Origin of the sequence: Neisseria sp. HMSC078C12 (assembly GCF_001838065.1) — a bacterium.
Lineage (GTDB): Bacteria > Pseudomonadota > Gammaproteobacteria > Burkholderiales > Neisseriaceae > Neisseria.
The window spans coordinates 112966-228308 of record NZ_KV835599.1 but is presented as its reverse complement, the minus strand read 5'-3'; the positions used below and the strand labels follow the sequence as shown (position 1 = coordinate 228308).

General features: G+C 49.5%; 113 protein-coding genes, 3 tRNA genes and 1 pseudogene (1 of these 117 running past the window's edge). 74 read left to right on the top strand and 43 right to left on the bottom strand.

Features of this window, described 5'->3' with window-relative positions:
* Positions 1–994, bottom strand: the 5' portion of a protein-coding gene (locus HMPREF2596_RS04615; protein WP_070849924.1) for an NAD-dependent succinate-semialdehyde dehydrogenase. Its footprint begins 443 nt before the window's first position; 994 of the gene's 1437 nt are visible here — the first part of the coding sequence; its start codon is at positions 992–994; its stop codon lies off the left edge, out of view.
* Positions 995–1323: 329 nt separating this feature from the next.
* Between HMPREF2596_RS04615 and dnaG the strand changes: the two genes are divergently transcribed.
* Positions 1324–3096 carry a DNA primase gene (gene dnaG, locus HMPREF2596_RS04610; protein WP_070849922.1) on the top strand — a complete coding sequence of 591 codons (1773 nt, stop codon included), beginning with the start codon at positions 1324–1326 and terminating at the stop codon, positions 3094–3096.
* A gap of 194 nt (positions 3097–3290) precedes the next feature.
* Positions 3291–5243, top strand: coding sequence for an RNA polymerase sigma factor RpoD (rpoD, locus tag HMPREF2596_RS04605; protein WP_070849920.1), 1953 nt, complete (start codon positions 3291–3293; stop codon positions 5241–5243).
* Positions 5244–5360: 117 nt separating this feature from the next.
* Here the strand turns inward: rpoD and HMPREF2596_RS04600 are convergent, their stop codons facing one another.
* Positions 5361–6713: a polynucleotide adenylyltransferase PcnB gene (locus tag HMPREF2596_RS04600; RefSeq protein WP_070849919.1), complete on the bottom strand. Its 1353-nt coding sequence runs from the start codon at positions 6711–6713 to the stop codon at positions 5361–5363.
* A 216-nt stretch (positions 6714–6929) separates the two neighbouring features.
* Here HMPREF2596_RS04600 and HMPREF2596_RS04595 point away from each other — a divergent pair, with 216 nt between their 5' ends.
* The 5 genes from HMPREF2596_RS04595 (at position 6930) to HMPREF2596_RS04575 (ending at position 9555) form a co-directional block, all read left to right on the top strand.
* Positions 6930–7115, top strand: a complete 186-nt coding sequence (locus tag HMPREF2596_RS04595; RefSeq protein ID WP_003746542.1) for a DUF3460 family protein — start codon at positions 6930–6932, stop codon at positions 7113–7115.
* A gap of 11 nt (positions 7116–7126) precedes the next feature.
* On the top strand, positions 7127–7795 hold the full coding sequence (locus tag HMPREF2596_RS04590; RefSeq protein ID WP_070849917.1) for a class I SAM-dependent methyltransferase: 669 nt from the start codon (positions 7127–7129) through the stop codon (positions 7793–7795).
* A 14-nt stretch (positions 7796–7809) separates the two neighbouring features.
* Positions 7810–8565 carry a tetratricopeptide repeat protein gene (locus tag HMPREF2596_RS04585; RefSeq protein WP_003746539.1) on the top strand — a complete coding sequence of 252 codons (756 nt, stop codon included), beginning with the start codon at positions 7810–7812 and terminating at the stop codon, positions 8563–8565.
* Positions 8566–8645: 80 nt separating this feature from the next.
* Positions 8646–9131, top strand: coding sequence for a 5-(carboxyamino)imidazole ribonucleotide mutase (purE, locus tag HMPREF2596_RS04580; RefSeq protein ID WP_070849916.1), 486 nt, complete (start codon positions 8646–8648; stop codon positions 9129–9131).
* 91 nt (positions 9132–9222) lie between these two features.
* Positions 9223–9555 carry a hypothetical protein gene (locus HMPREF2596_RS04575; protein ID WP_070849914.1) on the top strand — a complete coding sequence of 111 codons (333 nt, stop codon included), beginning with the start codon at positions 9223–9225 and terminating at the stop codon, positions 9553–9555.
* 82 nt (positions 9556–9637) lie between these two features.
* On the opposite strand, the gene HMPREF2596_RS04570 is transcribed toward HMPREF2596_RS04575, so the two are convergent.
* Entirely contained in the window at positions 9638–11431 is a 1794-nt protein-coding gene (locus HMPREF2596_RS04570) for a 2-isopropylmalate synthase (RefSeq protein WP_070849913.1), read from the bottom strand.
* A 226-nt stretch (positions 11432–11657) separates the two neighbouring features.
* Here HMPREF2596_RS04570 and HMPREF2596_RS04565 point away from each other — a divergent pair, with 226 nt between their 5' ends.
* Positions 11658–12773, top strand: coding sequence for a methyltransferase (locus HMPREF2596_RS04565; RefSeq protein ID WP_070849911.1), 1116 nt, complete (start codon positions 11658–11660; stop codon positions 12771–12773).
* Between the two features lie 121 nt (positions 12774–12894).
* Here the strand turns inward: HMPREF2596_RS04565 and bfr (HMPREF2596_RS04560) are convergent, their stop codons facing one another.
* Both bfr (HMPREF2596_RS04560) and bfr (HMPREF2596_RS04555) read right to left on the bottom strand, forming a co-directional pair.
* Positions 12895–13368: a bacterioferritin gene (bfr, locus tag HMPREF2596_RS04560; RefSeq protein ID WP_070849909.1), complete on the bottom strand. Its 474-nt coding sequence runs from the start codon at positions 13366–13368 to the stop codon at positions 12895–12897.
* Positions 13369–13397: 29 nt separating this feature from the next.
* On the bottom strand, positions 13398–13862 hold the full coding sequence (bfr, locus tag HMPREF2596_RS04555; RefSeq protein ID WP_049349527.1) for a bacterioferritin: 465 nt from the start codon (positions 13860–13862) through the stop codon (positions 13398–13400).
* Positions 13863–14281: 419 nt separating this feature from the next.
* Between bfr (HMPREF2596_RS04555) and typA the strand changes: the two genes are divergently transcribed.
* Complete coding sequence (gene typA, locus HMPREF2596_RS04550; RefSeq protein ID WP_070849907.1) at positions 14282–16093, top strand: translational GTPase TypA; 1812 nt, start codon at positions 14282–14284, stop codon at positions 16091–16093.
* Positions 16094–16194: 101 nt separating this feature from the next.
* On the opposite strand, the gene HMPREF2596_RS04545 is transcribed toward typA, so the two are convergent.
* Entirely contained in the window at positions 16195–17151 is a 957-nt protein-coding gene (locus tag HMPREF2596_RS04545; RefSeq protein WP_070849905.1) for a cupin domain-containing protein, read from the bottom strand.
* A 130-nt stretch (positions 17152–17281) separates the two neighbouring features.
* On the opposite strand from HMPREF2596_RS04545, the gene HMPREF2596_RS04540 reads away from it, so the two are divergent.
* Positions 17282–17617 carry a carboxymuconolactone decarboxylase family protein gene (locus HMPREF2596_RS04540; protein WP_036491029.1) on the top strand — a complete coding sequence of 112 codons (336 nt, stop codon included), beginning with the start codon at positions 17282–17284 and terminating at the stop codon, positions 17615–17617.
* A 112-nt stretch (positions 17618–17729) separates the two neighbouring features.
* Positions 17730–18098 (top strand): rhodanese-like domain-containing protein, encoded by a 369-nt coding sequence (locus HMPREF2596_RS04535; RefSeq protein WP_070849904.1) that lies wholly within the window; start codon positions 17730–17732, stop codon positions 18096–18098.
* Positions 18099–18153: 55 nt separating this feature from the next.
* Here HMPREF2596_RS04535 and HMPREF2596_RS04530 read toward each other — a convergent pair whose 3' ends face one another.
* A complete protein-coding gene (locus HMPREF2596_RS04530; RefSeq protein WP_004520298.1) occupies positions 18154–18492 on the bottom strand; it encodes a cupin domain-containing protein in 339 nt (112 codons plus the stop codon).
* A gap of 98 nt (positions 18493–18590) precedes the next feature.
* Between HMPREF2596_RS04530 and surE the strand changes: the two genes are divergently transcribed.
* The 6 genes from surE (at position 18591) to htpX (ending at position 24597) form a co-directional block, all read left to right on the top strand.
* Positions 18591–19346: a 5'/3'-nucleotidase SurE gene (surE, locus tag HMPREF2596_RS04525; protein WP_070849903.1), complete on the top strand. Its 756-nt coding sequence runs from the start codon at positions 18591–18593 to the stop codon at positions 19344–19346.
* A 93-nt stretch (positions 19347–19439) separates the two neighbouring features.
* The gene (locus HMPREF2596_RS04520) at positions 19440–20351 is read left to right on the top strand and encodes a peptidoglycan DD-metalloendopeptidase family protein (protein ID WP_049343617.1); all 912 of its coding nucleotides are present in this window, start codon (positions 19440–19442) and stop codon (positions 20349–20351) included.
* Between the two features lie 78 nt (positions 20352–20429).
* Complete coding sequence (locus HMPREF2596_RS04515; RefSeq protein WP_070849901.1) at positions 20430–21953, top strand: phospholipase D family protein; 1524 nt, start codon at positions 20430–20432, stop codon at positions 21951–21953.
* Between the two features lie 43 nt (positions 21954–21996).
* The gene (locus tag HMPREF2596_RS04510; protein WP_070850025.1) at positions 21997–22530 is read left to right on the top strand and encodes a C40 family peptidase; all 534 of its coding nucleotides are present in this window, start codon (positions 21997–21999) and stop codon (positions 22528–22530) included.
* A 129-nt stretch (positions 22531–22659) separates the two neighbouring features.
* Positions 22660–23568 carry an oxygen-dependent coproporphyrinogen oxidase gene (gene hemF / locus HMPREF2596_RS04505; protein WP_070849899.1) on the top strand — a complete coding sequence of 303 codons (909 nt, stop codon included), beginning with the start codon at positions 22660–22662 and terminating at the stop codon, positions 23566–23568.
* Between the two features lie 189 nt (positions 23569–23757).
* Positions 23758–24597 (top strand): protease HtpX, encoded by an 840-nt coding sequence (gene htpX / locus HMPREF2596_RS04500; protein WP_070849897.1) that lies wholly within the window; start codon positions 23758–23760, stop codon positions 24595–24597.
* 48 nt (positions 24598–24645) lie between these two features.
* Here htpX and hpnC read toward each other — a convergent pair whose 3' ends face one another.
* The 3 genes from hpnC to miaA are packed head-to-tail and all read right to left on the bottom strand — an operon-like array spanning position 24646 to position 27182.
* A complete protein-coding gene (hpnC, locus tag HMPREF2596_RS04495; RefSeq protein ID WP_070849896.1) occupies positions 24646–25461 on the bottom strand; it encodes a squalene synthase HpnC in 816 nt (271 codons plus the stop codon).
* 53 nt (positions 25462–25514) lie between these two features.
* A complete protein-coding gene (gene tadA, locus HMPREF2596_RS04490) occupies positions 25515–26237 on the bottom strand; it encodes a tRNA adenosine(34) deaminase TadA (protein WP_070849894.1) in 723 nt (240 codons plus the stop codon).
* A 3-nt stretch (positions 26238–26240) separates the two neighbouring features.
* Positions 26241–27182, bottom strand: a complete 942-nt coding sequence (gene miaA, locus HMPREF2596_RS04485; protein WP_070849892.1) for a tRNA (adenosine(37)-N6)-dimethylallyltransferase MiaA — start codon at positions 27180–27182, stop codon at positions 26241–26243.
* Positions 27183–27399: 217 nt separating this feature from the next.
* Between miaA and bioB the strand changes: the two genes are divergently transcribed.
* Entirely contained in the window at positions 27400–28452 is a 1053-nt protein-coding gene (gene bioB, locus HMPREF2596_RS04480) for a biotin synthase BioB (protein ID WP_070849890.1), read from the top strand.
* Positions 28453–28501: 49 nt separating this feature from the next.
* Here the strand turns inward: bioB and HMPREF2596_RS04475 are convergent, their stop codons facing one another.
* From HMPREF2596_RS04475 to HMPREF2596_RS04460, 4 genes are all read right to left on the bottom strand, one after another.
* Positions 28502–29509, bottom strand: a complete 1008-nt coding sequence (locus HMPREF2596_RS04475) for an adenosine deaminase (protein WP_070849888.1) — start codon at positions 29507–29509, stop codon at positions 28502–28504.
* Positions 29510–29586: 77 nt separating this feature from the next.
* Complete coding sequence (locus tag HMPREF2596_RS04470; RefSeq protein ID WP_049322251.1) at positions 29587–30366, bottom strand: ferredoxin--NADP reductase; 780 nt, start codon at positions 30364–30366, stop codon at positions 29587–29589.
* 98 nt (positions 30367–30464) lie between these two features.
* Positions 30465–30908, bottom strand: coding sequence for an META domain-containing protein (locus HMPREF2596_RS04465; protein ID WP_070849886.1), 444 nt, complete (start codon positions 30906–30908; stop codon positions 30465–30467).
* Between the two features lie 69 nt (positions 30909–30977).
* Positions 30978–32135 carry a trans-sulfuration enzyme family protein gene (locus HMPREF2596_RS04460; protein WP_070849884.1) on the bottom strand — a complete coding sequence of 386 codons (1158 nt, stop codon included), beginning with the start codon at positions 32133–32135 and terminating at the stop codon, positions 30978–30980.
* Positions 32136–32313: 178 nt separating this feature from the next.
* On the opposite strand from HMPREF2596_RS04460, the gene folE2 reads away from it, so the two are divergent.
* Complete coding sequence (gene folE2, locus HMPREF2596_RS04455) at positions 32314–33087, top strand: GTP cyclohydrolase FolE2 (protein ID WP_003685690.1); 774 nt, start codon at positions 32314–32316, stop codon at positions 33085–33087.
* Positions 33088–33304: 217 nt separating this feature from the next.
* Positions 33305–35110, top strand: coding sequence for a protein-disulfide reductase DsbD (dsbD, locus tag HMPREF2596_RS04450; RefSeq protein ID WP_070849882.1), 1806 nt, complete (start codon positions 33305–33307; stop codon positions 35108–35110).
* Positions 35111–35171: 61 nt separating this feature from the next.
* On the opposite strand, the gene HMPREF2596_RS04445 is transcribed toward dsbD, so the two are convergent.
* Entirely contained in the window at positions 35172–36344 is a 1173-nt protein-coding gene (locus HMPREF2596_RS04445) for an alpha-hydroxy acid oxidase (RefSeq protein ID WP_049349620.1), read from the bottom strand.
* A 360-nt stretch (positions 36345–36704) separates the two neighbouring features.
* Between HMPREF2596_RS04445 and iscR the strand changes: the two genes are divergently transcribed.
* From iscR to iscA, 7 genes are all read left to right on the top strand, one after another.
* Positions 36705–37151, top strand: coding sequence for a Fe-S cluster assembly transcriptional regulator IscR (gene iscR / locus HMPREF2596_RS04440; protein WP_003746476.1), 447 nt, complete (start codon positions 36705–36707; stop codon positions 37149–37151).
* A 51-nt stretch (positions 37152–37202) separates the two neighbouring features.
* Positions 37203–38417 carry an IscS subfamily cysteine desulfurase gene (locus HMPREF2596_RS04435; protein ID WP_070849880.1) on the top strand — a complete coding sequence of 405 codons (1215 nt, stop codon included), beginning with the start codon at positions 37203–37205 and terminating at the stop codon, positions 38415–38417.
* A 75-nt stretch (positions 38418–38492) separates the two neighbouring features.
* Positions 38493–39101 carry a hypothetical protein gene (locus HMPREF2596_RS04430; protein ID WP_070849879.1) on the top strand — a complete coding sequence of 203 codons (609 nt, stop codon included), beginning with the start codon at positions 38493–38495 and terminating at the stop codon, positions 39099–39101.
* A 113-nt stretch (positions 39102–39214) separates the two neighbouring features.
* A complete protein-coding gene (locus HMPREF2596_RS11580) occupies positions 39215–39343 on the top strand; it encodes a hypothetical protein (protein WP_276308303.1) in 129 nt (42 codons plus the stop codon).
* A 66-nt stretch (positions 39344–39409) separates the two neighbouring features.
* Positions 39410–39796: a Fe-S cluster assembly scaffold IscU gene (iscU, locus tag HMPREF2596_RS04425; protein ID WP_003674559.1), complete on the top strand. Its 387-nt coding sequence runs from the start codon at positions 39410–39412 to the stop codon at positions 39794–39796.
* A gap of 274 nt (positions 39797–40070) precedes the next feature.
* Positions 40071–40316, top strand: a complete 246-nt coding sequence (locus tag HMPREF2596_RS04420; RefSeq protein ID WP_070849877.1) for a recombinase RecA — start codon at positions 40071–40073, stop codon at positions 40314–40316.
* Positions 40317–40382: 66 nt separating this feature from the next.
* Complete coding sequence (iscA, locus tag HMPREF2596_RS04415) at positions 40383–40703, top strand: iron-sulfur cluster assembly protein IscA (RefSeq protein WP_003680782.1); 321 nt, start codon at positions 40383–40385, stop codon at positions 40701–40703.
* Here the strand turns inward: iscA and HMPREF2596_RS10970 are convergent.
* The gene (locus tag HMPREF2596_RS10970) at positions 40663–40884 is read right to left on the bottom strand and encodes an alternative ribosome-rescue factor A (RefSeq protein WP_083324985.1); all 222 of its coding nucleotides are present in this window, start codon (positions 40882–40884) and stop codon (positions 40663–40665) included. The two genes, iscA and HMPREF2596_RS10970, sit on opposite strands and share 41 nt — an antisense overlap.
* Positions 40885–40966: 82 nt before the next feature.
* On the opposite strand from HMPREF2596_RS10970, the gene hscB reads away from it, so the two are divergent.
* The gene (gene hscB, locus HMPREF2596_RS04410) at positions 40967–41467 is read left to right on the top strand and encodes a Fe-S protein assembly co-chaperone HscB (protein ID WP_070849875.1); all 501 of its coding nucleotides are present in this window, start codon (positions 40967–40969) and stop codon (positions 41465–41467) included.
* Between the two features lie 152 nt (positions 41468–41619).
* Here the strand turns inward: hscB and HMPREF2596_RS04405 are convergent, their stop codons facing one another.
* The 8 genes from HMPREF2596_RS04405 to HMPREF2596_RS04370 form a co-directional block, all read right to left on the bottom strand.
* Complete coding sequence (locus HMPREF2596_RS04405; protein ID WP_049349632.1) at positions 41620–42192, bottom strand: 50S ribosomal protein L25/general stress protein Ctc; 573 nt, start codon at positions 42190–42192, stop codon at positions 41620–41622.
* 65 nt (positions 42193–42257) lie between these two features.
* Positions 42258–43241, bottom strand: a complete 984-nt coding sequence (locus tag HMPREF2596_RS04400; protein WP_114139659.1) for a ribose-phosphate pyrophosphokinase — start codon at positions 43239–43241, stop codon at positions 42258–42260.
* A gap of 175 nt (positions 43242–43416) precedes the next feature.
* A tRNA-Gln gene (locus tag HMPREF2596_RS04395) sits at positions 43417–43492 on the bottom strand.
* A gap of 11 nt (positions 43493–43503) precedes the next feature.
* Positions 43504–43579 (bottom strand) — tRNA-Gln (locus tag HMPREF2596_RS04390).
* A 10-nt stretch (positions 43580–43589) separates the two neighbouring features.
* A tRNA-Gln gene (locus tag HMPREF2596_RS04385) sits at positions 43590–43665 on the bottom strand.
* A gap of 5 nt (positions 43666–43670) precedes the next feature.
* Positions 43671–44519, bottom strand: a complete 849-nt coding sequence (ispE, locus tag HMPREF2596_RS04380; RefSeq protein ID WP_070850023.1) for a 4-(cytidine 5'-diphospho)-2-C-methyl-D-erythritol kinase — start codon at positions 44517–44519, stop codon at positions 43671–43673.
* 8 nt (positions 44520–44527) lie between these two features.
* Entirely contained in the window at positions 44528–45112 is a 585-nt protein-coding gene (gene lolB / locus HMPREF2596_RS04375; protein ID WP_070849871.1) for a lipoprotein insertase outer membrane protein LolB, read from the bottom strand.
* 56 nt (positions 45113–45168) lie between these two features.
* Positions 45169–47031 carry a tetratricopeptide repeat protein gene (locus HMPREF2596_RS04370; protein WP_070849869.1) on the bottom strand — a complete coding sequence of 621 codons (1863 nt, stop codon included), beginning with the start codon at positions 47029–47031 and terminating at the stop codon, positions 45169–45171.
* Positions 47032–47206: 175 nt separating this feature from the next.
* Between HMPREF2596_RS04370 and HMPREF2596_RS04365 the strand changes: the two genes are divergently transcribed.
* The gene (locus HMPREF2596_RS04365) at positions 47207–47812 is read left to right on the top strand and encodes a CoA pyrophosphatase (protein WP_070849867.1); all 606 of its coding nucleotides are present in this window, start codon (positions 47207–47209) and stop codon (positions 47810–47812) included.
* A 52-nt stretch (positions 47813–47864) separates the two neighbouring features.
* Here HMPREF2596_RS04365 and cysG read toward each other — a convergent pair whose 3' ends face one another.
* Positions 47865–49262, bottom strand: coding sequence for a siroheme synthase CysG (cysG, locus tag HMPREF2596_RS04360; RefSeq protein ID WP_070849865.1), 1398 nt, complete (start codon positions 49260–49262; stop codon positions 47865–47867).
* A 319-nt stretch (positions 49263–49581) separates the two neighbouring features.
* Here cysG and HMPREF2596_RS04355 point away from each other — a divergent pair, with 319 nt between their 5' ends.
* From HMPREF2596_RS04355 to recA, 3 genes are all read left to right on the top strand, one after another.
* The gene (locus tag HMPREF2596_RS04355; protein WP_070849862.1) at positions 49582–52146 is read left to right on the top strand and encodes a glycoside hydrolase family 66 protein; all 2565 of its coding nucleotides are present in this window, start codon (positions 49582–49584) and stop codon (positions 52144–52146) included.
* A gap of 138 nt (positions 52147–52284) precedes the next feature.
* Complete coding sequence (gene aroA / locus HMPREF2596_RS04350) at positions 52285–53577, top strand: 3-phosphoshikimate 1-carboxyvinyltransferase (RefSeq protein WP_070849860.1); 1293 nt, start codon at positions 52285–52287, stop codon at positions 53575–53577.
* A gap of 147 nt (positions 53578–53724) precedes the next feature.
* Entirely contained in the window at positions 53725–54771 is a 1047-nt protein-coding gene (gene recA, locus HMPREF2596_RS04345; RefSeq protein WP_003680794.1) for a recombinase RecA, read from the top strand.
* Between the two features lie 94 nt (positions 54772–54865).
* Here recA and fghA read toward each other — a convergent pair whose 3' ends face one another.
* Entirely contained in the window at positions 54866–55714 is an 849-nt protein-coding gene (gene fghA, locus HMPREF2596_RS04340) for an S-formylglutathione hydrolase (protein ID WP_070849858.1), read from the bottom strand.
* Positions 55715–56210: 496 nt separating this feature from the next.
* Here fghA and HMPREF2596_RS04335 point away from each other — a divergent pair, with 496 nt between their 5' ends.
* The gene (locus HMPREF2596_RS04335; RefSeq protein WP_070850021.1) at positions 56211–57923 is read left to right on the top strand and encodes a proline--tRNA ligase; all 1713 of its coding nucleotides are present in this window, start codon (positions 56211–56213) and stop codon (positions 57921–57923) included.
* 65 nt (positions 57924–57988) lie between these two features.
* Here the strand turns inward: HMPREF2596_RS04335 and pflA are convergent, their stop codons facing one another.
* The 5 genes from pflA to HMPREF2596_RS04310 all read right to left on the bottom strand — a co-directional run bounded on the left by pflA (position 57989) and on the right by HMPREF2596_RS04310 (position 65146).
* Positions 57989–58795 (bottom strand): pyruvate formate lyase 1-activating protein, encoded by an 807-nt coding sequence (pflA, locus tag HMPREF2596_RS04330; protein WP_070850020.1) that lies wholly within the window; start codon positions 58793–58795, stop codon positions 57989–57991.
* Between the two features lie 139 nt (positions 58796–58934).
* Positions 58935–61220, bottom strand: coding sequence for a formate C-acetyltransferase (gene pflB, locus HMPREF2596_RS04325; RefSeq protein ID WP_049348204.1), 2286 nt, complete (start codon positions 61218–61220; stop codon positions 58935–58937).
* Between the two features lie 302 nt (positions 61221–61522).
* Positions 61523–62821, bottom strand: coding sequence for an adenylosuccinate synthase (locus HMPREF2596_RS04320; protein ID WP_070849856.1), 1299 nt, complete (start codon positions 62819–62821; stop codon positions 61523–61525).
* A 43-nt stretch (positions 62822–62864) separates the two neighbouring features.
* Entirely contained in the window at positions 62865–64022 is a 1158-nt protein-coding gene (locus HMPREF2596_RS04315) for an ATP phosphoribosyltransferase regulatory subunit (RefSeq protein ID WP_070849855.1), read from the bottom strand.
* A 320-nt stretch (positions 64023–64342) separates the two neighbouring features.
* A complete protein-coding gene (locus HMPREF2596_RS04310) occupies positions 64343–65146 on the bottom strand; it encodes an outer membrane protein assembly factor BamD (RefSeq protein ID WP_004519923.1) in 804 nt (267 codons plus the stop codon).
* Between HMPREF2596_RS04310 and rluD the strand changes: the two genes are divergently transcribed.
* The 6 genes from rluD to HMPREF2596_RS04280 all read left to right on the top strand — a co-directional run bounded on the left by rluD (position 65145) and on the right by HMPREF2596_RS04280 (position 69904).
* Positions 65145–66269, top strand: a complete 1125-nt coding sequence (rluD, locus tag HMPREF2596_RS04305) for a 23S rRNA pseudouridine(1911/1915/1917) synthase RluD (protein ID WP_070849853.1) — start codon at positions 65145–65147, stop codon at positions 66267–66269. The two genes, HMPREF2596_RS04310 and rluD, sit on opposite strands and share 2 nt — an antisense overlap.
* Before the next feature lie 80 nt (positions 66270–66349).
* Positions 66350–67120, top strand: a complete 771-nt coding sequence (gene pgeF / locus HMPREF2596_RS04300) for a peptidoglycan editing factor PgeF (protein ID WP_070849851.1) — start codon at positions 66350–66352, stop codon at positions 67118–67120.
* Between the two features lie 120 nt (positions 67121–67240).
* Positions 67241–67720, top strand: a complete 480-nt coding sequence (lptE, locus tag HMPREF2596_RS04295) for an LPS-assembly lipoprotein LptE (protein ID WP_070849849.1) — start codon at positions 67241–67243, stop codon at positions 67718–67720.
* The gene (gene holA, locus HMPREF2596_RS04290; RefSeq protein ID WP_070849847.1) at positions 67720–68721 is read left to right on the top strand and encodes a DNA polymerase III subunit delta; all 1002 of its coding nucleotides are present in this window, start codon (positions 67720–67722) and stop codon (positions 68719–68721) included. Before lptE ends, holA begins: the two co-directional genes overlap by 1 nt.
* Positions 68722–68868: 147 nt before the next feature.
* The gene (locus tag HMPREF2596_RS04285) at positions 68869–69288 is read left to right on the top strand and encodes a hypothetical protein (RefSeq protein WP_070849845.1); all 420 of its coding nucleotides are present in this window, start codon (positions 68869–68871) and stop codon (positions 69286–69288) included.
* 91 nt (positions 69289–69379) lie between these two features.
* Positions 69380–69904: an RDD family protein gene (locus tag HMPREF2596_RS04280; protein ID WP_070849843.1), complete on the top strand. Its 525-nt coding sequence runs from the start codon at positions 69380–69382 to the stop codon at positions 69902–69904.
* A 94-nt stretch (positions 69905–69998) separates the two neighbouring features.
* Here the strand turns inward: HMPREF2596_RS04280 and HMPREF2596_RS04275 are convergent, their stop codons facing one another.
* The 3 genes from HMPREF2596_RS04275 to HMPREF2596_RS04265 all read right to left on the bottom strand — a co-directional run bounded on the left by HMPREF2596_RS04275 (position 69999) and on the right by HMPREF2596_RS04265 (position 72510).
* A complete protein-coding gene (locus HMPREF2596_RS04275; protein ID WP_070849841.1) occupies positions 69999–71234 on the bottom strand; it encodes a beta-ketoacyl-ACP synthase in 1236 nt (411 codons plus the stop codon).
* Entirely contained in the window at positions 71228–71956 is a 729-nt protein-coding gene (gene fabG, locus HMPREF2596_RS04270; RefSeq protein WP_070849839.1) for a 3-oxoacyl-ACP reductase FabG, read from the bottom strand. Before fabG ends, HMPREF2596_RS04275 begins: the two co-directional genes overlap by 7 nt.
* Positions 71957–72021: 65 nt before the next feature.
* Entirely contained in the window at positions 72022–72510 is a 489-nt protein-coding gene (locus HMPREF2596_RS04265; RefSeq protein WP_049359743.1) for a hotdog family protein, read from the bottom strand.
* 110 nt (positions 72511–72620) lie between these two features.
* Between HMPREF2596_RS04265 and HMPREF2596_RS04260 the strand changes: the two genes are divergently transcribed.
* The 8 genes from HMPREF2596_RS04260 to HMPREF2596_RS04225 all read left to right on the top strand — a co-directional run bounded on the left by HMPREF2596_RS04260 (position 72621) and on the right by HMPREF2596_RS04225 (position 78934).
* Positions 72621–73382, top strand: coding sequence for a beta-ketoacyl synthase chain length factor (locus HMPREF2596_RS04260; protein ID WP_049332540.1), 762 nt, complete (start codon positions 72621–72623; stop codon positions 73380–73382).
* Positions 73379–74137, top strand: coding sequence for a lysophospholipid acyltransferase family protein (locus tag HMPREF2596_RS04255; RefSeq protein ID WP_070849838.1), 759 nt, complete (start codon positions 73379–73381; stop codon positions 74135–74137). The genes HMPREF2596_RS04260 and HMPREF2596_RS04255 overlap by 4 nt, the downstream gene beginning before the upstream one ends.
* On the top strand, positions 74134–74394 hold the full coding sequence (locus HMPREF2596_RS04250; protein WP_003680822.1) for a phosphopantetheine-binding protein: 261 nt from the start codon (positions 74134–74136) through the stop codon (positions 74392–74394). The genes HMPREF2596_RS04255 and HMPREF2596_RS04250 overlap by 4 nt, the downstream gene beginning before the upstream one ends.
* A 12-nt stretch (positions 74395–74406) precedes the next feature.
* On the top strand, positions 74407–74655 hold the full coding sequence (locus tag HMPREF2596_RS04245; RefSeq protein ID WP_003680823.1) for an acyl carrier protein: 249 nt from the start codon (positions 74407–74409) through the stop codon (positions 74653–74655).
* Between the two features lie 72 nt (positions 74656–74727).
* The gene (locus tag HMPREF2596_RS04240; RefSeq protein ID WP_070849836.1) at positions 74728–75267 is read left to right on the top strand and encodes a COG4648 family protein; all 540 of its coding nucleotides are present in this window, start codon (positions 74728–74730) and stop codon (positions 75265–75267) included.
* Positions 75268–75306: 39 nt separating this feature from the next.
* Positions 75307–75651 carry a hypothetical protein gene (locus tag HMPREF2596_RS11575; protein ID WP_283140402.1) on the top strand — a complete coding sequence of 115 codons (345 nt, stop codon included), beginning with the start codon at positions 75307–75309 and terminating at the stop codon, positions 75649–75651.
* 454 nt (positions 75652–76105) lie between these two features.
* A complete protein-coding gene (locus tag HMPREF2596_RS04230) occupies positions 76106–77809 on the top strand; it encodes an ApeI family dehydratase (protein ID WP_070849835.1) in 1704 nt (567 codons plus the stop codon).
* A gap of 36 nt (positions 77810–77845) precedes the next feature.
* On the top strand, positions 77846–78934 hold the full coding sequence (locus tag HMPREF2596_RS04225) for a FlxJ family methyltransferase (RefSeq protein WP_070849834.1): 1089 nt from the start codon (positions 77846–77848) through the stop codon (positions 78932–78934).
* 91 nt (positions 78935–79025) lie between these two features.
* Here HMPREF2596_RS04225 and HMPREF2596_RS04220 read toward each other — a convergent pair whose 3' ends face one another.
* Positions 79026–79682 (bottom strand): cytochrome b/b6 domain-containing protein, encoded by a 657-nt coding sequence (locus tag HMPREF2596_RS04220; protein ID WP_070849832.1) that lies wholly within the window; start codon positions 79680–79682, stop codon positions 79026–79028.
* 53 nt (positions 79683–79735) lie between these two features.
* Here HMPREF2596_RS04220 and HMPREF2596_RS04215 point away from each other — a divergent pair, with 53 nt between their 5' ends.
* Complete coding sequence (locus tag HMPREF2596_RS04215) at positions 79736–80617, top strand: NAD(P)H-hydrate dehydratase (RefSeq protein ID WP_070849830.1); 882 nt, start codon at positions 79736–79738, stop codon at positions 80615–80617.
* Between the two features lie 150 nt (positions 80618–80767).
* Complete coding sequence (locus tag HMPREF2596_RS04210) at positions 80768–81715, top strand: bile acid:sodium symporter family protein (protein WP_070849828.1); 948 nt, start codon at positions 80768–80770, stop codon at positions 81713–81715.
* Positions 81716–81812: 97 nt separating this feature from the next.
* Here the strand turns inward: HMPREF2596_RS04210 and HMPREF2596_RS04205 are convergent, their stop codons facing one another.
* Positions 81813–82376 carry a YceI family protein gene (locus HMPREF2596_RS04205; protein WP_070585678.1) on the bottom strand — a complete coding sequence of 188 codons (564 nt, stop codon included), beginning with the start codon at positions 82374–82376 and terminating at the stop codon, positions 81813–81815.
* Between the two features lie 278 nt (positions 82377–82654).
* Here HMPREF2596_RS04205 and ilvD point away from each other — a divergent pair, with 278 nt between their 5' ends.
* The 7 genes from ilvD (at position 82655) to ubiE (ending at position 87969) form a co-directional block, all read left to right on the top strand.
* Entirely contained in the window at positions 82655–84514 is a 1860-nt protein-coding gene (gene ilvD, locus HMPREF2596_RS04200) for a dihydroxy-acid dehydratase (RefSeq protein WP_070615262.1), read from the top strand.
* A gap of 69 nt (positions 84515–84583) precedes the next feature.
* A complete protein-coding gene (locus HMPREF2596_RS11570; protein ID WP_256388404.1) occupies positions 84584–84715 on the top strand; it encodes a hypothetical protein in 132 nt (43 codons plus the stop codon).
* A 68-nt stretch (positions 84716–84783) separates the two neighbouring features.
* Positions 84784–86073 (top strand): CAP domain-containing protein, encoded by a 1290-nt coding sequence (locus HMPREF2596_RS04195; RefSeq protein ID WP_070849826.1) that lies wholly within the window; start codon positions 84784–84786, stop codon positions 86071–86073.
* 76 nt (positions 86074–86149) lie between these two features.
* The gene (locus HMPREF2596_RS04190; protein ID WP_003679719.1) at positions 86150–86383 is read left to right on the top strand and encodes a hypothetical protein; all 234 of its coding nucleotides are present in this window, start codon (positions 86150–86152) and stop codon (positions 86381–86383) included.
* 1 nt (position 86384) lies between these two features.
* Positions 86385–86816, top strand: coding sequence for a gamma-butyrobetaine hydroxylase family protein (locus HMPREF2596_RS04185; protein ID WP_003746392.1), 432 nt, complete (start codon positions 86385–86387; stop codon positions 86814–86816).
* Positions 86795–87202, top strand: coding sequence for an MBL fold metallo-hydrolase (locus HMPREF2596_RS04180; RefSeq protein ID WP_283140401.1), 408 nt, complete (start codon positions 86795–86797; stop codon positions 87200–87202). The genes HMPREF2596_RS04185 and HMPREF2596_RS04180 overlap by 22 nt, the downstream gene beginning before the upstream one ends.
* Before the next feature lie 29 nt (positions 87203–87231).
* Positions 87232–87969, top strand: coding sequence for a bifunctional demethylmenaquinone methyltransferase/2-methoxy-6-polyprenyl-1,4-benzoquinol methylase UbiE (gene ubiE, locus HMPREF2596_RS04175; RefSeq protein WP_003746386.1), 738 nt, complete (start codon positions 87232–87234; stop codon positions 87967–87969).
* 166 nt (positions 87970–88135) lie between these two features.
* Here ubiE and HMPREF2596_RS04170 read toward each other — a convergent pair whose 3' ends face one another.
* Positions 88136–89266 (bottom strand): polyamine ABC transporter substrate-binding protein, encoded by a 1131-nt coding sequence (locus tag HMPREF2596_RS04170; RefSeq protein ID WP_070849824.1) that lies wholly within the window; start codon positions 89264–89266, stop codon positions 88136–88138.
* Between the two features lie 251 nt (positions 89267–89517).
* Between HMPREF2596_RS04170 and alaS the strand changes: the two genes are divergently transcribed.
* The 3 genes from alaS to HMPREF2596_RS04155 all read left to right on the top strand — a co-directional run bounded on the left by alaS (position 89518) and on the right by HMPREF2596_RS04155 (position 93805).
* Positions 89518–92472, top strand: coding sequence for an alanine--tRNA ligase (gene alaS / locus HMPREF2596_RS04165; RefSeq protein WP_070849822.1), 2955 nt, complete (start codon positions 89518–89520; stop codon positions 92470–92472).
* A 163-nt stretch (positions 92473–92635) separates the two neighbouring features.
* Positions 92636–92899 (top strand): hypothetical protein, encoded by a 264-nt coding sequence (locus HMPREF2596_RS04160; RefSeq protein ID WP_049351259.1) that lies wholly within the window; start codon positions 92636–92638, stop codon positions 92897–92899.
* A complete protein-coding gene (locus tag HMPREF2596_RS04155) occupies positions 92900–93805 on the top strand; it encodes a TIR domain-containing protein (protein WP_070849820.1) in 906 nt (301 codons plus the stop codon).
* Between the two features lie 397 nt (positions 93806–94202).
* On the opposite strand, the gene HMPREF2596_RS04150 is transcribed toward HMPREF2596_RS04155, so the two are convergent.
* The 3 genes from HMPREF2596_RS04150 to HMPREF2596_RS04140 all read right to left on the bottom strand — a co-directional run bounded on the left by HMPREF2596_RS04150 (position 94203) and on the right by HMPREF2596_RS04140 (position 98228).
* Positions 94203–95060, bottom strand: a complete 858-nt coding sequence (locus HMPREF2596_RS04150; protein ID WP_070849819.1) for a CAF17-like 4Fe-4S cluster assembly/insertion protein YgfZ — start codon at positions 95058–95060, stop codon at positions 94203–94205.
* Between the two features lie 122 nt (positions 95061–95182).
* The gene (locus tag HMPREF2596_RS04145) at positions 95183–95746 is read right to left on the bottom strand and encodes a peptidylprolyl isomerase (RefSeq protein ID WP_004519955.1); all 564 of its coding nucleotides are present in this window, start codon (positions 95744–95746) and stop codon (positions 95183–95185) included.
* Between the two features lie 199 nt (positions 95747–95945).
* A complete protein-coding gene (locus HMPREF2596_RS04140) occupies positions 95946–98228 on the bottom strand; it encodes a TonB-dependent receptor (protein WP_070849817.1) in 2283 nt (760 codons plus the stop codon).
* A gap of 232 nt (positions 98229–98460) precedes the next feature.
* On the opposite strand from HMPREF2596_RS04140, the gene HMPREF2596_RS04135 reads away from it, so the two are divergent.
* From HMPREF2596_RS04135 to HMPREF2596_RS04085, 11 genes are all read left to right on the top strand, one after another.
* Positions 98461–100227: an ABC transporter ATP-binding protein/permease gene (locus tag HMPREF2596_RS04135; RefSeq protein WP_070849815.1), complete on the top strand. Its 1767-nt coding sequence runs from the start codon at positions 98461–98463 to the stop codon at positions 100225–100227.
* Positions 100228–100373: 146 nt separating this feature from the next.
* Positions 100374–101099 (top strand): glycosyltransferase family 2 protein, encoded by a 726-nt coding sequence (locus tag HMPREF2596_RS04130; protein WP_070849814.1) that lies wholly within the window; start codon positions 100374–100376, stop codon positions 101097–101099.
* 4 nt (positions 101100–101103) lie between these two features.
* Complete coding sequence (locus HMPREF2596_RS04125; protein ID WP_070849811.1) at positions 101104–102033, top strand: LpxL/LpxP family acyltransferase; 930 nt, start codon at positions 101104–101106, stop codon at positions 102031–102033.
* A gap of 26 nt (positions 102034–102059) precedes the next feature.
* Positions 102060–102497: an acyl-CoA thioesterase gene (locus HMPREF2596_RS04120; protein WP_004519960.1), complete on the top strand. Its 438-nt coding sequence runs from the start codon at positions 102060–102062 to the stop codon at positions 102495–102497.
* A 102-nt stretch (positions 102498–102599) separates the two neighbouring features.
* Positions 102600–103979 carry an MATE family efflux transporter gene (locus tag HMPREF2596_RS04115; protein ID WP_070849806.1) on the top strand — a complete coding sequence of 460 codons (1380 nt, stop codon included), beginning with the start codon at positions 102600–102602 and terminating at the stop codon, positions 103977–103979.
* Positions 103980–104049: 70 nt separating this feature from the next.
* Positions 104050–105090, top strand: a complete 1041-nt coding sequence (gene murB / locus HMPREF2596_RS04110; RefSeq protein ID WP_070849804.1) for a UDP-N-acetylmuramate dehydrogenase — start codon at positions 104050–104052, stop codon at positions 105088–105090.
* 18 nt (positions 105091–105108) lie between these two features.
* Entirely contained in the window at positions 105109–105750 is a 642-nt protein-coding gene (locus HMPREF2596_RS04105) for a TetR/AcrR family transcriptional regulator (protein WP_036491149.1), read from the top strand.
* Between the two features lie 89 nt (positions 105751–105839).
* Complete coding sequence (locus tag HMPREF2596_RS04100; protein WP_070849802.1) at positions 105840–106613, top strand: Rossmann-fold NAD(P)-binding domain-containing protein; 774 nt, start codon at positions 105840–105842, stop codon at positions 106611–106613.
* A gap of 50 nt (positions 106614–106663) precedes the next feature.
* Positions 106664–107236, top strand: a complete 573-nt coding sequence (locus tag HMPREF2596_RS04095) for a ubiquinone biosynthesis accessory factor UbiJ (RefSeq protein WP_070849801.1) — start codon at positions 106664–106666, stop codon at positions 107234–107236.
* Between the two features lie 26 nt (positions 107237–107262).
* Positions 107263–108153 carry an NAD(+) kinase gene (locus HMPREF2596_RS04090; protein WP_039863638.1) on the top strand — a complete coding sequence of 297 codons (891 nt, stop codon included), beginning with the start codon at positions 107263–107265 and terminating at the stop codon, positions 108151–108153.
* Positions 108154–108179: 26 nt separating this feature from the next.
* Positions 108180–108485: a hypothetical protein gene (locus tag HMPREF2596_RS04085; protein WP_003746349.1), complete on the top strand. Its 306-nt coding sequence runs from the start codon at positions 108180–108182 to the stop codon at positions 108483–108485.
* Between the two features lie 80 nt (positions 108486–108565).
* On the opposite strand, the gene HMPREF2596_RS04080 is transcribed toward HMPREF2596_RS04085, so the two are convergent.
* The 3 genes from HMPREF2596_RS04080 to HMPREF2596_RS04070 all read right to left on the bottom strand — a co-directional run bounded on the left by HMPREF2596_RS04080 (position 108566) and on the right by HMPREF2596_RS04070 (position 112212).
* The gene (locus HMPREF2596_RS04080; protein ID WP_070849800.1) at positions 108566–109078 is read right to left on the bottom strand and encodes a DUF4189 domain-containing protein; all 513 of its coding nucleotides are present in this window, start codon (positions 109076–109078) and stop codon (positions 108566–108568) included.
* A gap of 416 nt (positions 109079–109494) precedes the next feature.
* Positions 109495–110805: a polyamine export protein PaeA gene (locus HMPREF2596_RS04075; RefSeq protein WP_070849798.1), complete on the bottom strand. Its 1311-nt coding sequence runs from the start codon at positions 110803–110805 to the stop codon at positions 109495–109497.
* Positions 110806–110904: 99 nt separating this feature from the next.
* The gene (locus HMPREF2596_RS04070; RefSeq protein WP_070849796.1) at positions 110905–112212 is read right to left on the bottom strand and encodes a replication-associated recombination protein A; all 1308 of its coding nucleotides are present in this window, start codon (positions 112210–112212) and stop codon (positions 110905–110907) included.
* A gap of 151 nt (positions 112213–112363) precedes the next feature.
* Between HMPREF2596_RS04070 and HMPREF2596_RS04065 the strand changes: the two genes are divergently transcribed.
* The 4 genes and pseudogenes from HMPREF2596_RS04065 to HMPREF2596_RS11210 form a co-directional block, all read left to right on the top strand.
* Positions 112364–112738 (top strand): hypothetical protein, encoded by a 375-nt coding sequence (locus tag HMPREF2596_RS04065; RefSeq protein WP_003746335.1) that lies wholly within the window; start codon positions 112364–112366, stop codon positions 112736–112738.
* 86 nt (positions 112739–112824) lie between these two features.
* Complete coding sequence (thrC, locus tag HMPREF2596_RS04060; protein ID WP_070849794.1) at positions 112825–114234, top strand: threonine synthase; 1410 nt, start codon at positions 112825–112827, stop codon at positions 114232–114234.
* A 46-nt stretch (positions 114235–114280) separates the two neighbouring features.
* Positions 114281–115075, top strand: coding sequence for a BUD32 family EKC/KEOPS complex subunit (locus HMPREF2596_RS04055; protein WP_114139655.1), 795 nt, complete (start codon positions 114281–114283; stop codon positions 115073–115075).
* A 188-nt stretch (positions 115076–115263) separates the two neighbouring features.
* Positions 115264–115343, top strand: a pseudogene (locus tag HMPREF2596_RS11210) (ferredoxin--NADP reductase); the annotation flags it as partial.

The following is a 115343-nucleotide window of genomic DNA, read 5'->3' as shown; positions in this document are numbered from 1 at the left end:
CCACTGCTTTTTCCTCAATCAGCGGCCCTTGGTTGACGCCCTCATCCAAGCCGTTGCCCAATTTGAGCGCGGCCACTTTTCCACTTAATTTGCGGCAAAATTCGTCGTAAATGCCGGATTGAGCGTAAACGCGGTTGGTGCAGACGCAGGTCTGACCGCTGTTGCGGAACTTGCTGGCGAGCGCACCTTCGACGGCTTTGTCCAAATCGGCATCGTCAAACACGATAAACGGCGCGTTGCCGCCCAGCTCCAAACTGAGTTTTTTAATGTCCGCCGCGCTGTCGGCAAAAATTTTCGCGCCGACTTCGGTCGAACCGGTGAAGCTGATTTTGCGCACGGTCGGGTTCGTGGCAAATTCATGGCTGATTTCCGAAGCGCGGCCGCTGACAACAGGTAGCAAATCCTGCGGCACGCCCGCTTCGTAAGCCAATAGCGCCAGCGCATACGCGCTCAGGGGCGTGAGCGATGCAGGTTTGACGATCATCGCGCAGCCAACCGCCAAAGCAGGCGCAGCCTTACGCGCAATCATCGCAGACGGGAAGTTCCACGGCGTAATCGCAGCGGTAACGCCGACAGGCTGTTTCAACACGACCAGTTTTTGCGACGCCTTCACACTCGTCAGCACATCGCCGTCAATCCGCCGCGCCTCTTCCGCAAACCAGCGCACAAACGAAGCCGCATAATCAATCTCGCCGCGCGCCTCGGTCAGGCTTTTACCCTGCTCCATCGTCATGATGCGCGCCAGTTCTTCTTTGTTTTCTTTAATCAGAAAATACCAGCGCCACAACACATCGGCGCGCTCCAACGCAGTTTTTGCCGCCCACAATTTTTGTTCCGCCTCCGCCTTTTGAATCAAAAGCTTCAGGCCGTCTGAATCAGTCTTACGGACAAACGCCAAAGCCTCACCTGTTGCAGGATTATCAACTTTAATAGCATTTGGAATCGGAAAAAAGGAAATATCGGGATGGTTGAGCAAGCGGGCAAAATTTTTCATGAGAAACTAGCTTTCTAAAATCTGGAATATGTGTTCATTATCATATTCATGCCATGAAAGCGCAACTGAATCGCAAAATAAGACAACAGTAAAGGCCGTCTGAATATCTTACAGACGGCCTTTGCTTTAGCGACATCATATCCATCTTAATTACGAATGAAATACGATGATTAATACTCTACCTCAAAAGGATAGGACACATGTATGACAACAATTTGCTATAATACAAAACTCATTTCAACCCTCATTCGAAATTCCATTTTCAGACGGCCTTTGTCTGTTTATAAGGCCGTCTGAAATGTTTTCCGTCCATCCTCTTCTGCCGAACTATGATTCCATCTGATTTCATTGACGAGCTTTTGTCCAAAGTCGATATTGTCGATATTATTGACGAGCAGGTTCCGCTGAAGAAAGGCGGGGCGAACTATATGGCTTGTTGTCCATTCCACAAGGAAAAGACGCCGTCGTTTTCAGTCAGCCCGACCAAGCAGTTTTACCATTGTTTCAGTTGCGGGGCGCATGGTTCGGCGATTGGTTTTGTGATGGAACATCAGGGGCTGTCGTTTCCGGAGGCGGTGCAGTTTTTGGCTGATCGCGTCGGTATGACGGTGCCTAAAGTACGCGGGCAGGAAGACAATCCCGAAATCCGTGCCGAACGTAAGAAAAAACAGCAGACTTTGGAAGAAACGACGGCGGCGGCAGCGGATTTTTACGCGCAACAGTTGAAATTCAATCCGGCAGCGAAGGCTTATTTAGACAAACGCGGCTTGAGTGCGGAAGTCATCGCGCATTATGGTCTGGGCTATGCGCCCGACAGTTGGCAGCCTTTGGCACAAGTATTTCAGCCCTATCCGAATACTGCGTTGGTGGATACGGGCATGGTCATTGATAATGAAGGCAAACATTACGACCGCTTTCGCCATCGGGTTATGTTTCCTATCCGTAATCCGCGTGGGCAGGTCATCGGCTTTGGAGGTCGCGTATTGGACGACTCCAAACCCAAATACCTCAACTCGCCCGACACTCCTTTGTTCGACAAAGGAAAAAATCTTTACGGGCTATATGAAGGGCGTGCTGCCGTAAAAGAGGCCGGACGGATTTTGGTGGTCGAAGGCTACATGGACGTGGTCGCATTGGCGCAGTTCGGCGTCGGCTACGGCGTAGCGGCTTTGGGTACGGCAACCACAGCGGAACATGTCAAAATCCTGATGCGTCAGGCAGACAGTATTTATTTTTGTTTTGACGGCGACGGCGCGGGACGTAAAGCGGCCTGGCGCGCGCTGGAAAATGCGTTGCCGCAATTAAAAGACGATAAATCGCTGCATTTTCTCTTCCTGCCCGAAGAACACGACCCCGACAGCTACATCCGCACCTACGGTAAGACGCAATTTGAAGATGCTTTGTTAAACCAAAGCAAGCCCCTATCCGAATATTTTTGGGAACATCTTTCAGACGGCCTCAACCTCAATACACAAGAAGGCAAAGCAGAATTGGTCAAAACCAGTTCTCCGCTTTTAGCGCAAATTACCGCGCCGGCATTGGGCTATCTCCTGAAACAAAAACTCAGCGAGTTGGTGGGCATTGATCCTGACAACCTCGCCCAGTTACTCGGACAAGAAGCGCCCAAGCGGTACGTCAAACAAAAAAGTTACAAACTGCCGCCCATTTCTGTCAAGCAGCCAACCATGCTGACGCTGGTGCAAAGACAAATACGCAGCCTCTTGATAAATCCGGCTTGGGCTTCATATATAGACCTGCCCGATTATCTGGCGTTAAGCGGTGACTTTGCCTGCCTTGCCAATCTGGCCGAAACCATCAAGAATCACGCCACGATTCCGGCAACGGCACAAGTGCTTGAATATATGCGCGGTTCGCCTTATGAGGAAACCGTCAATCAAATCTTTTTATCGACCCTTCACTCTGAAGAAATGGAAGGGGATGACGAAGAAGATTGCGAAAGTTTCCAAATCGGCATGAAAAAGTTGTTAAATGAATTAAAATACAGTCAAATCGAAACTTTAAAGCAAAAAAGTATTCAAACTGGTTTGACCGAAAATGAAAAAAGACTATTGCTGTCGCTTTTGACGGCAAAGCAAAACTAACCCCTCAGGCCGTCTGAACAATCTAAACACACGCTGCGAAGCATGACACGCAGAACACTCCATCCGTAATATTTTCAGACGGCCTCAGAGTATTAAAGTGAAATCTGATTTCACAACAAAAAGCTCTGCTCCGCCTTCAGGTACGGCCACATCACCGTAAACCGTCGGCATCCTATCAACCTAGAGAGCAATCCATGTCTAAAAACCAAAACTACGAAGAATACCAAGACCAAGATGACAACCGTCCCTTGAGTATCGAAGAGCAGCGCGCCCGTCTGCGTCAACTCATTATTATGGGTAAAGAACGCGGCTACATCACTTATTCCGAAATTAACGACGCGCTGCCCGACGATATGTCCGACGCCGAGCAAATCGACAACATCGTCAGCATGATTTCCGGCTTGGGTATCCAGGTAACCGAACAGGCTCCCGATGCTGAAGACATCCTCTTGAGCGACAATGCCGCCGCCCTGACCGACGACGATGCCGTTGAAGAAGCCGAAGCGGCACTTTCCAGCGCAGATTCCGAATTCGGCCGTACAACCGACCCTGTGCGCATGTATATGCGTGAAATGGGCCAAGTCGATTTGTTGACACGCGAAGACGAAATCATCATTGCCAAAAAAATCGAAAATGCACTGAAAAACATGGTGCAGGCCATTTCCGCCTGCCCGGGTTCGATTGCCGAGATTTTGGCTTTGATCGAACAAGTCCGCAACGACGAAATTCGTGTGGATGAAGTGGTTGAAGCCATCATCGACCCTAATGAAGTTTTGTTAAACGAATTGGGTCTGGGTCATTTGGAAAATGCCAAACCTGACGATGAAGAAGGCGAAACCGACAGCGAAGTCGAAGAGGACGACGAAGATGACGAAGATGACTCCGGCAGTGATTCCGAAGCCATGTCCGCCGCCCATTTGGCCGAACTGAAACAAAAAGTGTTGGAACATTTCGCCTTTATCGAGAGCGAATACGGCAAAATGATCAAGCAGCTGGAAAAACACGGTAGCCAACATGCCAACTACCTGAAACACCGCGATGCCATTGCCAACAAACTGCTGGAAGTCCGTTTTGCCACACGCCAAATCGAAAATTTGAGCAGCAACCTGCGCAGTCGCGTTGAAAATATCCGCAAACTCGAACGCGAAATCCGCGATATCTGCATCGACCGCGTACGTATGGAACGCGACTACTTCATCGAAAACTTCCTGCCTGCCATTACCGATTTGGAATGGGTTGAAAAAGAAGTAGCCAAAGGCCGAGTATGGGCCAATGCTTTAGATCGTTTCCGCCACGCCATCCTCGAAAAACAAGCCGAGTTGGCCAATATGGAAAGCGAAACCCGCATTTCCATCGAAGAGTTGAAAGAAATCAACAAAAACATGGTGTTGAGCGAAAAAGAAACCTCAGCCGCCAAACAGGAAATGATTCAGGCCAACTTGCGTTTGGTTATTTCCATTGCCAAAAAATACACCAACCGCGGCTTGCAGTTCCTTGATTTGATTCAAGAAGGCAATATCGGCTTGATGAAAGCGGTGGACAAATTCGAATACCGTCGCGGCTATAAGTTCTCGACTTACGCCACATGGTGGATCCGTCAAGCGATTACCCGTTCCATCGCCGACCAAGCGCGTACCATCCGCATTCCGGTTCACATGATTGAAACCATCAACAAAATGAACCGTATCTCGCGCCAATACCTGCAAGAAACCGGTGAAGAACCTGATTCCGCCAAACTGGCCGAGTTGATGGAAATGCCGGAGGACAAAATCCGCAAAATCATGAAAATCGCCAAAGAGCCAATTTCCATGGAAACACCGATTGGCGACGACGACGATTCGCACTTGGGCGACTTCATCGAGGATGCCAACAACGTTGCGCCGGCAGAAGCTGCGATGTACACCAGCCTGCACGAAGTAACCAAAGAAATCCTCGAAAGCCTGACCCCGCGCGAAGCCAAAGTGTTGCGTATGCGTTTCGGTATCGATATGAATACCGACCACACGCTCGAAGAAGTCGGCAAACAATTTGACGTAACCCGCGAACGTATCCGTCAAATCGAGGCTAAAGCCCTGCGTAAGCTGCGCCATCCTACCCGCAGCGACCGCCTCCGCAGCTTCCTCGACAGCGAAGAAAACAAATCATAAAAGCAAACCGCAGGTTGAAAGACCTGCGGTTTTTATTGGAATGTAAAAAGACCGTCTGAAAGCCAAATCTCAAAAGATTTAATCGTTTCAGACGGCCTTACATTTATTTTAAAAAATTTATTCGGCCTCAGTAGTTTTCTTTTTCGGACGGCGGCGGCGACGTTTGGGCTTGCCATCAGTTGAGCCACTTTGTTTCTGACGTTTGTGATCATTGGCCGTAGTCATTTGCTGACGGGTTTCCTCATCGGCATGTTGGAAAGTCGTCCACCAAGAAGCCATCTCTTTATCAACCTCGCCAACTTCACTACGCAAAATCAGGAAATCATAAGCAGCACGGAAACGGGCTTGCGCCAACAGACGATACGGGCGCGCGCCGCGCATATTGTCGAATTGTGGCTGAAATTGCCAGATTTCACGCATGGTTGCAGAGAATCTTTGCGGTACGCCCCAACCTTTCTCCACCGTATCGCGCATGGTGTTCATCGCATCCATCAACGCAGGGACAGGTTTTTGACCATGGCTTTGATTGCGTTGCCACATAGCGTTTAGTGTCGGCCATAATACCGCCGCCAATACAAAACCGACAGAAACGGACTTATCCGCACGAAGACGCTCATCAGTATTTTTCAAAGCCAACATAATCATACGTTTGTCGGCTGCTTCGGCAGTTTTCAAGGCATCTAAAAGCGGATGAATGCCTTCAGGAATACCCAACTCGTTCAACCGTTTCAAACAGGCACGGGAATGGCCGGAAAACAGGATTTTCATAATTTCGTCAAAAAGACGGGCCACCGGCTCATTTTTCAGACGGCCTGCGTATTCGGCAATCGGCAAAGCCGTTTGCTCTTCCACTTCAAAGCCCAACTTGCCCGACAAACGGACGGCGCGAAGAATACGGACGGGATCTTCCTGATAGCGTTCGGCAGGATTACCTATCATCACCAATTTCTTATCGGCAACATCAGCCACGCCTTGATGGAAATCCCAAATTTCCTCTTTAATCGGGTCGTAATACAGCGCATTGCAAGTAAAGTCGCGGCGCATGGCATCTTCTTCAATGCTGCCGTAAGTATTGTCCTTCATAATGCGGCCTTGCGCATTCTGCTGAACCTTATCGCCCCCCCGGAACGTCGTCACTTCGATGGTTTCGGGGCCAATCATCACATGAACGATTTGAAAGCGGCGGCCGATAATGCGGCTGCGGCGGAATATTTTACGGATTTGCTCCGGTGTGGCATCGGTTGCAATATCAAAATCTTTGGGTTCAACCCCGAGCAACAAATCCCGAACGGCTCCCCCTACAACATAAGCCTGAAAACCGGCTTCATGCAGGCGTTTGGCAATTTTCTCAGCGGCAAAGCTCAACATATCCGCATGGATACCGTGTTGCTCAAGTGGGATAATTTCCTTTTCGGGCAACGACTTGACGTGTTTTTTAGGCAACACTTTATGCAGCCATTTTTTTAACATAAGCAGCTCTTTTCACAATAAAAAAGGCCGTCTGAAACTTGTCCGGCTTAAGCCTTTGCACAATATCCTGCCGTAGAAAGAACAAAACATTGAGCAAAGGCTTCAGACGGCCTAAAAAAGACGTGCCATTATACCTTATGGAAGTTCGATTAATTAGCGTATTGACAAAAAATATCGGCTATAATGACGGTCTGACAACGATTCAGGCAAAACATCATGTACCACTACAAATCCGAAGCTACCCAATTCCTCGACAAACTCATGGCCGACCATCCCGAATTAGAAGCGCAACGCCTCGAAAACCGCCATTTACTGTGGGATGTAACCCTTAATCCGGCCGAACAGGCTGAATTTGAAGCGGCCAAAGTCAACAAAAAACCTTACACCTACTATCAAGACTAACTCGTATCGGTATGACGACCAACACCCACAATACCGATCCGGCGTTACAGCAGTACCTCAACAGTATCGGTCAGCACGAACATCCCGTTTTGACCGCATTGCGTGAGCGTACCCAATCACATCGTCTGGGAAAGATGGCCATCGCCCAAGAGCAGGCAGCCATGTTGGTGTGGTTGGCCAAGTTATTGAATGCTAAAAAATATTTGGAAGTTGGTGTCTTTACCGGTTACAGCAGCACCGCCATGGCACTCGCCCTCCCCGAAGACGGGAAAATCACGGCTTGCGACATCAATGTAACCTTTACCGATATTGCCCGCGAAACATGGCAGGCAGCAGGCGTAGCGCATAAAATCTCGCTTCATCTGCAGCCGGCTTTGCTGACTTTGGACGATTTGATTGCGCAAGGCGAATCGGAAAGCTATGACTTGGCGCTTATCGATGCCGACAAACCGCCTACGCCGAAATATTTTGAACGCTGTTTACAACTGGTACGGAGTGGCGGCGTGATTGCCATCGACAATATCTTGTTGGGTGGGCGCGTCATGAATGAAGCTGCCGAAAACGATCCGCCCAGCTTGGATATCCTGCGCCATTTCAACCAAAACCTGCCGCACGATACACGCATTATTCCCATTACCCTGCCTATCGGCGACGGTTTGACACTGCTGCTAAAAAAATAAAACGACACAATCTGATGAAAACATTATCACGTTCCCTGTTTCTTTTACCGCTTACTCTATTGGCCGCATCATGCGCCGTTTCCCATCCCCATCAACCTGCCGACAATGCCAACTTTGTCCTGCCGGATATTCCGCGCGAGCCTTTGCCTGAAAAAAATATTCCTTATCCGCGCTTGGACGAACAAACCCAGATTGACCACTTGGGCATACAAATCGCCCGACTGGAACGCACCGTTGAAGAATTAAATCAACGCCTGCACACATTGGAACAACAGCGAACCATCAAACGTCCAACCCCTTTGGCTCCCAAACCCAAAGCCCAGCGTTTGGACGACCGCAAGCTGAAAATGAACTATTTGGCCAATGGCGGCGGCGTGCCGTCTGAAACAGACTCAGCCGCACAAAATGAATTGCGCCTTTATAACCAAGCGCAAAAATACTATCAGCGCAACAACTTCTCCGCCGCAGTAGCCATTTTGAAAGAAGCCGACGGCGGCAACGGCAGCGAAATTGCCCGCCGCAATATGTATCTACTTCTGCAAAGCCAACAGCGTCTGGGCAACTGCGAATCCGTTATCGAAATCGGCAACCGCTATGCGAATCGATTCCGCAACAGCCCGCAAGCCCCTGACGCCATGTACAGCATCGGCCAGTGCCAATACAAACTGCAACAAAAAGACATTGCCCGCAGCACATGGCGCAAACTGATGCAAAGCTTCCCCAACAGCGAAGCGGCAAAACGCGCTGCAATCAGCCTAAAACAAAGATAAACGTTCAGACGGCCTTGTCATCCCCAAGGCCGTCTGAATATTTTTTTACCCTTAATCCATTCAAACAAAAGGAACTCTTCATGATCCAAGTCGGCATTATTATGGGCAGCAACAGCGATTGGCCGGTGATGCAGCAGGCAGCACAATTTCTCAAAGAATTCGGCGTTGAATACGAAGCGCGTGTCGTCTCGGCACACCGTACGCCTGATTTGATGTTTGAATACGCCGAAACCGCACGCGCACGCGGCATCAAAGCCATTATTGCCGGTGCAGGCGGCGCAGCGCACCTGCCGGGCATGGTCGCAGCTAAAACCACCGTCCCCGTCTTAGGCGTTCCCGTTCCCAGCAAATATCTGCGCGGCGAAGACTCCCTGCTTTCGATTGTACAAATGCCCAAAGGTATTCCTGTTGCCACATTTGCCATTGGCGAAGCAGGCGCGGCCAATGCAGCGCTGTTTGCCATTTCACTTTTGGCCAACGAAAATCCTGAATTGGCTGAAAAATTGGCGGCTTTCCGTGCCAAACAAGAACAAACCGTTTTAGCCATGGAATTGCCCGAAGCATAACGGACTAAGGCCGTCTGAAAGTTGTAAAAGGAAAAATTAGATTTCATTTTACGCTTTTTCAGACGGCCTTGTTTCAAATTAAATCAACATCATGAAATCCCTGGCATTCATCCTACTCTCCACCCTGCTTTGTGCCTGCCAAAGCCCAAGTATTCCTGCTCAATCAACCGCTATTCCATCTCAACAACAAGCTCAAGATAATACCGGCAACCTGATTATCTTCTATGATGCCCAAACCGGTTCTGCGCCATTGCTAAAAGCAGTCAAAGCCTCCGGCGCAAGTTTGATTTATGAATACAAAAACCTGAACGGCATTGCTATTCGTCCGTCTTCCAAGACCAAGATTGAAGATGCCATTGCCTATTTTAAAAAGGTAAACGGCGTATTGTCCGTCGAACAAGATAGGCTGCTGAAACTTCAATAACCGAGCTGGTTCTTCGGACTAATAAAAAAGCCGTCTGAAACGTATTACAACGTTTTCAGACGGCTTTTACTTGTTCAAAGCATTAAATCATGCCTCTGCCTTGCGCTTTTGGCTTGGCTTGGCCGAATTCCAATTTACTCAGCGCAGACAAATAGGCTTTGGCAGTTGCCACCAACACGTCGGTATCTGCACCTTGGCCGTTGACCACACGGTCGCCGCGTTGCAGGCGGACGGAAGTTTCACCTTGGCTTTCCGTGCCTTGAGTTACCGCATTGACAGAGTAAATCTGCAAGGTTGCGCCACTTTGCGCCACGCTTTCAATGGCTTTGAAAATGGCATCAACAGGGCCTGAGCCGCTAGCGGAAGCGTGTTTTTCTTCGCCGCGAATACTGAACACAATATCAGCGCGCGGTTCTTCGCCGGTTTCAGTGCTGATTTTTTGGGAAATAAATTTGTAGCTTTCGGTATTCATATTGCCCATTTCGTCAGACACCAAAGCGTGCAGATCTTCATCAAAGATTTCGCGTTTCTTATCCGCCAGCTCTTTGAAGCGTGCAAATGCCGAGTTCAACGCCTCTTCGCTTTCCAATTCAATACCCAAATCCGCCAGTTTGCTGCGGAATGCGCTGCGACCGGAGAGTTTGCCCAAAGTCAAGCGATTGGTTGACCAGCCGACTGATTCGGCCGTCATGATTTCATAGGTTTCAGGGTGTTTCAACACGCCGTCTTGGTGGATGCCTGATTCGTGTGCAAAGGCGTTTGCGCCGACTACTGCTTTGTTTGGCTGAATCGGATAGCCGGTAATGGTGGATACCAGTTTGGATACCGGTACGATTTGCGTGGTATCGATGCCGGTTTCCAAGCCGAAAAGGTCGTGGCGCACTTTCAACGCCATCACAATTTCTTCAAGGCTGGCATTGCCTGCGCGTTCGCCCAAACCGTTGATGGTACATTCCACCTGGCGCACGCCTGCCTGAACAGCGGCCAGCGAGTTGGCAACCGCCATACCCAAGTCGTTGTGGCAGTGGGTCGACCAGACTACTTTGTCGCCGTTGGGCACGCTTTTGATGATGTTGCTGATACGCTCGTACCATACGGAAGGGATGGAGTAGCCGACGGTATCGGGAATATTGATGGTGGTTGCGCCCGCTTCGATAACCGCCGTAAAGATTTTGGCGAGGAAGTCCAAATCCGAACGCACGGCGTCTTCGGCGGAAAATTCCACATCGTCAGTGTATTCTTTGGCGATTTTCACCGCTTTGACCGCCGCATCGATGACCTGCTGCGGCTTCATTTTCAGTTTGTGCTCCATATGGATGGGGCTGGTGGCGATAAAAGTGTGGATACGTTTTTTCGGCGCGGGGGAAACGGCTTCGCCCGCTTTGCGCACATCGTTTTCAACGGCACGCGCCAACGAGCAGACTGTGGATTTGGTGATGATTTTTGCAATCGCATTAACCGACTCGAAATCGCCCGGACTGGCTGCGGCAAAACCTGCTTCAATCACATCGACACCCATCTTTTCCAACTGGCGGGCAATACGGATTTTCTCCTCTTTGGTCATGGATGCACCGGGCGACTGCTCGCCGTCGCGCATGGTGGTATCGAAAATGATAACGCGGTTGGTTTGTGTCATTTCTGTTCTCTCCAGAGATTCGTTTTTTTGTAAAAAAGCATTCAAATCAAGCGATCTGCCTTGCGCTTCCGCCAAAGCGGTCAGTTTTTGCAACTGAGCCAAAGGCAGGGAACCGCGTGTACGCCATTTATAGATAGCCGCCGTCGTTGCAGCATTTTCCGGGTCATGCTGTTTCATGGCTTCGGCCAGCGCGTTTACGCCGCCAAAATAGGCAACCAAACGGTCAATGTCTAATTGCATGATGTTCCTTGTCCAAATCTGATTAAGATTATTGTGTTTAGGTTTTGCATTATACTCATTTTAGACAAAACGACAATCTATTTTTATCAAAATATTAGTGTAAATTTTAAAAATTAAGAAATTTTTATACATTTTGTCTAATTTGAACTATTAAAAGCCCCTCTCAAACCGAACACATCCTAAATATAGTAAACTAATCCCCTATTTCCCCGATTTAAAACACACTATGCCCCACACTATCCCTACCGACCGTTCCGACATCGAATGGCGCAACGAAAGCACACAAAAGCCGCCCAAGCAGGCGGTTTACATACAAGAAGCAGGCGCAGCAGAAATCTTAAAAAATGCCCACGCACAAACTGCAACCGTTTGGACTGGCGATTTTCACAATGCCAAGCAAGTCTTATCTGCAATGAAAAAACGTATCCGCAGGCCGTCTGAAAAAAAGAAAGGCGCACCTGCCGATATTCAGACGGCCTTTCATGCCCACCGTATGAAACAAGCGCAACAAAGCCGTTTGCTCAATATGCTTGCCATCGAAATCCAACCGAATTTTCAACTGGACAATGCGCGTGCACCCGATATCTACGCCGCCTTGTGCGATGTTTACGACACACCAAACGACAAACCGTTTCTCTTACCGCTGAATCAACTGCTGGGTTTTATCGGTGCGCACGAATGGCACAAAAAAGGCATAGATATTCCTCAGCTTAACGGAAAAATCCATGTTCCTTTCGGCGTATTCTCTCCATTGCGTGGCGAGTATTTGGATTTAATCGCACAAGCGCCACTCGCTCCCAATATTCAGACGGCCTTTGACATCGGCACCGGCTCAGGCGTTATTGCCGCCATTTTGGCCAAACTAGGCATACCCAACATCATTGCCACAGACACCAACCCCAAAGCAATTGCCTGCGCCACAGCAAACCTTGAACGTCTAGGCTTAGATAAAGCTGTCAACATCCAATCGATTGATTTATTTCCCGAAACTTGTGCCGACCTTATCGTCTGCAATCCGCCTTGGCTGCCGGCAAAACCGACCTCCGCCATTGAAATTGCACTTTACGACCCAAACAATGCCATGTTGACAGCCTTCCTCAACGGCGTACGTCACCACTTAGATCCAAACGGCGAAGCCTGGCTGATTATTTCCGACTTGGCAGAACACTTGCATTTACGCGATAAAGACTTCTTAAACCAATGCTTTCAGACGGCCTCACTCGATGTCGTCGATATTCTGAAAACCAAGCCGCAACATAAAAAAGCAATTGATGAATCCGATCCTTTGGCATTTGCCAGAAACAAGGAAACTACCTATCTGTACCGTTTGAAAACAAAATAAAATCAAGGCCGTCTGAACATTCAGACGGCCTTTAAGTATTTTTATAAAAGAAAACGGCATATCCGTAAAGATATGCCGTCGATGGGAGCAGAGACTGCTATATTTGGCAGTGGTTTGTGTTTTAGTCCTCTTGCGCCCCTGTTTGCAGGTAGTTTGGCAGACCAACTTTGCCAATCAATTCCTGCTGGGTTTCAAGCCAGTCGATGTGTTCTTCGTTGATGTCTTTTTGTTTTTCTAACAAATCACGGCTGACGTAGTCTTGTTGCTCTTCTGCAAGAGCGATGGCTGCAACCAGAGCATCATGTTTTTCATACTCTTTTTTCAGATCGCAAGCAATGATTTCTTCGGTAGATTCACCGATCAACAATTTACCCAATTCTTGCAGATTAGGCAGGCCTTCCAAGAACAAAATACGCTCGATCAAATCGTCTGCAGATTTCATTTCGCGGATGGACTGTTTGTAGAAATGTTCGCCTAATTCTTCAAAGCCCCAGTTTTTCAAAATGCGGGCATGCAGGAAGTATTGGTTAATGGTAATCAGCAACAAACCTAAGTTTTTATTCAGTTCGCGAATAACTAAGCGATCGCCTTTCATATTCAGCTCCTTGTATGTTATACGCTAGATTACAGTTGGCTTTGGTAGTAGTTGCCTTCGCCAACCAACTCGATCAGACGCAATTGTTGTTCCAACCAGTGAGCGTGATCTTCTTCAGTGTCTTTCAACTGAGCAATCATCAGGTCGCGGGTAACGTAGTCTTGAGCTTCTTCACACAGTTTGATGCCTTTTTTCAACGCATCGCGTACTTCGTATTCAGTGTTCAAGTCTGCTTTCAGGCAAGAAATAACGTCGGTACCTACGTTTACTGGAGCAGGAGTCATTTTAGGAGTACCGCCCAACATCAGGATACGACGGATGAAATCTTCGGCGTGAGTAGTTTCTTCTTCCATCTCGTGGTTCAAACGTTCGAACAATTTGTTGTAACCCCATTCAGAGTACAGACGAGAGTGGATAAAGTATTGGTCGCGAGCAGCCAGCTCACCGGACAACAATTCATTCATGTAATCAATAACTGCTTGGTTGCCTTGCATAATTCTTTCTCTTTCTTTTAAAAGTTGACGATCACGAAATGAAGATTCGTGTGTTGTTACGGAATGAGCGAATTGTATGCACAAGTAGCGGTTTTGACAAATTTTTTATTTAAAATACAAACAATTATCAAAAAATTTAACCCACCCTAAAGGCCGTCTGAAAAATTAACCCCCTGTTTTTAATAATATTTTTTTGACATTAGTATTAAGAATCCATTGCATTATTCAAAAACATTTACATTCGTTAACCATAAATAAAAGCAAATAATCCGGCAAAATCAATCAAATTTAATTATGAATTATTCTCAACTGCTTTTGCCTCATTTTTTTGAATCACCCATTCCGTCATCACTTGCGAATCGTGCTATAATTGCCAGTTATCTTTTTTTTAAGCAACCAGCTAAACCTTATAAATTATCATGAAACAAATCCGCAATATTGCCATCATCGCCCACGTCGACCATGGCAAAACCACATTAGTTGACCAATTGCTGCGCCAGTCCGGTACATTCCGTTCCAACCAGCAAGTCGAAGAACGTGTCATGGACAGCAACGATCTTGAAAAAGAACGCGGCATTACCATTCTCGCTAAAAATACCGCCATCGAATACGAAGGCTACCACATCAACATCGTAGATACCCCGGGACACGCCGATTTTGGTGGCGAAGTGGAACGTGTATTGGGCATGGTCGACTGTGTCGTACTGTTGGTTGACGCACAAGAAGGCCCTATGCCGCAAACCCGTTTCGTGACCAAAAAAGCCTTGGCTTTGGGTCTGAAACCGATTGTCGTCATCAACAAAATTGACAAACCGTCCGCCCGTCCTAGCTGGGTTATCGACCAAACATTCGAATTGTTCGACAGCTTAGGTGCAACAGACGAACAATTGGACTTCCCTATCGTTTATGCTTCCGGCCTCTCCGGCTTTGCCAAATTGGAAGAAACCGACGAGAGCAACGATATGCGTCCTCTGTTTGAGACCATCTTAAAACACACGCCTGCACCAAGCGGCAGCGCGGACGAAACGCTGCAATTGCAAATTTCCCAACTGGACTACGACAACTACACCGGCCGCCTCGGTATCGGCCGCATCCTGAACGGCCGCATCAAACCCGGCCAAGTCGTTGCCGTCATGAATCATGAAGAACAAGTCGCCCAAGGCCGCATCAATCAGCTGTTAGGCTTCCAAGGCTTGGAACGCGTACCTTTGGAAGAAGCTGAAGCCGGCGACATCGTGATTATTTCCGGTATCGAAGACATCGGTATCGGCGTAACCATTACCGACAAAGACAATCCCAAAGGCTTGCCGATGTTGAGCGTGGACGAGCCGACACTGACCATGGACTTTATGGTCAACACTTCCCCTCTGGCCGGTACTGAAGGCAAATTCGTAACTTCCCGCCAAATTCGCGACCGCCTGCAAAAAGAATTGCTGACCAACGTTGCCCTGCGTGTTGAAGACACTGCCGATGCCGATGTCTTCCGCGTTTCCGGCCGCGGCGAATTGCACTTGACCATTTTGTTGGAAAACATGCGTCGCGAAGGCTTTGAATTGGCAGTCGGTAAGCCGCGCGTGGTATTCCGTGAAATCAATGGTCAAAAATGCGAGCCTTACGAAAACCTGACCGTGGACGTACCGGATGAAAACCAAGGCGCGGTCATGGAAGAACTCGGCCGCCGCCGTGGCGAATTGACCAATATGGAAAGCGACGGTAACGGTCGTACACGTTTGGAATACCATATTCCTGCACGCGGCCTGATCGGTTTCCAAGGTGAATTTATGACCTTGACCCGCGGTACCGGCTTGATGAGCCACGTTTTTGATGACTATGCTCCGGTTAAACCTGATATGCCCGGCCGACACAACGGCGTACTGGTTTCTCAAGAGCAAGGTGAAGCCGTTGCTTACGCCCTGTGGAACTTGGAAGACCGCGGCCGTATGTTCATTTCTCCAAACGACAAAGTCTACGAAGGTATGATTATCGGTATTCACAGCCGTGATAACGACTTGGTGGTAAACCCTCTGAAAGGCAAAAAACTGACCAACATCCGTGCCAGCGGTACAGATGAAGCCGTCCGCCTGACCACGCCTATCAAATTGACTTTGGAAGGCGCAGTTGAGTTTATCGACGATGACGAACTGGTTGAAATCACGCCACAATCCATCCGTCTGCGCAAACGCTACCTGAGCGAGTTGGAACGTCGCCGCCATTTCAAAAAACTGGACTAATCCTGTTTGATTGACATGCTTTAAAATCAAGGCCGTCTGAAAAGTGTTTTGGAAATCCTAGATTTCACTTTTACACTTTCAGACGGTCTTTTATCATCTGTTTAAATAAAGTAAATCGACATTTCTTCCGCCTGCACCGCCGCTTCATCAGGTCGGTCATTTTTACGATATTGCCCCGGCGATATCCCATATTGCTTTTTAAATGCCTTACCAAAATGCGTTTCCGATTGAAAACCGACCGAGAGCGCAACCGATAAAACTGAATCCGCCGTCTGTTTCAACAATAACGCCCCCTGCTGCAAGCGGATGCTGTTAACAAAGGCATGCGGGCTTGTTCCCGTCTGCTGCTTGAATACCCGCATCAACTGGGCACGGGACAAATTGGCCATCGCAGTCATTTTCTCAATATTCCATTCTTCTTCCGGCTTTTCGACGACTGCCTGAAGCAAATTCCGCAAACGTTTATCCTGCCAACCATTCAGCAAACCGCTTAATTGCGCTTTCTCATTTTTCTCCAAACAGGCACGAAGCAGAAAGACCAGCAACACCGAAGCCAATGCGTTCACAACCGCTACTGAGCCGGATAAAGCCTGACTGCTCTCATATTGCAATAATGTCACCAAATACTGCAAAGATGGATGGTTGATGTTCAATAAAACGATATCGGGCAGTCCCGTCATCATATCCGCCTGCGCTTCATATTCAAACCGTGCGCAAAAAAGATGCAAAGCCGCCTCTCCACCGGCATGACTTTGCTTGACTTTAAATGCACCATTCTCAGCCGTCAGCACGCGAACACCAAAATTTTCACAACTGCTGTCGCTGCTCAAAGTATGGCCAACGCTGCGCGGGAAGAAAATAATATCCCCCGCACTCAGCAGCCTGGCCTCTTTCTCTCCATCAATTCGGATATAGCCCGAACCGGCGGTTACGATATGCACCAAACCATGCGCACGTTTGGGCTCATGCCGCACATACCACTCCCCTTGAAACAGGCACTGAACATCCACACTGCCCTTTATCTGCGCCAATTCGACCAGTCTATCTAAAATATCCATAGTGTTTTTTACCAATAAATGAGATGTTTTGACGATTTAATTCGTCTGATTATTGCAATAATACACACACCAAACACAAACGGATAGGATTTTTTGATTCTTATCCGAATACATCAAGAAAGGAAATATCATGTTTAAAGATTGGCCTGAACACACAGCCTTGGTAAAAAAATCATTCGGCGAATTGGGCAAAAGCCATCCTAAAATGCTGCAAGCCTACGGCGCGCTGGAACAAGCAGCCGCTGCCGAAGCACTGGATGCCAAAACACGCGAACTGATCGCCATTGCCGTTGCCATTACCACACGTTGCGAAAGCTGCATCAGCGTGCACGCAGCCGCCGCTGCCAAAGCAGGGGCAACCGACAGTGAAATCGCCGGCGCATTGGCCACCGCTATTTCTCTAAACGCAGGTGCTGCTTATACCTACGCTTTGCGCGCCTTAGAAGCAGTAGAAACCCAACGCTAATCAGCTTGTAAAATCAGGCCGTCTGAAAGACAACTTCCCTTTCAGACGGCCTGATGAAATGCTAAACTGATATAGTTATTATATTATTTTCTATCTAACAGGAGATTGAATCATGAAGAAACTGCTGACCGCCGTACTTTTTGCCGCCGCCATCGCCACTCCTTTGGCCGCTTCCGCTGCCTCTATGCCTAAAGTTGAAAAAAGCGCGGTACAGCCTGCAAAAGCAAAAGGCGTTTGGATTGATGTCCGCTCTGCCGAAGAATTCAAAGAAGGCCATTTGCAAGGTGCGCTCAATATTCCGCACGACCAAATCGTTGAACGCATCAAATCCGTCAGCTCGGATAAAAACGCACCGGTCAACCTCTACTGCCGCAGCGGCCGCCGAGCAGAAGCTGCGCTGACCGAGCTGAAAAAAGCCGGCTACACCAACGTAACCAACCATGGCGGTTATGAAGACTTGGTGAAAAAAGGTTTGAAATAAATCTAGCTGATTTTAAAAAGGCCGTCTGAAACTTTTCAGACGGCCTTTATTGCCATTACAGACAGCAACTTCCAAATCTCAAACGTTTGCTGAGACCGGTTTCATGAATCAATTGTTTGATAACCAAAATATTAGTGTTATCGGCCAAGGCGCGAATGCTGTGTGCTTCCATCGGTTCAAGACGAATAACTTGCAAGCCTTCGGTTTGCAAAACTTCGTCCACTGTTTTGATTTCGGCTTTGCCGTTTAAAACCAAAAGCAAAATAATCGCATCCGCCTCATATGCCGGAATTTCATTATTCTTCTGCAGTGAAAGCTGAACAATCTCCTGATTGCCGTCTGAAGCAATCACGCCACCCAATAAAGCTTTGGGGTCCAATTCATAATGTTTCATTATTATCCTTTCCGCCCAAACGTTGCCGATTCATGGACAATCGCTCAAGCAAACCAGTACAATACCGCCCATCTTACCGATAGACACAATATTGTCACATGAACATATTAATCTCAAACGACGATGGTTATCTTGCGCCCGGTTTGGCAGTTTTGGCAAGAGTATGTGCAGAATTTGCCAATGTCAGAGTGGTTGCGCCCGAACGCGATCGCAGCGGCGTCAGCAATTCCCTGACTTTAGACCGTCCTTTACAACTGAAACAGGCGGAAAACGGGTTTTACTATGTGAATGGCACCCCCACCGACTGCATTCATGTCGGCCAGCATGCCCTTGCCGATTTTAAACCCGACTTAGTCTTATCCGGCATTAACAACGGGGCAAACATGGGGGATGATACGCTTTATTCCGGTACGGTTGCCGCCGCAACGGAAGCTTATCTGATGGGCATTCCCGCCATTGCCTTTTCGCTTGCCGATTCCAGCGGCCGTTATTGGGAAACCGCGGAAAAAGCCGCTTGGATACTGCTTTCCTACTTTCTCAAACGTCCTATTTCCGAACCCATCTTATGGAACATCAATATCCCTGCCGTCGCACCTGAGGATATCCAAGGCATAAAAATTACACGGCTTGGCCGTCGTCATCATGAACAAAGCATTGTTCCCATGTATAATCCACGTGGCGAACAAATTTATTGGATTGGGCCGGTCGGCGATGTTTCCGACAGCGAAGAAGGTACCGACTTTGGCGAATGCGCGGCCGGCTTCATCACGATTACCCCCCTGCAAGTCGATTTGACTGCCTACGGACAAATGGAGCAAACCGCCTCCTTTTGGTCAGAAATCCCTGCGCCTTAACAGTCCCTAACAGCCGAACACTTGAGAAACAAGCATATTTTTATTATGATATGCCCCGACGAGAACAATTACCCGAATACGAAAGTCATTAACATGTTGAAAAAAAGTGTATCTTATGCCGGATCGGCAGCTTTGGTTTTATTACTTGCAGCCTGTGCCAGCCAACAACCGGCTCCTGTAGTCGTCGGCACACAAAGCGGTGGTTCAACAACAAGCTCTACTGCTGACAATCCTTACGGTGCCGCGCCTTACAATACCAACACCAGCCCTGCGGCAGATGCGCCATACACTCCGCCGGCAAGTACACCTGCGCCAACGTACAACAGCGGCAGCACTGGCACTTACACGCCTTCTTATGCGCCTGTCGATATTAATGCAGCGACACATACCGTCGTTCGCGGTGATACCGTTTACAACATCTCCAAACGCTACAACATTACCCAAGACAATCTGCGTGCATGGAATAACTTGGCCGACAACACCATCAGCGTTGGCCAAACCCTGCGCGTAAAACCTGAAGGCTACGTTGCACCGGCAGCTTCTGCAAGCAAACCTTCTACTCCGACAACCACAACCACCGCTCCGACTCCAAGCACACCTGCCAATACACCGACAGTATCTACCGGCAGCAGCCGCAACGTCAGCGGCATCACATGGCAGCGTCCGACTACCGGTAACGTTATCGCCAACTTCGGCGGCAGCAACAAAGGCGTGGATATTGCCGGTACGCAAGGCCAGCCTGTCGTTGCAGCGGCAGATGGTAAAGTCGTTTACGCAGGCTCAGGTTTACGCGGTTACGGCAACTTGGTCATCATCCAACACAACTCCTCATTCTTGAGCGCATACGGCCACAACCAACGCTTGCTGGTTAATGAAAACCAAACCGTGAAACGCGGCCAAACCATTGCCCACATGGGTAATACCGATGCATCCCGCACCCAGTTGCACTTTGAAATCCGTCAAAACGGCAAACCGGTCAATCCGGCAAATTATGTTGCCTTCTAAGCTGATTCAAGCAACCTAATTTCAATTCAATCCCTGCCTAAATGTCATTTAGGTAGGGATTGTTTGTACCGGTTTCCCATGAAATTTCATCTTCCTCTTCTTTATTCCCTGCTATTGGGCGGTTGCGCCGCGTTTTTGCCATCACTGGACGAACGCACCCAAAGCAGTTATCTTGACATCCCTTCAACGCCACGACTGGACAGCACCTTAGGTATTCCTTCCGCCCCCTCAAAGGCCGATATTTCCCATATCTATCTGCTGAACGATGCCCATGAAGCCTTTGTCGCCCGAGCCGCCCTGATTGAATCCGCCGACCATACCCTTGATTTACAGTACTATATCTGGCACAACGACATCTCCGGCAAGCTTTTGTTCAACCTGATTCATCGCGCGGCCGAACGCGGCGTCCGTGTGCGTTTGCTTCTGGACGACAACAACACCAACGGCATGGATGATCTCCTGCTGGCACTCGACAATCATCCCAATATCGAAGTCCGTTTGTTTAATCCCTTTATTTTCAGAAAATGGCGTGCACTCGGCTATGTTGCCGACTTCCCGCGACTTAACCGCCGGATGCACAACAAATCGTTTACCGCCGACAACCGTGCCACCATTTTAGGCGGCCGCAATATCGGCGACGAATATTTCAAGGTTAACGACGATACCATCTTTGCCGACCTCGACATTCTTGCCACAGGCCGCGTAGTAACCGAAGTTTCCCAAGACTTCGACCGCTACTGGTCAAGCCATTCCGCCTATAACGCGACCAGTGTCATCAAACGGGGAAACCTGCAAAAAGGACTGGCCGAACTTAATTACACCGACCAAGATAAAAATCAAACGCTCATCCGCTATCGCCAAAGCATCGAGCATTCCAGTCTCTATCAAAAAATGCAGAGCAACCATATGGAATGGCAAAGCGTCAGCACACGCTTAATCAGCGACGATCCGGCCAAAGGCTTAGACCGTGACCGGCACAAACCGCCTATTTCCGAACGCCTGCAAGACGCCCTCAAGCAACCTGAAAAAAGCGTTTACCTTGTCTCGCCTTATTTTGTTCCCACAAAATCAGGTGTCAAAGCCATAGAAAAGCTGATACACAACGGCGTGGATGTTACCGTTTTGACCAATTCGCTCCAAGCAACCGACGTTGCCGCCGTCCATTCCGGTTACGTCAAATACCGCAAGCCCTTGCTCAAAGCTGGGGTCAAACTATACGAACTCCAACCCAATCATGCCGTTCCGACCACCAAAGACCGCGGCTTGACCGGTAGCTCCGCCACCAGCTTGCACGCCAAAACATTCATCGTGGATGAAAAACGCATTTTCATCGGTTCATTCAACCTTGACCCACGTTCCGCACGGCTCAATACCGAAATGGGTGTCGTCATCGAAAGTCCCGAAATCGCAGGCCAAATGCAGCGCACCCTCGTTACGACCACCCCAAACTACGCCTATCAGGTAACGCTTGGCAATTACAATAAACTATACTGGTATGACCCAAGTGAAAAACGAACTTACGCACAAGAACCAGAAGCCAAATTCTGGAAACGGGTTACTTCAAAAATCCTGTCCATCCTGCCCATAGAAGGATTATTATAGAGGCCGTCTGAAAACATAAATCATGCGGCCGGAGGAATTCATCATGTCTCGACTCATCTGCAAAACCCTATTTGTTTGTACCGCCGGCCTATTGTTGGCCTCTTGCGGCACCACCGGCAAACACAAAACCCACAAGCCGCAAACAACCGCCAGAAAAGTCCAACCTGTCCGCATTTCCCATATCGACCGCACACAAGGTTCGCAGGAATTAATGCTTCACAGCATGGGCCTGATCGGCACGCCCTACAAATGGGGCGGCAGTACCACAGCCACAGGCTTTGACTGCAGCGGCATGATCCAATTCGTCTATAAAAACGCCCTCAACGTCAACCTGCCACGCACCGCACGCGATATGGCCGCCGCCAGCCGAAAAATTCCCGACGACAAATTAAAAGCCGGCGATCTTGTCTTTTTCAATACCGGCGGCGCACACAAATATTCCCATGTCGGCCTCTACATCGGCAACGGCGAATTCATCCACGCCCCCAGCAGCGGCAAAACCATCAAAACCGAAAAACTTTCCACCCCGTTTTACGCCAAAAACTATTTGGGCGCACATACCTTTTTTACTGAATAAATCAAGGCCGTCTGAAAGGTATCACAACATCATCGATACCTTTCAATCTATTGCTGATGAATGAAGCTTGGTTACAAGATAGGCCTGTGCAAAAATTTGCCCATAACAAAACACCATCAAGGATATATCATGCACACAGAATCCGTTCTAAACCTCCTCAAAACCCTGCAAAACCAAATCTGCGCCGCGCTGGAGCAAGAAGATGGAGAAGCCGAATTTGTGCATGAAGCATGGACGGGGAAATTGGGCATCGGTGAAACCCGCGTATTAAAAAACGGTGCAGTATTCGAGCAGGCGGGCGTGAATTTTTCGCATGTAAAGGGAAGCAAAATGCCGGCTTCTGCCACGGCCCATCGTCCTGAGTTGGCGGGCGCGGCGTTTGAAGCCATGGGCGTGTCGCTGGTCATTCATCCAAAAAATCCGTATGTGCCGACCAGCCATGCCAATGTACGCTTTTTTATTGCCTATCCTGAAAATGCCGAGCCGGTTTGGTGGTTCGGCGGCGGCTTTGATTTGACGCCGTTTTATCCTTTTGAAGAAGATATTGTGCATTGGCACACCGTAGCGCGAGACGTATGCGCACCATTTGGCGAATCGGTTTATCCTGAATTCAAACAATGGTGTGACGAATATTTCTACTTGAAACACCGTAACGAAACACGCGGCGTGGGCGGCCTGTTTTTTGACGATTTAAACCGCTGGGATTTCGATACCTGCTTGAATTTTATCAAGGCGGTCGGAGAAGGCTATATCGCAGCGTATCTGCCGATTGTGGCCAAACGCAAAAACACGCCTTATGGGGAACGTGAACGCGATTTCCAACTCTACCGCCGCGGACGCTATGTCGAATTTAACTTGGTTTGGGACAGAGGCACGCTGTTCGGCCTGCAAAGCGGCGGACGCACGGAAAGCATTTTGATGTCCATGCCGCCTTTGGTGCGCTTTGAGTATCAATATGCGCCGGAAAAAGGTTCGCCCGAAGCACGCCTCAATCAATTCCTCATACCGCGCAACTGGCTGGAAGAAGCCGGCAGATAGTTTTACCTATCAAAGGCCTTCTGAAAAGCGATTCTCACTGGTTGAGACTGCCTTTTCAGACGGCCTTTGCTTCAATTGCTTTGAATTTGCATACCTTTGCCTATCATGCTGTTTCATCTCTATAGAGTTTTTGAGACAATGCGCCCATATAAAAATCACCTCACAAACCACACTAAAAAGGAATAATCGGTGAAACGCATTTTCTTGTTTATTGCAACCAATATCGCCGTTTTGGTTGTCATCCGTGTTGTTTTGGCCATCTTGGGCATCAACAGTACCGACCAAGTCGGCAGCCTGTTGGCTTATTCCGCAGTCGTCGGCTTCAGCGGCTCGATTGTCTCCCTGCTGATGTCGAAAACCATCGCCAAACACTCGGTCGGCGCCGTCGTCATCGACCAGCCCCAAAGCGAAGAAGAAGCTTGGCTGTTGGCAACTGTTGAAGCACAAGCCCGCCAATGGAATCTGAAAACGCCGGAAGTCGCCATTTACAACTCGCCAGAGCCTAACGCCTTTGCAACCGGCGCGACCAAAAACAGCTCGCTCGTCGCTGTCAGTACCGGCCTGCTCGACCACATGACCCGCGATGAAGTCGAAGCCGTTTTGGCGCATGAAATGGCACACGTTGGCAACGGCGATATGGTAACGCTGACACTGATTCAAGGTATTGTGAATACTTTTGTCGTCTTCTTGGCGCGTATCGTTTCCAGCATGGTGGCGCGCAACAATGACGGCAGCACTTCTCAAAGCACATATTTCATGGTCAGCATGGTCTTGCAGGTTGTATTCGGCTTCCTTGCCAGCATTATTGTGATGTGGTTCAGCCGCCAACGCGAATACCGCGCCGATGCGGGCGCTGCAAAATTGGTGGGCGCGCCGAAAATGATTGCCGCCCTGCAACGCTTGAAAGGCAACCCCAGCGATTTGCCGCAAACCATGACGGCAATGGGCATTGCCAGTGATGCCAAAGATTCTTGGTTCAGCACCCATCCTTCTTTGGACAACCGCATCAGCCGTTTGAAAAACCGCTAATCGAAAACATCAAGGCCGTCTGAAACATTAAGTTCAGACGGCCTTTTTTTATTTCTTCATCAAAGCCCGTTTGATGATAATCATCCAGTCTTTCTTATCCAACAGCGGGCGCTGGTTAAACACGTCATATTTGCAACCGTCCAGCTTCTGCAAAATCAACTGGCCGCCGACAATAATCATGCGCAGCTCAAAACCGATTCGTCCTTTGAGGATTTTCCCCAACGGCGAGCCAGCCTTCAGCATTTGAAAAGCACGTTGGCACTCATGCGCCATCAGCCGTTGAAAAGCGAAGTCGGCTTTACCGACCGCAATCTGCTCTTCGCTGACTTTGAACTTCTGCAAATCTTCCTGAGGGATGTACACGCGCCCTTTCTGCCAATCTACCGCCACGTCCTGCCAGAAATTAATCAGCTGCAAAGCAGTGCAAATGCCGTCGCTTTGCGCCATACTCACTTCATCGGTTTGCCCGTACAAATGCAGCATAATGCGCCCCACCGGGTTGGCGGACAAACGGCAATAAGCAATCAATTCGCCAAAGTTTTCATAACGGGTTTTGACCACATCCTGACTGAACGCCGCCAGCAAATCATAAAACGGCTGCAACGGTAATTGAAACGGCTCAATCGCTTCGTTATATAAACGTTGCATCAAAGCCGTTTGTGGTTTCCCACCTTGTGCAATACGGTCTAACTCTGCCTTTAGTTCGTCCAGTTGGCGCAGGCGTTCGGCTGCTTCGGCATTGCCTTCGTCGGCAATATCGTCCGCCATCCGTGCAAAAGCGTAAACGGCGTGAACCGGCTTACGCAAACGGCGCGGCAGCACAATGGAGCCGACTGGGAAATTTTCGTAATGATTGACTGACATGGGAAATCCGAAAATTTAAAATAAAGTATTTTTGCTGACAGGCCGTCTGAAATTCAGACGGCCTTCCGTTTGGCCGCAAAGAAATCCTGCAATACGCTTTGGCATTCTTCTGCCAATATGCCGCCCAAAATTGCGGTATGCTTGTTCAGACGTTTGTCGGCAAACAAATCGACCACGCTGCCTGCCGCACCGGTTTTGGGTTCGGCCGCACCATAAATCACACGCCCGACCCGTGCCTGTATCAAGGCAGATGCGCACATGGAGCAAGGCTCTAATGTGATGTACACGTCGCAATCTTCCAAACGATAGTTTTGCAAGGCTTTACCGGCGGTAGCAAGCGCGTTGATTTCGGCGTGGTGGCTGACATTGTGGTCGCCAATGCAGGTATTGTGTGCCGCTGCGATTACCTCGCTTTGATATACGATGACCGCGCCAACCGGCACTTCGCCCAATGCCGCCGATTGTCTGGCCTGTTCTATCGCCAGCCGCATAAAGGCTTCCATATCGCTTTGAGAAGGGAAAACGGCAACAGGCGGATGGTTTTTTAATGCTTCGCCCAGCTCAGTCTTTCTCTCCTCGGACATATGCCGGACATCCACACCTGAAACCAACGCGTCCAGTTGCCACAAGGTGCTTTTGGTTACGGTCAAACCCGATGCTTTCAGCAATAGAAATGCGCGGACTGCGCCGATTTTTTGCAAATCTTCCAGTGTACGAATACCCAATTCTTTTAATGCGGCCAACGTCTTAGGCGCAAGTGGTGGCGTAGTCAGCATGGATTATTCCTGAAAATGTCGACGCGCCAAGGCTAAGGCCGTCTGAACATAATCGCTGTCTGCGTAAGGATCTAACGTGTGCGCCAAAGGAATTTTCCGCAACCAGGTCAACTGGCGTTTGGCAAGCTGGCGTGTGGCAACAATGCCTTTTTCGACAAAGGTGTCATAATCTGTTTCGCCTTCGAGATAATCCCAAGCCTGGCGGTAGCCCACGCAACGCATAGACGGCATATCGGCATGCAGTTGCGGATAATCACGGCGTAAGGCGTGCATTTCATCGAGGAAACCGTGTTCCAGCATATTTAAAAAGCGTTTTTCGATTTGGCGGTGTAACAAATGACGGTCTTCGGGAATCAGGGCAACCGTGCATAAATCCAATAAAGGCGCGGCCTGCTTCTGCTCTGTGAAATGTTCGCTCAAAGGCTTGCCGGTCAGAAGATAGACTTCCAAAGCGCGCTCAATGCGCTGGCTGTCATTGGCTTTCAGACGGCTTGCCGTAATCGGGTCAACTTCCTGCAAACGGCGATACAGGCCTGCCAGACCGTGTTCGTTCTTTTCCGCCTGAAGCTGTGCGCGCACTGCCGCATCCGCGCTGGGCAAATCGTTCAAACCTTCCGTCAGCGCGTGGAAATACATCATCGTGCCGCCGACAATCAGCGGATAGCGACCGCGCGCATGTATTTCGTTCACCAAGCGCACGCAGTCGCCGACAAAATCCGCCGCGCTGTAACTTTCAAGCGGCGAGATAATATCAATCAAATGATGCGGTACGGTGGCAAGCTCTTCGGCAGTCGGCTTGGCCGTACCGATGTCCATGCCGCGATACACCAGCGCGGAATCCAAACTGATGATTTCCACCGGCAACGATTGGGCAATATTTAAGGCCAGTGCGGTTTTACCGCCGGCGGTCGGGCCGAGTACGGCGAAGGCTTTGGGCGCGTTCATAAGAAAACGGAAAAATTAAAAATGCGATTATAGCAAACCCGGGCAGACCATATTTCAGGCCGTCTGAAACATTTGCCCTACATTATCAAAAGCGTTACACTTGCTGCGCCGTTTCAGACGGCTTTTTATATTGATTTCAAACCTGCTGCTGCCGTCATTGCGCCGGCAGTCAAGCCGTCAGCGACACTGTGCCGCTGTAAACACGAAAGAACACACTATGACCGTATCTCCCGTAGCCTTGCGCCGTCAAACCGAGCGCAAGCCGCATCCGACTGCGCGTTATTGGAAAAAATGCGATGTCGAGGCTTTATTCGGACTGCCTTTCCTGGACCTCGTTTTCCAAGCTGCCGAAATCCACCGCCAAAACTTCAATCCGTGCGAAATCCAACTTTCCACTCTGCTCTCCATCAAAACCGGCGGCTGTCCCGAAGACTGCGCCTACTGCCCGCAATCGGCACACCACAACACCAATCTGGGCAAAGAGCAGATGATGGATGTGGACGAAATCGTCGAAAAAGCCAAAATTGCCCAATCGCGCGGCGCCAGCCGTTTCTGCATGGGTGCGGCATGGCGCGGTCCCAAGCCCAAAGACGTGGCTGTCGTTTCCGAAATCATCAGCGCGGTGAAAAGCTTGGGTATGGAAGTGTGCGGCACCTTCGGTATGCTCGAAGACGGCATGGCGGAAGACTTCAAAAAAGCCGGTTTGGACTACTACAACCACAACCTCGACACCGACCCCGAACGCTACAACGACATCATCCACACCCGCAAACACGAAGACCGCATGGATACTTTGGGCAAAGTCCGCAATGCCGGTTTGAAAGTCTGCTGCGGCGGCATCGTCGGCATGAACGAAACCCGCGCCGAACGTGCAGGCCTGATTGCCAGTCTTGCCAACCTCGACCCGCAGCCCGAAAGCGTGCCGATCAACCAGTTGGTCAAAGTGGAAGGCACGCCGCTGGCCGATGCCGAAGATTTGGACTGGACGGAATTTGTCCGTACCATCGCCGTCGCGCGCATTACCATGCCGCACAGTTACGTCCGCCTATCCGCAGGCCGCAGCAATATGCCCGAATCCATGCAGGCCATGTGTTTCATGGCTGGTGCAAACTCGATTTTCTACGGCGACAAGCTGCTGACTACGGGCAATCCGGACGAAGACGGCGACCGCCTGCTGATGGAAAAATTGAATTTGTATCCGCTGCGCTTTGAATTGGAAGAAGAATACAAAGCCGCGCAGGAAACGCCTAAAATCAAAGTCGACTATTAACCGTCATGATAAAAGGCCGTCTGAAACTTTTTCAGACGGCCTTTTATCGTTATTCAACATGAAAACCTTCAATCTTCCGTATCCATTCTTCCTTTTCCGCCTCGCTCAAAAACGAAGCGCGGAATGAATTGGCGCACAAGGTTTTGATTTCTTCAGCACTCAAATCCAAAGCCTCGGCAAGCGCTTCAAAATTGCGGTTCATATAGCCGCCGAAATACGCCGGATCATCGGAATTGACGGTTACCAACACGCCGCGTTGCAACATACGGCGCAAATTGTGTTTTACCATCTCCGGAAATACTTTTAATTTCAAATTGCTCAACGGGCAAACGGTCAACGGCATTTGCTCTGCAATCAAACGCGCCATCAACGCCTCGTCTTCTTCCGCCCGTACGCCATGATCGATACGGCGGACATGCAGCAAGTCCAAAGCCTCGTAAACATATTCCGGCGGACCTTCTTCTCCGGCATGCGCTACCGTCAACAAACCCTCCGCCCGCGCCTGCGCAAACACGCGCTCAAACTTAGACGGCGGATGCCCCAGCTCGCTCGAATCCAAACCTACGCCGATGATGTGTTCTTTATACGGCAAAGCCTGATTTAAGGTTTCAAATGCGCTTTCTTCCGACAAATGCCGCAGGAAACACATAATCAAACGCGTGCTTATGCCCCATTGCTGCCCGGCTTCACGGCAGGCGCGGACAATGCCGTTAATCACGGTTTCAAACGCCACGCCCCGCGCAGTATGGGTTTGCGGATCGAAAAATATTTCCGTATGCACGACATTGTCTTCGCGGCAACGCTCAAGATACGCGCGGGTCAAATCGTAAAAATCCGCCTCGTGCAACAATACGCCGGCACCGGCATAATAAATATCCAAAAACGACTGCAAATTGTGAAAATCATAAGCCTGCCGTACCGCTTCGACATTTTCATAAGGAATCGCTATGTGGTTGCGCTTGGCGATTTCAAACATCAATTCCGGCTCGAACGTCCCTTCGATATGGACGTGCAGCTCGGCTTTGGGCAGGGCTTGGATCAATTGTTTGATATTCATATTTTCTCTGTTTTTCGGTTTATATTTAATATTGAAGGCCGTCTGAAACTTTCAGACGGCCTTTGACCATTTATCTGTTAAAAACCATTTTCCATCATGATTTCGCCGGGGATGCGGTTGCGGTGCATGGCATAGCCCAAATCCATCAGGGCTTGGAAAGTGTCTTTGACCATTGCCGGATTGCCGCAAACCATAAAGCGCGTATCGGCCTTGGTAAACTTGAAGCCGATTTTTGCTTCCAAACCGCCATTCTTCAGCAATTCGGGAATCCGTTTGCCGCTCAATGCGCCTTCCGTTTCCTCACGCGTGGTAACCGGAACAAAAGTGAATTTATGGAAATATTCTTCAATCAGCGGATGCTCTTTCAAATCGGCAAGACGCTGGTTGAAAATCAATTCGTCGGCGTAAGAGACGGAATGCGCCAAAACCAAACGGTCGAAACGCTGCCAGATTTCAGGTTGCTCGATAATGGAGAGGAAAGGCGCAATGCCGGAACCCGTGCAGAGCATGACCAAATCTTTGCCGTCGGGGAAACGCTCGGGCAAGAGGAAACCGGTAGCCGTTTTATCCAGCAAAATGGTGTCGCCCTCTTTCATGGCGGCAAAACGCGCCGACATCGGACCGCCTTCGATTAACACTGCGAAATACTCAAGCGTATCGGCGTATTCGGCAGATACGACGGAATACGCGCGCCAAATAAAGCCCTCGCCGTCACGGAAACCAAGACGCGAAAACTGCCCTGCCGAAAAACGGTAGGACTCAGGGCGGCTGATGGCAAAAGTCATCAGCTTAGGCGTATGGTGTTTGATCCACAAGACTTTTTCTTCGGTAAACTTGGCTTCTGGAGAAGCTGCCATAATAGGTTTCCTTGATATTCGGTATCAGTTTCAAATAGGGCTTATTATAAAGATTCAAAAGGCCGTCTGAAATATTTATTTTCAGACGGCCTTTACAATTATTCACGGCGCAAACGGATACTGATGCCTTTTTGTTCCAAAATCAAATCGTTACCGTCAAAACGATAATTCCATACGCTTTGTTTGCGCAAAAACGCATTTTCCAGCTTCATGTCTTCACACAGCATTCTGGTTGCCGCGATAGGGCCAAAATCAACTTTATCCGCACCGATTACATTCACTTGGAACATCATGCCGTTGCAACCCATATTGCCATGGGCCTTGGGCATTTCGCTGAAATCTAAATAAGCGTTTTTATCCGCCAATTCTTTTTCGGTGAGTTTATTGAAAGCAATAACACGCCATTTGGCGGCTAAAGTAGGCTGAGCCGTTTGTTGAGTTTGCACCTGCGCTTTAGAGGCTTGTTCAGGCTGAGATGCTGAAGGAGATGTACAAGCTGCCAAAACTACCATACTCATCAATGCACCGAATAATGTCTTCATGTCTATCCCTAATTGATTACTAAAGGCCGTCTGAAAACTATCCACCTTCAGACGGCCTTTAAGCCTTATTTACAAAGTCGTATCCAATGCTTTGGAAATATCGTTCCAAATATCGTCTACATCTTCGATACCGACAGAGAAACGCAGCAGGCCGACTTTGATGCCCATTTCCATTTTTACATCATGCGGTACGCCGCTGTGGGATTGGGAATAGCAATGGTTGACCAAACTTTCCACGCCGCCGAGGCTGGAAGCCATTTTGACCAGTTTCATGTTTTTAATCACGCTATTGGCCGCTTCACGCGTGTCGTTTTTGAGATAAACCGTAACCACGCCGCCGATGCCTTTGGGCATTTGTGTTTTGGCGAGTTCGTAATGTTCGTGCGACGGCAGGCCGGGATAGAACACTTTTTCAATGGCAGGATGAGCTTCCAAACGGCGCGCGATTTCGAGTGCGTTTTGGCAATGGGCGTTCATGCGCAGAGCCAACGTTTTGATACCCCGCAACACCAGCCAGCAGTCCATTGGCCCTGCAATCGCGCCGGTATGCACCATCATGTCGTGCAAAGGCTGTGCCAGCTCTTTGGTCTTGGCTACAACAATGCCCATCAATACGTCGGAATGGCCGCACAAATATTTGGTAGCGGAATGGAACACAAAATCGCAACCCATATCCAACGGCTGTTGCAGATACGGCGTGGCAAAAGTGTTGTCGATGCCGACCAGCGCACCGGCCGCTTTGGCTTTCGCGGCAAGGGCTTTGACGTCCACCAAACGCAAAAGCGGGTTGGACGGCGTTTCCAGCCACACCAGTTTGACATTGTGCGCTTTGAGCAATTCGTCCAAATTGTCAGGATTACCCAAATCGGCAAAAACAACGTTTACCCCCCATTTTTGATAAACATCGACCAATAAATCATAAGCGCCGCCGTAAATATCGGCGACGGCAACAATGGTATCGCCAGGTTGCAAGAATGTGCGCCACACGGCATCAATCCCCGCCATACCGCTGGAAAACGCAAAACCGGCCGCACCGTGCTCCAAATCGGCAACGGTATCTTCCAAGACCTGGCGGGTCGGGTTACTCAGGCGCGAATAGCGGTAAGGAACCTGCTCGCCGATTTCGTGCAAGGCAAACATACTGTTCTGATAAATAGGCGGCATCAGCGCGCGGTTGTGTTCGTCGCAATCGTAGCTGGAATGGATGGCTTTCGTGGCGAATTTCATTGGGTCTCTGCCTATATAGATGTGAATAATCGAAGATTTTATCACTATCTGAAAAATAGAAACAATCAATGCAGGCAGATAAAGCAAGTGATATAATCTCGCATTTGCAAATCGGCCGATACGAGCCGATTCCCTCCACACGCATCTCAACAATCCTATCATGAAGGACATACCACGCATGAACGCCATTGCAGACGTGCAATCCAGCCGCGATTTACGCAACCTGCCGATTAATCAGGTCGGCATCAAAGACCTGCGCTTTCCAATCTCCCTTAAAAGCAAAGAAGGCGAACAATCCACCGTCGCCCGCCTGACCATGACGGTTTTCCTGCCTGCCGACCAAAAAGGCACGCATATGTCGCGCTTTGTCGCCCTGATGGAAAAACAAACCGATGCTTTGGATTTCGATACGCTGCACAAGCTGACCGCCGATATGGTTGCCCTGTTGGATTCGCATTCCGGCAAAATCAGCGTTTCCTTCCCGTTTTTCCGCAAGAAAAGCGCGCCGGTCTCCGGCATCCAATCTCTGCTTGACTATGATGTTACCCTGACCGGCGAAATCAAAAACGGTACATACAGCCACAGCTTGAAAGTGATGGTTCCGGTTACTTCCTTGTGTCCGTGTTCAAAAGAAATTTCCCAATATGGCGCGCACAACCAACGTTCGCATGTAACGGTCAGTCTGATTGCGAATGCGGATGTAGGTATTGAAGAAATCATCGATTACGTTGAAGCACAGGCAAGCTGCCAGCTCTACGGCTTGCTCAAACGCCCTGACGAAAAGTATGTAACGGAAAAAGCATACGAAAATCCAAAGTTTGTCGAAGACATGGTCCGTGATGTGGCCACGGTGTTAATAGCCGACAAACGCATCGAATCATTCGTCGTCGAAAGTGAAAACTTCGAATCGATACACAACCATTCCGCTTACGCTTATATCGCTTATCCTTAAAGTTAAGCCGAATAGCAACAAAGGCCGTCTGAACGTTTCAGACGGCCTTTGGCATAAATTGAACGATAACATGAGACTATCGCTCATGTACGGTTAACTACAATCCGATATAATTCAAAAGAATTAGACAACTCGCGTAATCTTTAACTTAAATTAAGCCGATTGTTTTCCCCATCATTTATAATGACGGTTTCTCAACGGCATATCCGTGGATATTATGAAAAAATTCCTTTATTTCCTCATTGCATTTTTAGGCTTGAGCAGCTTCGCATTCGCAGTAGATGCCAATGATTTGCTGCCACCCGAGCAAGCCTTTATGCCTCAAGTCAATGTAACTGCTCAAGGCGTCAGCGTGCAGTTCAAAATCGCTGACGGCTACTATATGTACCAGTCTAAAATCGTTGCGACGACCGATCCGGACAAAGTCTTGGCCGAACCCAAATTCAGCAAAGGCGAAGAAAAAGAAGACGAATTCTTCGGCAAACAAACGGTTTACCACCATACCGCACAGGTTGACCTGCCTTACAAACAAGCCGCGCCGCAATACAAACTGACGCTGACTTATCAAGGCTGCGCCGAAGCCGGTGTGTGTTATCCGCCTGTGGATACCGAGTTTGACGTAAAAGGCAACGGGGTTTACCAGCCGCAAAGCGATGAGCCGGTTTCTGCCAAAGACCGCTTTTTGCAACCGTCCGCCTCTTCAGAAGGCCCAATGCCTGCCCAGCCCGGTGCAAACAATCCCGACAGCAGCCGCTTCAAGCTCTCTTGGGATACTTTAAACGCCAACCTGTTGGCGTTTTTTGTCGCAGGTTTGGGCTTAAGCTTTACCGCCTGTATGTATCCGCTCCTGCCGATTGTTTCCAGCATTGTCGTGGGCGATAAAAAAGCCGGCAAAGGCCGCGCATTCACCTTGTCTATGGTTTATGTACAAGGTTTGGCATTGACCTACACCTTGGTCGGCGTGATTGCCGGTTTGACCGGCGCGCTGTTGACCGTATGGCTGCAACAGCCTTGGGTCGTACTGGCCGCCGCAGGACTGATGGTGGTATTGGCACTGTCGATGTTCGGCTTCTTCAATATCCAGCTGCCCAACTCTGTCCAGTCCTATTTCCAAAATCAAAGCAGCAAACTCTCCGGCGGTAAAATCGTTTCCGTCTTCATCATGGGTATTTTGTCTGCGCTGATTGTCGGCCCGTGCGTTGCGCCTCCGCTGGCATTTGCTTTGGGCTATATCGGCCAGACCGGCGATGCCGTGTTAGGCGGCCTCGCGCTTTATGTCTTGGCACTCGGCACCGGCGTACCGCTCATCATCATCGGCACATTCGGTGGCCATATCCTGCCTAAAGCAGGCGACTGGATGAACGGCATCAAATACGCATTCGGCTTCATTTTGCTGGCCGTTGCCGTATATCTCGCCACGCCGCATCTGCCCTATTTCGCAGTAGTCGGCCTCTACACCTTGCTGATGATTGTTCCCGCCCTGATGCTTTTGGCAAAATCAGGCAAACAAAAAGGCCGTCTGAAAACCGTTGCCGCCGTATTGGGCTTTTTACTGCTGATTGGCGGCTCGTGGTTTGGCTGGCAAAGCTTCAATAAACAAACCACCGCCCTGCACCACTTCTTAACGCTGGTTCCGCCATCCGAAGCCGGCCAAGAAACCGACCACGGTAAGATGTTTACCGATGTCGGCGAACTTAAAGCCGCTATGGATGCCGCTTTGAAAGCCGACCCAAGCAAGCCCGTGCTGATTGATTTCTACGCCGACTGGTGCGTATCCTGCAAAGAAATGGCCGCCTATACACTCAACCAGCCGCAGGTACACGAAGCAGTCGATATGCAACGCTTCTTCCAAATCGACGTAACCGCCAACACTCCAGACCATCAGGCCTTACTGAAAGAATACGGCCTCTTCGGCCCTCCGGGCGTGTTTGTTGTCCGCGCCGACGGCAGTCATAGCGAACCCTTATTAGGCTTTGTCAAACCCGATGCCTTCATCGAATGGTATCGCCAAAACGAGAAATAGCCGTCTATAAAAAGGCCGTCTGAAAACAGATTTTCAGACGGCCTTTTTCTATGTTTAAAAATTAAAATTCATCTTGAGCCCAACGCGTAGAACGCAAAATGCTGGAATCCACATCTTGAATATTGCGATGGCCGGTAAACGCCATAGAAATATCCATTTCTTTGTACAGAATTTCCAGCGCACGGGTGACGCCTTCTTCACCATACGCACCCAAACCATACAGGAACGCGCGGCCTATCATCGTGCCTTTTGCACCCAAAGCCCAAGCCTTCAAAATATCCTGACCGCTGCGAATGCCGCTGTCCATCCAAACCTCGATGTCGCTGCCCACCGCGCTGACCACATCAGGCAAAGCTTTAATGGTGGATACGGTATCATCAAGCTGACGGCCGCCATGATTGGAAACGACCAATGCATCCGCTCCGCTTTTCGCTGCTTTTTCCGCGTCTTCAGGTTCCATAATGCCTTTGATAATCAGCTTGCCGCCCCACAAATCTTTAATACGCGCCACATCGTCCCAGCTCAGGCGCGGGTCGAATTGTTCGGAAGTCCACGAAGACAGCGAAGACAAATCGCCGACGTTTTTAGCGTGTCCGACAATATTGCGGAAGGTGCGGCGTTCCGTATTCAGCATTTTCATGCACCATTCGGGCTTAGTCGCCAAATTGATTAAATTGGCGATAGTCGGTTTCGGCGGCGCAGACAGGCCGTTTTTAATGTCTTTGTGGCGTTGACCCAAAACCTGCAAATCGGCAGTCAAAACCAAGGCAGAACATTTGGCATCTTTCGCGCGCTTAATCAGGTTTTCCATAAATTCGCGGTCACGCATTACATAAAGCTGAAACCAAAACGGCGCGCTGGTGTTTTCAGCCACATCCTCAATCGAACAAATGGACATGGTTGAAAGCGTAAACGGAATACCAAATTTTTCCGCCGCACGCGCCGCCAAAATTTCACCGTCGGCGTGCGCCATGCCCGTAAAACCGGTCGGCGCAATCGCTACCGGCATTTTCACATCCTGCCCAATCATTTTGGTTTCGAGACTGCGTCCCTCCATATTAACCAATACCTTTTGGCGGAAACGGATGTCTTTGAAATCCGAAGTGTTTTCACGATAAGTGGTTTCTGTCCAAGAGCCCGAATCGATATAGTCATAAAACATACGCGGCATTTTACGTTTGGCAACAAGGCGCAAGTCTTCGATACAGGTTATTTTGCTTAAATCACATTTCATTGTCGATTGCCTCTGTTAAGGTAAAGACGGATGGTTCAGGCCGTCTGAACATTTCAAACAACCCTTCACTTTGCTCCATCAAAACAACTAAATTTTAAGAATAATTTTGATAATCTATATCAGTATCAATATTAAATCAAAACATTTTAACCCTGATATTTGTAGGGTTGATAGCCTTTTTTTAGACGGCCTAAAATCCAAATTACAGAAAAATAAAGAAAATATTTTCCGATTTAAAAATCAACCCATGCCACCATTTAAACAAACAATCAAACCGAGCCGTCACATACTTGACTGAAACACTCAGATATTAGACAATTCCCCCCACTAATAAAAACGCCCCACACAGGCAACCACACCATGAGACTGACTACCAAAGGGCGATTTGCAGTAACCGCCATGATAGATTTGGCGATGAACGCGCAAACCGGTGCTGTCAAACTCAGTGCCATCAGCGAACGACAAAGCATATCGCTCTCCTACCTCGAACAATTATTCAGCAAGCTGCGCCGTGCCGGATTGGTTGAAAGCCTACGCGGCCCAGGCGGAGGCTACATCCTTGCCGCGCCCGCCGAGCAAATCAATATTGCACAAATCATTTCCGCAGCCGAAGACCGACTGGATGCCACACAATGCGGCAGCAAAGCAAACTGCCACCACGGCGCCCCCTGTCTGACCCATGACCTTTGGGAAAACTTAAACAAAACCATCAATGACTACCTCAGCGGCGTTACGCTGCAAAGCATCATTGAACAAAAAAACTGCAGCGACAGCAGTCATGTCGTTACCTTTACACACATTCATTAAACCGACCTACGGCAAAGACCGCAGGCAGATGACCCAACGAAAGAGCAAACCATGACCGTCAAAACCCCTGTATACCTCGACTACGCCGCCACAACCCCCGTTGACAAACGCGTTGCCGAAAAAATGATTCCCTACCTGACCGAAACCTTCGGCAACCCCGCTTCCAACAGCCACGCATTCGGCTGGGAAGCAGAAGAGGCCGTCGAAAAAGCCCGCGTCGACATCGCCGCCCTGATTAACGCCGACCCCAAAGAAATCATCTTCACCAGCGGCGCGACCGAGTCCGACAACCTTGCCATCAAAGGCGCAGCAAACTTCTACAAAACCAAAGGCAAACATCTCATCACCGTCAAAACCGAGCACAAAGCCGTGCTCGACACCATGCGCGAACTCGAACGCCAAGGCTTTGAAGTAACTTATCTGGACGTACAAGAAAACGGCTTGGTTGATTTAGACGTACTGAAAGCCGCCATCCGCGACGACACTATCCTCGTTTCCGTAATGTGGGTGAACAATGAAATCGGCGTGGTACAAGACATTCCCGCCATCGGCGAAATCTGCCGCGAACGCAAAATCATTTTCCACGTCGATGCAGCGCAAGCTTGTGGCAAAGTGCCTGTCGATGTTGAAGCCGCCAAAGTTGATTTGCTGTCTATGTCCGGCCACAAAGTATACGGCCCTAAAGGCATTGGCGCCCTGTACGTCCGCCGCAAACCCCGCGTCCGCCTCGAAGCCCAAATGCACGGCGGCGGCCACGAACGCGGCTTCCGCAGCGGCACATTGCCAACCCATCAAATCGTCGGCATGGGCGAAGCCTTCCGCATCGCCAAAGAAGAACTCGAGCAAGACATGGCGCACTACCGCAAACTGCGCGACATCTTCCTCAAAGGCATCGAAGGCATCGAAGAAGTCTATATCAACGGCGACCTCGAACACCGCGCCCCGAACAACCTGAACGTCAGCTTCAACTTCGTCGAAGGCGAAAGCCTGATTATGGCAGTGAAAGAACTCGCCGTATCCAGCGGCTCCGCCTGTACTTCCGCAAGCCTTGAGCCAAGCTACGTTTTACGTGCACTTGGTCGCAACGACGAATTGGCACATTCCTCCCTGCGCATTACCTTCGGCCGCATGACCACCGAAGAAGAAGTGAAATTCGCAGCAGAACTGATTAAATCCAAAATCGGCAAACTGCGCGAACTGTCGCCGCTGTGGGAAATGTTTAAAGAAGGTATCGATTTGAACTCGATTGAATGGGCGGCGCATTAACCAAGAGAAAAGGTCGTCTGAAAAATCCAAAAGGCCTTTAACTTTTCAGACGGCCTTATCAAGAAAATACTAAAAATGACTATAATAAAAAATAAAACACGCTACTTATTTTCTTATTTGATTCTATGCTCCGCCCCGCTGGTTTCAGCACAGACACAACCTGATTGGTCAACTATATTCAAATCATTTGAAAACGGCTGCCAATTCGATAAACGTTTGGAAAACCTGTTAGACTCATTTAGTGATGTAAACTACGACTGGAACGATAAAGACTCTAAATATCAAAACCTACGTTTGAATTATCCCGATAGAGTCAAGCTGCCCAAAGCTTACCGTGATCTTGTACACCCACCGATGACTTTGCACCGCGCGGAGTTTAGTGAAAATGGGGAATCGTTTATTCTTGATCAAACCCGTTTGAAACTCAGCGGTACTTATTATGGCTTACCTGTGGTTCATATCAGCCAGACGTTCCAATTAGAAACCGCCGGTTACAGCTACACCCGTTTATTGTTGGATGTACCTTTGGAACAGGCACGTAAGGTGTTAAAAGGAAAATACCGTCCTATTCGAAAATACAGTTTGATTTTAGAAGAATACGAAACCCTGCAAGCAAAACTAAAACCGATTAATGTTAACGGAAAACCTCAAACAATTTTAGAATGTGCCTTTATAAATGGCTGATAAAACAACTGTAACAGGCAATCAACTTAGACATTAAAAAGGACGTCTGAAACCCTAAAAAAACCTTTTCAAACGACCTAAAAGCCACAACCTTCAAACCAAGGATACAATCCATGAGCGAACAAGAATTAGACCTCGACAATCTCGACAACCTGCTTGAAGATTTTGACGGCGTTACCGTAGAAGGCGGCGTCGATTCAGAAAACGACGACGGCTGCGAAGGTGGTGCGTGCAAAATCTAATTCAGGCCGTCTGAATATCAGCAAACAAACCATTTACACCATTAAAAACATTAAGGAAACCACATCATGGCATACAGCGATAAAGTAATCGATCACTACGAAAATCCCCGCAACGTCGGTACTTTCGATAAAAACGACGAGTCTGTCGGCACCGGCATGGTCGGCGCGCCGGCCTGCGGCGACGTCATGCGTCTGCAAATCAAAGTGAACGACGAAGGCATCATCGAAGATGCGAAATTCAAAACCTACGGCTGCGGCTCCGCCATTGCTTCTTCCAGCCTGATTACCGAGTGGGTCAAAGGCAAAAGTCTGGATGACGCGCTGGCAATCAAAAACAGCGAAATCGCCGAAGAATTGGAACTGCCGCCTGTGAAAATCCACTGCTCCATCTTGGCTGAAGATGCAGTGAAAGCGGCTGTTGCCGACTATCGCAAACGTCAGGAAAACAAATAATCCGATTAGTGGGTGCTTTGTCGGCAGACGTTCACAGGACTCCTGAAAGTCTTAGGGTTTTCGGGAAAAGCAAGCTTGATGATTTATTCCCTTCTCCCTCGGAGGTCGGAAGTCAAGGACGCAGAAACCTAATCTTTTTGAAGTTACCGCCAAATTTGGGACTGCCTACCAATCTATCCCCTCTCCCCGTGGGAGAGAGTTAGGGAGAAGGCGATAAGCCGCAGGTTTATATTTAGTCGTTCTACCTGCAAAATCCAAAATCAAAGAAGACAATATGCCTTTTACCGATGAAGAAGCCCAATCCCTGCTTGCCGTCAAAGGCATAGGCAAAACCGTATTACAGCGTTTGCAGCAAATGGGTTTGGATGATGTCGCCACGCTGGCGGCAGCGGATTTGGATAACGTTTTGGAGCAGGGCGAAAAATTGACCGGCTCGACCTGTTGGAAAAACAGTCCGCAAGCAAAAGCTGCCATTGCTGCTGCAATAGAGTGGGCAAAACAGCGTTTTCAGACGGCCTGAAAATCAAGAGGCTGTCTGAAATAAAAACTGGCAAACAGAAAATAATTGCGAAATGAGGAAAAAAGTATGATTACCATCACAGAAAACGCAGCCAAATACATTAACAACTACCTGACTAAACGCGGCAAAGGCTTGGGCGTGCGCTTGGGTGTGAAAACCAGCGGCTGCTCAGGTATGGCATACAACCTTGAATTTGTCGATGAAGCGAACGAGGACGACCTGATTTTCGAAGAACACGGCGCGCGCATTTATATCGACCCCAAAAGCTTGGTTTATCTGGACGGCACGCAAGTCGATTACACCAAAGAAGGTTTGCAGGAAGGTTTCAAATTTGAAAACCCGAATGTCAAAGACTCTTGCGGCTGCGGCGAGAGCTTCCACGTTTAAGACATAAAAATGGCGGGACAATATCAAAACCGTCCCGCCATTTTTTCGCTTCCTGCCTGTTGTAGCTGCCTTTGCCTTTTCTTTTCCGTTCCACCTTGTGTCGGAACAAATCGGATTTCACTAAGGCTTTTAAAGCATTGTCGCGTATTTTGCCTTTATTGTGTTGTACTTTACTGCTCATATTCAGTCCTTTTGATTTAGAATCAGCGGATTATAAGGCAAAATCAGGTTTCTGCCGAAAATTTCACATTAATTATCCCGCTATGTCTCAATATTTCACACTCTTCCAGCTTGAACCCGCTTTCGATATCGACGCCGAAAACTTGGAGCAAACCTACCGCGTCTTGGCTGCCCGCTTCCATCCCGACAAATTCGCTTCAGCATCCACCTTCGAGCAAAAACAGGCAGTGATGATGTCGTCCACCATCAACGATGCCTACCGCACCTTAAAAAATCCCATCGACCGCGCTGCGTACCTGTTGAAAATGCAAGGTATCGATGCTGACGCACCTGAACATACTTCTTTCTCTCCGGAATTCCTCATGCAGCAAATGGAATGGCGGGAAACATTGATGGATGCTCAGATGGAACAAAACCATGACGCCATCCGAGCATTGGATCAAGAAATCCAAAATGCACAAAGCAGTCTATATCAAGATTTGAAACAAGCATTTGAACAGCAGGATTATGAATCGGCTGCACAATGGGTACGGCATGGACGCTTTCTTAATAAGCTTCGCAAAGAAATTGCTTCAATCTTATAAAACGTATCGCTTTACGCTATACCCAAGTTTTATAGCAAATGACATTATAAGGTTCTTTGGATTTATCTCCATTATTTGGAATTTATCACCGCTTACATCAAACAAAAACCGTATCAGACTTATCTGATACGGTTTTCTTATATTCACTACGATTAGCGTTTTTTACCGGTAACAGTCGCAACAGCCAGGTTTTCGTTACGTTTCAGAGAAACGCTTTCAACACCTTCCGGCAGTTTGATGTCTGACAAGTGCAGAATGTCGCCGGCAACTACTGATGTACAATCCAGCTCCAAGAAAGCAGGAATATTTGCAGGCAAAGCAATTACTTCAACAGAAGTGTTCAACAGAGATACGCGGCCACCTTGCAATTTAACAGCTTGAGAGTTTTCAGCGTTAACAATGTGCAGAGGAACGCGGATGCGTACAGGTTGATCAGCTTTCACAGCTTGGAAGTCGATGTGTTGAACTTCGCGACGGAATGGGTGCATTTGGAAGTCACGCACGATAACGTCTTTGGTTTCACCGTTCAGAGACAGTTTAATCAAAGCGGTATGGAAAGATTCTTTTTCTAATGCGTAGAATACAGTTTTGTGGTCTACAGCGATTGCAACAGGCTCTTGACCTTCACCATACAGAATACCAGGGATTTGGCCTTCGCGACGCAGGCGGCGGCTCGCACCAGTGCCTTGGGCTTCGCGTACAGAGGCTTGAATTTCGTAAGTCATGTTTAATACTCCAATTTAGATAAAATCGTCGTCATCGGCCGCGACCAGCTTGAGACGACATGGGGTTATGGCAGCAACATGCTGCCTGTCATCACTTCTTCATTAAAAAGATATGAGACGGATTCTTCATTACTGATACGGCGTACCGTTTCAGCCAGCAAACCGGCAATAGTTACTTGACGGATGCGTTCACATTTTTTAGCTGCTTCAGACAACGGAATCGTATCTGTCACAACTATTTGGTCAATTTCAGAAGAAGCAATTCGATTCACTGCTTCGCCGGAGAATACTGCATGGCTGGCGTATGCCAATACACGATCTGCACCGCGCTCTTTCAGGGCAACGGCTGCTTTACACAAAGTATTTGCCGTATCGATCATATCATCTACGATCAAGCAAGTACGGCCTTGAATGTCGCCAATGATGTTCATCACTTCAGCCACGTTGGCTTTAGGACGGCGTTTATCGATAATGGCCAAATCAGCATTTAAAGATTTAGCAACAGCGCGCGCACGTACAACGCCACCGATATCGGGGCTGACGACAGTCAAATTATCAATACGTTGCTGTTTAATATCGTTCAACAAAATCGGGGTAGCGTAAATATTATCTACCGGAATATCAAAGAAACCTTGAATTTGGTCGGCATGCAAGTCAACAGTCAATACGCGGTCGATACCTGCTGAGTACAACATGTTCGCCACTAATTTAGCGGAAATCGGTACACGAGCAGAGCGTGGACGGCGATCTTGGCGCGCATAGCCAAAGTAAGGAATCGCAGCAGTAATACGACCGGCAGAAGCACGTTTAAGTGCATCAGCCATAGTCAAAACTTCCATCAGGTTGTCATTGGTAGGCGCACAAGTAGGTTGCAAAATAAACACATCGCGACCACGCACATTTTCCAGCAATTCAATGGCCACTTCGCCATCTGAGAATTTGGAAACGGTGGCTTCGCCGAGTGAAATATCCAAATGTTTGACAACACGTTGCGCCAATTCCGGATTTGCATTACCGGTAAACACCATTAAACTGTCATAAGCAGCCATATCTTCACCTGATTCAATATTTGATTTACGCGCAGAAAACATTACGCTTCCCTTTGCCCTATGTCCAAGACACTAATTTCGCGATTATACGCGTAAAGACGGGTAAAAAAAAGTTTTTCAGCGTATTTTGCTCTTAGCGTAAAAAAGCGTGTAAGAAAACTTACACGCTTTTATTTGGCTGGGGAGGAAGGATTCGAACCTTCGCATGCTGGAATCAAAATCCAGTGTCTTAACCGCTTGACGACTCCCCAATAAAGGGTGTTGGCTGGGGAGGAAGGATTCGAACCTTCGCATGCTGGAATCAAAATCCAGTGTCTTAACCGCTTGACGACTCCCCAACAAAGGGTTTGGCTGGGGAGGAAGGATTCGAACCTTCGCATGCTGGAATCAAAATCCAGTGTCTTAACCGCTTGACGACTCCCCAACTTACTAAATCATATAAAACAGCGGATGAATATCTAATCCTTCCACACAATAAGCTTCATATGATTGAGAAACCTGTTGGTAAATTGTATTTGCTTCTTGATGAGATTCACATGCTATAAATAAGCATGCTCCGGAACCGGTCATTAATGCATGACCATATTGGGATAACTCAACATAAGCCTTCCAAACTTCAGGATATTCCTGAAATACAACCGCCTGCATATCATTTTGAAACGGCTGTAATGATTGGAAAGTCGGCATTATGCTGGGTTTGGAATCCCGTGTCAAGCCTTCATGTGCAAAAATTTTAGCGGTTGCCACATGGACAGGGGGCTTAACGATAACATACCATTGTTTAGGAACATCTATTTCAGCCAGCTTCTCGCCCACGCCTTTGGCAAAAGCACTTCTGCCAAAAATAAAAAAAGGAACATCCGCACCAAGATTTACACCTAAATCAATCAGTTGCTGCCTGCTCAAGCCGCATTGCCACCATTGGTTTAAAACCATTAAGACCGTGGCTGCATCGGAGCTGCCGCCGCCTAAGCCTCCGCCGGTCGGAATCACTTTATCCAACCAAATTTCAATGCCGTGCGGCACGCTTGCATGAGGCAGTAATAATTTAGCCGCCCGATAAGTCAAGTCTTGCTCAGGCTCAAGCCCTTCAACCGGCGTATGTAGAATAATCTGCCCATCGGTACGCATTTTCAGATGAACGGTATCATATAAGCCGATCAAACAGAAAATACTTTCCAAATTATGATAACCATCGCTCCTGCGACCGGTAATCCTCAAATCCAAATTTAATTTGGCCGGGGCAGGAAAGTCTTGGATTTCCTCTGAAACAGACATGGCATCCTCTATTTGCGTGCTGCGCATCGGGTTTGTCCATTCTTATCCAAAGAGTGGTTTACCGTGTCGAACACCAAGCGGATATTAAACTTGGCATTTTCAAGTTGTAGCGTTTTGGGCTGTCCTGAACTATTTAATGTGCGCGATATTGTCCATTCAAACTGCTCCAGACGGCCATCAGGCAGGATTTTGTATGGCGCATTGGCAACGCGTTTACCATCAGCCCAAATATGCAGATATTGAACCGGCAAAGCAAAGCCCAAAAGCTGTCTGCTCAATTCTTCAGCCGTTTCCGCCTGATAAACCTTACCCTTACTGTCTACTGCCAATACGCCTTCGCTATCTTGACACAGCTGGCCTACGGTACTACCCAACGGTGTATTGACATCAATGGTTTGAACCGCGTTCTGATAAGTCCAGTCGAAATTGGCATAAGAGCCTTTGCCTTCCACTTTGACAGCCAGCCGACCGTCTGCGCTAAAATCCTGCACCTGCTCGGCAGCTTGCCAACTGTTTTGCTGAGGCAAGTTTGGCTGCGCACAGGCAGCCAAAAGCAATAAGGCTGCAACCGATGATAATTGTTTTAAATTCATGGATATTCCTTCATAGGCTGTCTGAAATCAAACGCTTTTCAGACGGCCTTTTGGTTTTATTTGTGTTTTTGAGTATGCGGTTTGCTGGGCGTTATACCAAATTTGGACATTGTTTCTTTCAATACTCGGAGATTGCTTCCGCGTTTCAAGCCGTCATTCCAGATTTCTTTGGCCTTCTCTTGATCTCCAAGCGTCCATAGGACTTCGCCCAAATGTGCGGCTACTTCAGCTTCAGGTTCTTTTTCGTAGGCATATTGGATATACGGCAAAGCCATTTGGGCATCGCCTTTAAGATAGTACGCCCAGCCCACACTGTCATTAATGGCTGCGCTTTCCGGCTCCATTTGATAGGCCGTCTGAACCATTTTAAACGCTTCCTCCAAATCCTTGCCGTTGGACAGCAAGGTATAGCCCAAAGCATTCCAACCGTGCGGATTATCCGGATACAGCTCTACCACACGGCGCAAATCGGCAATCGCTTTGCCTGGCTGATTCAGCTTCTCATAAACCATCGAACGCTGATACAACACATTGGCAAGCAACTCCGGAGAAGCTTGAGTTTTCAAGGATTTTTCGGTGGAACTTACCAAGCTGTTCAAAGCGTTCAACGATTCTTGAAGATTGGTATTTTTAGACAATACGAACAAAGCCGTACTCAACAAATCCTTAGCTTCAAAATAACGTCCTCTTTGCTCAGGCATTTTTTGTGCGCGTTGTACCAATGCCCAAGCCTCTTTATGGTTACCCTGTTTGGCTTCGATAGAAGCGGCCAAAATGGTTTTATCAAACGTATAAGCCGTTGCCGTTACCTTATCCAGCCATTGTTTGGCTTTGGTTAATTCTTCAACATCATTATAAGAAACCGCGCCAATCAACGCCGCACGGCTGCGCTGCTCTTCCGTACCGGCTTTATAAGCCTTTTCCAGATAGCTGTTTACCGCAGAAATATTTTCTGTCTTACTGGCTGACAATAAGGCGGCCTGAATATACAAATCAGGGTTGGGATTTTCTTCCAACAAAGTCTGCAAACGCTTAAAAGCCTTATCATTTTGGCCATGGGCGATCAAATTGGCGATGTCCAATTCCTGCCAAATCGGAGATAAGGTTTTGGTGTCTGTCTCTTTGAAAAAGCCGTCCAGAATATCAGGATGCCGTTGCGCCATCAGACGCAGGGTAACAAAAGTCGGCGGCAGAATTTCGTTGTCCAACTTGGCCAAGCGTTGCAATGCGGCAATGGCATGTTTCTTTTGACCGTCTTTTGCACTAAAAATTGCATCCGCAATCGCCGCTTCTGGAAAGTCTTTATAATTCAATGCCGTTTTATGCACTTGTTTGACCGCATCGCTGGTCAGATTCGGCTGTTGGGCTGCGGTTTGCGCCAAAAGCAGGAATACGCGCTTTTGCTCGTCTTCGCTACCGCCGGCAATCACCTTGTCCAATCCGCTCAAATTCTTATCGGCTTTGCCCAGCAGTAAATTGCGCAACCAAGTCATGCGCTTTTGTGTTTCACCAGGCTCCGGCTCGATTTCGCGCCATTTTTGGTAAATGGCTTCAGCCTGTTCAAACGCGTTTAACGAAACCGCCATTTCCAAAGCGCGTTCGGCCACTTCGGGAGATTTGGTGCGATGCAAAGTCAAAATATAAGTAAACAGCGCAGAAGCCGCATCGCCCTTTTGCAGGGCCAATTCTGAATTTAACAAAGTAAAAACCTGCGATGTGCGGTTTTGTATACCCAACAGACGTATCCGTTCCTGCTCGCGCTCTTCAGGAGAAAAACGGTCGGCACGGCTTTTCTTTTTGATAATCTTAGCCGATTCAAAAACAGCCTTTGAATCGCCGGGCGCGGCAAAAGTTTGTGTAGCAAACAACATCATGACAGCCGCAGCTGCTACTCGAATACGGGATGGGGAAAACAACATAACTATCCTTTTTGAGAACCTGCCGGCATTTTCAGACGGCCTAAGCACTTGCAGAACAGACGCAAAGCTATATTTATCATTCAGGCATAACTGTAACACACGCACCCTATTTTGTTGACACAGCAACCGTAAACCTTGTGTAATCCTTATCTGCATAAAACGATCAGTACCAAAAATGAATACCGACCAACTTATCCACTTCCTCACTCAAGCTTCACGCTTCAGCAGCCGTATGCAAGCAGAGCGCAATCAATTATTTACCGCCCAAACGGTCAAAGAAGCAGCCGTTTTGGTCGGCATTGTTTTGCATGAAGGTGCGTGGCAAATCTTACTGACCAAAAGGGCAGAGACCTTAAGGCAGCACACCGGGCAAATCGCCTTTGCCGGCGGCCGCAAAGATGCCCAAGACGACAGCCTAACGGCAACGGCGTTAAGAGAGACTTATGAAGAAACCGCCATTCTGATTACCGTATGGCAAACTTTTACGCCGCTACCTTTTTATGACACGCCTTCCGGCTACCGTGTTACGCCTGTTCCGGCAATTTGCGTCCAGCCCGTCAATCCTAAAGCCAACCCCGACGAAGTAGCAGAAATTTTTTATCTGCCTTTTGATTTTGCCTTAAACCTGCAAAACTACACATTCCGTCATCTTCATCACAACAATCAAACCCTCGCCCTCCCCACCCTGCCTTTCCAACACTACGACATCTGGGGGCTGACCGCACTCATTCTATACGGACTGGCAGAACGTTATCAGCAATATTGCCAAGCTTTTAAATAAGACAAGGCCGTCTGAAATCAATATTCAGACGGCCTGATTTAATCCATTCTCTTTACGCAGCTTCTTCGAAATATTCGATACCTTCTCCGAACCATTTCATCTCATTGCGCAGGGCGACCACTTCGCCAATCACCATTAAAGCCGGACGCTCCGCTTCGGCAGCCAGCAAGCCCAAATCTTTCAGACGGCCTGTCCGCACGGTCTGATTCGGTAAAGTCCCATTGGAAATCACAGCAACGGGTGTAGAAGGCTGTCTACCATAAGCCATCAGTTTTTCCGCAATCTCGGTCGCTTTAAGCGTCCCCATATAGATTACCAACGTTTGGCGGCTTAAAGCCAAAGTCTGCCAATCGGGCTGGCTGCCCTCGTGTTTGCTGTGGCCGGTTACAAATAAAGCACTTTGTGCACAATCACGATGGGTTAACGGAATACCGGCATAAGCAGTGGCACCAAGCGCGGCAGTAATGCCCGGTACAATGCGGTAAGCAATTCCGGCCTGATGCAGGGTTTGTACTTCCTCCCCGCCACGCCCGAACACAAAAGGATCGCCGCCTTTCAACCTCACCACGCGCTCGCCTTTTTGAGCGTGTTCAACCAATAGACGGTTGGTTTCCTCCTGCTGGACATGGTGCGCACCGGCGCGTTTGCCCACGCTGATTTTCACCGCATCTTTACGCACCATCGCCAAAATCTCATCCGACACCAAAGCATCGTAAAACACGGTATCCGCAGCCTGAATCGCCTGCAAAGCATGTATGGTCAGCAAGCCCGGATCGCCCGGCCCTGCGCCCACCAAAACCACTTCGCCGCCAAACGGCGTTTCCCGGTTCAACTGCGTGATCAATTCGCGTTCCGCCGCTTCGATATTGTTTTGAGCCGCAAAAATACCGAAACGGCTGTCAAACAACTTTTCCCAAAAATAACGGCGTTGTTCGACATTATTCAGCGTTTGCTTAACCTTTTCGCGCCATTTGCCGGCAATACGCGCCATCGTGCCCGTATGCAGCGGAATCAATGTTTCAATAATCTGCCGCCATTTCCGCGCCAATACAGGCGCAGTACCGCCGCTGGATATGGCTATCTTCAACGGCCCCCTATCCACCACGGCAGGCACGATAAACGAACACAAGTCCGCCGTATCCACCGTATTGCACAATTTCGCCCGTCGTTCCGCCGCTTCAAAAACACGGCGGTTAAACACACCGTCATCCGTCGCCGCAATAACGAAATACACCTCGTCCAGCATGGCTTCTTCAAACAAGCCGCCCAGCCAAGCTATTTTCCCTTCATCCGCCCATTGCTGAAACTGAGGATTTAAAGTTTCCGCAACAACGCGTACGCGCGCTCCGGCAGACAACAGGCTTTCCGCCTTGCGCTCGGCAACCTTGCCCGCACCTGCCAGTAAAACAGGGCGGTTTTTCAAATCGGCAAACAAAGGATAATGGCTCATGGTCGTGTTCTTGCTTTATCAATGATTGTCCGCCGATATTAAAGGCCGTCTGAAAAAATAGGAAAGAATGGTTTCTGATTTTCTTATGGTGTTTGGTTATATGTCTGAAAAAACCGTCTTTCGAATAACAAAACATTCAGACGGCCTTTTTGAATTTCAATCATAAACAGAATTATTCTAGATATTTGCTATCAAACAGGGAACTTATTTTCCGCTCTTCCTACTAAAAAGTCTTAACAATTATCCATATCAACAACTTAAGTGATATTAATTTGTTAAGGCAATTTCAAAATATAATATTTAGAAGCGAATATACAGCATGACAACTGAAGCAAAAACAGCCCCTTTACCGACTATTCTCTTTAACAAGGCAGCCTATACCAACGGCGATGATGTTATTCTGAACATCTCCAATGCGACAGACAAAATAACCTCTGTTACCGTCAGCCATTTAGGTACAGAAATCCAAAAATTGGATCATCTGAACTCAACCACCGTCAAACTTTCTTCCGATATTTTTTCACCCAATTCAGGCTACGTCGTCAAAGTAGAAACTGTTGACAACACCGGCAACCACACCAGCAAAACACTGGGATTGTCTGTCGAAGACGACTGGACCATTTTTCCCCGCTATGGCGTAGTGGCGGGATCTAACGATAATTCGGCAGAACGAAACAACTCTATGACCAATGACCAGCTCGCAGGCTATCAAAACAATATCGAGCAACTGGCACAAATGCACATCAACAATTATTTCTTCTATGATGTGTACGACACAACCTCCAATCCATTTCCAAACGTCAACAGCTTCAAGCAAGAATGGGCGACTTGGGCTGTCGACAACGGCCAACCCAACCCTCCCCAAATCGATACCCTGCTGATTAAAAACCTCGTAAACAAAATTCACGAAAAAGGCGGCAGTGCCATGCTCTACAATATGCTTAACGCCACCTCCAATGACGAACTCGATAACCCGGCCATCAAAGAAATTTTAAATAATGTCAAACTCTACAATGCCCAAGAGCATTCCAACTTCGGCAAAGCCGGTGCAGAAACCAAAACATCCGTACAACAATTCGTCGATCCTGCCGACAAAAGCTGGCAAAACTATATCGTCAACACCATGATCAAAGCCCTGAAAACAGGCGGCTTCGACGGCTGGCAGGCCGATACCATGGGTGATAACCTCGTTTACAAAATACAAAACGGCCAAAAGACTGAAAACTTCAGAATGTCTGACGGTTATGACGATTTGTCAGCCGCGGCTGCGGAAAAGTTACACGATTACGGTCAAACTTATATGATCAACGACATCAGCACAGGCAGGGCCGATGTCTTATCCTCCACCGGCATGGATGTTCCTTACTCAGAAATCTGGTCGCGCGATTTTAAAGATACAGCCGGAAATACCCATTATGAAAACCACAACTATGCCGAGCTTAAACGTTTGGTAGGCCGTCTGTACGATTACAATCACGTTTCCCCGATTATTGCCGCCTATACTCAAAAAGATACCCACCCGGAAGATCATGCTTCCGAACTCAATCCGGACAACGAATTGCTGGTCGATGCCGTTATCGCAGCGAGTGGCGGCTACCACATGACTGTTGCCGCATTAAACAACCACCCGGATAAAAACGCACATGGTTTTGGTATTTTGCAAGATCCATACTATCCCGCTCAAACGCTCAAAACCAACGAAACCCTGGCCAAATCAGAATTTAACTATCAACAATTCATTACCGCCTATGAGGAGCTGCTTCGCGGCGAAGGCTTGGTTGAACTCAAAGACAGTCATGCCTCCATCGTAGCATCCGACGGCTACGACATGACTTCCACCTCAGGCGAAGGAGGCAAAGTTTATACATGGACCAAAGCCACCGCAGACGGCGGCCGAGTTGTCCAATTAATCAATCTCGCAGGCCTCGACAAAGACACCAATTGGAACAGCTCCAACCACCACACGCTGAAACTCGACAACCCTAAAGTCAGAATCCCGTTTGATATGGAAATCAGCGCAGAACAGGCCGAGCAAGCCATCGTACAACTGGCTTCCCCCGACTCAGACGATATATCCATGCATACATTGGAATCTTCCGTCATCTATGAAAACGGCAAACCGGTGGCACTGGAAGTCACCGTACCGAGCCTGGATGTCTGGGATATGCTTTATGTCAGCAATTTAGGGCAGGCAAGCGTCAGCCAAACCTTTGCCGACGGCAAAACCACATTCAACGGCACCCACGCCGACGACCATATCAAAGGTACTGAAAGCGAAGACATCATCTACGGCAACCGGGGTAATGATGAGATTCACGGCGGCAGCGGCAATGACAAATTGTCCGGCGGCACCGGCGACGATGTCATCAACGGCGATGCCGGCAGCGATATTCTCTACGGAGGCGGTGGCAATGACCATCTGAACGGCGGATTAGACAACGACACGCTGTATGGCGGCTCCGGTAACGATACTATGTTGGGCGAAGCAGGCAACGACATCCTTCACGGCGGCGCAGGCAACGACACACTGTTCGGCGGCTTAGGGGACGATATATTGCACGGCGAAGCCGGTAACGATACCTACGTATTCAATCGCGGCGAAGGCCATGACACCATTTTCGACCATCACAGCACAAACGCCATCCAATTCGGCGCTGGCATTTCCCTCTCGGATCTGTCGCTCGAAACGGTCAACGAAAAAGACGGCACGACTTGGAACATCACCATTCGTGGCGAAAACAATCACAACGACCTCATCACCATCGACCACCAATATGCCGACATCCATACCGACGCCCAAGGTCAAAAAATCCCCTCAGTCAGCGAATTCCGCTTTGACGAAGGTACGTTCAACATTGACCAGTTAATGCATATTTTAGGTTAACCATTAAAATATCGAGCATCCCAAAGCCGGACTTTCAAAAAGAGTCCGGTTTTTCTTGCCTGCAACGCCACTTCCATTTTTCAGACGGCCTTTGCCTGCGTATAATATCGTTTTGTCTACAATTTGAAATCCTAACCAATGACCGAATCCATCCGCCTGCCCGCTTCCACACTCAAGCCCTCCAGCGTTGCCCTGCCCGGTTCCAAAAGCATCAGCAACCGCACGCTGCTCTTGGCTGCACTCTCCGACAACGTTTGCGAAATCCATTCTTTGCTCAAATCCGACGATACCGACCGAATGCTTGAAGCACTCGACAAACTCGGCGTACACATTGAATCTTTACCTGAAGGCCGTCTGAAAGTTCATGGCACCGGCGGCCGCTTTCCCAACCAAACCGCCGATTTGTTTTTAGGCAACGCCGGTACGGCATTCCGCCCCTTGACTGCCGCGCTTGCCGTTTTGGGTGGCGACTATCATCTTCATGGCGTGCCGCGTATGCACGAACGCCCCATCGGCGATTTAGTGGATGCGCTGCGCATTGCAGGTGCGGACGTACAATATCTGGGCAATGAAAACTATCCGCCTCTTCAGATCGGCAAACGCCAAGACAACGGCGAGCGCGTTATTCCGATTAAAGGCAATGTTTCCAGCCAATTCCTGACCGCCCTGCTGATGGCTTTGCCCTTGACCGGACAAGCATTTGAAATCCACATGGTAGGCGAGTTGATTTCCAAACCTTATATCGACATCACGCTCAAGCTGATGGCGCAGTTCGGTGTGAACATCATCAATGAGGACTACCGTGTATTTAAAATCCCGGCCGGTGCCAAATATCATGCGCCCGAACATTTATATGTAGAAGGTGATGCCTCCAGCGCATCTTATTTCTTGGGCGCAGGCCTGATTGCCGGTACACCCATCCGCGTAACTGGTATCGGCGCACACAGCATTCAAGGCGACGTTGCCTTCGCACGCGAACTGGAGAAAATCGGTGCGGATGTTATTTGGGGCGAAAATTTTGTTGAGATTTCCCGTCCTGCCGAGCGCAAGATTCAGGCCTTTGATTTGGATGCCAACCATATTCCTGATGCGGCCATGACCTTGGCCATTGTTGCGCTGGCCACCAAACAACCCTGCACCCTGCGCAATATCGGCTCATGGCGCGTCAAAGAAACCGACCGTATCGCTGCCATGGCAACCGAACTGCGCAAACTGGGCGCAGAAGTCGTTGAAGAAGCCGAAGCCATCCATATTACGCCACCCGAAACACTTACCCCCGATGCCGTCATCGATACTTACGACGACCACCGCATGGCCATGTGTTTCTCGCTGGTTTCGCTTTTGGGCGTCCCTGTCATCATTAACGACCCGAAATGTACGCATAAAACTTTCCCCGACTATTTCCAAGTTTTTGCATCATTGACCAACTAATTGATTATTCAACATTTCAGACGGCTTGTTGCATACAAAAAACACAGGCCGTCTGAAAAATAAAAATAAAACTATACTTTTTCTTAATTTGTGCGATAATAGCTAAATAAATTCTTAGCGATTCATATTTCCTTTCGGAGAGAAAACATGTCAGACGAAAAAAGCAAAGCCTTAGCCGCAGCCCTTGCCCAAATCGAAAAAAACTTCGGCAAAGGCTCCATCATGAAAATGGACGGCAGCCAACAGGAAGAAAACCTTGATGTTATTTCCACCGGCTCCCTCGGCGTGGACTTAGCACTCGGCGTCGGCGGTCTGCCCCGCGGCCGCGTGGTTGAAATTTTCGGCCCGGAATCCTCCGGTAAAACCACACTCTGTCTCGAAGCCATTGCCCAATGCCAAAAAAATGGCGGCATCTGCGCATTCATCGATGCCGAGCATGCTTTTGACCCGATTTACGCCCGCAAACTCGGCGTAAAAGTCGAAGAACTCTATCTCTCCCAACCGGATACCGGCGAGCAGGCATTGGAAATCTGCGATACCTTGGTACGCTCAGGCGGTATCGATATGGTTGTTGTCGACTCCGTAGCCGCACTTGTGCCTAAAGCCGAGATTGAAGGCGAAATGGGCGACAGCCACGTCGGCCTGCAAGCCCGCCTGATGAGCCAAGCCCTGCGCAAACTGACCGGCCACATCAAACGCACCAATACATTGGTTGTTTTCATCAACCAAATCCGTATGAAAATCGGCGTGATGTTCGGCAGCCCTGAAACCACAACCGGCGGTAACGCGCTCAAATTCTATGCCTCTGTCCGCCTCGACATCCGCCGTACCGGTCAGATTAAAAAAGGCGATGACGTGATTGGTAACGAAACCAAAGTCAAAGTCATCAAAAACAAAGTTGCCCCTCCGTTCCGTCAAGCCGAATTCGATATTCTTTACGGCGAAGGCATCAGCTGGGAAGGCGAATTGATCGACTTGGGCGTCAAACATGACATCGTTGAAAAATCAGGCGCATGGTACAGCTACAACGGCGCAAAAATCGGCCAAGGTAAAGACAATGTACGCGTTTGGCTGAAAGAAAATCCTGATATCGCCAACGAAATCGATGCCAAAATCCGTGCGGCAGTCGGTATCAATGTCGATATTACCGAAGGTAAATTGGACGATACCGACGGCGAACGTCCTGAGGAATAAATCTGTTTGAAATAAAAGGTCAAAAAAGACCAAATAAAGGCCGTCTGAAATCTAACCATTAATCGGATTTCAGACGGCCTTTATTTAATATAGTTTAGAGCCCTAATGCCTGAGCGTGAAACTCAATATGCGAATCAATAAAGCTGGCAATAAAGAAATAATCATGGCCATAGCCCGGACGGACTTTATATTGGATATTGAAACCTTTTTCTCGTGCTGAGCGGACAAACCCTTCCGGTTGCAGGACTTCAGGATACAAAGCATCTTCACTGCCGACATCAATCAAAACAGGCAATTTAGGCGAGGCCGTCTGAAGCAGTTCTGTACTGTCATAGCGTTTCCATGTTTCCACTTTTTGCCCCAAATAAGTTGAGAATGCCTGCCTGCCGCCTTCCGTATCGATGGGATGACATAAAGGCGCAAAGGCAGAAACCGCAGCATATCTACCGGGATGCTTCAAAGCCAAATGCAACGCACCATGCCCGCCCATGCTGAAACCTGCAATGCTGCGCTCTTTCGTTACTGGGAAATGATGCTCGATTAAATCAGGCAATTCTTGGCTGATATAGCTTTCCATTTGGTAATGCTGCGCCCAAGGTGCTTCAGTTGCATTGACATAAAATCCGGCGCCCTGTCCAAGATAATGTTCTTCACTGTCGGCAACATGCTGACCGCGTGGCGAGGTATCCGGGAAAACCACAATAATATTCCATTGTGCCGCAAAACGTTGGATTCCGCTTTTTTGAACCAATTCAGAACCATCACTATTTAAGCCGGAAAGAAAATATAAAACAGGCGCGGGATAACCTTTTAAAACTTGTGGCGGCAGATAGACATCAAATACCATATCCGTCCGGCAGGTTTGAGAAAAATGGCGGTAGCGTTCCTGATGCCCGTTAAACATCTTTCTGCGTTCCAGCAAATGCAATTCCGAATTTTTCATTTTATTCCTTGTAAGGAAACAACAATAAGCAGAATGTTAGCGCAAAACCTGCCCATCGTGTTGTTGCCCCATCTTTTTAAGGCGACCAAATCTACTTTAAACAAGGCTTGCCAATCATGCGAAATCATTACGCCGACAGCATTTAAAATCTATACACAATCTCTGTGGATAAATCTGTTGATAAGCTTTGGGTAATCGTAAAATTTTCTTTAGGAACAAACCAAGTCTTAAATTGACTAAAATTTAATCAAATAAAATTCAATAAAATCAAATAGTTATATTTATAAGATTTTACTATAATCATACAGTGAAAATTTATAGGTAAAACAAGGTTATGCGGCTTTGTGCATAAATTAGGGTTGACATCCCTAAAAATCGCCCTAAATCAAAAGCTGCGTAAAACAACGGCCGATTTCATCAGATGCCATTCAAAAGACACGCGGCCATACATTTTGCGTTACAATACGCACTTATTTTTAAGAAAGAAAAATACGCCATGAAAGCCTCCCAGTTCTTCATTTCTACCCTTAAAGAAGCCCCTGCCGAAGCCGTACTTGCCAGCCACAAGCTGATGATTCGCGCCGGCTTGATCAAAGCCAACGCATCCGGTCTTTATACTTGGATGCCGATGGGTCTGCGCGTATTGCGCAAAGTTGAAAATATCGTGCGCGAAGAAATGGCCCGCGCAGGTAGCGTGGAGTTGCTGATGCCGGTAGTGCAACCTGCCGAGCTGTGGCAGGAATCCGGCCGCTGGGAGTTTTACGGTAAAGAACTGCTGCGCCTGAAAGACCGTCATGAGCGCGATTTCTGCATGGGTCCGACTTGTGAAGAAGTGATTGCCGACATCGTACGCAAAGAAGTCAACAGCTATAAACAACTGCCGAAAAACTTTTACCACATCCAAACCAAATTCCGCGACGAAGTGCGTCCGCGCTTCGGTGTGATGCGTGCGCGCGAATTCGTCATGAAAGACGCTTATTCCTTCCATGCCGACTATGCCTCGCTTCAGACGACCTATCAAGATATGTACGACGCTTACTGCCGTATCTTCACACGTTTGGGTTTGGAATTCCGCCCCGTCGCCGCAGATACCGGCAGCATCGGCGGCACCGGCTCTCACGAATTCCAAGTATTGGCTGAAAGCGGCGAAGACGTTATCGCATACAGCGATACTTCCGATTACGCCGCCAATATCGAGCTGGCACCGACTTTGCCGCTTAAAGGCGAACGCGCTGCTGCTCAAGCTGAGTTGACCAAAGTACATACGCCAAACGTCAAAACCATCGAGTCTTTGGTTGAATTCCTCAATATTCCGGTTGAACAAACCCTTAAATCCATCGTGGTTGAAGGCGAAAACGAAGGCGAACTCGTTCTATTGCTGTTGCGTGGCAACCATGAATTTAACGATATTAAGGCAGAAAAACTGGCCGGCGTGAAATCGCCACTGACCATGGCAAGCCCTGCCGCGATTGTTGAACAGTTCGGCGCAAACGGCGGCTCACTCGGCCCTGTCGGCTTCAAAGGCAAAGTCTATGCCGATTTCGCCACCGAAAAAGGCGCAGACTGGATTATCGGCGCAAACGAAGACGACTACCACTATACCGGCTTCAACTTCGGCCGCGATGCTGCCGAGCCTGAATTTGTCGATTTGCGCAATGTCATCGAAGGCGACATCAGCCCTGACGAACAAGGCCGTCTGAAACTGGCGCGCGGTATTGAAGTCGGCCACGTTTTCCAATTACGCGACAAATATACCAAAGCCATGAACGTCAGCTTCTTGGATAACAACGGCAAATCCCAAATCATGGAAATGGGCTGCTACGGTATCGGTATTACCCGCGTCGTTGCCGCCGCCATCGAACAAAACAACGACGAAAAAGGCATTATCTGGACCAAAGCAATGGCGCCGTTTGAAGTTGTGATCGTGCCGATGAACTACAAAAAATCAGATGCCGTACGCGAAGCCGCCGACAAAATCTATGCCGAGCTTTTGGCCGCAGGCGCGGATGTATTGTTGGATGACCGCGACGAACGTGCAGGCGTCTTGCTGAATGACTCCGAGCTGTTGGGTATTCCTCACCGCATCGTCATCGGCGATCGCGCCTTAAAAGAAGGCAATGTCGAATATGCCGAGCGCCGTGACAATCAGGCTCAAGCCGTTGCAGTATCAGAAGTTGTCGCCAGGGTTTTGGCCGCATTGAACGATTAAGTTTTTTCAATGATAAAAAGGCCGTCTGAAACTGATTATCTCGTTTCAGACGGCCTTTTTCTGTTTTAATAAATAATGTTTTTTCCGTAACTCTCTAATATTTCTTTGATTTTTAAAATGGTTTCTTTAGGCGGCGGATGTACGCCCGTTAATTTGTATTCGTCGCCGCACAAAGCCCATTTGTGTGCACCCAATTCGTGATACGGCAAAAGCTCGACCATTTCGACATTGTCCATATCACCGATAAACTCGCCCAATAAATGCGCCGACCGCTCATCATCGGTATAACCGGGAACAACCACATAACGCACCCGTGTCGGCTGATTGCGTTCAGCAAGATAGCGCGCGAATTTCAGCGTTTTGGTATTGGGAATACCGACGAGCACTTTATGAATTTCAGGATCAATTTGTTTCAAGTCGAGCATGACCAAATTGGTATGATCGAGCAAATCATCCAAAATCGAATCATAGTGCAAAGCATAGCCATTGCTGTCGAGACAGGTATGAATATCGTGTTCCCGACAGGCCGTAAACCAGTCGCGTACAAACTCATATTGCAATAACGGCTCGCCGCCGGTTGCCGTTACGCCTCCGCCTGTCGCACGCAGATAATGACGATAGGTCATGACCTGCTTCATTACAGTTGCCACATCCAATTCCTGCGCCTGCTCGGTATGCAAATCCCAAGTATCGCGATTATGACAATAAAGGCAACGCATCAGGCAACCTTGCAGAAAGAGGACATAGCGTAAACCTGGACCATCGACAGCGCCGCAAGATTCAATCGAATGAATAATGCCTTTGCCGTTATAGTGGCGGTGGCCAAGGTTTTTCAGTTCCGGCTCGGGAGTGATCGCAAAAGTCGTGGACATGGTGTTCGGCTCAAAAATAATTTTGCTGATGTGAATTGTACGATAATAAAGGCCGTCTGAACATTTCAGACGGCCTTGGAGCTTTGTTTCAAAACAAACCAAATGCAAATTTAGCTTCTAGTTTGTTTCTCAACCCGGATTACATGGTTTCAGTGAACGTACGGGTAATCACGTCAAGCTGTTGTTCGCGGGTCAGCGAGTTGAAGCGAACCGCATAACCGGACACGCGAATAGTCAACTGCGGATATTTCTCCGGATGATGCATCGCATCTTCCAAAGTTTCGCGGTTCAATACGTTGACGTTCAAGTGTTGGCCGCCTTCCACTTCTCCTTCTTCATGGTGGAAATAACCGTCCATCAAACCGGCAAGGTTGCGTTCGCGAGAGTGCTCGTCTTTACCCAACGCGCCGGGAATAATAGAGAAGGTGTAGGAAATACCATCTTTGGCAAACTCAAATGGCAGTTTGGCTACGGAAGTCAATGAAGCGACTGCACCGTTGACATCACGGCCGTGCATCGGGTTTGCACCCGGACCAAACGGAGCGCCTGCGCGGCGGCCGTCCGGAGTATTACCGGTTTTCTTACCGTAAACAACGTTGGAAGTAATGGTCAACACAGACTGAGTTGGAGTGGCGTTGCGGTAAGTTTTGTGGGTGGCCACTTTTTTCATGAAGCGTTCCACTAAGTCGCAGGCGATGTCGTCCACGCGGTCGTCATTGTTACCGAATTGTGGGTATTCGCCTTCGATTTCAAAGTCAACGGCAATACCGTTTTCGTCGCGAATCGGTTTCACTTTGGCGTACTTAATGGCGGACAGCGAGTCGGCGGCCACAGACAAACCGGCGATACCGCAAGCCATCGTACGTTTCACGTCGCGGTCGTGCAACGCCATCAACGCGGCTTCGTAGCTGTATTTGTCGTGCATGTAGTGAATAATGTTCAGCGCGGTAACATATTGGGTTGCCAACCAATCCATGAATTTGTCCATGCGCTCAAAGACAGTGTCGTAGTCCAAAACTTCGTCCATAATCGGCTCGGTTTTCGGACCGACTTGCTCTTTAGATTTCTCATCCACGCCACCGTTGATTGCGTACAGCAGGGTTTTCGCCAAGTTGGCACGGGCGCCGAAGAACTGCATTTGTTTGCCGACCACCATCGGGCTGACGCAGCAGGCAATGGCGTAGTCGTCGCTGTTGAAGTCAGGGCGCATCAAATCGTCGTTTTCGTATTGGATGGACGAAGTATCGATGGATACTTTGGCGCAGAATTCTTTAAAGCCTTGCGGCAGTTGTTCTGACCACAATACGGTGATGTTTGGCTCAGGAGACGGCCCCATGTTGTACAGGGTATGCAGCACGCGGAAGTTGGTGCGGGTTACCAAGGTACGGCCGTCCAAACCCATACCGCCGATGGATTCGGTTGCCCAAATCGGGTCGCCGGAGAAGAGTTGGTCGTATTCGGGCGTACGCAGAAAACGGACCATACGCAGTTTCATCACCAAGTGGTCAATAAATTCTTGCGCTTGGGTTTCGGTAATCACACCGTTTTTCAGGTCGCGTTCGATGTAAATATCCAAGAACGAAGACACACGGCCGAAGGACATCGCTGCGCCGTTTTGAGATTTAACGGCGGCAAGGTAGGCAAAGTAAGTCCATTGGATGGCTTCTTGTGCATTTTTTGCAGGGCCGGAAATGTCGTAGCCGTAAGAAGCCGCCATTTCTTTCATTTGACCCAAAGCTTTGTATTGTTCGTTGATTTCTTCGCGACGGCGGATGACTTCTTCCAAGTCCACACCGTTTTCCAAATCGGCTTGCAGTGAGTTGAACTGGTTGAGTTTGTCTTTCATCAAGAAGTCGATACCGTACAATGCCACGCGGCGGTAGTCGCCGATAATACGGCCGCGGCCATAAGCATCCGGCAGACCGGTAATCACACCTGATTTGCGGCAGCGGCGGATGTCGGGCGTATAAACGTCAAACACGCCTTGGTTATGGGTTTTGCGGTATTTGGTGAAAATTTCGCTGACTTCAGGATTCAATTCAACGTTGTACACTTTGCACGCGTCTTGCACCATTTTCAAACCGCCAAACGGCATGATCGAGCGTTTCAAAGGCTCGTCAGTTTGCAGGCCGACGATGGTTTCCAAATCTTTGTCGATATAGCCTGGAGCATGGCTGGTAATGCCGGAGACGATTTGCGCGTCGATTTTATACGGCTCGTGCGTACGGTTTTCAACCTTGATGCCTTCCATCACTTCCGCCCACAGTTTGGTTGTAGCTTCGGTTGCAGGTGCTAAGAATGAAGCATCGCCCTCATATGGCGTGTAGTTTTTTTGAATAAAATCGCGGACATCTACGTTGGTTTCCCAGTTGCCACCGACAAAACCTTCCCAAGCGGCAGGACGTTGCTGAACATCATTTGACATATCAAGCTCCTAATTTTATTGAAAATATAGACTGTAAATTTTCTGAAAGGATAACATCAATACCCATTTATTTACAGGGGTTTTTGTGAAATAAAATTACAGATTTGGTTTTTCTTGATTTACGTCAATGAGAATAATTGTTACTTGGCACTACATCTCATTTTCCAAACATTCGTACTTCAAAACGGCGTAAAATACAAAATTCAGCCCTAAAGACAGACGTCTTTAGGGCTGAATTTTTATTGCATTGCATATATAAAGGCCGTCTGAAAAATTCAGACGGCCTTTATTCACTTCATCAATTAAGCAAATGGATGATGCAAAACGATGGTTTCTTCACGGTCAGGACCGGTTGAAACAATGGCTACAGGCGCGCCGCAAACTTCTTCAATACGTTTCAGGTAAGCTTTAGCGTTTTCAGGCAGCTTGTCATACTCTTTCACGCCGAAAGTCGACTCGCTCCAACCCGGCATGGTTTCGTAAATCGGTTTGCAGGTTTCCACCGCGTCAGAGCCGCAAGGCAGAATGTCGGTTTTGCTGCCATCAGGCAACTCATAACCTACGCAGATATTGATGTTTTCAACACCGTCCATGACATCCAGCTTGGTAATGCACATGCCGGAAATGCCGTTAACTTGAATAGAGCGTTTTAGAGCAGCCGCGTCAAACCAACCGCAACGACGCGCACGACCGGTTACGGAGCCGAACTCATGACCACGCTCAGCCAAACCTGCGCCTACTTCGTCAAACAATTCAGTCGGGAATGGGCCGGAACCCACACGGGTGGTATAGGCTTTAACGATACCCAAAACGTAATCCAGCATTTGCGGGCCCACGCCTGCACCGGCAGAAGCGGCACCGGCCAAGCAGTTGGACGAAGTTACAAACGGATAAGTACCGTAGTCGATGTCCAGCAACGTACCTTGCGCGCCTTCAAACAACAGGCTTTCGCCTTTACGGTTTTTCTCATTCAAAACACGGGAAACATCGGTAATCATCGGCGTAATGCGCGGCGCAACTTTTTCAATCACCGCCATCACATCTTTAAGTTTTACCGGCTCGGCATGGTGCAGGTGTTGCAGCTGAACATTATAATAGGCCAAAACAGCTTCCAGTTTTTCAACCAGTTTTTCAGGGTGCAACAAGTCCACCACGCGAATCGCGCGACGGGCAACTTTATCTTCATAAGCCGGGCCGATGCCGCGGCCGGTTGTACCAATCTTGCTTTTACCGCGGGAAGCTTCGCGTGCTTGGTCAAGCGCAATGTGGTAAGGCAGAATCAATGGGCAGGTCGGCGCAATTTTCAGACGGCCTTCAACGTTTTTCACACCGGCGGCGTTCAATTCGTCGATTTCACCCAACAATGCTTCAGGAGAAACCACGACACCCGAACCGATAAAGCAGTCCAAAGTCTCATGCAAAATGCCGCTTGGAATCAGGCGCAAAATGGTTTTTTTGCCACCGACGACCAAAGTATGGCCGGCATTGTGGCCGCCTTGGAAACGTACAACACCGCTGGTTTCTTCCGCCAGCCAGTCAACAATCTTACCTTTGCCTTCATCACCCCATTGGGCACCGATTACGACAACATTTTTAGCCATAGCTATCTAACCTTATTTCAGATACAAAATTTCAAAATAAAACTCAATCGTTCAAAGCGATTACTTTCCAAACGCCGTCCACTTGTTTCAGACGGCCTGTAACCTCTTCCGAACCGTTGTAGCCGATACCGTAATCGATAACGACACATTGTCCTTGTTCGCGCAAAGCATCTACCGCTTCTTGAGCCGCAGGCATGTCTTTGATATCGACCGCCACCACGGACTCCCGTCCGATAGCGGGAAGGCGGCCGATAAAGCTGCGCAAATCAAAACTGAATCCGGCAGCCGGACGCGCGCGTCCGAAGTATCCGCCCAATCCGTCATAACGGCCGCCGCGTGCCACGGCATCATAAAGATTTGAACCATAAGCCGCGTAAAGCAAGCCGGTATGGTAATTGTCAACGCGCAATTCCGATAAATCGATATGCACTTTTTGATTTGGGAACGCATCGCATACGGCCTGCAATGCATCCAGCGCCGCACTGACTGCGGATAATTCCGGTAATTTCTCACGGGCCAAAGTCAGCACTTCGCGACCGCCGTACAGTCGGGGCAACAGTGAAAACGCTTTTGCCCACATGCCGTCGAGCTTCCACTCTTTGACCAACTGGCTGACAGCCTCGGCATCTTTGTCCTGCATCAATGACAACAAGGTTGCCGATTGCTGCTCATCCAAATGAGCGGCATTTGCCAAAGCACGGAATACGCCGATATGACCCAATGAAAGCAAAACTTCACCCATATCGGCAATCTTCATGCTTTTCAGCATCAAATCAATCAATTCGATGTCCGCTTCAATACCTTCCAAGCCGTACATTTCCGCACCGGCCTGCAAAGGCTCGCGCATATTGAGCAATCCGTCAGGCCGCGCATGAAGCACCGAGCCGGCATAGCACAAACGGTTGATGCCTTGATTGGCGGAAAGCAAGTGGGCATCAATGCGCGCCACCTGCGGCGTAATATCCGCGCGGATACCGAGCTGGCGGCCGCTGAGCTGATCGACGACCAAAATGGTTTTCAAAGACAAACCGGCATCGATATGCGTCAATAAGGAATGGCTGTATTCCATCAACGGCGGCTGCACCAGTTCGTAACCATGCACGCGGAACAAAGCCAACAGCCGCTCACGGGCGCTTTCCAATTGTCGCGCATTGGTCGGCAATACGTCGGCGACGTGTTCAGGAAGCTGCCAAGACTTCATGAGAATCTACCTCTGTTTTTTGTAAACACAAAGGGCTGCTTAAATTTAAAACCAAATCAGCCTGACGACTGAAATTTTCCTGAATGCATCGACGGCACATCCGATGCGGCTTCAACAAAACTGATTTTAAATTTAAACAGCCCCTGAGTGACGGCTTCAAACCGTCGAGTTATTAAAATCAGACTTTACCATATTAAAACAAATTTTGCACCCTGTTTGCAGGAAACGTAAAAAACATTAAAAACAAAGGCCGTCTGAAAACCAAATGCATAAATGCATCATTTTCAGACGGCCTTATTCATGCCTGAACAACCCGACGCTTAACGCCAGTAACGCCACCAAGGCATATCGTCAGATCGCCATTCGTGTTGCAAGAACGGGCTTTGAGGGAAGTTGGTTTCCAAAACGCGGCGCGTATCGGCGGCCAGTTGCGGCTTGTCCAGTTTTTTGTACGCCAATTCCATCATCGCCAAAGCTTCTTCGACATAACGGGTATTTTGGTAACGGCTGACGATTTTTTGCGCACGGTTGGCCGCTGCAACATAAGCACCGCGTTTCATGTAATAACGCGCCACAGACATTTCGTTACCGCCCAAAGCGTCCACCAGCTTGGCCATGCGTTCGGTTGCATCGGCAGCGTATTTGCTGTTTGGATAACGTTGCACCAGCTCGGCAAACGCCTGATAAGCATCGCGGTTAGCTTTCGGGTCGCGGTCAGACCAGTCTTGGGAAGCCAGCTTGTTCAAGAAAGACTGGTCTTCGTTAAACAGGACCAAACCTTTCAAGTACAGCGCATAGTCCATATTCGGATGTTGCGGATGATGGCGCTGGAAGCGCGCAATGGCAGCCAAGGCTTTTTCCGGCTCATCGTCTTTATAATAGGCATACGCCGTATCCAACTGGGACTGCTGTGCATAGCGGCCGTTTGGAAAACGGGATTCTAAAATTTCGTATAACTTGACAGCTCGCGTATAATTGTTGCTGTTCAATTCGTCTTGCGCTTCGGCATAAAGCTTTTCCACACTCCAATCTTGAGTAATTTGGGCGTCTTTATCGATTGTGCCTTTATTTGCGCAGGCACTCAGTGCCAAACCTAAAGAAACTACTAAAAGAATTTTTTTCATGCAGAATACTTCCTTTGATAACGAAGCCGATTATAGCGATGATTTAGACTTTCCGTCATCCCCCGAAACAGAAAGTTGTGTTAATTTGACCGTTCCGCTCGAAATGGCGGGCGGAAGGCTGGATGCCGTATTGGCCAAACTCATGCCCGACTACTCGCGCAGCCGCCTGAGTTCGTGGATTAAAGAGGGTGCAGTCATTGTAAACGATAAGCCCGCTCAACCCAAAGATAAAATGATAGGCGGTGAATTGATTGCCGTTACGGTACATCCGAGCGAAGAAAACCTCGCGTTCACGCCCGAACCGATGGATTTGGACATCATTTATGAAGACGATACCGTCATCGTCATCAACAAACCGGCCGGATTGGTCGTCCACCCTGCCGCAGGCAACTGGAGCGGCACCCTGCTCAACGGCCTGCTGGCGCACTGTCCCGAATTAAGCCAAGTACCGCGTGCAGGCATCGTACACCGTTTGGACAAGGAAACCAGCGGCCTGATGGTGGTCGCCAAGACCCTGCCGGCGCAAAACTCACTGGTTCAACAGCTTCAAGAGCGCACAGTCAAACGCATTTACCGCGCGATCGCCAACGGCATCGTTCCTTTTGACGGCAAAATCGAAACCCAAATCGGCCGCGATCCGCACAACCGCCTGAAAATGGCAGTCGTCAAATTCGGCGGCAAACCTGCCATTACTCATGTCAAAGTGTTGGAACGTTATCTGGCACACAGCTACATCGAATGCTCACTCGAAACCGGCCGCACCCACCAAATTCGCGTCCATATGCGCGAAGCCAACCATCCGCTGGCTGCCGACCCTGTTTACGGCAACCTGCGCCATCCATGCAGCGACGCAGTTAAAGAAGCCGTCAAAGCACTCGGCGCGCGCCAAGCCCTGCATGCCTACCGCTTGAGCTTTATACACCCGAAAACCGGCGAAACCGTTTCCTTTGAAGCGCCTATGCCTGACGATATGTACCACCTGCTTTCCGTCCTGCGTTTGGAAGCCGGTTTGGATTCGTCCCTAAGCAACGAGGAAGAATGGCAGGAGAAATTCGGCACGGACGATGACGACGATTGGAATGAAGACGACTACGATGTCGAAGTCGTTTATGTAAGGGATTAAACCCATTTTTCAGACGGCCTAAAATATTATTTCAGGCCGTCTGAAATCAATCCGTTCCAATATTCAGCAATTCAAAGATTATGAAAACCATCACAGAAACCCTAAACCTCGCCCCGCAAGGCAAGAATTTTTTAACTGCCGACTGGCCTGCCCCTGCCAATGTTAAAACGCTTATTACCACGCGCAACGGCGGTGTCAGCGAAGGCGTGTACCGCAACCTGAATGTCGGCTCGCACGTCGGCGACAATCTGGAAGCCGTGCTCCGCAACCGTGAAATCGTGCAGGAACAAGTCGGCCTGCCCGTTGCCTACCTCAATCAAATCCACAGCACCATTGTTGTGAATGCTGCCGAAGCGTTGGGCAATACGCCCGACGCCGATGCCTCGGTGGATACGACGGGTACAGTCGCCTGCGCTTCAATGACTGCCGACTGCCTGCCCGTCTTGTTTTGCGACAAAGCAGGGACAGTGGTTGCGGCAGCCCATGCGGGTTGGCGCGGTTTGGCCGACGGCGTTTTGCAAAACACCATTGCGGCAATGAAGGTCGAGCCGTTGGAAATCATGGCCTATCTCGCCCCTGCCATCGGCCCTGATGCATTTGAGGTGGGACAAGATGTATTTGATGCGTTTTGCACACCCATGCCGGAAGCTGCCGATGCGTTTGAAGACATCGGCGGCGGCAAATACCTTGCCGACATTTACGCTTTGGCGCGCATAATTCTGCACCGCGAAGGCGTGAACATGATTTATGGCGGCACCCATTGCACCGTTTTGGAACGCGATACTTTCTTCTCCTACCGCCGCGACGGACAAACCGGCCGCATGGTCAGCCTGATTTGGTTGGAAAAATAAGATTTGCACTATCAAAGACAAGGCCGTCTGAAATACTTTCCGTTTACGGTTTCAGACGGCCTAAACATTATTCGTTATAATCCGACGATACCGTAACCGGTTTCAACGAAGGAATATCCAATGAAAAAAATCCTATTGCCCGCACTCGCCCTATTGCTTGCCTCTTGCGGTTTCCACCTGAAAGGCACAGGCGTGACTTCTCAGCCGCTGCCTTATCAGAACTGGCATGTAGAAGGCGGAGCCGTCATGCAAAAAGCGCTGGAAAATGCCTTACGCCGTGCCGACGGCCATCTGGTTAGCGAAGCCGAATCACAAATCACCCTGCGCGTTGTCGACTTTCAAAAACGCCGCGACATCTACACCATCACCCGCGCCGCCGCGATCAACGAATACCTGCTGGCCATGACCGTCAAAGCCCAAGCCTTCCGCAACGGCGAGCCGGTCGGCGAACCGATGGAAGTCAAGGTTAACCGCACCATGGACTACGCCGACAGCGAAGTCTTGGGCAAACAGGAAGAGGAAGAAACCATTTGGTCTGAAATGCGCATCGACGCCGCAGATCAAATCGTCCGCCGCCTGACTTTCCTGAAAGCGCAATAATGGCTGCCGCGCCCATTGAGAGCCTGCGCCCCGATACGCCGCTCAAGCCGTTGTACATCATCCACGGCGAAGAGGATTTGTTGCGCATCGAGGCTTTGGATACGCTGCGCGCAGCCGCAAAAAAACAAGGCTATCTCAACCGCGAAATCTATACCGCTGAAAACAATTTTGACTGGAACGAGCTGTTGCAAAGCGCCGGCAGCGCAGGTTTGTTTGCCGATTTGAAACTACTGGAAATCCACATTCCCAACGGCAAACCCGGCAAAAACGGAGGCGATGCCCTGCAAGCCTTCGCCGAACGCCTGCCCGAAGATACGGTTACGCTCATCCTACTGCCCAAGCTTGAAAAAGCGCAAATCCAGTCCAAATGGTTTTCCGCATTGGCCGGCAAAGGCATCATCTTAGAAGCCAAAGCCGTTGCGCCACATGCTTTGCCGCAATGGATACAGGGCCGTCTGAAACAGCAGGGTTTGGACATCGAACCTGAAGCACTCGCCCTTTTTGCCGAGCGCGTCGAAGGCAATCTTTTGGCCGCCCGTCAGGAAATCGAAAAACTCGCCCTACTCCATCCCAAAGGCCATTTGATCAATATTGCCGACGCAGAGGCCGCGGTTGCCACCGTTGCCCGTTTCGACGTATTCCAACTGGCCGGCGCATGGATGAAAGGCGATGCCCTGCGCGTTTCCCGTTTGCTGGACGGTTTGGAAGAAGAAGGCGAAGAGCCGGTTTTGCTGTTGTGGGCGGTTGCCGAAGACATCCGCACCCTAATCCGCCTGACTGCCGCACTCAAGCAGGGACAAAACATCCAAAGCCTGCGCAACAGCCTGCGCTTATGGGGCGACAAGCAGACCCTTGCACCGATGGCGGCCAAGCGCATTACCATCAACCGCCTGCTCGACGCGCTCAAAACCTGCGCCAAAATCGACCGCATCATCAAAGGCGCGGAAGAAGGCGATGCATGGACCGAGTTCAAACAGCTCGTTACCTCGCTGGCCGCTTGAAAACCGTTGCCGCGCGTCAAGAAACTTGCACGCAATACGCCCCAAAAACAGAAAATACTGTAAAATAGCGTAAACTCAAATTCAGGCCGTCTGAACCTCGCATTTCAGACGGCCTCTTCCAGCAAAAAACAAGGAAACACCAACCGTATGGATAATAAAACCAAACTTCGCATCGGCGGCCTGGCCCTGCTGACCACTGCCGTATTAAGCCTCATCATCGTTCTGATCGTCGATTCATGGCCGCTGGCCATCCTGTTGGCCGTCATCATCGTGGCCGCTGCCGCAGGCGGTTTCGTTTGGGCTTCGCGCCGTCAGCAACGCCAATTCCTCGAGCGCCTGAAAAAATTCGACATCGATCCGGAAAAAGGCCGTATCAACGAAGCCAACCTGCGCCGTATGTACCACAGTGGCGGCCAACATCAAAAAGACGCGATTACCTTGGTTTGCCTGTCGCAAAAATGTTCCGTTGACGAAGCGCACGCAATCTTTAAAAAACGTCCGACCCGTCAGGAAATGAACCAAATGGCCGCCCAACAGGCACGCGGTCAAAAACGTCCACATCGCTAATCCCGACAGTAACAGGCCGTCTGAACATCCTATCCCGTTTCAGACGGCCTGTTTTTATTGCCATCAAACCCATTTCCGTTTCCATCGCATTATGACCCGCCTTCCCACCGCCCCACTCAAACGCCGCCTCGCCGCACTGGTTTACGAACTTCTGCTGACCGGTGCCGTGACCAGCATTGCCGCCCTTGCAGCCGGTATTGTCGCTATTTTTCTCAATCCCATTTCCACGCGCCTATCCATGCTGACAACCTGTCTGATTCTGTTCTACGCATGGTGGCTCTACTTCCGCGCCAACTGGCACAAAAAAGGCCAAACCCTCGCCATGCAGACATGGAAAATCGGTTTGGCCGATAAAAACGATACCCAGCCATCCCTGCCGCAACTGCGCCTGCGTTTTATTTGGGCAAGCATTTTTATTGTTTTCATTCCCCTGCTTGCCTACGCCGGATTGCGTCATCTGCTCAATATACCGCCCAAAGGCGCATTCGGCGCCGCGCTCATCTGGCTCATCCTGCCATGGGGCTTCGCCCTGTTCCATCCCGACCGCCAGTTCCTCTACGACTTCTTGGCCGGAACAAGGCTGGTGGATTTGAATCAGAAGAAAACAAACGAATAAAACTCGTAAGCATCTCAAGCTCTAAATGAAATAAAGGCCGTCTGAAACTCCAGATAAGTTTCAGACGGCCTTTAATCATAACATCAATCAATAATTATTCTTGCCAACGTTTGAACACCAGCGAAGTATTGACGCCGCCAAAAGCAAAGTTATTGCTGACCACATAATCGGTTTGAATTTCACGTCCGCCTGTTTGAATGTAATCTACCTTACCACAACGCGGATCGATGTTTTCTAAATTGACGGTCGGCGCAAACCAGCCGCTGTTCATCATTTCGATGGTGAACCAGGCTTCCAACGCGCCACACGCGCCGAGTGTATGGCCGAGATAGCTTTTTTGCGAACTCATCGGCACAAAACCAAACACCGCTTCAGTCGCCAATGTTTCGGCAATATCGCCTTTTTCGGTCGCCGTACCGTGGCCGCTGACATAACCGACTTTATCAGGCGTAATGCCTGCGTCTTGCAGCGCGAGTTCCATACATTTCTGCATAGTTTCTTTTTGCGGCTGAGTAACGTGGCTGCCGTCGCTGTTGGCACCATAGCCGACAAGCTCGGCATAGATTTTCGCACCGCGCGCACGGGCGTGTTCTAATTCTTCCAATACAAAAATGCCTGCGCCTTCGCCGATGACCAAGCCGTCGCGTCCGCTGTCGTAAGGGCGCGGCGTCAGCTCAGGTTCACCGTTGCGGCGGCTGGCAGCGTAGAGCGAGTCGAAAACATACACTTCGGACGGACAAAATTCTTCGCCGCCGCCAGCCAGCATCATGTCTATCATGCCGTATTTGATGGCTTCGTAGGCATAGCCTATGCCTTGACTGCCGGACGAACACGCGCTCGATGTCGGGATAATGCGGCCTTTCAAACCGAAGAAAATGCCGATATTGGCGGCAGTCGTATGCGGCATCATGCGCACATAAGTATTGGCGTTGAAATTGCGCGATGTGCCTGTTATCAAAAGTTCGCCCATATCGCCGATGTCTTTGGTACTGCCGACAGACGAGCCGCACGCTACGCCCATACGGCCGTCTGTAATGCTTTCATCACCCAGCAGGCCCGCATCCGTCAAGGCTTGTTCCGCCGCATCGACACACAAATGCGATACGCGCCCCATGCTTCTGAGCTGCTTGCGCGTCCAGTGTGCGGGAGGAGAATAGCCTTCAATCGGCGCACCCAGTTGCGCTTCCAATTCAGGAAAGCGTCCGCTCCAGTCCATGTATTTGACCGCATTTTTTTCGGCTTTAAAGGCCGTCTGAATACTTTGCCAATCACGGCCGAAGGCGGTAATACCGCCAATACCTGTTACAACGACTCTTCTGGTATTCAACACAAACCTCCGTTCACAGCAATCACTTGGCGCGTAATGTACGCCGCTTTTTCATCCATCAAAAAGCGCACCGCATGCGCCACTTCTTCCGGCAATCCCATGCGCGCAGCAGGGACGGCCTTTAAGATTTCTTCGACAGGCACGTTCTCATCGATAATATCGGTATCGATAAGGCCCGGTGCCACGCAGTTGACGGTAATTTTGCGTTTAGCCAACTCAACCGCCAAGGCTTTTGCCGCGCCGATCAAGCCCGCTTTGGACGCGCTGTAATTGACCTGACCGCGGTTGCCCGTCAAACCGGATACCGACGCCATGCACACAATACGTCCTGCTTTACGGCGGCGGATCATCGGCATGGTCAAAGGGTGCAATACATTATAAAAACCGTCCAAATTGGTACGCAGCACCAAATCCCAATCATCATCTGTAAACGCAGGAAACGCATTGTCGCGCGTCAGGCCGGCATTCAGCACCACGCCGTAATACGCGCCGTTTGCCTCAATGTCGGCAGTCAGAATTTCACGACAGGCCTCGCGATCGGACACGTCAAACTGCAACACGCGTGCATTTCTACCCAATGTACGGATTTCTTCCGCGACAGCTTCCGCTTCATCACGGCGGCTGCGGCAGTGGACGACAATATCAAAGCCGTCCTGCGCCAAACCAAGCGCGACAGCTTTGCCGATACCGCGATTAGACCCTGTAATTAAAATAGTTTCACTCATACGTATTCTCACTATATCGACAGGCCGTCTGAATCTTTGTCTTTTCAGACGGCCTTGTAAACGATTTAAATGATTTGACCGTCTTTCGGACTGTACACATTCAAAGAGGCTTTTGCCAGCAAACCGTCCGGCGGCAACAGAGGCTTTACATCTTCCGGCGCATCCGTCCATCGCAACTCGCAATCAAATACGCCCATACCGCCCAAATCCTGAATGGACACATGCGCCCTGACTTCCAACTCAGTACCGACAGGCACGGAATCGGCAAACAAATCCAGCTTGCGCGTTCCCAATAAAAAACCCAAGCGTACAGGCTCTCCGGCCTTTAAAGCCTCAATGCCTGCAAACGCACCTATGCCCTGCGCCATCAATTCCATATAAGCCATAGACGGCAACACGCCGTCCTGCAGCAAAATATGCTTGTCGCCAACCGGCGCACGGCAAACCGTATAGTCATCGCCAAATTCTTTCACACAGTCGATAAGCACCATATGTCCGCTGTGCGGAAGCAGCGGAGCCACATCATAAATCGGGGCACTCGGTATTGAAGGCATAAAATGTCATCCGGGAATAAATTACGTTACAATATGCATTATAACAGAGCCTAGCTTTTACTAACCCATTTCATTACAATGTATGAAAATGTAAAACACTGAAAGACATCATGCCTCAAAACGTTTGCCGTTTCAGCTTCAATATCGCCGCATGGCAGGCCTCCTCCAGCAAAATCAGTACGCCGGAGCAATGGCAGGACTGGGCGCAGGGAAAACTCGATACCGCCTCACTGCCGGAGTGCAAACCCGCGCTCTCCTTTTTGCCGCCTATGCAACGCCGCCGCCTGGGAAAAGCGGCGCGCTTGGTTTGCGATGCCGCATGGAATCTGGCCGACCAATATCCCGAAAGCGTCCCGGTGTACGTTTCGCACGACGGCGAAAGCAACCGCAGTTTTGAATTATGGCAAGAGCTTTTGAACACGCATACCGTGTCGCCGACCTCATTCGGCCTGTCCGTCCACAACGCAACGATTGGACAATGGTCGATGTTGCGCAAAGACATGAGTGAGCATACCGCGTTGGCCGTTGCCGCCGATTCCTTTGAAACCGCGCTGACCGAGGCATTCGCGCTTTTGCAAGACGGCGCGCCGTCTGTTTTAGTGATTGTCGCCGATGATCCTTTGTCCGAAGACTATCCCGTCCTGGCTACACGTGCGCCGTTTGCCTATGCATTGGCACTGGTGATTACAAAGGGCGAAGACTATACCTTAAGCTTGGAAACCACATCCGCAAGGCCGTCTGAAAACCCTAACGATACAACAGTCGAGCCCTATTGGAGCAGCCTGGAGTGGGTACGCTTCCTGCTTTCAGACGGCCGACAACACACGCAACACTATATCGGCAGAAACTGGCACTGGCAGAAAAACGCATGAAGACTTTAGACTATTTCCGTCGCTTTTTTGCCACACTCTTCGGCTTCATCCTCTTCGGCGTTGCAGGCGTATTGTTCAAAATCGCACTTTTGCCCTATACGCTCAAATCGACCAAAGGCGACATCAAACGCCAACTTGAAGCAAGGCGCATGATAGGCAAAGTTTGGCGTTTCTTTGTCGGCTACCTGCAATGGTCAGGCGTATTGAGCGTCCGCTTCAACGGCTTGGAAAAACTCGGCAGACCCGGCCAGCTCATTCTTGCCAACCATCCCTCGCTCTTGGATGTTGTTTTACTGATCAGCCACTTCCCCGACCCGAACGTGTTGGTCAAAAAAGACCTGTTGCACAACCCCAGCATGAAAAGCCAAATTATCGCTTCAGGCTACATCCCCAACGACGAAAGCATGGAAATGTTGGAAGAAATCGACGCCGTGTTCAAAAGCGGGCAAAGTATGCTGATTTTCCCCGAAGGCACGCGCACAGGTTGGGACGGACAGGTTAAAATGCACCGCGGCGCCGTATCGCTCGGTTTGCGCAGCGCATCGGTCATCACGCCCGTGTGCATCAAGATGACGCCGCCCAATTTCAAAAAGGGTCAACCGTGGTACAAAATCCCGCCGCAAAAAATTCATTATGAAATTACCGTCGGCGACGACATCCTGCTGGAAGAATGGCTGGCAGAAAAACCCCTGCCCATCGCCGCAAGGCGTTTAAACGAATACCTGCAAGACTATTTTACAAGGAAAACCACATGAGCAATTTAGAAAACCAAATCAAACAATTAATCATCGACAGCTTAGGTCTGGAAGACATTACCGTTGCCGACATCGGCAGCGAAGATCCGCTTTTCGGCGACGATGGCCTGGGTCTGGATTCAGTTGATGCATTGGAACTTGGTTTGGCCGTACAAAAAACCTTCGGCTTCCAGCTCGACGGTGAAAACGACAACCTACGCGAAAACTTCGCCAACGTCAAAACACTGGCCGAGTTCGTCAAGAGCCGCCAAGCATAAGGGAGAGAGAAGATGACCGAACAAGAAGTACGCACCCTGCTGACCGATGCACTGGTTAACCTGTTTGAAATCGAACCGGAACGCATCAAACCCGAAACCAACCTCTACGAAGATTTGGAAATCGACAGCATCGATGCCATCGACCTTATCGACCACATCAAACGCGAAACCGGCCGCAAACTGCAAGCCGAAGACTTCCGCAATGTGCGTACCGTAGAAGACGTGGTTCAAGCGGTTTTGAAAGTACAACAAGATTCCTGATTTTGCTTTGAATCAGCATATTTTCAGACGGCCTTGTCAATCCGCAAGGCCGTCTGAAAATCAATCGCAACCATGAAAATATTAGGAAAACTCCTACTGACCCTTGCCAGCCTCGCGTATCCGCTCCTATGGTATTACGGTAGGGAAAACGGCGCATTTTTCTGGCTTGCCGCGGCCATGTGTGTGTTATGGCTGATACGCGCCGCCATGCCGCAAACCACAGCACAACGCATTACGGCCATTATCCTTGCCGCCTTTTTTGCGGCGGTACTGGTTTTCAGACGGCCCGACTCGATGTATTGGTATCCCGTCGCCATCAACGCGCTGATGCTTGCCGTTTTCGGCGGCAGCCTGTTTGCCAAACAAACGGTTATCGAACGCCTCGCCCGACTGCAACACCCCGACCTGCCGCCCGAAGGCGTGCGCCACACCCGGCGCGTTACGCAAATCTGGTGCGCGTTCTTTATCTTAAACGGCGCAACCGCCGCCATTTTGGCAGGCTTGCAATATTACGATTGGTGGGCAGCTTATACAGGCATTGTGTCGTATGTGTTAATGGGAATCTTATTTGCCGGAGAGTGGATTTATCGGAAATTGGTTTTGAAGGTTTAATCCATTAAAAATATTTCATCAATTAGACGAATAACCATAATGAAAAAAATCATCCTACTCACCCTGATTTCCTTCACATTTACCGCATGCTCTTCGACGTCTAAAACGCCTTTATCCCCTGAAGAAAAGGCGGAAGCCGAATACAAGAAAAATTATACGGAAGTTGCCAGCCACACCATCAAAACGCGCTCGGGAAACCTGACCGTCATTGACAGAATACACAATCGTTATTCTGACGATACTACAACCAGCAGCATGAATTTGATGATTATTCGGAAATCCAATACGGTAAAAGCAAGGTCGGAAATCCAATACGGTAAAAGCAAGGGCTGCACAAACAGCCGTATTTACAGCAACTTTTGCATTATTCATTCTTGCCGGTAGTAGCGGTCATATTGGATATGAAGGCCCTGACCTGCTGGGCAAACACAATTTAAGCGGGAAGCCCATTAAACCGAATTTTGCGAATCCCGTTTTTGAACAATTTTCCCCCAAAGTTCGCGATTGGGCGGCAAAATGGTCATTTAAAGGCAATAGTGCCAATAAAAAACTATTTGTCCAACCGGGTCGTTTCTATTTGGTTTATGAAAAATTCAATAGACGAGACCGATTCTTTCTGAACAATGAAGTCAGCCTTTTGGTAGACGGACAAAGCGGCAAAACCGATCGCTTACTCCATTGCTTCAAAAGAAGTGAAAGCCATTCATTGGAAGAGTGGCAGGCAAATGATTACGAATTGGTACGCCAAACGACAAACAAACAATACGATGAATGCTTGGCACAAATCAAAGAAGAAACCAAGGCAAATACATCGAAATTATAAAACCTTAGAACCATCATGCACCTAACCCGAATCCTATCCCCCGAACTACCTCAACACGACCTTATCGCCACCCATCCGAATTGGACGCGTGCTGATTTCAACCGTGCGGTTTTCCATCTGTCAGGCCGTCTGAAACAGGCAGGCGTGCAAACGGCCGCGTTGTGGTTTGACGATGCCGCGCTGTTTGCCTGTGCCGTGTTGGCAGTGTGGCATTCGGGCGGAAAGGTTTTATTGTTGCCCAATTTGGCGCAAGACAATTTGGAATGGGGGAAAACGGCAGAAGTATTTTTAACGGATTCAACAGATAAAAAGCTGTCTTCAGACGGCCTGAACGTCTGGCACTTGCCTGATGTATTGACTCAAACAGAATCGGAAGGACTGAGCACCTATCCTGAAAACTATCTGATTCCCGACCATGCCGAAGCATGGCTGAAAACATCAGGTTCCAGTGGCGAAGCGCAGATTATTGTGAAAACCGCCGCGCAAATGCAGGCAGAAGCCCTGACTTTGGCAAATACGCTGCCATTTGGACAACACGGTGAAACCGTGATCGGCAGCGTGATTCCGCAACATCTTTACGGCTTCACGTTCCGCTTCGCACTCGCGCTGACAATGGGTTGGACTATGGAACGACAGCAGGCGGTTTATCCGGAAAACCTGCTTTCCAGCACGGCCGCGCATGATAAAGTGGTTTGGATTGCCAGCCCGGCCGTACTCAACCGCTTGGGCGAAAACCGTAACTGGCAAAGTATCGGCCATAAAATTGCAGGCATTGTCTCGGCCGGCGGCGCATTGCCCGCAGCCACGGCAGATTTGCTGCAACAGGCTGCCGTCCGCCCGTTTGAAGTCTATGGCAGTACCGAAACCGGCGTGATTGCCTCACGTTGCGAACGCCAAGAATGGCAGTCTTTCGAAGGCGTGGAAATCGGGCAAAATGAAGAAGGCGCACTTTGGGCTTCTTCGCCTTGGTCGCCCGAACGCCGTCAAACAGCCGATTTGATCGAGCCTCAAGATGACGGTTTTCTGTTACTCGGTCGCCAAGACCGTATTATTAAGTTTGAGGACAAACGCGTGTCGCTGATCCAAATCGAACACGAACTTTTACAACACCCTTGGATTACCGACGCCCACTGCGGCCGTCATCCGCAACACCAACGCATTGCCATATGGGCGGCCTTGAACGCAGACGGTATCGCCGCCTTGCGCGAGAAAGGCCGCGCTGCGGTCACCGATACGCTCAAACGCCACCTGGCCGCCACGCAGGACACCATCGCCCTGCCGCGTTACTGGCGTTTTACCGACAGCCTGCCGCGCAACGCCCAAGCCAAAATCGCTGCGGCGGATTTTCAGACGGCCTTTACCGTTGCCCAAACTTCGCCCGTTTGGTCGAAAACATCATCTGACGATGAAACCAATACCGAAACCTTCATCGGCCGCGTGCCTTTGGATTTGGTTTATTTCGGCGGCCATTTTGCCACCTTCCCGCTGGTTCCCGGCGTGGTAGAGCTGCAATGGGTGCGCAACCTGATCGCGCCTCAGCCATGGGGCAAACAACGCATCATCCGCATCGAAAATCTAAAATATCAGCAGTTTATCCGTCCTCATGATGAAGTGTCGGTAGAGCTGAAATACGATAAAGGCAAAAACAAACTGAGCTTTAAAATCAACAACGGAGAGCATCCGTGTGCATCAGGACGGATTGTGTTTGAGGCCGTCTGAATATACTTATTAACTTTTTAGTGGAAAACCAACAATATGCAACTCTTCCCCGCCCTAGAACAACGCTACTCCCACGAACACCAGTCCGCAGGCGAGGCTCAACGTCTGGCTCAAGAAATCGCTTTTGCACCGATTGTGTTCCAAGTTTCCCGCCTGATGGTGAAATTTGGCATTCTGGACCTGCTGAACGACCATCCAGACGGCCTCACTCAAGCCGAAATCGCTGAAAAAGCGAAAATCAGCAACTACGCAACACAAGTCCTGCTGGAAGCTTCGCTGTCTATCGGCACTGTCTTGACTCGCGACAACCGCTATTTCATCAGCAAGGCCGGTTGGTTTGTCCTCAAAGACAAAATGGCCCGCGTCAATATGGATTTCACACAGGAAATCTGCTACCTAGGCATGTTTGATTTGGAAAAAACCCTGCAAACCGGCAAGCCCGAAGGCCTGAAAGTATTCGGCGACTGGCCGACCATTTACGAAGGCTTGTCTTCATTGCCAAGCGTCGCGCAGGAAAAATGGTTTGCATTCGACCATTATTATTCCGACAACTCCTTCGCCGAAGCGCTCAACACCGTGTTCGCCAAACCGGTTAAAAAACTGCTTGATGTCGGCGGCAATACCGGCCGTTGGGCGGAGCAATGCGTCAACCACAATGCCGAAGTCGAAGTAACCATCATGGATCTGCCGCAACAAATCGGCTTGATGCGCGAAGCGACCAAAGGCAAAAACGGCGCAGACCGTATCCACGCCCATCCGGCCAACCTGCTTGATCCTGAGATTCCGTTCCCGACCGGTTTTGACGCGATTTGGATGAGCCAATTCCTGGACTGTTTCACCGAAGAACAAGCCACCAGCATTCTTCAACGCGCCGCCGCGTCCATGAGCGAAAACACCAGCCTCTACATCATGGAGCCTTTCTGGGACAGACAACGATACGAAACCGCCGCCTACTGCCTGACCATGACCAGCCTGTATTTCACTGCCATGGCCAACGGCAACAGCAAAATCTTCCATTCTGAAGACCTGATCCGTTGCGTTGAAAAAGCCGGATTGAAAGTAGCGGAAATTTCAGACGGCATCGGCCGCGGCCACAGCATCCTGCGCTGCGTTAAGGCCGTCTGAACATCATCTTTTAAACCCTAAAAAGTAACCGACCCCAACAGCCATTGCAGCTATCAGGGTCGGTTTGTTTTTGGGTATCCGCCTTAAAACATCAGCCGCGCAACATCCATACTGCGCACACTAACGCAATCGCTACCGACAAAGCAGCAAGCAGTTGTCCCATTCCGGCCAATTTAGGCTGCCGGGCATCGATGGTTTTAAAGCCGCTTATCATCGGCGTAATCAAATCCTGTTTTTTCACAAAGCGATACAGCAAAACAGCCGCAATATGTACGCCCGCCAAAACAGCTAAGACATTAAAGAAATTGACATGGATTTTTCGCGCCTGCGTACCGGCGTGTTCGCTGACCAAATGATTCAAAAAGCCGGAATTGGTAAACGTATTTTCATCGGCGGCAAATAAGCCTGTGGCCGTCTGAAAAACCAAGGTGGCCAATAAGGCGATGACCATCAGCGCGCCCAAAGGATTGTGGCCGACGAATTCGTTTTCAGACATTTGGCCTTGCGTGTAGCGGCGGATTTCGGAAAACGGACGCACGAATCGGCTGAATTTTGCCGTATCGCTGCCCCATATCCCCCAACACAAGCGAAAAGCCACCAACGCAAGCATCAACAAACCGCCGCGCAAGTGCCATACCAGCATATCGCCGCCCCGGGTGGCGCTGTACCACATAAAACCCATCAATAACACCAAGAGCCAATGGAACAGGCGCGTAGGTGCGTCCCAAACTTTTATTTTTTGCTTCATTACCTTTTACTTTCTGATTTAAAATTAAATTTCTTATCTTGGAAGGTTACGCCATGCAGCCCATCTACACGCTTCCCGAATCGCTTCAAGCTTTTCAGACGGCCTTAGCATTTCCCGACGTATTCCGCCCCCGCGCCCAAGAATCGCACAAAGGCACATATGGCACGCTTGCCATTATCGGCGGCGCAACGGGAATGAGCGGTGCGGTAGTTTTGGCAGCCACAGCCGCGATGTATCAAGGGTGCGGCAAGGTTTGGGCGGGTTTCAACCAAGCCGCGCTGCCTTTTGCCATCATTCCCGAACGCCCTGAAATTATACTCGCCACTGCGGCCCAACTGATAGAGCGCAACGATGTCAGCGCACGGGTAATCGGCTGCGGCTTTGGTTTGGACGGATTATCAGAGCAGCTGCTGCCCCAAATCCTGTCTACACACCATGACCAGCCTTTATTGCTCGATGCAGATGCTTTGACACTGCTTGCCCGTTCTCCCGAATTAGCCGAACGCCTCAAATCGTACAAACATATCGTCCTGACACCCCATCCGGCCGAAGCCGCCCGCCTACTCGGTACCGATACCCAATCAGTTCAAGCCGACAGACAGAAAGCCGTAACCGAAATCAGCCGTAAATATGGCGCAACTGTCGTATTGAAAGGCCATCATACATTAGTCGCCGCAACTGACGGCATGGTCTATACTAACACCAGCGGCAACGCCGGTTTGGCCACCGCCGGCAGCGGCGATGTCTTAAGCGGTATGATCGGCAGCCTGCTGGCACAAGGCATTCCGGCATTCCAGGCCGCTTGTGCCGGCGTTTGGCTGCATGGCGCGGCAGCCGATGTCATCAAACACAGCAGCCAAATCGAAACCGGCATGCTCGCCGGAGAAATCGCACCTACCGCCCGATGGCTGCGCAATATTTTATCAAAAGAGTAATACCGTCTATATCATAAATACAAATTGCAGGCCGTCTGAAAATCAATCTCTATTTTCAGACGGCCTGGTTTATTTTTAAGTCATTTTGCAAATTAAGGTTAAGACGTGTATCCTTGACTTCCCTTAAAAACAACTTCACAACATATTATCATGAGTATCCTCAATAAAATCAGTAACTTTATTGGAAAAACATTTTCCCTTTGGGCGGCGCTCTTTGCCGGCATCGCTTTTTCCGCACCCGACACCTTCAAATGGGTCGGCCCTTACATTCCTTGGCTTCTGGGCATCATCATGTTCGGTATGGGCTTGACGCTCAAACCTTCCGACTTCGATATTTTGTTCAAACGCCCCAAAGCCGTCATCATCGGCGTGATTGCACAATTCGCCATCATGCCGGCAACTGCCTATCTGCTGGCCAAGCTGTTGAACCTGCCTGCCGAAATCGCAGTCGGTGTGATTTTGGTCGGCTGCTGCCCGGGCGGTACGGCTTCCAATGTAATGACTTATCTGGCGCGCGGCAATGTGGCTTTGTCGGTTGCCGTTACATCGGTTTCCACCCTGATTTCTCCATTGCTGACCCCCGCTATCTTCCTGATGCTTGCCGGTGAAATGCTGGAAATCCAAGCGGGCAGTATGTTGATGTCCATCGTCAAAATGGTTTTATTCCCCATCGTTTTGGGCTTGATTGTCCATAAAGTCTTGGGCAACAAAACTGAAAAACTGACCGACGCGCTGCCGCTGGTTTCCGTTGCCGCCATCGTGCTGATTATCGGCGCGGTCGTCGGTGCCAGCAAAGGCAAAATTATTGAAAGCGGCCTGCTGATTTTCGCGGTTGTCGTACTCCACAACGGCATCGGCTATCTGCTCGGCTTCTTTGCCGCCAAATGGACCGGCCTGCCTTATGATGCACAAAAAACGCTGGCCATCGAAGTCGGTATGCAAAACTCAGGCTTAGGCGCCGCGCTTGCCGCCGCACACTTTGCCGCCGCGCCGGTCGTTGCCGTTCCCAGCGCATTGTTCAGCGTGTGGCACAATATCTCCGGCTCGCTTCTGGCAACTTATTGGGCAGCCAAAGCCGATAAAAATAACGAATCCTAAACACCTTTAATCATCAGGCCGTCTGAACAGGCATAAACGAAATCAACGATTTCTGCCTAAGCTGTTCAGACGGCCTTTATTTTAAAATCAAGCAGGATTATTGTTTGGCTGCCTCGATTTGGATATTGATGTTTACTTTTTTGCTCATGCCGGCACTTACCAGATAATCCAAGCCCCATTTGGTACGGTCGATGGTAGTGCTGAAGTCGCCGCCGCACACTTCTGCTTTTAACATCGGGCTTTGGTAGCAGTTGAATTTGTCGGCTTTGAGTTTCACCGGCGCAGTTTTGCCGTTCATGGTCAGATTACCGTCAACGGAAAGCAGTTTTTTGCCGTTGAAATTGAATTTGGTGGAGACAAAACGGATTTCAGGGTATTTGTCCGCATTGAAAATATCGGCAGATTTCAAGTGTTGGGTAAAGTGGTCAGAACCGGTTTGCAGTTTGGACAAAGGCAATACGATATCGATAGAACCTTGACGTTTGGCACGGTCAAATTCCAAATTGCCGGTCAAACCATAAATACCGCCGACGTTGGTGCTGGTGTTGAAATGGTCGATAGCAAAGCGGGCATTGGCATGAAATTCGTCCACTTTATAAACAGCGGCAGACGCAGCGGAAGCCAACATGGCCGAACACAATGCAAACATGATTTTTTTCATCGTCTTATCCTTAGAAATGTGAGAAGTTCCCTATCATATCACTTTTTGATGCCAACATCTTTTGCAAATGAGAAAGATAACGTTTCATCCTAAGAAAACTTCAGGCCGTCTGAACGAGAGGACCGCAAATTCAGGTGAAGCAAACACAGTTTAGTTTTATTACAAAATAGCGTGCTTCATTGCTCGTAATTGGTATAAAATACCGAGTTATTTCTACAACGGGCCGCCAAACTACCAGCCTATTTCAGACGGCCTCAGCATAAAACAAAGGAACAAAAATGCCTGAATACCGCTCCAAAACCTCTACCCACGGCCGCAATATGGCAGGCGCGCGCGCATTGTGGCGTGCGACCGGCGTCATGGAAACCGACTTCGGCAAACCGATTATCGCCATTGCCAACTCCTTCACCCAATTCGTCCCAGGCCATGTGCACCTGCACAATATGGGCCAACTGGTTGCCCGTGAAATCGAAAAAGCCGGCGGCATTGCCAAAGAATTCAACACCATCGCCATTGACGACGGTATCGCCATGGGCCACAGCGGTATGCTCTACTCCCTGCCCAGCCGCGACCTGATTGCCGACTCCATCGAATACATGGTCAACGCCCACTGCGCCGACGCGCTGGTGTGCATTTCCAACTGCGACAAAATCACCCCGGGAATGCTGATTGCCGCCATGCGCCTGAACATTCCGACCATCTTCGTTTCCGGCGGCCCGATGGAAGCCGGTAAAGTTATCGGCGTGGCCAATATTCAACCCGAACGCCGCTTAGACTTGATTGATGCCATGATCGAATCGGCTGATGACAATATCAGCGACAAACAAGTCGAAGAAGTCGAGCAAAACGCCTGCCCGACTTGCGGCTCCTGCTCCGGTATGTTTACCGCCAACTCTATGAACTGCCTGACCGAAGCACTCGGCCTTTCCCTGCCGGGCAACGGTTCTTATCTGGCTACCCACGCAGGCCGCAAAGAATTGTTCCTCGAAGCCGGCCGCATGATTGTCGAAATCACCAAACGCTACTACGAGCAAGACGACGAAACCGTGTTGCCACGCAGCATTGCCACCAAAAAAGCGTTTGAAAACGCCATGACCATGGACATCGCCATGGGCGGCTCTACCAATACCATTCTGCACCTGTTGGCCGTTGCCAACGAAGCCGGTGTCGATTTCAAAATGGCCGACATCGACCGCTTAAGCCGCGTTGTACCTTGCATCTGCAAAACCGCGCCAAACAACCACGACTACTACATGGAAGACGTGCACCGCGCAGGCGGCATTTTCGCCATCCTGAAAGAATTGGACAAAGCAGGCAAACTGCACACCGACGTGTACACCATCCACGCGCCGACGCTGAAAGACGCGATTGAAAAATGGGACGTGACCAACCCTGAAAACACCCATGCCATCGAGCGTTTCAAAGCCGCTCCCGGCGGCGTGCGCACTACTCAGGCGTTCTCACAAAACCGTATGTGGAAAACCCTCGACCTCGACCGCGAAAAAGGTTGTATCCGCGATGTCGAACATGCCTACTCGCAAGACGGCGGCTTGGCAGTATTGTTCGGCAATATCGCAGAACGCGGTTGCGTGGTAAAAACCGCAGGCGTGGACGAGAGCATCCTCAAATTTACCGGCCGCGCCCGCGTGTTTGAAAGCCAAGAAGACGCAGTCGAAGGCATTTTGGGCAACCAAATCGTCGCCGGCGACATCGTCATCATCCGCTACGAAGGCCCTAAAGGCGGCCCGGGCATGCAAGAAATGCTCTACCCGACTTCTTACCTGAAATCCAAAGGTTTGGGCAAAGAATGCGCCCTCCTGACCGACGGCCGCTTCTCCGGCGGTACTTCCGGCCTGTCCATCGGCCACGCTTCGCCTGAAGCGGCAGAAGGCGGCGCCATCGGTTTGGTACACGAAGGCGACACCATCGAAATCGACATTCCAAACCGCAGCATCCACCTTGTCATTTCCGATGAAGAGCTTGCCGCACGCCGTGCCGAAATGGAAGCACGCGGCAGCAAAGCATGGAAACCGGAAAACCGCGACCGTTACGTCTCCGCAGCCCTGCGTGCCTACGGCGCGATGGCGACTTCCGCCGACAAAGGCGCAGTACGCGACGTATCGCAAATCGAACGTTAATTAACCTGACTTTAAGGCCGTCTGAACGCTTCCAAGTGTTTCAGACGGCCTTCATTCAAACGGACAAATATGGACAAATTCATTTTAGCGATGATCGGCATGGCCATTGCCCTGTTGATTATTATTGGCGGCGGATTTATCGCTGTCGAATATTTCAAATCCCACCCTGAAGCATTCCAAGTCAAGCCGCTATCAAAATAATCATTCAGCGGCATGAGTCTCAAGGGGAAAGAGCCGCAACTCAAGGCCGTCTGAACGCAGTACATATAATGAAACATATTCTTTACTGGCTGGGCGGTTTTGCCATCGCCCTCGGCATATTCCAATACTACGAAACACATCGCTATTCCGAAGACCAGCTCATCTACGCCCAACCGCCGCAAAATCGTACTACCGTTGCCGATTTTGACGCCTTGGCGTATTTAAACTTCCTCCGCGCCTCAGCCAATCTGCCCGCACTGGCGCACTCGGCCACTCTCGAACGCGCCGCGCGCAATCATGCCCGCTATCTGCTGCAAAACCCTGACGACGGACATGACGAACACAATACACGCAATCCCTTTTACACAGGCCCACGCCCATCCGACCGCACGCGCAAAGCCGGTTATGCCTATAAAGGCGTGCACGAAAACGTCAGTACCGGCCAGCACCCACCAAACGAAAAAATCAACGACCACCTACCTGCCCAACATCAGCTGGACAACCTGATGACAGCGATTTACCACCGTTTCTCCTTGCTCGATCAAAATATCGACGAGGCCGGTGCGGCGTTTGAATCTCAAGGCAAACAAATCGCGTTGAGCATCAATCAGGGCGACAGCAGATTCAACAGCCTCTGCCAAAAAAACCGCCCTTTATCCGACCTCAGCCGCTCGTTTTATCAAGATGCCTGTCATGGTCATGCCATTGTTTATGCAGATGAAATCTCCAACCGCAAATTCCGGCCTTACATCACCTATCCGCAAGGCAACTTCGCCTTGCCGGTTTTCCACGGCGAGCGTCCCGACCCTATGCCGCATTATGAAATGACAGGCAATCCGGTCAGCATCGCGTTCTCAGAACAATCGCCCCCGGTCAAAATGCGTTCGTTCAAACTGTATCAGGACAAAAAAGAAATCAGAGACGTCAAAATCTTAGATAAAGATAATGACCCAAACCGCCTCCTGACCGACCGCCAATTTGCGCTGTTTCCTTTACAGCCCTTGGAATACGATACCGACTACCGTGCCGTGTTCGAATACCGTCAAAACGGAAAAAACAGAACGACCGAATGGACATTCAGCACGCAAAAACCCGATTATCCTTACTTCATCGTCAAAGGCGGCGAAACGCTGGCCATCGAATCCGGACAAAAATATTTTATCCATTGGCAGGATTTTTGGTGCTTGAAACAATGCGAACGCTACAACTACCGCATGAACCGCGACACCCAACTCGACATTATCGAGCGGCAGGCCGGCGGTATCATTATCCGTGTCAACGGAAGCAAAGGCAGCAGCATCCGCTTAATGCCCGAAGGCGAAGACAGGCGCGCCATTACGCTTTATTTATGGAAATAAAGCCGTTTTCAGACGGCATGAAGCACCAAAAAACTGATAAAATACCGCCTCATCACCCTACGGCAAGCCATCCAATATGACCAAACATCCGCAAACAGCAGCCAATACCCGCTATGCCTTTGCCAGCATTGCCGCCATGTTGGCCGCGTTTTTACTGTTCGTTGCCGTGATGTTGCTGCCCTTGGGGCTGACGGCGGACACACAAGTGAGCCTGATACGGTTTTCACTCTACGCAATCGTGCTGTTTGCTGTACTTGGCGGTATTTTTTCTGTACGCGTTGCCTATTTGCGTAAAAAGAACGGAGCATGACATGACCCAAGCCGATAAAATTCCACAAGAAATCCGCCTCCAAAAAGAACGGCGCGTACTGACTTTGGTCTATGTTGACGGTGCCAAGAGCCTTCCTGCCGAATACCTGCGCGTGTACTCGCCCAGCGCGGAAGTGCGCGGACACGGTGCCGGTCAAGATGTATTGCAAACAGGCAAAGCCGAAGTCAGCATTACCGATTTAGACCCCGTTGGTCAATACGCATTGAAAATTACTTTTTCAGACGGCCACGACAGCGGCCTTTACGACTGGGACTATCTCTACCGACTGGCGCACAATCAAGATGCGCTTTGGCAAGACTATCTCGACCGCCTCGAAAAAGCCGGTGCGTCTAGAACGCCAAGTGCCGAAGATTTAAAACCCAAGCACACGCATTCCTGCGGTAGCGGCGGTTGCGGCGGAAAGGCCGTCTGAAAAAAGGCGAGACCGTAAGCTTGGATGACGGAAGGACTATTGACGGCAAAGCGTTCCTCTCTCCGCCCAAAAAAGGCCGAAAAGTGGCCATCTTCGGCGATACCCAAGCCCGTCCGCAGGCAGTGTGCGTCGCGCAAAACGCAGACGTTTTGGCGCATGAAGCAACCTTTACGGCAGGCGATGAAGAGACAGCGGAACGAGTGTTCCATTCAACCGTAGCCGATGCCGCCAAGCTGGCTTTGCAGGCCAATGTGCAACAACTTTACCTGACCCACATCAGCGCACGTTATACCGAAGAAGAACAACGCCTGATGCTGGAGCGGCAGGCACAAACTATATTTCCCGCGTCGAAAGTGGTTGGCGATTTCGACGTATTCGATACCTGAATCCGTATTATTTTAAGAAGGCAGACACTATGAGCGACCACAAAACCCATTTCGGCTTCACTACCGTTGACGAAGACGAAAAAGCAGGCAAAGTTGCCGAAGTCTTCCACTCCGTGGCAAAAAACTACGACATTATGAATGACGTAATGTCCGGCGGTCTGCACCGTGTTTGGAAACATTTCACCATCAATACCGCCCGCCTGAAAAAAGGCGACAAAGTATTGGATATCGCCGGCGGTACTGGCGATTTGTCCCGAGGCTGGGCGAAACGTGTGGGCAAAGAAGGCGAAGTTTGGCTGACAGACATCAACTCCTCCATGCTGACGGTCGGCCGCGACCGCCTGCTCAACGAAGGCATGATTCTGCCCGTATCGTTGGCAGACGCTGAAAAATTGCCGTTCCCCGACAACTATTTCAATCTGGTTTCCGTCGCATTCGGCCTGCGCAACATGACGCACAAAGATGCCGCGCTGAAAGAAATGTACCGCGTATTGAAACCGGGCGGCACCCTGCTGGTGTTGGAATTCTCCAAAGTGTACAAACCTTTGGAAGGCGTGTACGACCTCTACTCTTTCAAACTGTTGCCGATTATGGGCAAACTGATTGCCAAAGATGCCGACAGCTACCAATACCTCGCCGAGTCCATCCGTATGCACCCCGACCAAGAAACCTTGAAACAAATGATGCTGGATGCAGGCTTCGACAGCGTGGATTACCACAACATGAGCGCAGGCATCGTCGCCCTGCATAAAGGCGTGAAATTCTAAGGCCGTCTGAAACAAACACAAAGGGCGTGATTGATAGACACGCCCTTTGTTTTTAAACCTTACCCAAGCCAATCTGACACAAACCAAAGGCCGTCTGAACAGCCGTAAAACGAAATCAAGGATTTCGGTTACACCATTCAGACGGCCTTAATATGTTCAAATCAGCTTATTTTCCTGCTTTCACGCTTTGCCATTGGCGGACCATAAATTTCAACGCCGCCGGTTGAATAGGCACCATGATAAAGCTGTTTTTCAAATCCTCGTCAGTCGGGAAAATCGTATTGTCGTTTCTAAACTCTTCATCCATCAGCTCCTGAGCCGGTTTGCTGGACGGCGCATAAGTAACAAAATTGCCGTTTTTCGCCGCAACTTCAGGATCTAAGAAATCATTGATATATGCATGGGCATTGGCCACATGTTTGGCATCTTTCGGAATCACAAACGAATCCACCCAGATCCCCACGCCCTCTTTCGGCATCATCACACGGATTTTTTCCTTGCCGCCCGCTTCTTCGGCACGACGTTTGGCAATGTTCAAATCGCCGCCAAAGCCAATCGTTACGCAAGTATCGCCGCGCGCTAAATCATCGATAAAACCGGACGAAGTAAAACGCTTGATGTACGGACGGTTTTTCTTCAAGACTTCCGTAGCCGCCTTAATATCTGCCGTTTCGCTACTGTTTGGATTTTTACCCATATAGTTCAACACCATAGGATAAATCTCCGCCGCGCTGTCCAAATAGCTGATGCCGCATTGTTTAAGTTTGGACGTGTATTCGGGGTTAAACACCAAATCCCATTGATTGTCCGGTAGTTTGTCCGTACCCAAAGCCTTTTTCACGCGCTCGGTATTGATGGCGAAAGTATTAGTCCCCCAATAAAATGGAACGGCGTATTCGTGATTCGGATCAACGCCTTCCATCAGCTTCATTAATTGTGGATTGAGATTTTTATAGTTGGGAATCAGGGATTTGTCGATTTTCTGATACGCACCTGCCTTAATCTGCCTACCGACAAACGCATTGGAAGGACCCACGATGTCGTAACCCGACTTGCCGGTCAATACCTTGCTCTCCAGCGTTTCATCGCTGTCATATACATCATAAGTTACTGAGATACCGTGTTTTTTCTCAAACGCAGCAACCGTCTCGGGATCGACATATTCCGACCAGTTGTAAATGCTCAATACCTTTTGATTATCAGTTTGCGCCGCCTTGTCGGCAGAAGTTTTGTCCGAGCCGCCGCAGCCGGCCAGCGCCAGCGCAGTCAGTACGATGAGGGGCAGATGTTTGGTCATTATCATTCCTTGCGTATCCGGTTGAAAATAGAGAGGCATTATAAAGCAGGCAAGCCGGGGCGGATAGGCTTCATTGCTAAAAGATATCGACCCGCTTGAGGCCGTCTGAAAGACAGCTTGCCGCCAACTTAAAACCTTTCTGCCGATAGCTTGAAATATGGTTTTGCGGTAAGATAACGCCCATTCGTTTTTAATCTCAACGCGCCGTCCGGGCCGTCTGAAATCTTTGTACAAAATTTTATCGAGACATTATGAAAACCACCGAACTACGCCAAAAATTCCTGAAATTTTTCGAATCTAAAGGCCACACCATCGTCCGCTCTTCCTCGCTCGTGCCACACGACGACCCGACCCTGCTGTTTACCAACGCAGGCATGAACCAATTTAAAGACGTATTCCTCGGCTTTGACAAACGCCCCTACAACCGCGCCACTACCGCGCAAAAATGCGTACGCGCAGGCGGCAAACACAACGACTTGGAAAACGTCGGCTACACCGCCCGCCACCATACCTTCTTTGAAATGATGGGCAACTTCTCCTTCGGCGACTACTTCAAACGCGATGCCATCCACTTCGCTTGGGAATTCCTGACTTCCCCCGAATGGTTGAACATCCCTAAAGAAAAACTGTTGGCGACCGTTTACGCAGAAGACGATGAAGCCTACAACATCTGGCTGAACGAAATCGGCATGTCTGCCGAGCGCATCGTCCGCATCGGCGACAACAAAGGCGCGAAATACGCATCCGACAACTTCTGGCAAATGGGCGACACCGGCCCTTGCGGCCCTTGCTCCGAAATTTTCTACGACCACGGCGAAGAAATCTGGGGCGGCATTCCGGGCAGCCCTGAAGAAGACGGCGACCGCTGGATTGAAATTTGGAACTGCGTATTCATGCAGTTCAACCGCGATGAACAAGGCAATATGAATCCGCTGCCTAAGCCTTCCGTCGATACCGGCATGGGCTTGGAGCGCATGGCGGCCGTCATGCAGCATGTTCACAGCAACTACGAAATCGACCTGTTCCAAGACCTGCTCAAAGCCGTTGCCCGCGAAACCGGCGCAGCTTTCAGCATGGAAGAACCAAGCCTGAAAGTCATCGCCGACCACATCCGCTCCTGCTCGTTCCTGATTGCAGACGGCGTATTGCCTTCCAACGAAGGCCGCGGCTACGTATTGCGCCGCATTATCCGCCGCGCCGTACGTCATGGCTACAAATTGGGTCAAAGCAAACCATTCTTCCACAAACTGGTGGCTGATTTGGTTAAAGAGATGGGCGATGCCTACCCTGAATTGAAAGAAAAACAAGCCCAAATCGAAGAAGCGTTGAAAAACGAAGAAAGCCGTTTCGGTGAAACACTAGAAAAAGGTATGGGCTTGTTCAATAAAGCAATTAACCAATTGTATTTATCAAGTAATTGGAATAGTTTGTCGAAAAGGGCTAAAGCTGTTTCGATAAATGATGTTGATAGTGCTATTTTAAATAATTGGAAGATTGAATATGGTATTGATATCCCTATTGTTAAGTATTCAATTGGAGAACACCCTTTAACCATTGACCAAAATAATGAAATTGGTAAATGTTTTAGAGCTGTACCTATTGATAATGGAAATATTATTGTAGTTTTTAATGACAGCTCATTATTATTATCAAGTGATAACTGGGACAGTCCTGCTGCTAAAAAATATGTAGTAGCCCTTCAAAAATATTTTACTAAAGAGTTGGAATCTTCCCCTTCTGTTTTAAATGGCGAAATCATCTTCAAACTCTACGATACCTACGGATTCCCATACGACTTGACTGCCGACATCTGCCGCGAACGTAATATCGAACTGGACGAAGCAGGCTTCGAGCGCGAAATGGAAGCCCAACGCGCACGCGCACGCGCCGCACAAAGCTTCAAAGCCAACGCCCAACTACCTTATGAAGGTCAGGATACCGAGTTTAAAGGTTATAGCGAACGCCAAACCGAATCTAAAATCCTCGCCCTCTACAAAGACGGCGAGCAAGTTAATGAATTGAACGAAGGCGACGAAGGTGCCGTCGTTATCGACTTTACCCCGTTCTATGCAGAATCCGGCGGTCAAGTCGGCGATGTCGGCTATATCTTCGCAGGCGAAAACCGCTTTGAAGTACGCGATACCCAAAAAATCAAAGCGGCCGTATTCGGTCAATTCGGCGTACAAACTTCAGGCCGTCTGAAAGTCGGCGACAGCGTTACCGCCAAAGTGGATGACGAAATCCGCAATGCCAATATGCGCAACCACAGCGCGACCCACTTGATGCACAAAGCCCTGCGCGATGTATTGGGCGAACACGTTGAACAAAAAGGCTCTTTGGTTACCGCCGAATCCACCCGTTTCGACATTTCCCATCCTCAAGCGATAACTGCTGAAGAAATCGCCGAAGTAGAACGCCGCGTCAACGAAGCCATTTTGGCCAACGTTGCCGTCAACGCAGCCATTATGAGCATGGAAGACGCCCAAAAAACCGGCGCCATGATGCTCTTCGGCGAAAAATACGGCGACGAAGTGCGCGTATTGCAAATGGGCGGTTTCTCTACCGAATTGTGCGGCGGTACACACGTTTCACGCACCGGCGACATCGGCCTCTTCAAAATCATCAGCGAGGGCGGTATTGCCGCAGGCGTGCGCCGTATCGAAGCCATCACCGGCCTGAACGCACTCAAATGGGCGCAAGAGCAAGAGCGTTTGGTTAAAGATATTATTGCCGAAACCAAAGCCCAAACCGAAAAAGACGTACTGGTGAAAATCCAAGCAGGCGCAGCACACGCCAAAGCATTGGAAAAAGAATTGGCACGCGCCAAAGCCGAACTCGCCGTCCACGCAGGCGCCAAACTCTTGGACGATGCAAAAGACCTGGGCGCAGCCAAACTCGTTGCCGCCCAAATCGAAGCCGATGCCGCAGCCCTGCGCGAAATCGTGACCGATTTGACCGGCAAATCAGAACAAGCCATCGTATTGCTCGCCGCAGTCAACGACGGCAAAGTTTCCCTGTGCGCCGGTGTATCCAAACCGTTGACTGGCAAAGTCAAAGCAGGTGATCTGGTCAAATTTGCAGCCGAACAAGTCGGCGGTAAAGGCGGCGGCAGACCGGATTTGGCACAGGCAGGCGGCAGCGATGCGGAGAAACTGCCCGCGATGATTGAGAGTGTGAAAGACTGGGTCGGCGCGAAGCTGGCTTGATGTGGAAAGGCCGTCTGAAACGTGTTTTCAGACGGCCTTTGCCAACTATCTAGCCGTAGGTTGGGTCTCGATCCAACAGATTTTGTGAAATATAAGAATGTTGGGGCATGCTCCAACCTTATATATCCTATAATCATTATATTTTTAACTCAAAGGATTTGAAATGAAATCTCTTTTGAAAAATCTCAATAAGCTAGAACTGATACTTAACGAATTAGAGGCGCAACCAATTAATCTTAAATTTGATCCATTTGACCCTTTGAGTATTGAATCAGCCATTCAGGAATATAATTATGGTCTTGATTCAATAGCAGGAGATGAAATTAATAATCCAATAATTTCTTCGCTATTAGAGGGACTCAAGGAAAATGCACGTAGTGAAATTATTAGGGAAGCAGCCGAAGCACGACTCAAAAAAGGTGAATAAATGGGATTAGATATTTTTGAAGAAATTAATAATGCTATATTGGACTTGCAATCATCGGAACTGCAAACTTTTGAATGGTCATTAAAAAGGTTAAACGAACTATTAAATGATGAAGTTTTAAAAGTTCACAACGATGAGCTAACAGAAAATTTAAACTTAGAAAAACTTCTAGAAGATAGCTCTAACACAGGTGGTAGTTTTGTTGGTAGCTCAAAATTATTGTTACCAACAGATATGAAAGAAAGATTGGGCTATATTATTTTGCTGGTAAATTGGTTATCTAATGATACCAACGAAGTACTTGATTTTTGCCATCACTATTTCTATAGCGGCAATAAAATTATTGCAGGAATTCATAGCTTTAATAGGCAGGTATTAATACCATTTGCTCGAGATTATAAAAATTACATCACAAGGAAAGGGGCTAATATGGAAGTAAAGAACTCATCAATAGTATCTAATAACGTATTTATAGTGCATGGGAGAGATGATTTATTAAAAGTAGAAGTGGCAAGACTTATTGAAAAACTAGGTTTATCCGCAATAATTCTACATGAGCAACCAAACTCAGGAAAAACTATTATTGAAAAAATTGAAGAATATACGAATGTTGGATTTGGAATTGTTCTATATACACCCTGTGATATTGGTGGTCAAAAGTTAAGTAATTTAGATACCGATTTAAAACCAAGAGCCAGACAAAATGTTGTTTTTGAACATGGTTATCTTATAGGGAAACTAGGAAGAAATAAAGTGTGTGCATTGGTTAAAGAAGAGGTTGAATTTCCATCAGATATTAGTGGTGTCGTATACCAGAAAGTAGATGACGCGGGAGGATGGAAGTTAAAATTAGCTATCGAATTGAAACAAGCAGGATATTCCATTGATCTAAATATACTGTGTTAGCAGCAGTAGGTCGGGCATGAATGCCCGACCTACAAATCCAAGTTTTCCAACTAATCGTCAGTTTTAAATCTTTGTAAGGCCGTCTGAAAACCCAAACCCCGTTTTCAGCAAGCCGTAGCCCACACCCCTGTCAACCGCGTGCGTGGCTAGACCACACACCCTACCACTGCGGGCGACGCAAACCTTAAGATTAAGGTGTAGGGTGTGTGCGGTACGCACGCACGCGGTTTTTGTTGCTACCGAATGATTCCAAACCATGCCGTAATCCAGTCAGAAGCAAACGCAGCTTGGGTCATGTACCAACAAAACTCAATATCAAAGGCCGTCTGAATTTCAGACGGCCTTTCTGTTTTCATTTCAAGCTGATATTTAAGCTTTTTATTCAATCATCTAACAATCAATCTTTCTCAACCGTGAAAAACAGTTCTTCCTGTTTCAAAGCATTGCCGTCTGCATCGGTTAATGCTGCTTCTGCTGCGGAAAACTTGATAACGGCAAGGCTGAGGCTGCCTTGCTCAGTCAGTGCCGTGTTAAGGATAACGCCTGCTTCTTCCTCGCCGACTTTGACGGCAATACCGGCAGCTTCCAAAGAATCACCGCTTAATACGGCCAGACCGCGTTTGACTTGGCCTCGGTATTGGGCGCGGGCGATGATTTCTTGGCCGGGGTAGCAGCCTTTACGGAAATGGACTGCGCCGATGATGTGTTGGTTGAGCATTTGGGCAACAGCCGCTTCTTTGGTTGCGGCGCAAATCCACGGATAGCCGCTGCGGATTTCGTGCAGGTTCCACGCGTTTTCGGCTTCTGCTTGATATTCGGCTGCGTTTTCGGCTGCTGAAATTTTCAGACGGCCTGTGTGCGGCAAGGCGATTTCTACGGTGTTTTCTTGAATTTGGGCCGGGAAAGACAGTTGCGGTTCGGTAGCAGGATGAGGTTCTGCATTGTCTGCCAACTCGCCGCTGACTACTAAATCAGGCATCAGCTCGAAGACGACTTTTGCACGCAAGACAAACATTCTCAGGCGTTTGACGATGGCTTCGGTCAAATCTTGAGCCATGACCAACAGTAAATCTTCTCCGCGATTGACGACCAGCATATTCGCCAACACACGGCCTTTAGGCGTATTGTATGTGGCGTAACAAGCCTGACCGGAAGCTAAATTATTAATATCGTTGGATAATTGGCCATGAAGAAATGAAGCTCTGTCTTCGCCGCTGACACGGACAACGCCGAAAAAAGGCAGGCGGGTTTGCATAATCGACTCCTTAAATTGTAGATGCTGAATTATCGCCCAAATTGCCGCTTATTATCAAATAAATAAATTCAGGCCGTCTGAATGTTTCAGACGGCCTGTTGTTTGGATTCAAACCATCAAAATTATTTGATGCTGACTTTGCGGATAATCACGGCTTCGGTCGGTACATCTTGATGGAAACCGCGTGTCGCTGTTTTCACTTTGCTGATTTTACGGACAACGTCCATGCCGGAAGTAACTTTACCGAAAACGGCATAGCCGTAGCCTTGAGGGGTTTTGCTTTTGAAATTCAAAAAGTCGTTGTCGGCCGTATTGATAAAGAACTGGCTGGTTGCGGAATTCGGATCGCCGGTGCGCGCCATGGCGATGGTGCCGACGTTATTTTTCAAGCCGTTGTCTGCTTCGTTGTTGATGGCTTTATCGGTGGACTTTTGAACCATTTTCTCGGTAAATCCGCCGCCTTGAATCATAAAATTGTCGATAACGCGGTGGAAAATCGTGTTGTCGTAAAAACCTTTTTTGGCATAATTGACAAAGTTTGCCACGGTTTTCGGCGCTTTGACTTCATCCAATTCCAGTTGGATGTTGCCCATATTGGTTTCAATCACGGCATGGGTAACCGCTTGCGCTTGCACGGAAAGTGAGAGTGCGAGGGCGCACAGGGTCAGTTTGATGGATTTTTTCATATGTCTTCTCGAATAATGTATTGTGAAAATGGAATATTAACCTTGTTTCGCGTGAAATCCATAAAAAACATGTAAGATTTTTCAAGCAAAAAACATAAGGCAATCAAATCAGGCCGTCTGAAAAAGGATAAAAAACAAATTATTGCTTTTTATCATTCCCTTTCAGACGGCCTGCTATTACGGTCAAACTGAAATCAGATTAGAAATCCAATTCCGCTTTCAGCCAATAAGTACGCGGCATACCGACGACGGCGAAGCTGCGGTCGTATTGGCCGCGTTGTACCTGCCAGTAGTTTTTGTTGAACAGGTTTTCTACCGAGCTGCTGACGGTTAAAGTATTTTTGCCGAGCTTGGTTTTGTAGCGCGCACCTACGTCAACCAAAGTGTAAGATGGGAAAGCGTATTGTTTTTGCGTGTCTTGGTAAGACTTGCCGAAATACGAAACATTGCTGCTCAAGGTCAAGCCTTTGGCAAACGGGGTATCCCACTCAACACCTGCTTTGGCAATTACGCGCGGATTGGCGACTTGTACGCCGTTAACAAGATTGTCGGCTGCGTTCGGATAATTTTTCACGGTCGATTGCAGATACATCAGGCCCAAAGTCGGACGCAAAGTATTGTTGAGCAAGTTCGCGTAGGTGTTGAACTCAATACCGCGACTGCGTTCCATGCCTTGCTCGTCGCCGGCTGCGCCGCCCAAAGCTTTATACGCCGCGAAGTCTGTTTTGCTGGTGGTAGAACCGCGCCAGTAGCCCGGGCGTTTGATTTGGAACGCGTTTAACGTGGTCACGAAATTGCCCCAGTTTTTACGCACACCCACTTCAAACTGACGGCTGACACGCGGTTTGGACATGGTGGTATTGCCGTCATCGTCGGTTTTGATATCGGCTGGCTCTAAGTCTTCCATGTAGTTGCCGTAGACGACTAAATCAGGTTGCGGCACCCACGCGGCCATAAACATAGGACTGAAGCGTTTGGCATCACCGCTTTGACCTGCTTTTTTATCGGTATATTCAACCGCTTGGAAACGACCTCCCAAAGTCAGACGGTATTTGTTGTCGGCAAAACCCAGTGTGTTGGACAAAGCCAAGCTGTTGACTTTGATATTGGCATCAAGATTGGCAGAGCTTTCCCAATCGGTTGCATAGTCCGGTTGGAAAGAATCAAGTTGCGCTGCAATATCGCCGCTTGCAGAAATTTTCGCGCTGCTGCTGCCTGCTGACAAACCGCGCGTAGTGGCACGTTGACGGATAACGCGGTCAAAAGCCGTACTCCAGTTGTGCGTTACCGGGCCGGTTTCAAATTCGCCTCGCGCAGACAGGTTCATGCTTAAAGTGCGGAAGTATTGGTCGGTCAGACGGGCAGTACCGGTGTTGTAGTCATAGTTGCGGGCCGTTACTTTGCCGCTGGCATTTGTGTTTTGCGCATCGGTACAAGTGCTGGTGGCATTCAAACATACGGTTGGGGAAATCAGCGTGCCGTAATAACGCGCTTTGTTGTAGCCGATACCGCCTGTAATCTGTGCATTGTCAAACGCATCCCATTCGAAAGTCAGCATATTGGTTTGGCCGACGGTGTTTTGCCAGTTCCAAGAAGGCAGCAGGTTGGTTTTACCGTCAGGTGCATCAAACAGACGGCCTTGCAGGTTTTGAATATCCTGCATGCGCGCGCGGCCGCCGTTGGTTTTGCGTTTCGCGTAGATGGAATCGAACGCCACGCGCACTTTTTCGCCGCGATAGTCGGCATTTAAGGCAAATTCTTTGTTGTCTTCGCTGTAGCCGTGGCGCGGGGTATCGCCGTGGCGCAGTTTGCCGTTGGCGCGTACGCCGAATTCTTTGTTTTCGCCGAAGCGTTGGCCCAAGTCGAACGTACCTTGGGCGCGATTGTTGCTGAACCAGCCCAAACCGATTTTGCGGTTGCCTTCATCGGCGGCTTTTTTGGTCTCGATGTTGACGGAACCAGATACCGCGCCTTCAGGGTCCATACCGTTTACGGCGGTGGACGCGCCTTTAATCAGTTGCGCGGAGCCGACTTGCACGCTGGCCGTACCTTGCGTGCCGTACATACCGGCCAAACCATTGACGCTGAATTGGCGCGCATCAAGTTGGTAACCGCGGAAGTACAGACCGGTCAAAGTATTGCTTTCGCCGCCAAACTGCCAAGTCGAAGCGTCTTTTTTCGCTACGGCATCCACCAAAGTACGCGCTTCGGTGTTGTTGAGGGCTTTTTCGTCGTAATTGACCACGGTAATCGGCGCGGTAAAGGCGTTGGCTTTGCCCAATACGCCCAAGTTCACGCGGTCGCGCAAGTCGCCGTCGCTGGCGATGGAGTAAGAACGGGCGGCTTTGACGCGTTTGGCGTCGGCGCGGACATTGACTTCCTGCAACTGCTGTTGCACAGGGGTTTCGGGTGTCGCTTCATCGGCGGCGTAAGCGAATGCGCTCATAATCAAAAGCGGCATCAGGGCTAATTTGCTGTTCATAAAAATACCTTCTGGTTTGAAATATTAATAATTCTTATATCGAGTAAAAAATTACAAAGTAATTTAGTTTTATGATTATATTTGATAAGATTTCTGCTTTCCACAAAAACAAATAAGAACCGTTTGTAAATACAAAAATACAACAGTTCAGAAAACTATTATTACAGTTACCATAGCCAAATAAATTTGCCGTCCTTTCAGACGGCCTTTACATCCTTTCAGAGAACACCCCATGCAAAAATGGCAAATCGAGCTTTATTCCACGCCGTCTTGGCTGTTGCAGACCTTATTGATGGTCGCCTCAGCCTCGGCGGTCATTCTGTTTTTTGCACGCAATACACGCTTCGGGCGCGAGTTTAGCTATATCCTGCGGCTGTGCCTAACACCGAAAAGCGCGGTCAAAGTCTTGCTGCTGATTACGGCGATGATTACGCTGCTGCTGACCGAAGTACGGCTGAATGTGTTGAGTACCTTTATGTCCAAAGGGCTTTACGACTCGATGCAGGATTTGAACGCCTCCGCGTTTTGGATGTTTGCAGCGATGAATGCAGGCGTGGTGTTGATACGGGCGTTTAACAACGTCGTCAACGACTTTCTCGATCAAGGCTTGGCGATTAAATGGTCGGAGCGGCTCAATGAAGTTTTGACTTCACGCTGGCTTGCCGACAAAAACTACTACCGCCTGCAAATGCGCCACCACGCGCCGGACAACATCGACCAGCGTATCCAACAGGACGCACAGGATTTCATCGCCTCGACCATAGAATTTGTGCGCGGCATGGTCAATTCGGTCGTTACCTCGCTGGAATTTGCCGTTGTTTTGTGGGGCTTGGCAGGCATCCTGACCGTGTTCGGCGTCGACATTCCGCACGGCATCGTTTGGTTTGTCTATATGTTTGTGATTTTGGCGACCTTTATCGCCATGTGGATAGGCAACCCTTTGATTCGTTACAACTATGAAAACGAAAAGCTCAACGGCGACTATCGTTATTCCCTCATCCGCGTACGCGACCACGCCGAAAGCGTGGCGTTTTACAGCGGCGAAAAACACGAACACGACCAGCTTTCCGACCGCTTTAAAGCCATTATCCGCAACCGTTGGCGCATTGCGCGACAAAGCGTTTGCCTGAGCGGCTTCAACGATATGTTCACTAACGGCATCAAACTCTTCCCCATTATTTTGCAAGCTCCGCGCCTGTTTGCCGGACAAATCAAAATCGGCGACATCCAGCAAACCGTCCAAGCCTTCGCACGACTGCAAAACGCGCTGTCTTTCTTCCGGATGTTCTACAATAAATTCACCGCCTACCGCGCCCGATTGGAGCGTCTGTACGGCTTTTTGCTGAGCACGGAAGAAAAACACAGCGCGCAGCAACCCGACCTTACCGAAGTCTCAGACGGCCTGATCTTAGAAAACGTTGCCCTATACCGCCACAACGGCGAAGTTTTATTGGACAGCATCAACATCAACCTTAAAAGCGGCGATTCCCTGTTGATACGCGGCCCGAGCGGTTGCGGCAAAACTTCGTTGCTGCGCACGCTGGCAGGGCTTTGGCCTTTTGGCAGCAGCGGTAAAGTCAGCCATCCGCCGCATCAAGACATCCTCTTCCTGCCGCAACGCCCATACACAGCGCAAGGCAGCCTGCGCGATGCGATTTGTTATCCCGACATCGACAAACAACATCCCGAGTTAGCCGAAGCCATGAATACTTGTCGATTAGGTTATCTGGTCGATAAATTAGATAAAACCGATGACTGGCAACACAAACTCTCCCCGGGTGAACTGCAACGCGTCGCCTTCGTCCGCGCCCTGCTCTCGCAGCCTAAAGTCATCCTGCTCGACGAAGCCACCGCCGCCTTGGACGAACCGACCGAAGCCATGCTCTACCGTGCTTTAAAACAAAAACTGCCCGACACCATCATCATCAGCATCGGACACCGCAGCACGCTCAACGAATTCCATGATTTATGCCTTGATGTCGGTTATGTACAATGCTGAATTAAGAGCATACCAAAGGCCGTCTGAAACAGTGAAAAACGAAATCAAACGATTTTGTCAGTGCCGTTTCAGACGGCCTTTTCAAACGCCATGGCATGTTTATTTGCTATACTCTGCATTGTGTTAACGTCGCCTAAAGAATATTGATGAAAACCCTGGCCCTCATTCCACATTACAACCACCCGACCACCATCAGCCACGTTGCCGAAACCATGCGCGGCTTCGGTTTAAACGTTTTAATTGTGGACGACGGTTCACGCGAAGAATGCAAACCTGTATTGCAGGCTTTGGTTTCAGACGGCATCGATGTCCTTTACCGCCCCATCAACGGCGGCAAAGGCGCAGCGGTCAAAACCGGTTTGGAATACGCCGAAGAGCATGGTTATACCCACGTCTTGCAGGTTGATGCAGACGGCCAACACTGCTTAAACGACACACCCAAACTCCTTGCCGCTGCGGAACAAAATCCCGAAGCCGTTATTTGCGGTTGGCCGCAATACGGCGACGACGCGCCCAAAGCACGGCTTTACGGACGCAAAATTACCGACTTCTGGAATATGCTGCACACTTGGTCATGCGACATCAAAGACGGCATGTGCGGCTTCCGCCTCTATCCGCTTGCACCCGCGCTATCCGTCGTCCGCGAAGAAACCGTAGGCGACCGTATGGACTTCGACACGGAAATCCTTATCCGCCTCTACTGGCGCGACGTCAAACCGGTTTGGATTAAAACACCCGTCCAATACGCCGCCGACGGCGTGTCCCACTTCGATGCCTTTGCCGACAATGTCCGCATCAGCAAAATGCACACACGGCTGTTTTTCGGTATGTTAAAACACCGATTGGGCAAAGTTTTCGGAAAGGCCGTCTGAAACCATGACCGACAATAAACAAACCCATTGGGCGGCGCAGCCCGAACGCGGCAGCCGCCTGTTTCTCGCCCTGACCACGCTGATGGTGCGTCATCTGCCGGCCTTTTTGATGAAGCCGTGCATTTGGTTTGTAGTGCTGTATTTTTATGCAACCGCGCCCAAACCGCGCCGTCATGTCTTACGCTATCAAACCCGTCTTCAGACGGCCTTTCCCCATATCGTCCTACCGAAACACAGCGTATTCAAACAATTCGTTGCATTTGGCGAAGCAGTTTGCGACCGTTTTGCCGTGTGGCAACGCAAAATCCGTTATGAAGATTTGGTGATTGAAGATCCTGACGACATCTATTCGCAAATCAACCGCAACGAACGCGGCCAGATTTTTGCCTGTTCGCACTTAGGTAATACCGAAGTTTGCCGTGCGCTGGTGTCACACCATAAAGATTTCAGACTCAATGTATTGGTGCACAGCAAGCACGCGCAGGCATTTAACGAGGCATTGCAAAAAGCCGGCGCAGAACATATCCGCCTGATTCAGGTAACCGATTTGGACACCACCCTGATGATGGAATTGAACCGCCGTATCGAAGACGGCGAATGGATTGCCATCGCGGCCGACCGCGTACCTGTACGCGGCGAGAAAACCGCCGACATCAATTTCTTAGGCCACACCGCACCTATGCCGCAAGGCGCATGGTTATTGGCTTCGCTTTTAAAAACGCAAGTAAACACGCTGTTTTGCGTCAAACAAAACGGCCGCCATCATTTGAAACTGCGCCGCTTTACCGATACTTCCAGCTGGAAACGCGGCAACCGCGAGGCTGCCGTCAAAGACGCGATGCAGGGTTTTGCCGACATTTTGGCGCAAGAATGTGCGCAAAATCCGTTACAATGGTTCAATTTTTATGATTTTTGGGGCGAAGACGCCGTCTGAAACCATCACACTCTCTCTTTTAAACCATGAAAAAACACATCTACTGCCAACACAGCTTTGAAACCGAAGTTCCTTTTTTTGACGTAGATGCCATGCACATCGTGTGGCACGGCAACTATGTCAAATATCTTGAAACCGCGCGTTGCGCTTTTCTGTCTTCCATCGGTTATGACTACAATGAAATGGGGCGGCAGGGGTACAGCTGGCCGATTGTGCAGATGAACCTCAAATACATCCGCCCTGCCCGTTTCGGCCAAAAAATCCGCGTTGATATGGACATTGTCGAAATCGAAAGCTGCCTGCGTATCGATTACACCATTTACGATGCTGAAACCAATGAAAAGCTGACCCGCGCTTCGACTACCCAAGCCGCAGTGTCGCTTTCAGACGGCCTGATGCAGTTTCAAACACCGGACAGTTGGTTGGAAGCCGTCAAAAGACATCCGACATTTAAGGCCGTCTGAAAATTTAACGATTAAACCAATCTTTGTCTGTGTACAAACATTACCCTTTATAATTTTAAATTTCCGTTTTCAGACGGCCTTTGTCCTCAAACCGCACACATTATGCTACTGAACCTCAACCGCTTTGCCTTTCCTGTTTTCTTAAAAGAAACCCGCCTGCTTACCGCCCTCGCCCTGCCTATGCTGTTGGCGCAAGTGGCGCAAGTGGGCATTGGTTTTGTCGATACAGTAATGGCCGGTGGCGCAGGCAAGGAAGATTTGGCCGCAGTAGCTTTGGGCAGCAGCGCGTTTTCTACGATTTACATTACCTTTATGGGCGTAATGGCCGCGTTGAACCCGATGATTGCCCAGCTGTACGGCGCAGGTAAAACCAAAGAAGTCGGCAAAACAGGAATGCAGGGCATTTGGTTTGGCTTGTGTTTGGGCGTATTCGGCATGCTGTTGATGTGGGCGATGATTACGCCGTTCCGTCATTGGCTGACTTTGAACGATTATGTCGAAGACACGATGGCGCAATATATGTTCTTCACCAGCTTGGCAATGCCGGCCGCCATGATACACCGCGCCCTGCACGCCTATGCCTCCAGCCTAAATCGTCCGCGCGTGATTATGTTGGTCAGCTTCGCGGCGTTTGTGTTGAATGTGCCACTGAACTATGTGTTTGTTTACGGCAAATTCGGTATGCCTGCTTTGGGCGGCGCAGGTTGCGGCGTGGCAACGGCGGCGGTATTTTGGTTCAGCGCATTGGCTTTGTGGCTTTATATCGCCAAAGAAAAATTCTTCCGTCCGTTTGGCTTGACAGCAAAAATCGGCAAACCCGATTTGACGGCTTTCAAACAGATTTGGAAAATCGGCGCCCCCATCGGCTTGTCTTATTTTTTAGAAGCCAGCGCATTTTCGTTTATCGTCTTTTTGGTGGCGCCATTCGGCGAAGATTATGTCGCCGCGCAACAAGTCGTCATCAGCCTGTCGGGCATCTTGTATATGGTTCCACAAAGCGTCGGCTCGGCAAGCACGGTACGCGTGGGCTTTTCTCTAGGGCGACGCGATTTTTTGCGGGCGCGTTATATTTCGGGCGTGTCGCTGGTGTTGGGCTGGATGCTTGCTGCCTGCACCGCGCTGCTCTTGGTCATCTTTCGATTTCAGTTGGCCGGTATGTACACCAACGATGCGGCAGTATTAGGCATTGCCGCGACCGTTTTATTTTTCGCCTCCCTATTCCAACTGGCAGACGCTACCCAATGTATCGCTTCATATGCGCTGCGCGGCTATAAAGTGACCAAAATGCCGATGTTCATCCATGCCGTGGCTTTCTGGGGTTGCGGCCTGTTGCCCGGCTACCTGCTTGCCTATCATGCCGATATGGGCATTTACGGCTTTTGGACCGCGCTGACCGTTTCGCTGACGATTGCCGCCATAGCATTGGTATGGTGCTTGGAGCTTTGCAGTAAAGAGAGGGTCAAATCGCATAAGGCCGTCTGAACAATACAGGCCGTCTTTCTCCACTGACTACATCCTTTAATCAACGAATTCCTATTTTAAAGTTAAACCCATGCAACCCATCCAATACCAAACCGACCTTACCCCTTACAACACTTTCGGCCTCAAAGCCCAAACCCGAGCCTTTATCGCGCTCAAACACGCCGATGAATTGCGCGACATCGTCCGGCTGCCCGAGTTCGACCGAGATACTGTTTTATGGCTCGGCGGCGGCAGCAATATCCTTTTGATGGAAGACTACGCCGGTCTGGTTGTGCATATGGAAAACAAGGGAATACGCGAAATTGAGCGTTCAGACGGCCTGGTTTATATCGAAGCGCAGTCCGGGGAAATTTGGCATGATTTTGTTTTGCATACGGTTGGACTGGGTTTGAGCGGGCTGGAAAACCTCAGCCTGATTCCGGGTACGGTCGGCGCGTCTCCGGTACAAAACATCGGCGCATACGGCGTTGAAGTCAAAGATATTATCCATAGCGTACGCTGCTTTGATTTGGATACGGAAACCTTTGTCGAGCTTTCCAATGCCGATTGCGATTTTGCTTATCGTGAAAGCCTGTTCAAACAGGAAGGCAAAGGCCGTTATGTGATTGTTTCGGTTGTATTTGCGTTGAAAGAGCATTTTGTGCCGAACTTGGGCTATGGCGATTTGGCGGCAGCGGTTGCCGAACTGAGCCAAGGCCGCGAGGCGACGGCCAAAGATGTTTCCGATGCAGTGTGTGCAATCCGCAACAGTAAACTGCCTAATCCTAACGTACTTGGCAATGTCGGAAGTTTCTTTAAAAACCCAGTTGTCAGCGCTGAAAAAGCAGCCGATTTGTTGCAGCAATACCCCGATATGCCAAGCTATCCGCAGCCTGACGGTTCGGTCAAACTCGCGGCCGGCTGGCTGATTGACCAATGCCGTCTGAAAGGCCATCAGATCGGCGGTGCGGCCGTGCATGACAGACAGGCTTTGGTTTTGGTGAATAAAAACAACGCGTCCGCGCAAGATGTCCACCAGCTGGCACAATATGTTTGTAATACAGTATTTACTCAATTTCAGGTAGAATTACACGCAGAACCCAACTGGCTGCCGACTTCATACAGCCTATAAAACAAAGGAGTGTATCCCATGCCGCGCATTGCTAAAGTCAACACTTACACACGAATCATCAATGCCAGCCTCGCCTTGTTTAACGAAGAAGGCGAGCGCAATATCAGCACCAACCACATTGCCGCCCACTTGGGCATCAGCCCGGGCAACCTCTACTACCATTTCCGCAACAAAGACGAAATCATCGTCCAATTATTCAAACGTTACAGCGAGGCCCTGCTTGCCTACCTTAACGAAGCCGTGTTGCCGTCTAATGTGGAAGACTCCATCAACTACATGGCCGGTATTTATGATGTGATGTGGGAATACCGTTTCCTTTTCAGCGATGTGAACACCCTGCTTGCCCGCAGTGCCGAATTATTGGGCGAACACAATACCTTTACCCAAGCCAAAGTATCCCCGCTGTTGGTCAACCTGCTGACCCAGCTCAACGGGCTGAACATCATCAGCGCAGACCAAACCGCCATGAACGACCTTGCCGTCAATATGTGGATGGTGACGAAATACTGGTTCGACTTCGACAGCTCCCTGCGCGGCCGCGCCAAGTTGACCGAAGATTCCAAAGTACGGGGCATCAGCCGCACACTCAGCCTGTTGCGCCCTTACCTCCTGCCGGAACACCGTGCCGAATTCGACCAAAAAATCGGCAGCAACCATTAATTTTTCCATACAAAGGCCGTCTGAAAACGTGGTTTTAACCAAGTTAAAGCTATTTTCAGACGGCCTGTTAATTTTCGGATGCTTTCTTTATGCACCTTCCCGATATTTCCATTCTCGGCTTAGGCTATCTCGGCCTGCCGCTGGCACAAAAATGTTATGAGCAAGGCAGTCAGGTAGCCGCCATCAAACGCAATCTAACCTCCGACGACATTAATCTGCCGATTGAACTCGACATCATCGATTTGAATCAAGACGATCTTTTTCACAGTTCGGCATTGTGGCAAAACCATATCAACAAGCCGACATGGTTTTGCCTGCTTCCGCCTTCCTCATTAAACCATTACGCCGATACCCTGAAAAAATGGATTCAGCTTGCCGAGCAATGCAAGGTACAACACATCATCTTTACCGGCAGCACCAGCGTGTATGGCAACCAAGCACGCGTATGCGATGAAACCACGCCGCCCGATCCGCAAACCGAATCCGCCCGTCAAATCCTCGCGGTTGAGCAAGCCTTGCTGGAAAGTGCCGTACCCCATATCGACATACTGCGACTGGGCGGACTTTACTCTGCCGACCGTCACCCCGTTACCAAGCTGGTTCAAAAAACACGCATTCAAGGCGGCAAGCAACCCGTCAATATCCTTCATAAAGACTTGGCCGTCCAAATCCTTTTTCAGACGGCCTGCCAAGCCGACGGCAAGCGTATCCGCAATATTGTCGAACCCCGCCACCCAAGCCGTGCCGAATTTTATACTGCCGAAGCGGCCAAACTCGGCCTGCCGGCTCCTGATTTCATCGTTGATGATGAAAGCAACGGCAAAATTGTAAATACCGTTTGCGCAGACGGGCTAAGCCTGTAAAATTGCGACTCAACCCATTCATCCGTTTCAGACGGCATTTAGAGTAAACCATGTCCGCCCTATTTCCCATTATCAACCACCTGATACAGCAAAATCCAGAACAACAGCACGAGCTGTCTGAATTTGCAGGCAGCATCATCTGCATCAGCCTGACCGGTTTCAGACTGACCGGACGCATCAGCGAACAAGGTTTTCTTGAAACCGCAAACGAAACCGCCGACACCAACATCACATTCCACAACAGCGCCATCCAAAAAATTCTCCAAGGCGGCCAGCCCGGCGTGGGCGACATCAGCCTCGAAGGCGACTTGGTATTAGGCATGTCCGTCCTTCCTATTTTAGGCGGACTGCGCTATTATCCGAGCGAAGATTTGGCGCGGATATTCGGTCATGTGGCCGCAGAAAGCATCAGTTCGCGCGCCGGCGACATCGGCCGCACCATGAAAAAAATCGGCAAAAGCATTGCCGAGCAAATCAGCGACTTTTCACGCGAACCCGAATCGCCTGTTATCGACCAAGACACGCTTGCCGCATGGTTGGAAGAAGTGGACAAACTGCGTGACGACGTTGCCCGCCTAAACGAACGCCTCGACCGCCTCGAGCGCGATATCTGGATAGATTAAATACTTAATTTCAGACGGCCTATTACATGAAAAGCCCATTTAAAAACATCGGTATCGTTACGCGTCCCAATACGCCCGAGATTCAAGATACCGTCCACACATTGGTTTCTTTTCTACGCGAAAACGGCTTCACCATCTATCTGGATGAATTGAGCGTAGAAGAACACTGCGTCTATATCCAAGATTCCGCCTACTGCGAAACCGTTAACAAAGCCCAGCTGGGCAAATACTGCGACCTCGTCGTTGTGCTCGGCGGCGACGGCACCTTCCTCTCCGCTGCCCGCGAAGTTGCCCCGCGCGCCGTCCCCATCATCGGCATCAATCAAGGCCACTTGGGCTTTCTCACCCAAATCTCACGCGACACCATGGTTGAAGGCATTCGCCCCGTACTGGAAGGCAAATATCTGCCTGAAGAACGCATCCTCATTGAAGCCAGCATCATTCGTGACGGAGAAACCATCGAACGTGCCCTCGCCCTCAACGACACCGTACTGTCTCGTGGCGGCGCAGGCCAAATGATTGAATTTGAAGTCTTTATCAATCAAGAATTTGTCTATACCCAACGTTCTGACGGCCTGATTATTTCCACACCTACAGGTTCGACTGCTTACGCTCTTGCCGCCGGCGGCCCCATCATGCAGGCCGGTTTGCACGCCTTCACGCTCGTGCCCATCTGCCCGCAATCCATGACCAACCGTCCGATTGCCATCTCCGACACCAGCGTGATCGAAATCCTCATTACCAAAAGCGGCGACGCACGCGCACATTTTGACGGACAATCCCATATCGACGTGCAAAACTTCGACCGCATCATCATCCGCCGCTATCACAACCCCTTGCGCGTCCTCCATCCCACCGATTACCAATACTTCAAAACCCTGCGCCAAAAGCTGCATTGGGGCGAACAATTAATTTAAACACCACTTCAATAAATAGGCTGACCATGAAAACCATTTCCCAAACCTTAATCATCGCGCTGTGCGCCCTTTCCTCCCTCTCCGTCTCCGCACACGGCATGCACAAAAGCAAACCCTTGTCCTTTGAAGAATTGCCGAAAATCTGCCAGCAATACTTTACCCGTGCGGATGCGTGTTACCAAAAAGCAGGCGATAAAGCATCGTTCCAACGCGACAACACAAAATACCTGCGCCAAATCCTGCCTGCCGCCGACGTAGGCCAACGTGAACGCATGTGCCAAATTGCCATGGATACATTCGCCGAAAAAACAAAAGGCTTAAATTGCGAATAAAGACCTCTGTTTTAGCTCTAGCAATTTTTGATTTCATAAAAAGGCCGTCTGAAATTTCAGACGGCCTTTTGAGTGATTAGCTATGAAGGGAGAGAACAACCTTCAGGCATAATAATTTCACAATCGTCCAATCCGCCCTTTTTGCAGTTTTGCAAAGCTATTTGCTCAACTGTTCCTGGATGACCTGCACCGGTAACTACAACGAATTTATTTTTAATTTTCCCCGCTGCTGCTGCAACACAACCATTCCGTACCCATGCAATTACTTTGCATGGGGTATTCTTGCTTCCACGTTGACAACGTTGAATTGCAGCCTGTTGAGCTTCAGCCTTGGAATCATGGTTCAGAGACCCAGCAATATGACCAACCTTTGAACTATATGCTAAAGCGCCAAATTTTGGGGGTCTATGGACATAAATGCGTTCAATTGTTTGTTGTGACTGCTTATGTGCCTGCGAACAATTAGGATTGTAACCATATTGACATAGCGTTGGATCATTTTGTAATGCACCTTTTGTTGCATCGTATGTAGGGTTCGCTGAAAAAGCTGTATTTACCAATACTAGAGAAAATATCAAATATAAGTATTTCATCAATGATGTTCCTTTGTTGAGTTTTGCTTTACTTGAGAAGATTGCTGAATTAGACTTGCACCACTCTTAGGCTGACCAATAGGTTTCATTATACTTTGATTAGCGTTTACATCTACTCCCTTTATATAATTGATCTAACATGATTAGATACTACATCGTCATTATTAACTATTTATTAGTTGCTGTACCCAACCTCTAAATGAAGAAGCACCTATCAACTATTTCCATTACTGATTACGAATAAGTACTAACCAAGTTAAAATAAAACAAACCGGATTCCCAGTTGATGGAAATCCGGTTTTCTTTTTTGATTATTTGATTTTCAGACGACCTTTTATACAACTTAAAGAAAAGACATAAATCATAAGCAACTTATTTCAAAATTGCTTGTTTTCATCAAGTGGGGCAAATATCCTTTAAATCCTATTATCTTTCCCCACCACATTTTCTTGTTTGGAAACCAAGAGTTGGTCAACTTTTAGATTCTCGGTGTCGATGATTTCAAACTTATAACCGGCATAAACCAGAAAATCCGTGCGTTTCGGGATTTTCCGCAGGGAATACATCATAAAGCCGGCGATGGTTTCGTAGTTTTCCGAATCGGGAAACTCTTCGATATCCAGCGCACGCATGACATCGGCGAGCGGGGTCGCGCCATCCACCAGCCAGGTGTCTTCGGTGCGACGGATGATTTGCGGCTCTTCTTCGGTATTAACCAGCTCGCCCATGACGATACTCATCACGTCTTTCAGCGTTACCACGCCGACCACCAGCGCGTATTCGTTCACTACGACGGCAAAGTCTTCGCCGGAAGTTTTGAAGGTTTCCAAGACATCGTAAAGCGACAGCGTGTCAGGGATGAACAAGACTTTGCGCAACACACGCTTGTCGGTCAGGCGGACGTCTTTTTCTTTTAAAAACAAGGTCAACAGCGTATGTGATTCGATGTAGCCGATGACGCGTTCCAAATCGCCGTCGCATACGAGGAATTTGTTGTGCGGTTTGTCCGACATCATTTCCAACACGGTATCGCTGTTGTCGTTTTTATCAAAATAGACAATGTATTCGCGCGTGCTCATGGTGGAAGTTACCTTGCGCTCTTGCATATCGAAAATGTTTTCAATCAGATAGTGTTCTTGTTCTTTCAACACACCAGCCTGCGCACCAGCATCGACGACGGCGTAAATGTCTTCCGAGGTCAGTTGCTCCTGACGGACGGTGGAAATTTTGAAGAGCTTGAATATTGCGTTTGCCAATCCGTCAAAAATCAAAATAAACGGCTTTAAGATAAAAATTAAAAACATCATCGGCCGTACAATGCGTACCGCCACCGCTTCAGGGTGGGTCATCGCCACGCGCTTGGGCATCAGGTCGGCAATCAGGATAAAGCTGCCTGTTACCAACGTGAATGTCAGCAGCGACGCAGCCGTACTGCCCCAACTGCCAGCGTTTGCCAACAAACCGTCAAAATAGGGGCGCACCGCCGCCTCGCCGACGATACCGGCAAGAATGGCGACGGCGTTCAAACCGATTTGGACGACGGTAATAAAACTGCCCGGCTGCTGCTGCATATTGAGCACATCCAGCGCACGTATATCACCGCCGTCTTTTGCCATGACCTGCAATTTGATTTTGCGTGCCGAAGCCAGCGCAAGCTCGGAACAGGACACAAACGCGCTAATGACAATCAGCAGGCACAATAATAGTAAGGCTTCGAGAATATTCATGAAAAATTATATGTGATATAGGTTGGAAACATTCAGACATCAAAGGCCGTCTGAAAAATTTAATTTATTCTGTGATTAATATTATGTGTATTTATCGCTTCAATCATCTAAAGCATCTTCATCCAAAGATTTCAGCCATCTCAGCTTTTCGCCAATTTTGATTTCCAATCCGCGAGGGACGGGTTGGTAGAAGTCGGGTTCGTCCAAGCCGTCGGGCATATAGCTTTCGCCGGCGGCGTAGGCGTTTGGTTCGTCGTGGGCATAGCGGTATTCGCGTCCGTAACCCAATTCTTTCATTAACTTGGTCGGTGCATTGCGCAGGTGGACGGGCACTTCGTCGCTGGCATTTTCTTTGACGAAACGGCGCATTTGGTTGTATGCATTATAACCTGCGTTGGATTTGGCGGCGGCGGCAAGGTACAACACGGCTTGAGCCAAAGCAAGCTCCCCTTCCGGCGAGCCTAAGCGCTCATAAGTCGCGGCGGCATCATTGGCAATCGTTAAGGCACGCGGATCGGCCAAGCCGATGTCTTCCCATGCCATGCGGACAATGCGGCGGGCGAGATAGCGCGGGTCGGTGCCGCCGTCGAGCATACGGCAAAACCAATACAATGCCGCATTGGGATGCGAACCGCGTACGGATTTGTGCAGCGCGGAAATTTGATTGTAGAAACTCTCGCCACCCTTATCAAAACGGCGGATTTGCGCACCCAAACTATCGGCGAGAAATTCGGCGGTTAAGGTTTTCAGACGGCGTGTATCGGCAGCGCGTAAAAGTTGTTCCAATAAATTCAACAATCTGCGCGCATCGCCATCGGCGGTATTCACAAGTAATTCTTGCGCATCGGCTTCAATCGTAAACTCTTGGTATTCGGGCAAAGCCAATACTTTGGCAATCAGTTTTTTTAGGTCGTCTGAAGACAAGGATTGCAAGACATAAACCTGCGCCCTGCTGAGCAATGCCGGATTGACTTCAAATGACGGGTTTTCCGTGGTGGCGCCGATAAAGGTTAATAAGCCGCTTTCGACATAAGGCAAAAATGCGTCCTGTTGCGCTTTGTTGAAGCGGTGTACCTCGTCAACAAACAAAATCGTCGCTCGCCCTTGTTGCAGGGCAATTTCAGCTTTTTCGATGGCCTCGCGTATGTCTTTCACGCCGGAAAATACGGCGGAAACCGGCAAAAACTGTGCATTAAAGCTTTGCGCCAAAATCCTTGCCAGCGTGGTTTTGCCTACGCCCGGCGGCCCCCACAGCAACATAGAATGCGGCTTTCCGCCTTCCACCGCCACGCGCAAAGGTCTGCCCTCGCCGATTAAGTGCTGCTGCCCGATGACATCATCTAAAGAATGCGGGCGCAGGCGTTCGGCTAAAGGGGCTTCGGGTTGGCGTGCAAAAAGGTCGGACATAGCGGCTTTCGTGCTGATTGATTGAAAAGAAAACTCGCTAGCATTATACGGTAGTTTCGCAAACACACATATCGGGCCGCATTACGGTATAATACATGCTATTTTGAGAATTCTTCGGACGTTTCAGACGGCCTTGTTTACAGGAAACATCATGACTTCAAAAGCTCTTTTGGCAGCTGTTACATCAGCTTTCTTATTGGGTGCATGCGCTACCGGCGGCGACTCTTTCGGCGGTTTGGGCAGTGGTACGGGTATCGGCAGCAGCGTAGTGAAAATGGCGGTAGACAGCCAATGCCGTACCGAATTAAACAAACGTAACGAATGGCGCGTCATTGCTTTGGCCATGAGCGCGGAAAAACAAGCCGAATGGGAAAATAAAATCTGCGGCTGCGCCAGCGAAGAAGCGCCAAACCAATTGACTGCAACCGAAATGATGCAGGTATTGAGTCCGGCAACCCGCGAACAGGCCATTGCTTCCGTTACCGCAAAAACGGTTACCGCCTGCTTCAAACGACTCTACAAATAATCGTTCAGACGGCCTTTTTTCACATCAAGGCCGTCTGAATTCGTTTTGACTTTCTATTTGAATTTTAAATACATAGAGAAGAAACCATGAAATACATCAGCACCCGCGGTGCGACCGCACGCAAGCAATTTAGCGAAGTTTTATTGATGGGTTTAGCTCCTGACGGCGGTTTGATGCTGCCTGAGCAATACCCTCAAATCGACCGTGCTACTTTAGACCAATGGCGCACACTCAGCTATCCCGAGCTGGCGTTTGAAGTCATGAGCCTGTTTGCCACCGACATCCCTGCTGATAATTTACGCGACATCATCAACCGCACCTACACCGAAGAAGTATTCGGTACCAAAGCCATCACGCCGGTGCGTACACTTTCAGACGGCATCAAAATCCAAGCCCTCTCCAACGGCCCGACTTTGGCATTCAAAGACATGGCCATGCAATTCTTGGGCAATGCGTTTGAATATGTATTGAACAAAGAAGGCAAAGAACTCAATATCTTAGGCGCCACCAGCGGCGACACCGGCTCTGCCGCCGAATATGCCCTGCGCGGTAAAAAAGGCGTCAACGTCTTCATGCTGTCTCCGGAAGGCAAAATGAGCGCATTCCAACGCGCGCAAATGTTCAGCCTGCAAGATGCCAACATCCACAACATCGCCGTTGAAGGCATGTTTGACGACTGCCAAGACATCGTCAAAGCCGTACAAAACGATGCCGAATTCAAAGCCAAATACCATATCGGCACAGTCAACTCCATCAACTGGGGCCGTATCGTCGCCCAAGTCGTGTACTACTTTGCCGGTTATTTCAACGCCACTTCGAGCAATGACGAAAAAGTCAGCTTCTGCGTACCAAGCGGCAATTTCGGCAATGTCTGCGCCGGCCATATCGCCCGTCAAATGGGCCTACCCATCCACCGCTTGATTGTCGCCACCAACGAAAACGACGTATTGGACGAATTTTTCAAAACCGGCGCATACCGTCCGCGCAACAGCGAACACACCCACGTTACTTCCAGCCCGTCTATGGACATTTCCAAAGCCTCCAACTTCGAGCGTTTTGTGTTTGACCTGATGGATCGCGATGCGGACGAAATCCAAACCTTATGGGCGGAAGTAGCATCCGGCAAAGGCTTCAATTTGGAATTTGCCTTAAACAAAGTACATCAACAATATGGCTTTGTTTCCGGCAAATCGACCCATGCCAACCGCCTTGCCACCATCAAACAGGTTTACGAGCAAGATCATGAATTGATTGATCCGCATACAGCCGACGGCGTAAAAGTTGCCCGCGAAGTGCGTGAAGAAGGTGAAACGGTTGTTTGTTTGGAAACTGCGTTGGCAGCGAAATTCGATGCGACCATACGCGAAGCCGTCGGCGATGTCGCCATTCCGCGCCCCACCGCTCTGGAAGGTTTGGAAAACCTGCCGCAGCGCGTGCAAACCGTGCCGAACAGTGCGGATGCGGTAAAAGGCATCATCAAACAAACCCTTGCCTGATGTCCCGTGTGGGCGGCATTCCGTCCAAACTTAAGATTGAAAGAAAATGACTTTACCTATGCATGAAACCCGTTTTTCCATCCTGCTGGACGAACTGGCGGCAAAACAGGAGGCCGCCATCGCCCCCCATCTGCTAGCTGACGGAACCAAGGTATGGGTACGCAAAGCAGGCAGGCACAATGCGCGATGGCGTTACGCGCTGCTCGGTATGGTTGCCCGATATTTGAAACTGGGGTTGTTGAAGCCGGTCCCCAGCCTCGGAGGTGAGCCTGCCATTGCAACCGAGTCGAAACGCCTGTACGAATTGCGCTCTGCGGGGATAGCCGTTCCCGAATTGCTCGCCGTCCGGAAAAATGCCCTTATGTTCGGCAATTTGGAAGGGGTCCCGCTCGATACGCAAATCCGCAAAGAAGCCGAATCCGGAAAGGCAGACGCTTGGCTTGCCGGTTTGGAAGCCATTGCCCATGTGCATGAAAAACGGCAGTTCCTCAGTCAGGCGTTTGCACGGAATATGATGTCGGACGGAAAAAACATCAGCTTTTTGGACTTTGAAGACGACCCTTCCGAAGTCCTGACCATAGCGCAATGCCAAGCCCGCGATTGGCTCTGCTACATTCATTCTACCGCGCTGATATTGAAAAACGGCGGACTGCTGGAAGCGGCAGCGGAAAAATGGGGCAGCGTACTGTCAGCGCAGCCTGCAGAAATACAAAGGCTGATTGCCGCCACCGTCAAACCGATCCTCCCAATACGCGGGCTGGAACACCCCCGATGGGGACGGGACGCGCTCAGGCTGGCAGCCTCGATTTCCCTGATTTACCTTGCGGATATGCCGCCGTAAGGCACCGCCTATCCCGCTATGCCGTCTGAAAGCCATTCAAACGGCATATAATCGCTGTGCATCAAGCATTGTCGCAACCATCCGTTTCGTTTAGAATTTTAGCTTTATCCCGAATTGGGCAGATATTTTCATTCTGACACACGTCCCAAATAAACACTTCCCATTTCTTTTACTGACAGGAAACCCAAATGGCAGCATTCAATACCCAAAAAGTATTGTCCGTACATCACTGGACCGACGCATATTTTACCTTTACCTGCACCCGCGA

Bases quoted from the DNA above. Each gene is read 5' to 3' on its own strand.
- dnaG (WP_070849922.1), top strand. From the start codon at position 1,324: ATGATTCCATCTGATTTCATTGACGAGCTTTTGTCCAAAGTCGATATT.
- rpoD (WP_070849920.1), top strand. From the start codon at position 3,291: ATGTCTAAAAACCAAAACTACGAAGAATACCAAGACCAAGATGACAAC.
- HMPREF2596_RS04600 (WP_070849919.1), bottom strand. From the start codon at position 6,713: ATGTTAAAAAAATGGCTGCATAAAGTGTTGCCTAAAAAACACGTCAAG.
- HMPREF2596_RS04595 (WP_003746542.1), top strand. From the start codon at position 6,930: ATGTACCACTACAAATCCGAAGCTACCCAATTCCTCGACAAACTCATG.
- HMPREF2596_RS04590 (WP_070849917.1), top strand. From the start codon at position 7,127: ATGACGACCAACACCCACAATACCGATCCGGCGTTACAGCAGTACCTC.
- HMPREF2596_RS04585 (WP_003746539.1), top strand. From the start codon at position 7,810: ATGAAAACATTATCACGTTCCCTGTTTCTTTTACCGCTTACTCTATTG.
- purE (WP_070849916.1), top strand. From the start codon at position 8,646: ATGATCCAAGTCGGCATTATTATGGGCAGCAACAGCGATTGGCCGGTG.
- HMPREF2596_RS04575 (WP_070849914.1), top strand. From the start codon at position 9,223: ATGAAATCCCTGGCATTCATCCTACTCTCCACCCTGCTTTGTGCCTGC.
- HMPREF2596_RS04570 (WP_070849913.1), bottom strand. From the start codon at position 11,431: ATGCAATTAGACATTGACCGTTTGGTTGCCTATTTTGGCGGCGTAAAC.
- HMPREF2596_RS04565 (WP_070849911.1), top strand. From the start codon at position 11,658: ATGCCCCACACTATCCCTACCGACCGTTCCGACATCGAATGGCGCAAC.
- bfr (WP_070849909.1), bottom strand. From the start codon at position 13,368: ATGAAAGGCGATCGCTTAGTTATTCGCGAACTGAATAAAAACTTAGGT.
- bfr (WP_049349527.1), bottom strand. From the start codon at position 13,862: ATGCAAGGCAACCAAGCAGTTATTGATTACATGAATGAATTGTTGTCC.
- typA (WP_070849907.1), top strand. From the start codon at position 14,282: ATGAAACAAATCCGCAATATTGCCATCATCGCCCACGTCGACCATGGC.
- HMPREF2596_RS04545 (WP_070849905.1), bottom strand. From the start codon at position 17,151: ATGGATATTTTAGATAGACTGGTCGAATTGGCGCAGATAAAGGGCAGT.
- HMPREF2596_RS04540 (WP_036491029.1), top strand. From the start codon at position 17,282: ATGTTTAAAGATTGGCCTGAACACACAGCCTTGGTAAAAAAATCATTC.
- HMPREF2596_RS04535 (WP_070849904.1), top strand. From the start codon at position 17,730: ATGAAGAAACTGCTGACCGCCGTACTTTTTGCCGCCGCCATCGCCACT.
- HMPREF2596_RS04530 (WP_004520298.1), bottom strand. From the start codon at position 18,492: ATGAAACATTATGAATTGGACCCCAAAGCTTTATTGGGTGGCGTGATT.
- surE (WP_070849903.1), top strand. From the start codon at position 18,591: ATGAACATATTAATCTCAAACGACGATGGTTATCTTGCGCCCGGTTTG.
- HMPREF2596_RS04520 (WP_049343617.1), top strand. From the start codon at position 19,440: ATGTTGAAAAAAAGTGTATCTTATGCCGGATCGGCAGCTTTGGTTTTA.
- HMPREF2596_RS04515 (WP_070849901.1), top strand. From the start codon at position 20,430: ATGAAATTTCATCTTCCTCTTCTTTATTCCCTGCTATTGGGCGGTTGC.
- HMPREF2596_RS04510 (WP_070850025.1), top strand. From the start codon at position 21,997: ATGTCTCGACTCATCTGCAAAACCCTATTTGTTTGTACCGCCGGCCTA.
- hemF (WP_070849899.1), top strand. From the start codon at position 22,660: ATGCACACAGAATCCGTTCTAAACCTCCTCAAAACCCTGCAAAACCAA.
- hpnC (WP_070849896.1), bottom strand. From the start codon at position 25,461: ATGTCAGTCAATCATTACGAAAATTTCCCAGTCGGCTCCATTGTGCTG.
- tadA (WP_070849894.1), bottom strand. From the start codon at position 26,237: ATGCTGACTACGCCACCACTTGCGCCTAAGACGTTGGCCGCATTAAAA.
- miaA (WP_070849892.1), bottom strand. From the start codon at position 27,182: ATGAACGCGCCCAAAGCCTTCGCCGTACTCGGCCCGACCGCCGGCGGT.
- bioB (WP_070849890.1), top strand. From the start codon at position 27,400: ATGACCGTATCTCCCGTAGCCTTGCGCCGTCAAACCGAGCGCAAGCCG.
- HMPREF2596_RS04475 (WP_070849888.1), bottom strand. From the start codon at position 29,509: ATGAATATCAAACAATTGATCCAAGCCCTGCCCAAAGCCGAGCTGCAC.
- HMPREF2596_RS04470 (WP_049322251.1), bottom strand. From the start codon at position 30,366: ATGGCAGCTTCTCCAGAAGCCAAGTTTACCGAAGAAAAAGTCTTGTGG.
- HMPREF2596_RS04465 (WP_070849886.1), bottom strand. From the start codon at position 30,908: ATGAAGACATTATTCGGTGCATTGATGAGTATGGTAGTTTTGGCAGCT.
- HMPREF2596_RS04460 (WP_070849884.1), bottom strand. From the start codon at position 32,135: ATGAAATTCGCCACGAAAGCCATCCATTCCAGCTACGATTGCGACGAA.
- folE2 (WP_003685690.1), top strand. From the start codon at position 32,314: ATGAACGCCATTGCAGACGTGCAATCCAGCCGCGATTTACGCAACCTG.
- dsbD (WP_070849882.1), top strand. From the start codon at position 33,305: ATGAAAAAATTCCTTTATTTCCTCATTGCATTTTTAGGCTTGAGCAGC.
- HMPREF2596_RS04445 (WP_049349620.1), bottom strand. From the start codon at position 36,344: ATGAAATGTGATTTAAGCAAAATAACCTGTATCGAAGACTTGCGCCTT.
- iscR (WP_003746476.1), top strand. From the start codon at position 36,705: ATGAGACTGACTACCAAAGGGCGATTTGCAGTAACCGCCATGATAGAT.
- HMPREF2596_RS04435 (WP_070849880.1), top strand. From the start codon at position 37,203: ATGACCGTCAAAACCCCTGTATACCTCGACTACGCCGCCACAACCCCC.
- HMPREF2596_RS04430 (WP_070849879.1), top strand. From the start codon at position 38,493: ATGACTATAATAAAAAATAAAACACGCTACTTATTTTCTTATTTGATT.
- HMPREF2596_RS11580 (WP_276308303.1), top strand. From the start codon at position 39,215: ATGAGCGAACAAGAATTAGACCTCGACAATCTCGACAACCTGCTTGAA.
- iscU (WP_003674559.1), top strand. From the start codon at position 39,410: ATGGCATACAGCGATAAAGTAATCGATCACTACGAAAATCCCCGCAAC.
- HMPREF2596_RS04420 (WP_070849877.1), top strand. From the start codon at position 40,071: ATGCCTTTTACCGATGAAGAAGCCCAATCCCTGCTTGCCGTCAAAGGC.
- iscA (WP_003680782.1), top strand. From the start codon at position 40,383: ATGATTACCATCACAGAAAACGCAGCCAAATACATTAACAACTACCTG.
- HMPREF2596_RS10970 (WP_083324985.1), bottom strand. From the start codon at position 40,884: ATGAGCAGTAAAGTACAACACAATAAAGGCAAAATACGCGACAATGCT.
- hscB (WP_070849875.1), top strand. From the start codon at position 40,967: ATGTCTCAATATTTCACACTCTTCCAGCTTGAACCCGCTTTCGATATC.
- HMPREF2596_RS04405 (WP_049349632.1), bottom strand. From the start codon at position 42,192: ATGACTTACGAAATTCAAGCCTCTGTACGCGAAGCCCAAGGCACTGGT.
- HMPREF2596_RS04400 (WP_114139659.1), bottom strand. From the start codon at position 43,241: ATGGCTGCTTATGACAGTTTAATGGTGTTTACCGGTAATGCAAATCCG.
- ispE (WP_070850023.1), bottom strand. From the start codon at position 44,519: ATGTCTGTTTCAGAGGAAATCCAAGACTTTCCTGCCCCGGCCAAATTA.
- lolB (WP_070849871.1), bottom strand. From the start codon at position 45,112: ATGAATTTAAAACAATTATCATCGGTTGCAGCCTTATTGCTTTTGGCT.
- HMPREF2596_RS04370 (WP_070849869.1), bottom strand. From the start codon at position 47,031: ATGTTGTTTTCCCCATCCCGTATTCGAGTAGCAGCTGCGGCTGTCATG.
- HMPREF2596_RS04365 (WP_070849867.1), top strand. From the start codon at position 47,207: ATGAATACCGACCAACTTATCCACTTCCTCACTCAAGCTTCACGCTTC.
- cysG (WP_070849865.1), bottom strand. From the start codon at position 49,262: ATGAGCCATTATCCTTTGTTTGCCGATTTGAAAAACCGCCCTGTTTTA.
- HMPREF2596_RS04355 (WP_070849862.1), top strand. From the start codon at position 49,582: ATGACAACTGAAGCAAAAACAGCCCCTTTACCGACTATTCTCTTTAAC.
- aroA (WP_070849860.1), top strand. From the start codon at position 52,285: ATGACCGAATCCATCCGCCTGCCCGCTTCCACACTCAAGCCCTCCAGC.
- recA (WP_003680794.1), top strand. From the start codon at position 53,725: ATGTCAGACGAAAAAAGCAAAGCCTTAGCCGCAGCCCTTGCCCAAATC.
- fghA (WP_070849858.1), bottom strand. From the start codon at position 55,714: ATGAAAAATTCGGAATTGCATTTGCTGGAACGCAGAAAGATGTTTAAC.
- HMPREF2596_RS04335 (WP_070850021.1), top strand. From the start codon at position 56,211: ATGAAAGCCTCCCAGTTCTTCATTTCTACCCTTAAAGAAGCCCCTGCC.
- pflA (WP_070850020.1), bottom strand. From the start codon at position 58,795: ATGTCCACGACTTTTGCGATCACTCCCGAGCCGGAACTGAAAAACCTT.
- pflB (WP_049348204.1), bottom strand. From the start codon at position 61,220: ATGTCAAATGATGTTCAGCAACGTCCTGCCGCTTGGGAAGGTTTTGTC.
- HMPREF2596_RS04320 (WP_070849856.1), bottom strand. From the start codon at position 62,821: ATGGCTAAAAATGTTGTCGTAATCGGTGCCCAATGGGGTGATGAAGGC.
- HMPREF2596_RS04315 (WP_070849855.1), bottom strand. From the start codon at position 64,022: ATGAAGTCTTGGCAGCTTCCTGAACACGTCGCCGACGTATTGCCGACC.
- rluD (WP_070849853.1), top strand. From the start codon at position 65,145: ATGCAGAATACTTCCTTTGATAACGAAGCCGATTATAGCGATGATTTA.
- HMPREF2596_RS04310 (WP_004519923.1), bottom strand. From the start codon at position 65,146: ATGAAAAAAATTCTTTTAGTAGTTTCTTTAGGTTTGGCACTGAGTGCC.
- pgeF (WP_070849851.1), top strand. From the start codon at position 66,350: ATGAAAACCATCACAGAAACCCTAAACCTCGCCCCGCAAGGCAAGAAT.
- lptE (WP_070849849.1), top strand. From the start codon at position 67,241: ATGAAAAAAATCCTATTGCCCGCACTCGCCCTATTGCTTGCCTCTTGC.
- holA (WP_070849847.1), top strand. From the start codon at position 67,720: ATGGCTGCCGCGCCCATTGAGAGCCTGCGCCCCGATACGCCGCTCAAG.
- HMPREF2596_RS04285 (WP_070849845.1), top strand. From the start codon at position 68,869: ATGGATAATAAAACCAAACTTCGCATCGGCGGCCTGGCCCTGCTGACC.
- HMPREF2596_RS04280 (WP_070849843.1), top strand. From the start codon at position 69,380: ATGACCCGCCTTCCCACCGCCCCACTCAAACGCCGCCTCGCCGCACTG.
- fabG (WP_070849839.1), bottom strand. From the start codon at position 71,956: ATGAGTGAAACTATTTTAATTACAGGGTCTAATCGCGGTATCGGCAAA.
- HMPREF2596_RS04265 (WP_049359743.1), bottom strand. From the start codon at position 72,510: ATGCCTTCAATACCGAGTGCCCCGATTTATGATGTGGCTCCGCTGCTT.
- HMPREF2596_RS04260 (WP_049332540.1), top strand. From the start codon at position 72,621: ATGCCTCAAAACGTTTGCCGTTTCAGCTTCAATATCGCCGCATGGCAG.
- HMPREF2596_RS04255 (WP_070849838.1), top strand. From the start codon at position 73,379: ATGAAGACTTTAGACTATTTCCGTCGCTTTTTTGCCACACTCTTCGGC.
- HMPREF2596_RS04250 (WP_003680822.1), top strand. From the start codon at position 74,134: ATGAGCAATTTAGAAAACCAAATCAAACAATTAATCATCGACAGCTTA.
- HMPREF2596_RS04245 (WP_003680823.1), top strand. From the start codon at position 74,407: ATGACCGAACAAGAAGTACGCACCCTGCTGACCGATGCACTGGTTAAC.
- HMPREF2596_RS04240 (WP_070849836.1), top strand. From the start codon at position 74,728: ATGAAAATATTAGGAAAACTCCTACTGACCCTTGCCAGCCTCGCGTAT.
- HMPREF2596_RS11575 (WP_283140402.1), top strand. From the start codon at position 75,307: ATGAAAAAAATCATCCTACTCACCCTGATTTCCTTCACATTTACCGCA.
- HMPREF2596_RS04230 (WP_070849835.1), top strand. From the start codon at position 76,106: ATGCACCTAACCCGAATCCTATCCCCCGAACTACCTCAACACGACCTT.
- HMPREF2596_RS04225 (WP_070849834.1), top strand. From the start codon at position 77,846: ATGCAACTCTTCCCCGCCCTAGAACAACGCTACTCCCACGAACACCAG.
- HMPREF2596_RS04220 (WP_070849832.1), bottom strand. From the start codon at position 79,682: ATGAAGCAAAAAATAAAAGTTTGGGACGCACCTACGCGCCTGTTCCAT.
- HMPREF2596_RS04215 (WP_070849830.1), top strand. From the start codon at position 79,736: ATGCAGCCCATCTACACGCTTCCCGAATCGCTTCAAGCTTTTCAGACG.
- HMPREF2596_RS04210 (WP_070849828.1), top strand. From the start codon at position 80,768: ATGAGTATCCTCAATAAAATCAGTAACTTTATTGGAAAAACATTTTCC.
- HMPREF2596_RS04205 (WP_070585678.1), bottom strand. From the start codon at position 82,376: ATGAAAAAAATCATGTTTGCATTGTGTTCGGCCATGTTGGCTTCCGCT.
- ilvD (WP_070615262.1), top strand. From the start codon at position 82,655: ATGCCTGAATACCGCTCCAAAACCTCTACCCACGGCCGCAATATGGCA.
- HMPREF2596_RS11570 (WP_256388404.1), top strand. From the start codon at position 84,584: ATGGACAAATTCATTTTAGCGATGATCGGCATGGCCATTGCCCTGTTG.
- HMPREF2596_RS04195 (WP_070849826.1), top strand. From the start codon at position 84,784: ATGAAACATATTCTTTACTGGCTGGGCGGTTTTGCCATCGCCCTCGGC.
- HMPREF2596_RS04190 (WP_003679719.1), top strand. From the start codon at position 86,150: ATGACCAAACATCCGCAAACAGCAGCCAATACCCGCTATGCCTTTGCC.
- HMPREF2596_RS04185 (WP_003746392.1), top strand. From the start codon at position 86,385: ATGACCCAAGCCGATAAAATTCCACAAGAAATCCGCCTCCAAAAAGAA.
- ubiE (WP_003746386.1), top strand. From the start codon at position 87,232: ATGAGCGACCACAAAACCCATTTCGGCTTCACTACCGTTGACGAAGAC.
- HMPREF2596_RS04170 (WP_070849824.1), bottom strand. From the start codon at position 89,266: ATGACCAAACATCTGCCCCTCATCGTACTGACTGCGCTGGCGCTGGCC.
- alaS (WP_070849822.1), top strand. From the start codon at position 89,518: ATGAAAACCACCGAACTACGCCAAAAATTCCTGAAATTTTTCGAATCT.
- HMPREF2596_RS04160 (WP_049351259.1), top strand. From the start codon at position 92,636: ATGAAATCTCTTTTGAAAAATCTCAATAAGCTAGAACTGATACTTAAC.
- HMPREF2596_RS04155 (WP_070849820.1), top strand. From the start codon at position 92,900: ATGGGATTAGATATTTTTGAAGAAATTAATAATGCTATATTGGACTTG.
- HMPREF2596_RS04150 (WP_070849819.1), bottom strand. From the start codon at position 95,060: ATGCAAACCCGCCTGCCTTTTTTCGGCGTTGTCCGTGTCAGCGGCGAA.
- HMPREF2596_RS04145 (WP_004519955.1), bottom strand. From the start codon at position 95,746: ATGAAAAAATCCATCAAACTGACCCTGTGCGCCCTCGCACTCTCACTT.
- HMPREF2596_RS04140 (WP_070849817.1), bottom strand. From the start codon at position 98,228: ATGAACAGCAAATTAGCCCTGATGCCGCTTTTGATTATGAGCGCATTC.
- HMPREF2596_RS04135 (WP_070849815.1), top strand. From the start codon at position 98,461: ATGCAAAAATGGCAAATCGAGCTTTATTCCACGCCGTCTTGGCTGTTG.
- HMPREF2596_RS04130 (WP_070849814.1), top strand. From the start codon at position 100,374: ATGAAAACCCTGGCCCTCATTCCACATTACAACCACCCGACCACCATC.
- HMPREF2596_RS04125 (WP_070849811.1), top strand. From the start codon at position 101,104: ATGACCGACAATAAACAAACCCATTGGGCGGCGCAGCCCGAACGCGGC.
- HMPREF2596_RS04120 (WP_004519960.1), top strand. From the start codon at position 102,060: ATGAAAAAACACATCTACTGCCAACACAGCTTTGAAACCGAAGTTCCT.
- HMPREF2596_RS04115 (WP_070849806.1), top strand. From the start codon at position 102,600: ATGCTACTGAACCTCAACCGCTTTGCCTTTCCTGTTTTCTTAAAAGAA.
- murB (WP_070849804.1), top strand. From the start codon at position 104,050: ATGCAACCCATCCAATACCAAACCGACCTTACCCCTTACAACACTTTC.
- HMPREF2596_RS04105 (WP_036491149.1), top strand. From the start codon at position 105,109: ATGCCGCGCATTGCTAAAGTCAACACTTACACACGAATCATCAATGCC.
- HMPREF2596_RS04100 (WP_070849802.1), top strand. From the start codon at position 105,840: ATGCACCTTCCCGATATTTCCATTCTCGGCTTAGGCTATCTCGGCCTG.
- HMPREF2596_RS04095 (WP_070849801.1), top strand. From the start codon at position 106,664: ATGTCCGCCCTATTTCCCATTATCAACCACCTGATACAGCAAAATCCA.
- HMPREF2596_RS04090 (WP_039863638.1), top strand. From the start codon at position 107,263: ATGAAAAGCCCATTTAAAAACATCGGTATCGTTACGCGTCCCAATACG.
- HMPREF2596_RS04085 (WP_003746349.1), top strand. From the start codon at position 108,180: ATGAAAACCATTTCCCAAACCTTAATCATCGCGCTGTGCGCCCTTTCC.
- HMPREF2596_RS04080 (WP_070849800.1), bottom strand. From the start codon at position 109,078: ATGAAATACTTATATTTGATATTTTCTCTAGTATTGGTAAATACAGCT.
- HMPREF2596_RS04075 (WP_070849798.1), bottom strand. From the start codon at position 110,805: ATGAATATTCTCGAAGCCTTACTATTATTGTGCCTGCTGATTGTCATT.
- HMPREF2596_RS04070 (WP_070849796.1), bottom strand. From the start codon at position 112,212: ATGTCCGACCTTTTTGCACGCCAACCCGAAGCCCCTTTAGCCGAACGC.
- HMPREF2596_RS04065 (WP_003746335.1), top strand. From the start codon at position 112,364: ATGACTTCAAAAGCTCTTTTGGCAGCTGTTACATCAGCTTTCTTATTG.
- thrC (WP_070849794.1), top strand. From the start codon at position 112,825: ATGAAATACATCAGCACCCGCGGTGCGACCGCACGCAAGCAATTTAGC.
- HMPREF2596_RS04055 (WP_114139655.1), top strand. From the start codon at position 114,281: ATGACTTTACCTATGCATGAAACCCGTTTTTCCATCCTGCTGGACGAA.